The organism is Pseudoalteromonas sp. M58 (assembly GCF_042604605.1).
In the GTDB taxonomy this organism is placed as follows: domain Bacteria; phylum Pseudomonadota; class Gammaproteobacteria; order Enterobacterales; family Alteromonadaceae; genus Pseudoalteromonas; species Pseudoalteromonas tetraodonis.
The window spans coordinates 1,094,753-1,210,095 of sequence record NZ_CP152390.1 but is presented as its reverse complement, the minus strand read 5'-3'; the positions used below and the strand labels follow the sequence as shown (position 1 = coordinate 1,210,095).

The window sequence follows — 115,343 nt, the reverse complement described above, 5'->3', positions numbered from 1 at the left end:
GAAACAACTGGCCCAGAAATCTTTGATGCACTTGATGGCAAAATCGATTTCTTTGTTGCAGGCGTTGGTACTGGTGGAACTATCACAGGTGTAAGCCGTTATCTTAAAAAAGAAAAAGGCTTAAATGTAAAATCAATCGCTGTAGAGCCAAGCCACTCTCCGGTAATTAGCCAAACACTTGCTGGTGAAGAAGTAAAACCTGGGCCACATAAGATTCAAGGTATTGGTGCAGGCTTTATTCCTGGGAATTTAGACCTATCAATAATTGATGGTGTAGAGCAAGTCTCTAATGAAGAATGTATAGCAATGTGTCACGAGCTAATGAAAAAAGAAGGGATTTTAGTTGGTATTTCATCAGGTGCAGCTGTGGTTGCAGCGAAACGTATTGCTGAACGTCCTGAAAATGCAGATAAAAATATTGTGGTTATTTTGCCAAGTGCAACAGAGCGTTACTTATCAAGCCCGATGTTTGACGAAGAGTTTAGCGAACAAGAGCTTGTGCAATAATCAAGCGTTCTGATTAAAAAAGGATGTTTTTTAACATCCTTTTTTATTGCTTTTTTAATAAGTTACTATCTATTTAGTCCACTCCTCTTTACATCTTCTCCATTCCATCACACACTTTATGTATAAGTAATCAACCTGACCAAATATGAAAACAATTTTAACCATTTTTGTGCTCATTTTTAGTATTTTGATCGTTGGCTGTAATGAAAATACTAAACCTAAAGAGCAGTATATTGACAATGATCGTCCAGGCGACACTGCTACTGTGTATTTTGATGCGCTTTATAACCAGCATAACTTGCAAAAAGCCAGCGATTTCGCAACGCCTAAATTAGCCCGCATAATGAAATCGTATGGGACGGCCAAACAGTTTGCGCGTAGTCTTATTAATTTACAATACGATGAAGTTGTGATTGAAATTGATATGTCAAATTCAAGCCTGCGAGAACAGTATGGCAATCAGGCTAAAATAAACATTGTGTTTACCGGTTATTTTAATGGTAAAAAAATCGATGATTTCCGCAGCATTGAAATGCTTAAAATAAAAGGTAAGTGGTACGTAGATAAAATCATCGCCGATCCTTACGGGCGCTGATCAGTCATTCAGAGCCTTAGTAAAGATAACCGTATATTCGAGCTTAAAAAACACACAACATAAAAAAAGCCTTAAATCATAAATTTAAGGCTTTTTTATTATCTTCTTTATTATTATAACTCAGCGTTAGATGTCTTCTGGTTTAAAGTTATCAACCGCAATAGCCTGCATTCTTAGCTTATTAGCATGATGCATTGCCTCACCATCAACCTTCGTTACGAGCTCGTGTTCAAGTGCGTAATCAATCGCTTGTTCAATATCATAGGTGGCAGGCACCTTGCCTTTTCGTTGCCACTGTTTCAACTGCTTAAATTGATTGTGCATATCGTGCATTGCTAAGAAAGCATTTTCCATAACACCCGTTCCGGCATTTTCATCCACATAACACAAATGGGTAAGTCTATTTCTAAATACCCCTGGTTGAGTCATGTGCTCGCAAATACGCTGGGCAATCGCATCACTTGGTTTGTGATAATGGTTACCTAATGGAAAAACAATACGCTTAAGTGCAAAGTTAATCACTGGATTAGAAAAGTTTTTAAAGAAGCCGTCAAATGCTTGACCTATTTCATATAATGACGTCTCTATTGCATACTTAACAAAAGGTAAATCAGCTTGTTGACGCCCTTCATCTTCAAAACGTTTTAACACGGTAGAAGCAATATACAAATGACTTAATACATCGCCTAAACGTGCCGATATCATTTCTTTGCGTTTAAGTTCACCACCTAACATCAACATTGCAACATCTGTGGTAAACGCAAGTCCTCGGCTCATTCTCCCTAATTGTTTATAGTTGGCCGCGGTTTCTCCGCACACAGGCGCTTTGGCAAAGTGGCTGCGAGTTAAACCATGCACTAAAGCCATGCTTGCATTGCTAATAGCAAACACTATGTGGTTCATCAATAGACCATCAAATTGCTCTAATGCCGCGTCATCATCTTCCATTGAAGCCGCTTCCATTTCTTTTAATACAAACGGATGACAACGAGTAGCGCCTTGGCCAAATATCATTAAATTACGAGTTAAAATATTAGCGCCCTCAACCGTAATCGAAACCGGAATACCCATATAGCCATGTGCTAAATAGTTATTAGGCCCAACCTGAATCCCTTTACCTGCATGAATGTCCATCGCATCATTCATTACTGTTCGACCCATTTCGGTCATATGGTATTTTGCAATAGCTGTTACTACTGATGGACTTAGTTTTAAATCAATAGCACCAGCTGTCATTAATCTGCACGATTCCAGCGCATAAGTTAGGCCACCTATACGTGCTAACCCTTCTTGAACCCCTTCAAATTGACCAATTGACACACCAAACTGTTGTCGAACAACAGAGTAAGCCGAAGTCATTTTAGCCGCTAAATGCCCTGTTGCAGTGCTTAATGCCGGTAACGAAATACCACGCCCTGCACTTAAACATTCAACTAGCATGCGCCAACCTCGTCCTGCCCCTTGCTGACCACCTATAATCCAATCAAGCGGAATAAATACATCTTCACCATACGTTGTGCCATTCATAAACGCCATATTTAGGGGGTAATGACGCTCTCCTGTTTTAACACCTGGATGATCGGTTGGAATGAGTGCACACGTAATGCCAAGCTCTTTTTCATCGCCTAACAACCCATCTGGGTCGTACATTTTAAATGCAAGCCCTAACACAGTCGCAACTGGCGCAAGTGTGATATAGCGTTTTGACCAATTTAAACGCAGCCCCAACACTTCCTTACCATCATGCTCGCCTTTGCACACCACACCAGAATCAGGAATACTGCCAGCATCTGAGCCAGCCTCAGGGCCCGTTAATGCAAAACAAGGCACATCGTCGCCTTTTGCAAGGCTAGGTAGCCAGCGCTCTTGTTGCTCAGTTGTTCCGTAGTGCAGTAATAACTCACCAGGACCTAAGCTATTGGGTACCATGACCGTTACGGCGGCTGTTAAGCTTTTAGTCGCAATTTTTGACACTATGGTGGAATTAGCAATAGCAGAGAATTCAAGACCCCCAAATTTTTCTGGGATGATCATTGCAAAAAAACCTTCGGTTTTTAAAAAGTCCCAAACCTCTTTAGGTAAATCTTTGTCTTTTTGTACAATTTTATAGTCATCAAGCATGGCTAATAAAGTTTCAACTTGATTATCTATAAATGCAGTTTCTTTTTCACTTAACTGTGGACGCGGATAGTTGTGTAATTTTTGCCAATCAGGATCACCACTAAATAGCTCGCCATCCCACCAAACATCGCCTGCTTCCATGGCTTCTCGCTCTGTTTGCGATAATGGCGGTAATACTTTTTTAAACATTTTAAAAGTGGGTCGAGTAATTAAATTAAGGCGGATATCTTTAATTGCAAACACCACGATCACCACAACCAGCAATATAATAAATACTGACATAAACACATTCCTTTACAGTTATAAAAACATTGATTTAATTATGACCGATCTTAATTTAAATACAATGGGCTGTCAGAGGAGTGCCACTAAATGATGAGCCGATTCTATTGTAATTAAAATATAATGATAAAGTAGAGTTACGCATTTATTACACACAGCAAAAAGCCCACAAAGTGTGGGCTTTTTACTACTTAACTGGTTTTAATTATTTAATTAAAACTGAAAACGCATGTTAGCAAAGTAAGCATCGTTATCTGAGTCATCTGCGTTGTTGCCGTAACCCACTTTTAAACCAATGTTTTTATTGATGAAGTGTTGAGCACCAAAGCTGTAGTTGTCTTCTTTATCGTAAGCTGCAAATACAGAAGTCGCTTTAGAGAAGTAGTAGTTTGTTTCTACGTTCCATTGGTCATCTGCTTCGTCAAGGCTTACAAATGTACCTTCTACTGTTAAGTAGTTACCTTGTTGTAAATCAACAAAGTATTTAGCAGCTACTGAACGAGAATCAAAATCATCATCTGATTCTACAGTGATACCTACATAATCTGTATCGTTTAGCATGTGGTTGTATGCTAAAGAAAAGAATGTAACGTTATCACCATCTTTTTGATCAACAAATCTTACTTTTGCAAGTAAATCTGGGTTAAAGAAATAACCAGCAGAAAGTGTGTATGACTCGTTGTTAGAGTTGTAATCAGCATTTTGGTAAGACGCACCAACAACAAAATCTTCAACGAAGTATTCACCGCCAATAGCAGTCACATCGCCAAAATCGTCATCAGCGTAGCCACCAAATACGTTGCTTTGCTTGTTAATGTATTCGAATTGGTCGTATGGACCTAGTGTGCTCTTTGGAGAGAAGTAGTAAGTAGAGTCCACGCTGATAGTATCGTTGTTATCAGTATCTGTGTAGCCTAAGTTACTGATTGATTGATAGCTATCTGCAGCGTGTGCAGCACTTGATAATAAAAGACCTGAAATAATAATTGCTAACTTTTTCATAATGAAACATCCCTATGTACATTGTTTTTGTACTTTAACTACATTGCTAAAGTGGGGGTATGCTAACGCCGCGAAACTGAACGAAAACTGAATCAAGCAATTGTATTTGTTAGGGAATTTGTAAGAAAGTGTTGGAGTAATTTATGTTAAAGTAATCGCAACAAGCTGTAAACAATTACTTTAATTTTACACCGATTTTTGTTTGTTTCTATAATGAATACTGGCTGATTATCCTATAAACATCATTTATGTTATCACCTGCTTTAAAGTCCTTGCTAATAGGCGTTGGATCTGAACCTACCCATATTTTTAACTCGGCGTCTAAATCAAAGTGCCCCGCACTCTCTTTACTGAATTTAGTAATTTTAGAATAGGCAATACTGATCATTTCCATTTTAGACCCTGTCACGCCTTGCTTATCGATTAAAATAAGTCGCTTATTAGTAAAGATAAACATATCACGGACAACTTTATACGCTTTTTCAACTTGCTCACCTTCAATAAGGGTATTTGCCAACACTTTCTCTAAATCAGCGTCATCCACTTCACTGGCATTACCCATTAAACCACTAAATAGTCCCATTATAGTTTCTCCTGTTTAAATATTTGATTTTCTAATGTATGGCCATTTACTAACTGCCGATACTGCCAATTATGTTGGCGACAAAATTGCAATAGTGCTATATCGAGCGGATCACTGGTTGGTTGATACTCAATCACGTACTCTTTGTGCTGGCTCATATAAACACGACTCACCCCCTCAAGTGCTTGGAGTTGTTGCTCCACATTTTGATACACGTCGCTAAGCATTAAGGTGTAAAAGTGCTTATCGGTGTTCACTGCTTTAGTTTGGTGCTCGCTTAATACGCCTTTATCCAAATGGAGTACTTGGGAACACAGTCGTTCTAATTCAGTTAAATCATGTGAACTTAAAATAAACGTCGCTTGGTCACTTAACTGAGATACCAACTCGCGCACTTCTCTGGCATGAATAGGATCAAGCCCTGCCGTGGCTTCATCTAACATTACAATTTGTGGTGAGCCAATTAATGCTTGCGCTATGGTTACACGCTTGCGCATACCGTGGGATAAATCCCCAGCGCGGTTTTTTGCAATTTCGCTAAGGCCCACTAAATCAAGCACACGAAGTGCCTCTACGTGGCTTTGCTTAGTACTCATGCCTTGTAGCTTGGCATAAAAACTAAGTTGTTTATCTATATTAAAACGCGGATCAAGCTGGGCATCTTGCGGTAATGCACTCACTTTATTAAATAAAGCAGCGCTGCCTGGTTTATGGCCGAGTATTTCAAGCTCTCCCATGCTAGGGGCTATATAGCCGCACAGCAAACTAAATAAAGTAGTTTTTCCTGCGCCATTAGGGCCAACAAGCGCAACGGGAGCACCTTTTTGAATCTCAAAATTCACATTATTAAGAGCCAGTTTTGAGCCGTACGATTTACTTAAATTACGCCCTGTGATTAATGATTTCATAGTGAGCTCCTTGCAAAAACACGTTGCGCAACCACAAGTAGCACCGCTGTTTGCACAAGCGGAATAGCCAATGCACCCAATAGCGGTAAGTTCTGTCCCGCTAATAACTCTATTTGCACACCAGGGAATAAATAATCAAGCACACTTAATGCGGGTATTTGCCACTCCAGCAATCCAACAATAATGCCACCGGCTGTAAAATATAAAATGGCTAACACAATAGATAAGCGAGATGAGCTCGCAAAAGTATTAATCAAACTCATTAACGCAACAAACGGCGCAAAAGTAACAATGAGAATTAAAAATATTGAAACTGCACGGCCAACGCCACCAGCAAGTAAGCTCGGATCGCGAAACCCGAGCACCGCCAATGTCGCTACCAATGTAATGCCAACTAAACAGGTTAGTACCGCTAACTGCCCTAAAAATCGACCAAAGAGTATTTCAAAGCGGGTTGAGCGCAGTGATAAAAACCTTAAAGTCCCCCTCTCTCTGTCACCCACAGTTTGATCACTACAAATAAATAAGCTAAAAACAGGAAAACTATACAAAGCAATTAGCCAATACATAGCAAATTCGGCTTCAGGCCAATCAAGTAACTTATTTAATCCAATAGAGCCGGAAATATCACGGGCTATTTGTTCAAAATCGGGGGAGCTGATAATGCCCACTGCCTGCCCTATGGGGTAACGTAAAATAACAAGCCACACTAGTGCAAAAGCCGCCAGTGCAATAAGTCCTCGTTTAGTTAAAAACATACGTACAAGCTCAAAACCCGCAATTTGAGTTAAGCGCCCTACGTTTATTGGTAATGGTGTTGCCATTGACTATCCTTAATGACGTTGTTCATGCTTTAAAATAAGCGTTATTTAACAACACTAAGTGTAAACACGTTGAATTGCTAGCAAAAAAAAGCCTACTCAGAGGTAGGCTTTGTAACAAATAATGTAATTTAAACAATTAGTAATTATAAATGTTGCTCATAAATAGCTAATGCTTGCTGTAAGTCGGCAATTAAATCTTCAGCATCTTCTAAGCCAATGTGCAAACGAATAACAGGTCCATGCTCCCATCCTGTTTGCGAGCGCAGCCCTTTCATTGATAGGTTTGCCGTTACTAAGCTCTCAAAGCCTCCCCAAGAAAAGCCCATTTTAAAATGCTGCAAGCTATCTAAAAAAGCATCAATGGCCTTTTGGTTACCGGTTTTCATTACAAACGAAAACAAACCATTACTACCGTCAAAATCGCGTTTGAAAAATTCATGCCCAGGACATGTTTCAAATGCTGGGTGGCGAATATGATCAACTAACTCGTGCTGCTCTAACCATTTAGCAACCTCAATAGCCGCTTTTTCATGCTGATTTAATCGCACCGCCATGGTACGCAAACCTCGTAGTGCTAAATACGCATCATCTGCACTGGTGCATTGCCCGAGTAAATAAGAGTGTTCACGAAGTGTTGGCCAATATTTTTTATTCGCTACAGCTACGCCCATCATCACATCTGAATGACCTACAATATATTTGGTTGCCGCTTGAATACTAATATCAACACCATGTTCAAGTGGGCGATAGTGCAAACCATTACCATAAGTGTTATCAAGCACTGTCATCACATTATGATCATTTGCCACTTGCACCATAGCGGGAACATCTTGAATTTCCATGGTAATTGAACCCGGAGATTCTAAAAACAACACTTTGGTATTGTCTTGAATGTACTCTTTTATATCTGCGCCAATCATGGGCGGATAATAGGTCGTAGTAATGCCCAGCTCCGCTAAAATCTTGTCGCAAAAATCACGGGTTGGCTCGTAAACAGTATCCACTATTAAAATATGATCACCGGACTTTAAAAACGATAACAATGTTTGGCTTATCGCTGCCGCGCCACATGGGTATAAGGCACAGCCTTCACCCCCTTCGAGTTCAGTAATTGCCTCTTGCAGGGCAAAATGCGTAGTGGTGCCACGACGGCCATAAAATAACGTTTTATCACCGCGTGTTTTAGCCGCTTCTTTAAGCTCACTCACAGAATCAAACACAATCGTTGAAGCGCGCTGTACCACAGGATTGACTACGCCATGGGTGTACGCTTTTTTGCGCCCTGATGAGACTAACTGAGTATTTTTATTTTTGCTCGACATGATTCATCCTTCTATCTGAGTACGCCAATATTCAATTAAATAACGCGAAATTGAATCAGCTCTAGGTAGCTTTAAATGCTCCCCTTGATGGTGCCAATCTTTAAATTGCGCAAGTTCTTCGCGAGAAAACCACTTTGCATCTTCAAGTTCATCTTGCTCTGTGCTTATTTCATCACTGCTTGCTGTGGCAATAAAACCTAGCATAATTGACGAAGGAAACGGCCAAGGTTGCGAAGCAATGTATTCTGCTTTTTCCACAGTAATACCCGCCTCTTCTTTTACTTCTCGGATCACGGTTTGTTCAAGGGTTTCACCAGGGTCAACAAAGCCTGCAAGGGATGAATACAATCCTTTTGGCCAAGTTGCTTGGCGACCCAATAAGCAGCGTTCAATCCCATCAGAAAATGTTTTAGTTACTACCATAATAACCGCAGGATCGGTACGCGGAAAAGTCTGGTGCAAACACGCAGGATTGTCGCATAATCGAGAGTGACCCGCTTCAACTAAGTGATTTTTGGTACCACAACGACCACAAAAACTATGAGTGGCATGCCAGTAACACAACCCACGGGCAAGCGCTGCATTTGAGCCATCTTCAAGCGCCACCTGTGTACCAAACTGGCGAATATCTGCAAACTGGGCGCCATCAATAATCGTTGCTAATAACGACTCGTCGAGTGCGGTTACATCTAGCGCAAATACGGCATTATCCTGCTCATTTGAACCTAAAAAAATAGCCTGCGTTAAATCTAAATGTGCCACCTGTAGGTAAGCCAAATACACCACCTCAGGGCTACTGTTAGCAAATAAGGTGTGATTGCCTTTAACTAAAAGCCATAAGCTGTCTGCTGTTTTTTTTGCGTCTACCCAAGTAGGGTCTTTGCGCGCATTTGAGCCTCTGTCTAATGGCATATTACTGTAGTTAAGCATGTAATTCCTTGATACTAATTGATTCTTAAAATTACCATAATCATCCACTAAACCCAATTTATTACCGCCATAAAAAAAGCCTAAATTAGGCTTAATTAATCTATGCACCCGCTGTATTAAAAATGCTCATGTTGAAGGTGGGCATTCTGCTCAAAATTACACCGAACCAACGCAGCGCTTATACTTTTTAAAGTAGTAACTGATTGTCAATTAAATGAAATTGCTCAGCACTTTGCTTAAGTACCTCTGCGGTTAATTTATCAGCACCGTATACATCACACGAAACATTGTATTGATTTTTTAAGTGCCCAAGTAATAACGCAAAGTCACCGTCACCCGAGAGTAAAATAACCTTATCAAGCTGCTTTCCCTGCTCTAGCATATCTATGGTTATACCTACATCCCAATCGCCTTTGGCACTGCCGTCACGGCGTTGAATAAAGGGTTTTAGTTTTACTTCAAAGCCAATAGCGCGCAAAATATTTTGAAACTGATTTTGCTTTTCATCACCTCGATATATTGCATAAGCAAACGCACATTCAATATCGTATTGTTGCTCTATCATTCGCCAAAAGGCATTGTAATCAAAGTTTTTACCGTAGCTTTCGCGACAGGTGTAATAAATATTTTGTACATCGACAAAAATACCTACACGAGGTTTGCTGCTTTGTTGTGAGGTCATTATTATGTCCTAATGAGTAATACTTGCAATTGCGTGTTAAGTAACCTAAATTAGTTACCAAACCCAATGTAACCAAATACGGTTACATTTTAAGATGTAACCAAAATTAGTTACATATAAATAATCTATCTGGATTTATATGATTGGTGTGATCAGCGGCGATATAATTAAATCGCAAAAAATACCTAAACAACAATACGATGCCATGCTTTATCAGCTAGAGCAAAGTTTACGTGCAAATTGTAATAAAACAACATCTTGGGATATTTACCGTGGGGATGCATTTCAGCTGCAAGTAGAAAAAAGTGAACGGTTAGTTACCACCGCTATTCTTATCTATCTACAGCTCAAATCTGCCGGCTATGAATTGCGCCAAAGCATGGCATTGGGACACATAGATAACCCTGGTACGAGTATAAAAACTGCTACAGGCTCTGCATTTACTCTCTCTGGTCATGAGCTAGATAAAATGACAAACCAACGTTTTACATTTGCTATTGCAAAACAACCAGTTGATGAGAGCTTTAAGCTAAACCTAGCGTTTGTCGATGTATTACTGTGTAAAATAACCCAAAAACAAGCAAATGCTTTGTATGTATATTTAACCCATACTAATAACAACCATGCAGCCTTAGCTAATGAGCTCAACACCAGCCGCGAAAACGTTACTAAGCTGCTTAACCTTGCTAACTATCAGCTGATAGAACGATTTATTTTACATGCACAACAACAGCTTAAAAGCATACAGCAAGGACATGACTAATGGAATTTTCAATATTGCTCGTCGCACTGATTATTAGCCACTTACTCGCTGATTTTTATTGGCAACCCATGAGCTGGGTAAACGACAGAAACACCCGTCATTTTAAAGCAAAAAAACTTTACTACCATGTATTGGTTCACGGAGTTACCAGCGCTGTCGTTGTTGCACTTTGGGAATATAGCTTTGGCTGGCAACAACTAAGCAGCGTATTACTGGCCACCGGTATTATTATGATCAGCCACTACTTTATTGATATTGCAAAATCGTATTCAAATAAAGGCGTGGTGCCTTTTTTATTAGACCAAATTGCCCATATCACCGTCCTTGTTGTGATAAGCATTTGGCTCACTGATAATCAGCAATTTACTAACAATTTTATGGCGTTATTGTTCAACGAAAAAGTGCTGTGGGTTATAACTGGTTACCTTATTATTTTAAGTCCCAGTGCGGTATTTATAAGAATGATGTTAGAGCGTTTAACTAATCACTTTTCTAGTGATGGTAGCCTCCCTTTAGCAGGACAAAGTATTGGTATGCTCGAACGAGTACTTATGCTGACATTTATTTTATTAGATCAGTTTGCTGGGCTTGGGTTTTTAATTGCCGCCAAATCCGTGTTTAGATTTGGCGACTTAAGTGCCAGCAAAGATAAACAACTCACGGAATATGTGATGCTAGGCACGTTACTGAGTGTTAGCGTTACGCTGTTTGTTGGCCTAGGCATTAATTACTTACTGATAAATTAAAAACAAAAAAGCGCTAACCTTAAAGCTAGCGCTTTTTTTGCAGCTGCGTTTAACTAAACGCAGTGACAATTAGTCGTTATTTGCTGGACGACGACGGCGCTGACCAGTGCCCCCTACCGATTGGCGTTTTGCCCAAGGGTTTTGTGCATTCTCGTCTGTTTTTGCTGCTGGCTTTTTAGAACCACCACGACGTGGGCCTGTACCATTGCCACCATTGTTAGGCTTTTTGCTATTAGGTTTGCTGCTATCAGATTTAGGCTTATTAAATGGTTGTTTTTTCTTTGGCTTTTTAGCAGGCAGTGGGCGAGCATCGAGGGCGCGCTCAGCAACAGGGTTAGCCGGTTCAAAGCCTTCTTCTTCAGCACGAGGAATTAACTCGCCAATAAAGCGTTCAATACCGTATAAATCCACTGCATCGTCGACCGTTACAAACGAAATGGCATGCCCTGATGCACCCGCACGACCAGTTCGGCCAATACGGTGAACATAATCTTCATATACATTAGGTAAGTCGTAGTTAACTACGTGTGGAAGCTCAACAATATCTAAACCACGGGCAACAATATCGGTTGCCACTAATACGCGCACTTCACCACTTTTAAAGCCTTCCAATGCTTTAACACGTGCGCCCTGAGATTTATTACCATGGATTGCTGCGCCAACAATATCATCGCGTTCCAGTTGCTTAACTAAACGGTTAGCACCGTGTTTAGTACGGCTAAATACCAGTACTTGTTGCCAATTGTTGCTACGAATTAAATGGCTTAATAAGGCCGTTTTACGCGCTTTATCGACAGCGTACACGCATTGAGTCACGCTTTTAGCAGTCGTGTTTTTGGCAGCGACTGAAATTTCAACCGGATCGTTAATTAACCCTTTGGCCAATGCACGAATGTCGTCAGAAAAGGTTGCTGAGAACATTAAGTTTTGACGTTTTTCAGGCATTTTTGCAATTAAGCGTTTAATGTCGTGGATAAAGCCCATGTCTAACATACGGTCGGCTTCATCTAAAACCAGTACTTCAACGCTATCAAATTTAACCGCGTTTTGATTGTGTAAATCAATTAAACGCCCAGGTGTGGCCACTAAAATATCAACCCCTTTACGCAGGCGCTGCATTTGTGGGTTAATTTTTACACCACCGTAAACCACAAACGAACTCACATCAGAATGCTTAGCGTATTCTTCAACGTTTTCGCTTACTTGCAACGCAAGCTCTCGGGTTGGCGTTAAAATAAGCGCACGTACATGATTACTTTTTGCTTTAGTGCCCGACGATAAACGCTCAATTAGTGGCAAAGTAAAACCAGCGGTTTTACCGGTACCTGTTTGTGCTGCGGCCATTACATCGCGACGCGCAATAATTGCTGGGATAGCTTGAGCCTGAATAGGCGTTGGCGTTTCATAGCCCTTTTCTAAAACCGCATTAACTAAAGACTGTGATAAACCTAAACCATCAAAACTCATATAAACTCTCTATTTCAAATTAGGCCAAAGTGGCCAGTTGCGCGCATTATACCTTTAGTAGCTCAGAATGCATGCCATTATTTACTTTGTGTCAAATCAATACACACAAATACTAAAAAAGCGGCTAAACAGCCGCTTTTTATTTACCTGAGCATTACATATGCTAAAGGATTATTTTACACCTAGCTCACGTAAACGCTCTTGTAAGTAGCTATCTGCTGTGTAGCGTTCAGATAACACCACATCTGGACGAGGGTGTAGAAATAATGGTAATGAAATACGTGATTTGGTTGTTGCTTTACCTGATGGATTAATTACACGGTGAATCGTTGATGGGAAGTAGCCACCTGATGCTTCTTGTAGCATGTCACCAATATTAATAATTAAACTACCAAAATCACATGGCACATCTAACCAACCACCATCGGTTTTTTGAACTTGTAAACCCGGCTCGTTTGATGCTGGTAATACAGTTAATAAGTTAATATCACCGTGCGCCGCCGCGCGAATAGCGCCTGGTTCTTCATCACCTGTCATTGGCGGGTAATGTAAAATACGCAACAACGTTTGCTCAGACTGGGCAATCATATCTTTTAAATCGATAGAGAACTTAGCACGGACTTCTTCAGGCGCTTCAGCCTGAACCCAGCTTAATAATGTTGCCGCAAACTCATTAGCTAAACGGTAGTACTCACGCACATCAGCCTCTAGTTGTGCAGGAACACGGCCTTTAGGGTAAACATGAAAGTACTCTTTAATGTCTTTTACTGTATGGCCTTTAGCAACTTCTGATACCGACGGTGGAAAATAGCCATCTTGCGTTTCTTTTGAAAATAAAAACTCATGCTTTTGCTCTGAGTTAAAAAAGTCTTGCCAATTTTTATAAATAGACTCAACTAAAGATTGCGGAATAGGATGGTTTTTTAATACGCCAAAACCAGTATTTCTCAACGATTCAACAAATTGCGCAGCCGCATCGTCCGCTTTATAATCAACTGTAGGTAATTGCATGGTACATTCCAGTAAGTAGGTTGTTAGAAGCCATTTACCAATTCGCTTGAGTAAATATCCATTAAATTAACTAAATATTACATGCTAACTACGCAAAAAAATTATATCTACTTGTTCTAGATAAGGTTTTTTAAACGCCGATAAACAACGACTTAATACATTAAATTAATCACAGGTTTATGCAAATTGGTATTACATTCAAATATAGCTGAACTACTTAATTCAAGTAATAAAGGCTGCATTTATATGCTGTGCGAGGATAGACAAACCCCTTTGAAATTATAAGGACATATGTCCGCACTCAATTGGCAAGCCCTTTCTAGCTTGATCGAGATCAAAATAATGCCAATATTGAATTTTCATCCCACCGTACCAATCTCTTATTTATCAGCACCACACACTTTATCAATTAGTTAAGGTATTCTCATGCGACAAAAAGTCTCTTTTAAAAGCGGTGAATTAGAACTTGCTGGACAACTTGAACAGCCCTCTGGTGAGGTGAAATTTTATGCCTTATTTGCCCACTGTTTTACCTGCTCTAAAGATGTAGCGGCTGCAACACGAATAAGCCGCGCACTCACTCAGCAAGGCATTGCCGTATTACGCTTTGATTTTACAGGGCTTGGTAATAGCGACGGTGACTTTGCCAACAGTAACTTTTCATCAAACATTCAAGACTTAGTGGCTGCTGCCAATCACTTAAGAACACACTTTAAAGCACCTCAGTTATTAATAGGTCACAGCTTAGGTGGTGCTGCGGTGCTTGCAGCAGCAGAGCATATACCCGAAGTGTCAGCTATTACGACTATAGGCGCGCCATCAGATGCCCAGCATGTTACTCATAACTTTGCTGCTCATTTAGATGAAATAAACCAATCGGGTGAAGCAAAAGTGTGTTTAGCTGGGCGTGAGTTTACGATTAAAAAGCAATTTATAGATGACATCGCCAAATACGATAACAGCCATATAGGCAAGCTTAAGCGTGCTTTGTTGGTTATGCACTCTCCTATTGATGCCACCGTGAATATTAGTGAAGCCGAAAAAATTTACGCCGCTGCCAAGCATCCAAAAAGCTTTATAAGTTTAGATAATGCCGATCACTTACTCAGCAATAAAGAAGACGCTAACTACGCAGCCGACGTCATTGCTACGTGGGCTAATCGCTATGTTGAATACGAGAAAACACCCTATAGTGCAAAATTAACTAACGGCAGTGTATTAGTTGAAGAAAAAGATCATCAATTCACTCAACACGTGAGTACTAAAAACCATACATGGCTTGCTGATGAGCCTACCGATGTCGGCGGCAAAAACTTAGGCCCAGACCCTTATGATCATTTACTCGCTGGGCTTGGAGCGTGTACTGCAATGACACTTCGCATGTATGCAAGTCGCAAAGAGTTACCGCTAGAGCATATAAAAGTAGAGCTTAACCATACCTGTAATTACAACCGAAATTGTGATGATTGCGAAAAAACCGGCAATATAGAGGCCATTACCCGCAAAATAACCTTACAAGGAGATTTAACTGACGCTCAGCGAAATCGATTACTCGAAATAGCCGATAAATGCCCTGTGCATAAAACGCTACATAATAGCCCTTTGGTGGTGAGTGAACTGGTAGAGTAACTTAAAACTAAAATAGCGCAGTAGGCCTGCGCTATTTTTAGGATTTTAATTTAAAAGCTGACTGTATCGTTTAATTTTCTAAAAACGCCGCTACCTCTTTACTCATTCTATCCACCAGCCATTTAGGGCCGCCATCGTACATATCGTTATGACGTGATTCTGCTATCAACGTTTGTGTAACAGGATAAACAGTTAACTCTTTATCGGTTAAAAGCACGTTCGCATCGGCTGGGTAATCACTACCTCGAAGTGTGAGCACATGTATGTTTTTATTGCGTGGCAATAACATGCGGCGGTGATCGAGCGTAATTAATTGGCTTACTTCACTTGGGTAAATAGCTGTATACAAGGCTGAGATATCCCCACCATTTGAGTGGCCAAATAAAGTGAGTTTTGTAAACTCATACTCAGGGTATTTAACACTTAGCTCATTAACTAAAAATTTGAGGGTTACAACACCCCGGTGCCAATTTTCCATACGGGTAGTCAAATAAGGCTGTGCACCATTAAGCGCAGGGTCACTTTTAAGCTCATGTGCTACCGCAATGCTTAAATAACCTTGCGCATTAAATAACTTACTCGCAAAAGTGTATTCATTGTGGCTAATGCCATACCCTGCATTTACAAATACCACTGGGCATTTGACTTGCGCGCTGCACTTAAGGTGGTTAGCTGGTAGGGTAATATTTACAGGTATAGAGCGATTACGACTTTCATCAATGATTGCATCGTCTTGGGCATAACTTGATGATGCAAATAGCATAGTGCTTAAAGTCAGTGCACTTAACATTAAACGCTTTTTTATAATTTTTAACATGCATTCCCTTGTATTACTTATACATTTTTAACTAACATTAATTTTTATTATAAAGGTTAGCGCGCGCCTTTGCTAATTTGTGCAATAATAGCGATTATTGTTTTACTATTATCGCAAAAGAATCCATTAATGAAATCATACAGCAGCATTGAACAACGCATCGACATTCTCCAAAGCAGAATTGAAGCCTACCAAGAAGAAATTAAAGTGTTACAAGCCGAGCCGAAAAGTAACAACGAACGGATTATTTTTAAGTTTATTGAAACCGGCAGTACAGGTAAAACCAAAGACTTTGTGAGAGAGCTTGGGATTAAATCACCGCGTGATAGCTTATATTCATCTGGTGATGTAACTAAACTGATTAAAGATGGCGCTGATGATATTTCGCCTGAGCTACTGAGCATAGCCCGTGCACTTGCTAGCGCGCGCAACAAAAATGGCCCTGCTTGCTAATAGTAAATATAATAACGTATTAGCCGTAAGCTCTTGCGGCTAATCAACCAGCTCGATATCAAGTCCAGCTAATAAATTTAACGCTTCAAGCCGTTCAAACTTTGCATTACTCACATCATTGCTTGTTATATCAATATTAAATTGCGAAGCGCCTACAAAGTTCGCTTTATTAAGATTTGTATTATGAAACAAGCTATATCTAAAGTCAGTGTCCGAGAAGTTGCTTTGAGTTAAGTTAGCGTGCCTAAAATCAACATCTTTGGCAAAACAACTCGTCATTGTTAAGGCTTTTAACTGTAATTCAAAAAACGAACTGTGGCTCAGCTCACACTGTTTAAAACTCACCGGTGACGTTAGCGCTAATTGCGGCCAATTTACTTGCCCCCACACTATGCTATTGAGCTTACAATTTGTAAAGCTCACCTCTTCTAGCGAGCTGTAATTCCAATTAAGTTCAGTCAAATTACAGTTAATAAATTCACACTCTATAAACCGACAGGCACTAAACTGGCTGTGACTAAAATCGCAATCAACAAACTGACATTGTTCAAACTCAATATCGCTAAAGCGCTTTGCATTTGCTGTAAAGTTTGAAAATGACTGATCAAAATAATGACTTTCTTTAAATAGCTCGCTCATAAAAATAAAGCACCTAAATTGGGTTTTGCCGAACAAAAAACCCCTTAGGTATTTAGCCTAAGGGGTTTTGATCTAACTAAAAGCTAGCTTTATTCTGCGCTTGGTAATTCTTTCTCAACTACACTAATAGCAAGCTCTGTCAGCGAATCGATGTTAGCTTTGCTTGGTGCATCGGTTAATAAACACGATGCTTGTGTGGTTTTAGGGAAAGCAATAACGTCACGAATGTTATCAGTACCACATAACAACATAACTAAACGGTCTAAACCGAACGCTAAACCTGCATGCGGCGGTGTGCCGTATTTAAGTGCGTCAAGTAAGAAACCAAATTTATCTTGCTGCTCTTGCGCTTCAATACCTAAAATTCTAAATGCCGCTTCTTGCATATCTGCATTGTGAATACGTACCGAGCCACCGCCGACTTCGTAGCCGTTTAATACCATATCGTAAGCATCTGAAATAGCCGCTGCTGGGTTTGCTTCAAGCTCACTGGCACTAATATCTTTTGGTGCAGTAAATGGATGGTGTACCGCGTGAAGTGTGCCTTCGTCATCTTCTTCAAACATTGGGAAGTCAACAACCCAAAGTGGTGCCCAGCTATCTAAATTAGTGATTTCTAAATCAATACCAATTTTTAAACGAAGTGCGCCCATGGCTTCATTTACGGTGTTGCGTTTATCCGCACCAAATAAAATGATATCGCCTGTTTGTGCATTAGTACGTTCAAGTAACTGCGTGATCACATCTTCATTTAAGAATTTAGCGATTGGCGATTGCACGCCCTCAACGCCTGCATCGCGGTCATTTACTTTCATCCATGCTAAACCTTTAGCACCGTAAATACCGATAAACTTAGTGTAGTCATCTAGTTGCTTACGAGAAAGTGATGCGCCACCTGGTACCGTTAGTACTGCAACACGGCCTTTTTCATCATTTGCTGGACCCGAGAATACTTTAAACTCTACGTCTTTTACTAAATCGGCTACATCAATAAGCTTCATTGGGTTACGTAAGTCTGGCTTATCAGAACCATATAGGCTCATTGCCTCAGAGTAAGGCATAATTGGGAAATCACCTAAATCAACATTTAGTAATGACTGCCACATTTCACGGATCATTTTCTCTGTCATACCACGTACTTGATCAGAGCTCATGAACGAGGTTTCTAAATCTATTTGAGTAAATTCAGGTTGACGGTCAGCACGTAAGTCTTCGTCACGGAAACATTTAACAATTTGGTAGTAACGGTCAAAACCCGACATCATCAACAATTGCTTAAATAACTGTGGCGACTGCGGTAATGCGTAAAAGCTACCTTTGTGTACACGACTTGGTACTAAATAATCACGCGCACCTTCTGGCGTTGCTTTAGTTAGTACTGGCGTTTCGATATCTAAAAAGCCATTTTCATCTAAAAAGCGACGTACAAAGCTGCTTGCCTTAGCACGTAATTTAATACGGTCGCTCATTTCTAAACGACGTAAATCTAAGTAACGATATTTTAAACGACGCTCTTCTGAGTTCACTTGGTTAAAATCAAGTGGCATAGGCTCAGAGCGGTTAATAATCGTTAAACCCGTGCCTAAAATTTCTACTTCGCCGGTAGCCATGTCTTTATTTACTTGGCTGTCTGGGCGAGCGCGTACAATCCCTTTTAACTGAACACAAAATTCTTGACGAAGTTTGTTAGCTGTTTCCATTAATCCTTCAACTTCCGGATCGAATACAACTTGTACTAAACCTTCTCTATCGCGTAAATCGACAAAGATAAGTCCACCAAGGTCACGTCGTTTGTTGATCCAGCCACATAGTTCAACTTCCTGATCTACGTGAGTTTTATTTAGCTGTCCGCAGTATATAGAGCGCATAGTTTTCCTGTCAGATAAAAGGCATATAGCGGTTAAACACTGTTGTTTTAAAAGTTTTTATAAACACCAAAATGAAAATAAAGCCGCTAGCAATTCAAAATAATCAAATTAAGCCCTGCATTATACCCAAGTAGGTTGAAGATGCTAGGGCGTGTTTACCTTTCGGGGTGGAATTTACAGCGCACTGTTTTGTTATTTGTTACACTACCGGCACTTTATATCAAGGCTTTTGTTAGTATGCTATACATTGGATGCCCGCAGTGGTCGAGCAACGCATGGAAAGGAAATTTATTTTCACGCCAGTGTAAAAATGCCGATATGCTCAGTGAATATGCGCAGCATTTTAATTCGGTGGAAGGTAACACCAGTTTTTATGCCGATCCCTCGCCTGACACTGTATTACGGTGGGCTGCCAGTGTACCTGATGAGTTTAAATTTACCTTTAAATTTCATCGTCGCTTTAGTCATGAACTCCAGCTTAGTAACGTGCAACATGAGCTAACCAATTGGCTTAATTTATTCGCCCCACTGTTTGAAAAAACAGGGCAAATAATGCTGCAATTACCTAAAGCGTTTGCCCCACAGCATTTAGCTAAGCTTGCCGCTTTTATTGAGTTACTTCCTAAAGAGCTAAACTATGGGGTTGAGGTACGCCACCCTGATTTTTTCAAAAAAGGTGAGGCCGAAATCGCACTTAATCAGCTTTTAATGGCACATAATATAAACCGCATTGCTATGGATACTCGGGCGCTCTTTGCAGTAAAGCCAACCACCGAAGCGCTAATAGATGCACAACAAAAAAAGCCTTATTTACCGGTACACGCTATTGCTACGGGCTCGCAGCCTATGGCACGTTTTGTTATTGCTGATTTAGAAAACGATTATAAGACCTTTTATCAGCCTTGGCTTAGCAAAGTAACCCAATGGTTGGATGAAGGTAAAAGCCCCTATGTGTTTTTTCATACCGCTGATAACCGCGAAGCGCCGCTGCTGGCTCGTCAGTTTTGCCAAGATTTGGGGTATAATCACAACGTACTCAATCCATTTAGTGGCGAAAAAGAAGCCCACCAGCAAGCACTTTTTTAAAAATAAATTCAAAATACAGAGACAATAATGAGTGAATACGCACGTTACTTTACCGGCTACCCTGCCAATATCGTTGAGCAAGTATTAAGCCTAATAAAAGCAGGAAAAGTAAGTGAGTATTTACTTAAAAAATACCCGCAGGCGCATCGTATTACCAGTGATAAGTTACTGTATAGCTACGCCACTGAGCTTAAAAAGCAGTATTTAAAAAACGCCCCGCCATTTGGACGCGCTGCGTTTAAAAAACAAGGTGATATGGTTACCAATGCGCTCGGTACCCACACGTACCGTATGCAAGGTAAAACCCGCAAGCACGATTTAGCAATAAACAGCGATTTACTGCGCGCGCCTGAGCCATTATTAAAAGCATTAGTGGTGCACGAACTCGCGCATTTTAAAGAAAAAGACCATAACAAAGGCTTTTATAAACTGTGCTGCCATATGGAGCCAGAGTACCATCAGCTAGAGCTAGATTTACGGATTTTTTGTGTGGCTATTGCGATGGGTGAGAATCCGTATAATTGAGCGGTCACCGGTCAGCGGTCAGCGGTCAGCGGTCAGCGGTCAGCGGTCAGCGGTCAGCCAAAATAATGACACACGAGTTCACAATGAAAGCCCTCGTTAACAAAAAACGCGATACTAAATCGCGTTTTTAAAATTTACTGATAGCTAAAAACTGACAGCTAGCTCGTTAGGTTTCGTTTCACTCAACCCAACCTACGTAAAAACATTAAAGCCCTAGTTCGGCCATAAAGTCGTCATCGCTATCATCTTGCTTGGGCTGTTTCGCTTTTTCTTTATCCGCTTTTTGCTTGGCTTCATTTTCGATAATATCGTCTGGGTCTATCGCTTCTACAATGTCAAAGTCGTGAAGTTTAATAAACTCTGTTTTATCCATCGCTAATTCTAAATAGAATATATTTTGGTTGCGAGTCGTAAACGTTACGCGACGTGCTTGCGGACGATCCATAGTGGTATCAACCGATATTTGCACTTGTTTATTAATAGCCATCATTTTTGGCTGATTTTGGGTAATAGAGGTATGCAGTTGTTCACGCACTTTTGACGTGAAGTCGCCCACTATTTGGTTCATCAACTCACCCATCACGTTTGAAACGTCATCAGATAAGTGGCTGTGTGCGATTTCGTCTTCTGGCATACCCATGTTACGCATATAATCGCCGTAAATTTCCATGGCCGCTTGCGCCGTAAAGTTGGTGACAACTAAGCCGGTAAAGCCCCCGTCAAATAAAACAAAACAGCCTATGTCTGGTCGCATACAAGTACGCGTTATTTTTTGTACCATGGCTGAATAGCTGATCTCGTTGCCGCTGGCTGATGAAAGTACACCCGTTACTGAGTGGCATAATGTTGCTAATATATCGTCGGTACTAATAACCTTACTTTTGCTCATTTAATAATCTCTTTTATACTTATTCTTCATAATTCTAGTCAAGCTACTGAATTTATCACTGACTATCCAGCATAAAATGTTAAAATAGCACTATTATTTTCAAAGAGACTGCCTTCGTGAGTATAAAAGACAGTATTTATGCCTCTGAGCAACAAGTAAAAGACTTTAGTTTTGATCAAAACGTGGTTGAAGTATTTCCCGACATGATCCAACGCTCGGTACCCGGTTATGCCACTATTGTAAGTACTATGGGAAAATTAGCGGGTGAGTATGCTCAGCCTAATTCTAACCTGTACGACTTGGGCTGCTCGTTAGGGGCGGTTACTTTAAGTATGCGCCGTAATATTCAAACCGATAGCTGCCACATTATTGCTGTAGATAACTCACAAGCCATGGTGGAGCGTTGTAAGGTTCATTTACAAGGATTTAGATCGGACGTTCCTGTAACGGTTACATTAGGTGATATTAACGAGCTTGATATTCAAAATGCCTCAGTAGTGGCAATGAACTTTACCCTGCAATTTATACCACCTGCGCAGCGCAAAGCGGTACTTGAAAAAATATACGCTAATTTAAAGCCCGGTGGCGTTTTGTTATTAAGTGAAAAAATTAAAGCCGAAAACGAGCAGTGCGATAACTTACTGATTGACTTGCACCACGACTTTAAACGCCATAATGGCTACTCTGAGCTTGAAATAAGCCAAAAGCGTACTGCCATTGAAAACGTAATGCGCCCCGATACACTTAGTACACATACACAACGTTTAAGCGACATTGGTTTTAGCCAAACGCAAGTGTGGTATCAATGTTTTAATTTTTGCTCAATGGTAGCAATTAAATAATTTAGAGAGTGACACATGTCTGCATGGTTTAACCAATTTTACGCTGCGATTGCACAAAGCCCACTTAGCCACTGGCTAGAAACCTTGCCTGCGCAATTAAAGCATTGGCAACAAGAGGCAAGTCATGGCGATTTGCCACAATGGCAAAAAGTGCTGAAAAACTTACCCGAGGTATCAACAAACCAAGTTGATATTGTCAGCAAAGTAGCAATAGGTGCGCCTGGCGAAATGTCTGAAGGCGAGCAAAAGCAAACCACGCATTTATTAAAACGGATGATGCCTTGGCGTAAAGGCCCGTTTAACGTTCACGGTATTGAAATAAATACCGAATGGCGCAGCGACTGGAAATGGGATCGACTGCTACCGCATATTGAGCCATTAAAAGGCCGTACTGTATTAGATATTGGTTGTGGCTCGGGGTATCACCTATGGCGTATGCGCGGTGAAGGTGCTCAATTTGTGGTGGGTATTGATCCATCTGACTTATTTTTGTGCCAGTTTCAGGCAATTAAACACTTTAACCCAGATGAAAACGTGCATTTGTTACCATTAGGTGTAGAAGCCCTGCCAGAGCTCAAAGCGTTTGATACGGTATTTTCAATGGGGGTGCTTTATCATCGTCGTTCCCCTATCGACTTTTTAGCGCAATTAAAAGCACAGCTTCGCCCAGGCGGAGAACTCGTGCTTGAAACATTAGTTATTGAAGGCGATGAAAACACCGTATTAGTACCGACCGACCGCTACGCGAAAATGCGTAATGTATGGTTTATTCCAAGCACTGCGGCATTAAAACTGTGGATGGAACGAGTTGGCTTTAAAGACGTGCAAATTAAAGATTGTGCTATTACAACGCTCGACGAGCAACGTAAAACTGACTGGATGGAAAACGAATCTTTAGTTGACTTTTTAGACCCCGCTGACACCAGTAAAACCATTGAAGGCTACCCTGCTCCACTTAGAGCAATACTCACAGCTAAAGCCTAATTTGTAGTATTAATTTTTATTTCCATATTAAAAAGCGCCATTGGGCGCTTTTTTTGTTTACTAATACAGCAACTAGCGGACAAGTGTCCTTGTCTTTAAAATCAAATCCAGATTTCAACTAGCCGCGCCCTTGCAATTGTTGTAAAATACGCGCGTTTCTAAGTAAGCATCAAAACAACTATTTTGAGGAAAACCTGTGAGCGAACAAAAACAGTCTCTAAGCTATAAAGACGCGGGCGTAGATATCGACGCTGGTAATGCACTTGTTGAGCGTATTAAAGGCGTAGTTAAAAAAACTCGTCGTCCTGAAGTGATGGGCGGAATTGGTGGTTTTGGCGCACTTTGCGAAATTCCTGAAGGTTATAAGCAACCCGTACTTGTAGCAGGCACTGACGGTGTTGGCACTAAGTTACGCTTAGCAATTGACCTTAAAAAGCACGATACTGTAGGTATCGACTTAGTTGCGATGTGTGTAAATGATTTAATAGTACAAGGCGCTGAACCCCTGTTTTTTCTAGATTACTATGCAACGGGTAAACTAGATGTAGACACAGCAGCCGACGTAGTAACCGGTATTGGTAAAGGTTGTGAAATTTCAGGTTGTGCCCTAATTGGTGGCGAAACAGCTGAAATGCCAGGTATGTATGATGGTGAAGACTACGACATGGCAGGCTTTTGTACCGGTGTGGTAGAAAAATCAAAAATTATTGATGGCACTAAAGTAGCTGCAGGCGATCAACTTATTGCCCTTGCTTCTAGCGGTCCTCACTCAAATGGTTTCTCTTTAATTCGCAAAGTTTTAGAAGTCTCTAACGCTGATACTAATCAAGTGATTGATGGCAAAACCTTAGGTGAGCACCTTTTAGAACCAACACGTATTTACGTTAAACCATTACTTGAGTTGTTCAAGCAAGTAGACGTGCATGCCCTTTCGCATATTACTGGTGGCGGTTTTTGGGAAAATATCCCACGCGTATTACCTGAATCTGCTAAAGCGGTTGTTAAAGGTGATAGCTGGCAGTGGCCAAGTGTGTTTAGCTGGTTGCAAGAAAACGGCAACATTACAACACATGAAATGTACCGCACATTTAACTGTGGTGTAGGCATGGTGTTAGTTGTACCTGCGGATGAGCTTGAAAATAGCTTAAATATCTTAAAAGATCTTGGCGAGAACGCATGGCACCTTGGTGAAATCCAAGATGCAGTTGCTGGCGAAGAGCAAGTTGAAATTGTAGGTGGTGCTGCGTAATGGCACCCACTCGTCTAGTAGTTTTGATCTCAGGCAGTGGCTCAAATTTACAAGCCATTATAGACGCCTGTGAAAGCGGCGAGATAAACGCCCATATAGCGGCTGTTATTAGTAACAAAGCAGACGCTTATGGGTTAGAGCGTGCAAAAAATGCAGGTATTGCCACACACGTGCTGAGTCATAAAGAGTTTGACTCACGCGAAGCGTATGATGCCCAGTTAATGCATATAATTGACTCTTTTGAACCAAATCTAGTTGTATTAGCTGGGTTTATGCGTATTCTAACTCCTAGCTTAGTGCAAAAATATGTTGGAAAAATGTTGAACATTCATCCATCTTTGTTGCCTAAGTATCAGGGGCTGAATACCCACCAAAGAGCAATTGATGCAAAAGACGACGTTCACGGCGTTAGTGTTCACTTTGTTACTGAAGAATTAGACGGCGGACCCGTTATTCTTCAAGCCAAAGTGCCTGTATTAGCAGACGATACAGCAGACACGCTCGCTAAGCGTGTGCATGCGCAAGAGCACATAATTTATCCTTTGGTGGTCAAGTGGTTCAGTGAACAACGACTTACGATGGAAGCAGATTATGCAGTTCTTGACGAAAAACAACTTCCTGCACACGGCGCGCACTACCCAAAATAAAAAATTAAGTGCCTGGCTATTATGTGCGGGCACTTTATTACTTCCTACCAGCCTGATTGCAGGTGAGTTAACCCAGTATCAAGCCAGCTACGATATTTTGCGCAAAGGCGCAAATCATGGTACAGCCGAGCGGACGCTTAAAAAACTCGATAATAATAACTACCAAGTCACTTACCATAGCGATATTGAATGGATGATTTTCTCTGACTCACGTCAAGAGTCATCAACTTTTAGCTTTGCTAACGATAAAGTAGAGCCTATTCAGTACTCTATGATCCGCACGGGGACTGGGCCTGACAAAAAGTATGAAATTAACTTTGATCGTCAAACACAAACTGTCACCAGTAACACCAGCGACTACCCGTTAAAATGCCAATGGCATGATAACTTCCAAGATGGTATTTCTTATCAAGTGCAAGTTCGAGAAGGACTTAAAAAAGGAAAAACCAGTTTCTCGTTTCCACTGGTTGATAAAAAAGGTAATTGCCGTGACTACGACTTTGAAGTGGTAGAAACCGAAATGATTTCCTTACCGATTGGTAACGTAGAAGCCATTAAAGTAAAACGTTTATACGACAATGACAAACGCCAAGCCTTAGCATGGTTTGCCCCAGAAATGGATTATATGCTCGTGCGCATGTGGAAAGGTGAAAAAGGTGTGGAACAGTTTGAAGTGCAGATGAAATCGTTTACCGTGATCAATCCACCGGCTTTACCTGAAGAAGTTAAAAACGAAATAACCCCCGAATAAATTACTTACAAGATGCAATACGAAACGCCCAAGTGTGACAACCATAACTTGGGCTTTTCATTTTAATACTTAGATTTGAAACTTTAAGTTGGGTTTCGTTTTACTCTACCAACCTACATTAATTCACCCATTTTAAATAACGCAAACTCTCCTGGCTGCATTTTTTGCCAGCGTTCATCGTTGGTTAGCGGCCTTGTTGCTATAACCGTTACCACATCGTTTGGCGTGGTTTCTTGTTGAAAGTCGACCACCATGTCGGCATCAATAAGTGTTGCTTTACCAAACGGTGCACGGCGCGTTATGTAATGTAAATTATTAGTACAATACGCTAAAACAAATACACCATCGGTCAATAACATATTAAACACGCCTTTTTCACGTAGCGTATGCGAAAGCTTAGCCGCATATCTAAAAACCGACGCCATATTACTTGGTCGCTGCGGGTACTTTTCACGAATTTTGTCAAGCAACCAGCAAAATGCCAACTCGCTATCGGTATTACCCACAGGTCGATAATATTCAGGTTTTAAATCATGATAATTTGAAAGCTGCCCGTTATGAGCATAGGTTATTTCACGCCCCCACAACTCACGAGTAAACGGGTGGGTGTTTTCAAGACACACTCGCCCGCGGTTGCCTTGACGAATATGACTTATCACCGATACGCTTTTAATCGGATAAGCTTTAACTAATTTAGCTATTTCTGACTGGTAACTTGGCTCGGGATCTTTAAAGGTTCTACAACCTTTGCCTTCATAAAAAGTAATGCCCCAGCCATCTTTATGCGGCCCCGTATTGCCACCGCGCTCCAACAACCCTGAAAAACTAAAACAAATATCCGTTGGCACATTGGCTGACATGCCAAGTAATTCACACATAAAATAAATAAACCTTTAAAAAGCTAAACATAGAATATCGTTCTATTTTTAATAAGCGTACACTAATCACCATAAGTATATTTACTTAATTAAACTTATATTACTACTAGATTAATTGATTTTTTTAATGCTTATATTTTTTATGATAAGCCAAAATAAACCATTACAGCCAAACTGTTCGTATAACATACGACGCATTGTAATAATCGTACCGATAACTACACTTTAATCTAAGTAATGTACTTGAAACTTAGCGTTACTAGCGCTACTCTAAACGAGGTGGTCTGACCTCTATTAAGGAATTAGCAATGACACTCATATTTACACTCGGTTTAATCGCACTGCTCAGCATTGCGCTTTACCACAGAGCGAGTTGGAACACAGCACTTGGTGTTTCTGCCGCAACATTATTAATTGGTACCTTTGCTGGTGCTTTTGGTTTAATTAGCTGGGTGATCTTTTTAATCATCGCAGTGCCTCTTTCTGTTACTGGCATTCGTCAGCAATATATTATCAAGCCTATTTTCAAGGTCTTCAAAAAAGTTACACCGAGCATGTCTGACACCGAAAAGTCAGCTATTGATGCCGGTACAACTTGGTGGGAAGCTGATTTATTTTGTGGTAACCCAGATTGGAAAAAGCTTCACCAGTATCCAGTTCCAAAACTTACTATTGAAGAGCAGGCATTTATCGACGGCCCTGTTGAAGTTGTATGTAGTATGCTGGACGATTGGGAAGCTACGCATGAGCTAACTGATTTACCTCAGGATGTATGGCAATATCTGAAAGATAACAAATTCTTTGCCATGATCATTAAAAAGGAATACGGCGGCTTAGAATTCTCTGCATTTGCACAATCGTGTGTACTGCAAAAACTAACCAGTAAATCAACATTGCTTTCGTCAATTGTTGGTGTACCTAACTCGTTAGGCCCGGGTGAGTTATTACAGCACTACGGTACTGAAGATCAAAAAAATCATTACTTACCGCGTTTAGCAAGCGGTCAAGAAATTCCATGTTTTGCTCTTACTTCGCCAGAGGCAGGTTCTGATGCAAGCTCAATTCCAGACTATGGTGTAGTATGTAAAGGGCAATGGAATGGCGAAGAAGTAGTCGGTGTAAGCCTTACATGGAACAAGCGTTACATTACACTTGCACCTGTAGCTACGGTTCTTGGTCTAGCATTTAAATTACAAGATCCAGATGGATTATTAAGTGACGTTAAAGAGCCTGGTATTACCTGTGCACTTATCCCAACAGATACCCCTGGGGTAGAAATTGGTCGTCGTCACTTCCCGCTTAATGTGCCGTTCCAAAATGGCCCTACTCGCGGTAAAGATATTTTTGTACCACTTGATTACATTATTGGTGGCCCAGAAATGGCTGGTCAAGGCTGGCGTATGCTCGTTGAATGTTTATCGGTTGGTCGTGCAATTACGTTGCCGTCAAATTCAGCCGGTGGCATTAAAATGATTGCTGTAGCAACCGGTGCTTACAGCCGTATTCGTCGTCAATTCCGCTTACCAATTGGTAAAATGGAAGGGGTTGAAGAGTCAATGGCGAAACTTGCCGGTTATGCTTACAGCTCAGACGCTGCAGTAAGTATGTCTACTGGCGCGGTTGATTTAGGCGAAAAACCATCTGTTATTTCGGCTATTATTAAATACCACCTTACCGAGCAAATGCGCGATGCCACCATTCATGCAATGGATGTGCTAGGCGGTAAAGGGATCATGCTTGGGCCAAATAACTATTTAGGTCGTGGCTATCAAGGTGCACCTATTGCCATTACCGTTGAAGGTGCAAACATCTTGACCCGTAATATGATTATTTATGGTCAAGGTGCTATTCGTTGTCATCCATTTGTACTTACCGAGCTAGGTGCGTGTGAAATTGAAGACCGCGAAGAAGCGCTTAACGTATTTGATAAAGCGCTAATGGGCCACATTGGCTTTACCATGTCTAACCTAGTGCGCACTAAGTGGCTTGCACTTACTGGCGCTCGCTTTACTAGCGTACCGTACAAAGACGAAACGGCAGAGTTTTATCGTATGGCTTCACGCTTTAGTGCATCACTTGCACTTATGTCTGATATTAGTATGGCAGTATTTGGTGGTTCACTTAAACGTAAAGAACGTATTTCAGCACGCTTAGGTGACTTATTAAGCTACCTTTACTTAGTGTCTGCAACGCTTAAACGTTATAACGACGAAGGCCGTAAAAAAGAAGATTTTGCACTGGTTCAGTGGAGCTGTCAGGATCACCTTTACCACTGTCAACGTGCGCTTGCTGATTTAATCAACAATATGCCATCTGCACCACTTCGTGGCGTATTAAAAGTATTGTTATTCCCGTTTGGTCGCCCGGTTCGTAAACCTACCGACAAACTTGAGCATAAGCTAGCGCAATTACTGCAAGTGCCTAGCGAAACGCGTAATCGTTTAGCAAGTTATGTATACCTTACAAACGAGCCGCTTAACCTTGTAGGTCGTCAAGAGCAAACGCTTAAAGATGTGCTAGAGGTAGAGCCTTTATTTGAACGCGTATGTAAAGAGAAAGGCGTTAAATTGCCATTCTTCCAACTTGATAAAGTGGCGCAAATGGGCTTAGAAGCCGGCATTTTAAGCCAAGCTGAAGCTGATAAGTTAGCAGCTGTTGAACAAGCTCGCTTAGACGTTATTAACGTTGACGACTTTGACCCTGCAGATTTACTTGCCGGCAAAGCAGCGCGTAATAGCAAAGCTAAATCTAAAAAGGCAGATGCCGCTTAACTAGTTTAGTAAAGCTAGCAGCAACCCTGTTGAAATTAGCCAAACCAGCGCATAATGCGCTGGTTTTTTTTGTGCAAGGTAAACCTGTAATACACACCACATATTTCCAATGACAAATAATACAATATGAGTGTAACCAAAAATAACGCTATAACTTATTGTGGCTAATAAAAACAGCAATATGCTAGGTAAAAACTGGCTAATATAAAAGGCGCGTTCTTGCTCGCATGTTTTAAAAAACAATCGATACTGCTCATACACCCTACCGCAATCAAATTGCAATGAACTACTAAAGAGTACAATAAAAGCCATGGCTAATATCACAAGTATAGGTACTAAATCAGCACGTTCGTTTATTAGCGCAGCTGATGCCATGAATACACATAAAAGTAACGACACGCGCCAAACAAGTGTCCAACAATGGTTTAATAAATAACAAAACCAAAAGCCCAATAATGAACTTACTGCAATACGCCCGTTAACATTAACCACGGGGACAAAAAGGCTCAGCGCAAACGATAAAGAAAAGCCCATATGATAAGTGAGCGGCTGCATATGAATAGGAACCAGCACTAATATCGTGCTAAACAAAAAGCCATATACCAGTGCGCTGGTTTTGTATAAACACAAAACGCCCAAGCTAAACTGCAGCAACATAAATACAATAAAATGCGGTACTTTAACCCATTGTGATAGCGTTAAATCTAGCGCAATTAATACACTGGCTATAAGCCATGCATTACTGAGCGTTAATAGTTTAATATCGACTAAATATAACCAAACTGATCGTGCAATAGTTTGCTGAAATAACCGCTGCTTACTATTTTTAATTGCTGACTTCATTGCGCTGAGCATCACACTTTGTAGTAACAAATAAAATAAAGCCATTTGTGCACCGTATTGGGGTGCTGCGCTGCTGTCTATAATTTTTCCAAGGCCTAAAAAAAGTAGCAATATCAAACCCAACACTGACGAGCCTAACACCACTAAAAATAACAACCCAAAGCTTTTTAGTTGTAACAATAATTGCGTGAGTTCAGTTTTGTAAGCCTGATAACGATAATCCATAAAAGAGCGATATTGCCCGATTGATTGTTTTAAATTTGCAATCATAACGGTATACACTCAAAGCCACGCTCAATAAATGGCGCTGGTTCATGGCAGGTGATGACTATTTGCCCATTTGGCTTATCTATTAGATATTCATCAAGCAGTACTAATAAATACTGAATACTGGCTTGATCAAGTGCTGCGCTGGGTTCGTCTAGAAGTAAATAAGGTGCATCACGCATAAGCGCTAAAATTAACTGGCATTTCTTTTGATTACCTGACGACAGCGCATCAAAACGAGTATTTAAAAATTCATTGAAATTAAACCCATCTATTATTGTCGTTGGCCAATCACAACCCAGCGTATTCACGGACAAGTTAATAATTTGCTTTGCCGTAAGAAAGTCAGGTAAAGCAATACAGTCTGAGGCTATAGCAACTTGTTTATGCGGTTCGGTTAATGCTTTTTTAGAAAATAAAATCTGCCCACTTTGGCGCGTTTCGAGCTCTGCCAACATCATCAACAGCGTTGTTTTACCTTGGCCATTAGGCGCTTCAATGCATATTTTAGGTGCACAAAACTGCACACTATAACCACTGTACAATACGTTTTCAGCAAACTGTTTATGTAACCCAATGACTTCTATCATAAATACTCCCTGATTTTGAAAGTGAATTATAACTGGTTTTCTATTTTCGTGGGCTACATGGTTTGTAACACTTTATTGCAGTTCGAATAGGCTAATTACTTGCGTTTAAAAAACCTTCGGTTAACACTAAAAGTCCATAATTATAATCCAAGGAATGTATCTATGAAAAAAGCCCTCAAATTTGCCTGTATTACCTGTGCAGTATCAATTGCATTAACAGGTTGCAGTCAATCTAATAATTCAGCCTCTACCCCTGTGGCAACTGAGCAAACACGACAAGTAAAAACCTATAACGCTAAAACCTTTTTTGATACAACATCTATCATGGGCAGTAGCTTTTCCCCGACTAGCGATAAAGTTCTAGTTAGTAGCGATGAAAGCGGTATTTACAGCTTGTATGAAGTTGACGTAAAAACAGGTAGCAAAACGCGCCTAACCAATTTTGAAGACAGCACCTACCCTATTCGCTATTTCCCAAATGATGAGCGTGTACTATTTACCAAGGACTCAGGCGGTAATGAGCGCTACCATGTTTATGTGCGTGAAGTTGATGGTTCAATCAAAGATTTAACCCCAGGGGAAGAAACCCGCGCGAGTTTTGCAGGCTTTACTAAAGATGGCAGTCAGTTTTTTATTACCAGTAATCAACGCGATGCCAAGTTTATGGACTTGTATCGCGTAGATAGCAAAACCTATAAAGTCACGCCCGTTTATCAAAACACACAAGGACTAGATGTGGGCGCAATTAGCCCCGATGGACGCTACATTGCGCTGTCTAAAAATAATACCAATAAAGACAGCGATACGTTTATTCTTGATACCTATAAGAAAACCCTCAAGCCGCAATTAATTTCAAAACACGATACACCAGCACAATATACGCCTGAGACCTTCTCTGTAGACAGCAAATATTTATACTACTCAACAGACGCTAAAGGAGAGTTTTCAGAGGTGTGGCAATATGAGCTCGCCACAGGCAAGCACAGTCCAGCATTAAAAGATGATTGGGACGTTAGCTTTATTGATTTTTCTAAATCTGGGCGATACCAAGTAAGCGGTGTAAATGCTGATGCCAGCACAAAGGTCACAGTAAAAGACACGCAAACAGGGGATGAAATTGCCATGCCTAAATTACCTGCGGGAAATCTACGTGGTGTGAATTTCTCAAGCGATGAGAAAACCATGGCGTTTTATTTAAATTCAGATACCTCACCAAGCAACTTATTTGTTTGGCAAGTTGGCAGTAATGAAGCCAAGCAACTTACCAACACATTAAGTGAAGATATAGATCAAAACGACTTAGTAGAGAGCACCATTGTGCGCTTTAAAAGTTTTGATGGTTTAGAAATACCGGGCGTATTATACAAACCAAAACAAGCCAGCAGCACCAATAAAGTACCTGCACTTATTTGGGTGCATGGCGGCCCAGGTGGGCAAAGCCGAACTGGTTATAGCGCAATGCAGCAACATTTAGTTAATCATGGCTATGCTATTTTTGCCGTCAATAACCGCGGTAGCTCAGGCTATGGTAAAACATTTTTCCATTTAGACGATAAAAAACATGGCACCGATGATCTACAAGATATTATCTACGGTAAAAAACACTTACAAAGCCTAGATTGGGTCGATGCAGATAAAATCGGCATCATGGGTGGTAGCTACGGCGGTTTTATGACCGCAGCCGCGCTTGCCTTTAAACCGGAAGAGTTCAAAGTAGGTATCAATATTTTTGGTGTGACTAACTGGGTACGCACACTGAACTCAATTCCACCATGGTGGGAAAGCTTTAAAAAGGCGCTTTACGATGAAATGGGCGATCCTGCCACCGATGGTGAACGTCACCGTGCTATTTCACCGCTGTTTCATGCCGATAACATCACTAAGCCTTTAATGGTAATACAAGGTGCTAATGATCCACGCGTATTACAAGTTGAAAGCGATGAGTTGGTTGCTGCGGTTAAAGCTAATGGTGTGCCAGTAGAATATGTATTATTTGATGATGAAGGACACGGTTTTAGCAAAAAAGAAAACCGTATCAGCGCCTCAAACGCCTACCTCAACTTTTTAGATACTTACTTAAAAGAGTTATTTGGCCCACAAGGATAATTGCAAGCCAATTTATATTAAAGCCTGCTGCGTTTTCATGTACGCAGGCTTTTTATTACTTTTTTATTGCTTGGTTAATCTGGGTTCCAGTAAAGCGAACGCCAAACCAAATACAGCAGCCAAAATACCTAAAAACTCAAACCAACTATTGCCTGCATGTGGTATTGTTCGCGAGAGTTCATCTACGTTATAAAGTCGTTTACCTCCCTCGACTTCTTCAACAAATGATTCACCGATGTATTCATCCATTAACTTAAAACTGGGTACCCTTCTGGCCAGCATTTCACGCGTTTTTTCCTCTCTTTTCTCTCGGTTTGAATCAATAATATAATTGCTCCAATGAGTAAAAACATTCAGGGGTTCATCTGTTTTGATCACACCCAGTGATTTGTATTCGTAAAAGCGTTCATTGAACAGATAATTTTTATGTCCTGCATAAAATAATGCACAGCCAAAAGAAATCAGAAACATAGCGAGGTATATAATTTTACGCTGTGCGACTGAGCTCTTTACTGCTTTACTTTTAAACCACAGCTCTAAATCGGGTATTTGCATGAGTCTTGTTTTGTCATGGCTGTAGGTAAGGGGCTTCATAAACTCATCAATTGAAAGGTCTAATGCTATCAATAAAGCTCTAAATATTTCATTCGAGGGAATTGATTTATCGTTTTCAAGTTTTGATAAATAACTTTGCTCTATACCTACTTGCTGAGCAAATTCAGGTTGGCTCAATTTTTTATTATTTCTTAGCTGCTTTAATTGCTGACCTAATGTACTCATCTTAATGCTTCCTTTTTTAAAGTGAGATTAGATTCTTGGTAATTCATGCAGAGATAAGAAGCTGAATATTGAAGAATAGACAAGAATATTAGCAGGTTAGTATATAAGAGTCGAGCTGATATCTGATAGCTGATAGCTGATAGCTGATAGCTGATAGCTGATAGCTGATAGCTGATAGCTGATAGCTGATAGCTGATAGCTGATAGCTGATAGCTGATAGCTGATAGCTGATAGCTGATAGCTGATAAAAATGATGTTTGGATTTATTAATAAGTAAATTATTTATTGCTTGTTATTGAGGAAATAACAAGTGGCGGAGTGGACGGGACTCGAACCCGCGACCCCCGGCGTGACAGGCCGGTATTCTAACCAACTGAACTACCACTCCGCAGTGGTATGTGCATAGGGTAATGCACTTACTAATTTTGTTACGATATCAAATGGCGGAGTGGACGGGACTCGAACCCGCGACCCCCGGCGTGACAGGCCGGTATTCTAACCAACTGAACTACCACTCCGCAGAGATATCTTTTTACTTGTCATTACTTAATTTGTTGGCGGAGTGGACGGGACTCGAACCCGCGACCCCCGGCGTGACAGGCCGGTATTCTAACCAACTGAACTACCACTCCAGCATACAAATTTTGTAATATAACAGTGTTTAAATAGTTGGCGGAGTGGACGGGACTCGAACCCGCGACCCCCGGCGTGACAGGCCGGTATTCTAACCAACTGAACTACCACTCCAGCGCGTATTTAAACTGTTATTTTTTCTTATTGGCGGAGTGGACGGGACTCGAACCCGCGACCCCCGGCGTGACAGGCCGGTATTCTAACCAACTGAACTACCACTCCATAATAAGAATATGTTTTACAACCATATGTTGTGTAAGTGTTGGCGGAGTGGACGGGACTCGAACCCGCGACCCCCGGCGTGACAGGCCGGTATTCTAACCAACTGAACTACCACTCCAGCTTTTACTTACAAATTGTCGAAAATTGGCGGAGTGGACGGGACTCGAACCCGCGACCCCCGGCGTGACAGGCCGGTATTCTAACCAACTGAACTACCACTCCGCATTTTCGTTGCTGTCTGAGTCTCCCCTGACAGCGGCGTGAATAATACGAACCAGCCCCTACTTCGTCAAGGGCTTTTTTGTTTTTTTACAGGTTTTTTAGTCATCTGACATCGAAAGGTTTAAAATTTCACCTGTTTTGTCATTTTTTGAGCCATTTTCTGCATCAGTTGTTTTTTGCTGTTCTGATTTTTTTGCCTCGGTTGCTTTCTTTTTCTTTAAAAAAGCAAAATTCAATTTAAGTTTTATTGGTTTATTCTGCACAAAAACACGAATACATAACCAACCAATAAATAATATGACCAAATTCCCACCAATAATTAAACTTACCATTACACCGGTTGCCATTACTTTTGGTTTTATAACAGGCTCTGGAATATTTTCTTCCTTAATGAGGCTCGCTTTTGGAATTTCAGGAATAACTTCTATCGGTCTTTCTATTTCAAATAAATAGGTTGGCAACGTAGCCATAAACTCTCTGTCATTTACTGTTGAGCCAAACACAGAAATTTCAATGTTGTAACGTCCCCATCCGTAATCTTGTAAAGCCAGTTCTCTTACTGCGGTGTTATTAGTGTCTAAGTAAAATACTTGCTCTTCATTATTGGGATAATAAATTTTCCCTTGCATGATCACGGTTTCAGGCTTTAATAACTTTTCATCAATATTTATAGTAATACGGTGATCGTCCCCCTCATCGGTTGCTTCAACTGAGGTAAAACTAAAAGGCGGCTCATGCACAACTATCGTGTCTTGAACAACTCGTCGCTCAAGGACATCGGTGGTAATATAAAGTTCTGGCCGCCACTCGCCTGGAGTAAAATTTAAAGTAAACTCACCCGTAAACACACCGTCTTTTGCACTTTCATCAAATCCGTAGCCATCGTCTTTAAATTCAGTAACTTGCTGTATGCCCGCTCCAAAATTTTCAAAATTTTCATTATTAGTACTCACAAAACTCACATTGAGCGATACCGCATCTTTGAAAAGATTAGCGCGAATGGGCTCGCCATCATTTAAAATCTCACCGGTTACCTTTACAGTTTCACCCTGAAAAAGAATCTTAGGGAGTGGATCAACCTTAAGTGATAGCTCACCAATTACAACAATACGGCTCTGTGGCATTATTTGGCCAATAACTTGCCATGGCCCAGGCATAGGGTTGCGAATAACCACTAGGTCGTAATTTAATTCGTCGTACCAATCTAGGCTGGTGTTTCTTACCGCATTGGTTGCAAAGTACTTAGTGCCATCGGGTCTAACTAAAATAACGGCAGGCGAGCCAGGACGTCTAAAAAATATTAATTTTATTTCATCAATTTTGTCATCTATACGAAAACGGTTATCCAGTAACGGTATTTCATTTTGTTTTCCGCTGCCTTTTAACTCTTCAACTTGTTTAACGCTGTGTGCATCGGGAATGAAGCACGCGGCGATTAAAAACAGTGAAACTACTAATAGCGTTTTCATAATAGTGCCTTATTCAGCGCGCCATAAACAATGGCCGCCCTCCTTTTGTACAATGTCTAAACGTGATTGATGTGCGCTTTGCTCTGCTTCGCTTGCTGCTACAACAACCAATGGGGCTCTATCGCTGTTTAAGCGCCTAATACCGCCCTTTTGATCTTCACTTGAGTCATCTTTATTTTGATTAAGATTTAGCTTTACTTGTCCCCCGGTCATTGCCAAGTAAACATCGGCTAAAATCTCAGAATCCAGTAAGGCGCCGTGTAACGTACGCTTAGTGTTATCAACATCGTAGCGACGGCAAAGCGCATCTAGGTTGTTCTTTTGTCCTGGATGCAAGTCACGCGCCATTTTAAGGGTATCAAGCACGCCACAAAAATCATGGGTGTTTTGATAACCTTGATTTAATAACGCAAATTCATTATCCATATGGCCAATATCGAACGGCGCGTTATGAATAACGAGTTCTGCGTCTTTAATATAGTCAAAAAACTCTTGGGCAATGTCTCTAAAAAGCGGTTTGTCACGTAAAAATTCGTTGGTAATACCGTGAACGTCGATTGCTTCTTCTTCAATGCTGCGTTGTGGATTTATGTAAACGTGAAAATTATTGCCGGTTAACCGACGATTCATTAGCTCCACACAGCCTATCTCAATAATACGATGCCCTTGTTTAGGGTCGATGCCGGTGGTTTCTGTATCTAAAACTATTTGTCTGCGTGCCATATCGAATTAAGCCTGACTCTGGTATCTTTCTATAATCACTTTATTGTACATAATATCAAGGTAAAACAGTGCAAAAAACCGTAGAGATTTACACCGATGGTTCGTGTTTAGGTAATCCAGGCCCCGGTGGTTATGGTATTTTTATGATTTATGAAGCCCACGAAAAAAAATTAAGTCAAGGTTACAAACTCACAACAAACAACCGCATGGAAATGCTAGCTGCCATTGTTGCGCTAGAATCACTTAATCGTTCATGTCCTGTTACCCTGACTACCGATAGCCAATACGTAAAACAAGGCATTGAGTCGTGGATCACCAATTGGAAAAAACGCGGTTGGCAAACCTCTGCTAAAAAGCCGGTTAAAAATGTCGACTTATGGAAACGTCTCGATAAAGCCTGCACCGAGCACGATGTTACTTGGAAATGGGTAAAAGGTCACAGTGGCCATAAATATAATGAAATTGTTGACGACCTTGCCCGTGATGCGGCCAGCGGCAACAACTTAATTGATGATGAAGGTTACCAACCGTAACCCTCAACATCGCACTATTTTTTATTTTGCTGATAATGTTGTTTTGAGGTTTGCCTAAGCCCTACCCCTTTTATTGGCGCAAATTGTGGCCGAGCATGCCACTTAGGTTTTATTGGCGTAAGTGGCGCAACGCGCTTTCGTGCCACCAGCAAATATACACTGCCCATAGGTTTTAAATATTGCTTGGTAAAGCTGCGCCAAAACGCAAACCGCGACAACCGGTTACCGCGTGCCAACGATGAATAAATAAAGCGTTCATCGGCCACAATTTCAAACCCAAGCAAATTAAGCCAGTCTTTTACCCGTGCAGGGGTAAAAAAGCGCCCTGTCCACGGTAATTTTTGACCACTAAATGGCAGTAATTGCGCTAACCCACAAAAGCTAAACGGATTAAAACCGGTAATGGCAATATAACCGCCGGGAATAAGCGTACGATGAGCCTCACGTAATATATGATGCGGATCTGAGTGATACTCTAAACAATGGCTCATAATGCACGCATCTATACTGTGCTCATAAAAAGGCAGTTCGTCTATGTCAGCCACCACTCCGGTATAAGGGCCTGGCTCTGCAACGCATACTTGATGCTTAATGGAACTTTTGCTGGTATCTAACTCGCCACTTAAATTACCCAATTTAAGCATATGATAGCCAAACATACGTGGTAACCACGGCGACAATTTGCGTTCTATATCACAACGTAAATAATCACCATGCGGAAACTGTTGCCATGACAACGGTTTGGGGCCTTCTTGAAAACTAAGGGCTGGTTTCATTATATAAGCTCGTTATAATATTAATTAAATACCACTTTATAGAGCAACGATACATGGTGCAAGTCAAAGCAATTAAAGCCTTTTCTGATAACTACATTTGGTGCTTAACCACCGAGCATAATAATCAAGCGTGGGTGGTTGACCCTGGCCAATCTGCGCCGGTCACTGAGCATTTAGCACAGTATAATTTAACCCTAGGCGGTATTTTAATAACGCATCATCATTATGATCACACTGATGGCGTTGCCCAATTAGTAAAACAGTATCCAAACGTTGAGGTTTACGGCCCAAGTAACAGTCCATTTAAAGGAATAACAGAGCCTTTAAATGAAGACCAAACGATTACCGTTTTAGGCACCTCATTTAATATTATCACCACGCCTGGCCACACACTCGATCATATTTGTTATGTTAATGATGCACTGGCCTTTACTGGCGACACCCTATTTAGTGGTGGTTGTGGGCGCTTATTTGAAGGCACTCCAGAACAAATGTGGCATTCCTTTAATAAACTTAGTGCACTACCGAGTGATTGCAAAGTGTATTGCACTCATGAATACACCCAAGCGAATTTGGCGTTTGCAAAAGCGGTTGAGCCACGAAACCCTGAACTACTCGCCTACAGTGAACGCGTTGATCACAAACGTAATAAAGATGAAATAACGTTGCCAAGTACCATAGGCCATGAGCTGAAAATTAACCCTTTTATGCGTAGTAATTTGCCAAACATTACAGAATTAATACCAAAAGAATATTGTTTAGTTACAAAAAACAATGAACCTTGGGAAAACTTTGCTAGTCTGAGAAAGTTCAAAGATCATTTTTAATTTGGGCCTGTTGACCTTTCAAGGTTAAACATGCGCTAGCAACAACAATAATAAAACGATTAGTTAATAAACAATAAGTTAACATTTTCTAATCATATTTGTTTGAAACTTTTAACGGTCATAAGTGGCAATGTTGACTCATTATGGGTAGTATTCGCCGAGTTTTTTACCCTATGTATTGGTATTTATGAATAAATCTCCTCTTTTATTGCTCTTAGCGATGACGCTAAGCGGTTGTCAAACACTGACAACGTTAAACACAGATTCACAAAATCAGGCACTAGAGCAGCTTGAAGGCGCAAGCCCAAACGATATTAGCACGGCGCTGATGATGAACGCGCAATATCAACAAGTGAACGATATCGAAGAGGAAGCCCCTGTGTTTGACGATGTTTGGGAGCGTATTCGTTACCAATTATCTATCGATATTCCCCAAAATCGCCCAGTGGTCGCTGAGCGTAACTATTATGCGCGCCATCAAGCATACTTAGATCGTATCTCTAAACGTGCTGAGCCGTATTTGCACTTTATTGTTGAAGAAATTGAAAAGCGTGAAATGCCAATCGAAATTGCACTTTTACCTATAGTAGAAAGTGCTTTTGACCCTTATGGCTACTCGCATCGCACCGCATCGGGTATTTGGCAATTTATGCCAGCAACCGGCGAGCGTTTTGATTTAAAACAAAACTGGTGGTATGACGGCCGTCGCGACATTGTGCAATCAACTCGCGCAGCGCTTGATTATCTCTCATACTTACACAAAACCCTTGAGGGTGACTGGCTGAACGCAATTGCAGCTTATAACTCAGGTGAAGGCCGCTTACTGCGTGCGATTAAAAAGAATCGTAAAAAGCATTTACCTACCGATTTTTGGTCACTTGATTTACCTCGTGAAACCACTGCCTACGTGCCTAAATTATTAGCATTAGCCGATTTATTAAAGCGCGCTGATGATTTTAATGTGTCATGGAAGCCTATCATTAACGCGCAAGTGGTTGAAGTGGTCAATATTGAGTCACAGATTGATTTAGCGCTGGCAGCCGATATGGCTGACATGACCCTTACCGAGCTATACAGACTAAACCCTGGATTTAACCGCTGGGCAACAGACCCTGATGGCCCACACTTTTTATTAATACCCACCGATAAAGTAGAGCAATTTACAGAAAAATTGGCTGCAACTGACATTAAAAATCGTCTTCGCTGGCAACAATACAAAGTTAAAAAAGGTGATAGCCTGTCGGTAATTGCCAGTAAATTTACCACTAGCACCAATGCAATAAAGTCATTAAATAAGCTTAATTCAAACGTCATTCGTGTTGGCCAACAAATTTTAGTGCCGCTAACAGATGGTAAAATTAACAGTGAACATTTACCTCAGCAAGTACGCGCGGCCGCTAATAAAAGTTTGCGTACTAAGCTCTCACACACGGTAAAAAGTGGCGACACATTGTGGGACATAAGCCGCGAATACGATGTCACTATGGGTGAATTAGCTAAGTGGAATAAACTGAAGAAAAATGCAGTGCTGCGTTTAAATCAAAAATTGGTTGTTTATAAATCAGCAAATCAGCCTAAAGAGTCAGCGAATAACACCAACCGCACCATTACTTATAAAGTGCGTCGGGGTGATTCATTAGCGCGTATAGCCTCTAAGTTTAATTTAACCGTGAGCGATATAATTAAATGGAATGACTTGGCTGGGCAAAAATACTTACAGCCAGGCCAAAAGCTTAAACTCAAGGTTGATGTGAGAAGTAGCTAATAAACATAACCAATAAATAAAAAAAGAGCGCATGCGCTCTTTTTTTATTTGGCTTAGCTTACAATGCCCAAAGGCTGTGCGGTTTGCCATGCCCCGCGAGTAAAATCGGGAATATCTATTGAGCGGCTACGCTCACTCACAGACTGGGCTGATAACGGCGAAATAACCGACCATGCCGCCCCGTCATAAACGTCTTGATCTAGCGGTTCACCATTTCTTAAGCAGTAAATCATCCGCCAAAACATTAAAAAGTCCATGCCACCGTGACCACCATTGCGCTGCGCCTCTTCACCCATTTTTGTCCATAAGGGATGGTCATACTGCTCATACCATGCGCTCATATCATAATCCCACTCATGAAAACTTTTTGAGCCACCAGTTTCAAGAGCAATACGATTAGGGAAACCTGCAAACACGCCATTCGTGCCTTGTATTAAGTTATGTCGTGAGTACGGCCGAGGGGTTGTCGTATCGTGCTGCACCATAATACTGCGCCCTTTGAGAGTTTTAATCAGCGTCGTGTTCATGTCACCAGCAATATAATTGAGCTGGTTACGGGGATGATCGGAAGCAAACTCACGTTGCGCATAGGCGCTTCGGCCAAGTGAAGGTGAGCTCATTGAGGTTAAAAAATCGAACCGATCGCCACGATTTATATTCATGTATTGCGATACCGGCCCTAATCCATGCGTAGGATATAAATTACCGTCACGTCTTGCATGCCACTGCGTTCGCCATGAGCCTGTTTTGTGCTCAAGCTCTTTCATTTGCCAGCGCAGTTCATGAATATACGCCGCTTCGCCATGTAACAGCTCCCCAAATACACCTTGGCGTACCATGTTTAATACCATTAACTCGTCGCGGCCGTAGTTAACATTTTCCATCATCATGCAGTTTTTTTGCGTACGCTCTGCGGTATCGACAATTTGCCACATTTCATCAACAGTCAGTGCCAGAGGCACTTCAACAAAAGCATGTTTTGCGCTGTTCATGGTATCGATAGCCATTGGCGCATGCCATGCCCATGGTGTTGAAATAATCACAATATCAATATCTTGTCGTTCGAGCATTTGTTGATAAGCGCGCTCACTGCCACTATACAATGCAGGCTTTGCCACTCCCGTATCAACTAAATAATTAGCGGCACGTTCTAAAACCTCTGTATGAGTATCGCAAATAGCCACTATTTGAGTGCCTTCAATGTGGCTCATACGCTTTATATGGCCAAACCCGCGCTGACCCACACCAATAAACCCTACTCTCACCACATCCATTTTAGGTGCGACCAAACCGATAACGGAGCGCCCTTGTTGCATAGGCGCGCTAGTATGAACACTGCCACTAGATGCACAGCCACTAACCACACCAGCAGCGGCAGCTACACTGGCTGCCTTTAAAAAATCCCGACGATTAAATTGCTTCATTACTTATCCCTTTTGTTATTATTTTTAACTTACCTAATGGCGGTTAATGGGTAAAGGGCCAAAGAGGTAAGCTGCATAAAAATAGGTTTAAAAGGGATAAAAATTCGCATTGTGTTATTGTTTGGGGTTATAGTCGAAAAAAATATTATTTCCTAACTTATTATGTCTTATATAAAAACCATCACATTTTTTTTAGTTATTGTACTAACGGGTTGCTCAGAGTCTGCAACCCCCACTTCCTCGCTCGAAAACAGTCCGGGCGTTAGTTTAAATAATATAAAACAGCATATTAAAACCCTTGCCTCTGATGACTTTGAAGGTCGCGGTCCATTAACATTGGGTGAAGTAAAAACCGTTGGCTATTTGAGTGAACAATACAAAGCCATAGGGTTAACTGGTGCCTATAACGGTGATTTTTTACATCCGGTTAAAATGGCCATGATCACCGCAGATCAAAACATGCAATTGACCATGGGTGATTTAAGCTTTAAAGCGGGTAAAAACTTTACTGCTCGTACTAAACAATTACAGCCTGTTATTGATGTTCGCAATTCTGATGTGGTCTTTGTCGGTTATGGTATAAATGCCCCTGAATATAACTGGAACGACTACGCCAATATTGATGTAACCGGTAAAACCGTTATTGTGCTGGTAAACGATCCGGGCTTTGCCACTCAAGACGATACGTTATTTACTGGTAATGCCATGACTTATTATGGTCGTTGGACTTATAAATATGAAGAAGCCGCGCGCCAAGGCGCTAAAGCGGTCTTTATTGTTCACGAAACAGCTCCTGCCGCATACCCTTGGGGGGTAGTTGAAAGCTCAAATACCGGCACTAAATACAGTCTAATGGATAACAACCTCAATGCATCTGAATTGCCCGTTATGGGCTGGCTAACACTCGATGCCACCGAGCAAATATTTGCATCAGCACACTTAAATTACCAACAATTAAAGCAACAAGCACTTAGTGAGCAATTTCAAGCTAAAGCGTTGAATTTAAAAGCAACCCTTGCATTTAAAAACGAAGTGTCACATGCAAAATCACACAATGTGGTCGCAAAAATCACAGGCAGTGAAAGCCCAGATGAATACATCGTTATTAGTGCCCATTGGGATCACTTTGGCACTAAACAAACCGACAGCGGTCCTAAAATTTATAATGGCGCCGTTGATAACGCATCAGGCACCGCGGCCACCCTTGAGATTGCTCGAATAATGCAAAAAATGCATCAGCAAACACCGTTTAAACGCTCGATTATTTTTGCCAACTTCACCGCCGAAGAAACCGGTTTAATTGGTTCAGCGCAGTTTGCCTCTGGTGACGTGATCCCAACAAAGAATATGGTTGCCCTACTAAATATTGATGGGATGAACGTACTCGATAGCACCGACTATATTTTACAGTACGGTAAAGACCTCTCGACTATGGAACACTATTTAGCTAAAGCCGCAAACGCGCAAGGACGTCAAGTTAAACTGGATCCTCGTGCGCAAAATGGCTTATTTTTTAGATCGGATCATTTTTCACTCGCCAAACAAGGTGTGCCAAGCTTACTGTTTATGAGCTTAGGTGATACCGATCCTGACTACATCACTCATAAATACCATAAAGAAGCTGACGATTACTCAGCTGATTGGTCATTAGGTGGGGTAAAACAAGATATAGAACTGATTGTTGATATAGCCTCACAACTGGCGAATAACGGTGATTGGCCAAAATGGACAAGCGAGTCTGACTTTAAAGCTAAACGCACCGCTGACAAACAATAAATACAATTAAACATTACTATTTAAAATCCTCCTACTCGGAGGATTTTAGTTTTACCCGTGCCTGTGTAAGCAATGTTTCAGCTTTTGCCCCTAAATACACATATATCGCTAAAGCAATTAAAAGTCCCACCACTGCAAGCATCATCGCTATAGCTGGCATTAAATACTCTGATTGCCCTAATGCGGCTTTAAACATAGTGAGTAGTGCTTCAATGGATATAGCAATTAACACGGTAGAGATAAACCGGGTAATGGTTCGTCGTGTTGATGAGTGTCTAAAAATATCTTTATGCATGAGGATTTCTTCCTCAAGAATTGTTTTGCCAAGATCAAAAACAGCCAATGCTAACGTGATATAAATAATGATGCTAAAGGGTTCTAGGGGATCGGACGAACTATTTACGTGAGTTATTAATTCATAGATGTCGATAAATACGATGTTGAGTAAAAAAAGCACCAAACTAAATAAGCACGCCACAATAATGCCATAACCTGCTTTAAAATAAGGTGACATAGTCGCACGAGCGGTATCACCCATCACAAACTCAATAAGCTGCGTTAAACTTACATCAACAACTAAATAATGTTGATTATTGATAGGTTTGTTTAATTCTTTAATCGCAGATATACATAAATGGTTGGTCGCAATAGAAATATAAGGCGCAGTAAAACAAATAGCATTACAGGCTTTTACATTTAAAAAATAAGGCCGCTCACTTAAATCCTGATTATTGCCTCTCTGTGCTAATTTTTTATTGTAGGCACGTTTAAAACAAACGTTATTGCCCTGTTGTGAGCCCTTCTCGTCCAAACAGTATTGTAATTCTAAAAAAGGATAATGCTTTGTTAAATAGCGCATATCACGATTATTAGCGATGCCGTCATCTATACTCATTAAAATTGATTCTAATAAGCTATGTATTATCTGCTCATATTCGTTATAGCGCTCAACACTACTTATATAACTCATTCTCGCCATAGTTAGGCTCCTTAAATACCCTAATCAACAGCTAAGCAAGTTTAAAACCAAGAATTAAAGAATATAAAAATCAATAGATTAAATTAAATACATTGATGCCATTGCACTATTTTAGTGACAACTGCACACACTATTTCTCGCCACGCACAAAAAAGCAGCTGAGTATTTACTACTTAGCTGCTTTTTATGTCTCGTTTATAAATTACATAAACGCTTTCATCCGTAATGTAATTACTGAATTTTTGCGAACTCTTCTTTTGAAAGCTCACCGTTGCTATCAACATCTAAATCACCAAATAATTGAGCTAGTTGTGAGTTAGCTTGTGCTTCAGACTGGCTAATAACGCCGTCGCCATCAGTATCAAAAGAATCAAAGTCAACCGCAGCAAAAGCCGCTGAAGATGAAGCAAGTGCAATTAAAGCGAGTGTTTTAGTAAATGTTTTCATAATTAATCCTTAGGCTAAATGCCTTAATTAAAATGGTAAGAAGTCCTTTTCAAAGATCCTTAAGGGAAACTAGTACGCTGAAAATTCGTCTTTAGAAAGTTCACCATTACCATCTACATCTAGCTCTGCAAACTGCTCCATAAGCTCAGCAGCAACCGATGCCTCTGCTTGGCTGATGGTGCCACTGCCATCTACATCAAGCGTTTCAAAGTCTGTGCTTGCAAATACTGCAGATGAAGAAGCAAGCGCCATTAATACCAGTGTTGATTGTAACTTTTTCATAATATAATCCTTCAAAGTGTGCAATGTTCGTCAAATAAAAAATAATTGGCTCAAAACTATCAACCTCATATCCTTGCGATTCTTTGTCATAGGCTCCCTTGCCTATTTAGGTTGTCTTGGGCAACTCAGAATCAGTGGTAGTATTGAGCACTAAAGCTGGTTACGCCTTAGAAAACTCTGCTTTAGATAACTCACCGTTTTGGTCAGTATCAAGCTCAGTAAACTGGCTCATAAGTGAGGCGTCAACTGATGCTTCAGCTTGGCTAATAGCGCCGTTGCCATCCACATCGAGTGTGTCAAAATCGGTTGCTGCAAAAGCCGCTGATGAAGAAGCTAAAGCCATTAATACCAGTGTTGATTTAAGTGTTTTCATAATGTAATTCCTTCATTAGGTTGTGCAATGAAGCGATGTGCTTTATCACGTTTTCGCTAAATACAGCTTAGGTATTACAACTTCGATGCCATGTTTTTAAAGTTATTTAAAAACATGTAGTTAGAATGATTTTGAAGCATTTTAATAAAAATAAACCATGATTTTGTTGCTTTTTAGCAACAACCACTGGGGCTGAAATAAATAAACATTTAAAATCAATAAGTTAAATTATAATAAAAAGAAACATGGGAATGAGAAAACCGGAAAAATCATGTTTAGAGCAGTTATGAGAATAAACCGACTCTGAACACATGCGCCATGCTTACTTTAACGGTATAAAATAGTACGTATAACGCATTGAAATATAAAAACTAAAATAATATTTAGATTATTTTTATAAAAACGTTTGAAGAACGATTTAAAAACTATCGTTTTGTTGCCAAATGGCGAATTGGGATGAAAAAAGCTGTATTAAAGGAGAGTCGCTAGCAATGTGTTGTTCTAAAAAACAATAAACTAGTCGCTCATACTCATAAGGGCTATGAGCATGAGCAATGTGTTTTACAAAGTCTGCTTTATTTCCAACCTTGCAGCCATTTTTGTTGATCTTTTAAATCGCGCCACTGAATTGGGTATTGGTTTTTTGACATTACCGCCTAAGTGATACATTCAACGACGTTGCCGTCTTCATCAAACTCAACCTCAACAATAATAAAATGTTTTTCCTTATTAATTGCTGGGATCGCTGTCCATTTACTATTAAGCAGTTTTTTAGGATTTAATTTATTCATACTACGCCTTCTAAGTTTTCTGCTTGAACATACGCATCAGAGCCATTTTTAGTTTTATTAATCTAGTATTCAAGACACTAATAACGTGCCTTTGTACATTTGCATTTGGCAATGAAAAGCATATTCACCCACTTTAAGTGCCGGCAGCTCAACAGTGTTATTCTCACCCATAGCGAGCGTTTTACTGATATCGAGTGAAGGAAACACCACCGTTTCGGCGCATGGGGCGCTGTCTTGTCGATTAAACGTCAGCGTTATTTTTTTATCAGCAGCCACTTTAATATGGGCAGGATAATAAACGCCGTTATTAACCACTATCGTTATTTTGTTATTATTACTCTGCACTTGCTTAGGTTTGTATAGCCAAAACCAGTATATAATAACCGCAATTAACAACGCGCCGAGTATATTGATCATCAACATAATGCTACTCCTATTTATAAAATTACGATTTACTGGGTTTAAAAAAGCGCAGGCGATTGGCGTTTGTGACCACAGTTAGTGATGACAACGCCATAGCCGCACCTGCAACAACCGGGTTGAGTAATATACCAAAGAATGGATATAACAGCCCCGCAGCAATTGGAATACCTGCCACATTGTAAATAAATGCACCAAATAAATTTTGCTTAATATTGACTATAGTGGCGCTACTAATCGCAATGGCATCGCCAAGACTCTGTAATGAACCACGCATTAAGGTGATATCAGCGCTCTCTATCGCCACATCGGTGCCAGTGCCAATAGCAAACCCAACATCAGCCTGTGCCAGTGCCGGCGCATCGTTTATACCATCACCCGTCATACCGACTATTTCACCTTTAGCTTGGCGTTTAGTTACTTCACTGGCTTTGTCATCAGGCATTACTTGGGCAATAAAGTCCTTAATACCGACTTTGTTAGCGACGGCTCTGGCGGTAGCTTGGTTATCACCGGTCAGCATAACAACATGGATACCTTTTTTTTGTAGACGTTTAATAGCCTCTGCTGAATCGTCTTTTATCGGATCGGCTACCGCTATAATGGCTTGTAGTTGGGTATCAATAGCAAAATACATTGGCGTTTTAGCGGCGCTGGCTAATTGCTCAGCTTGCTCTTTTGCCTCTGCAATACTGATATTGTGTTGGCTCATAAGCGCTTCATTGCCAAACAATAAAGTTTGCCCATTTAATGTGCCTGTAACACCTTGCCCCGTCACAGCGTTAAAATCGCTGACTTTTTCAATCGTGATATCTTCATTTTCAGCATAACTTACAATAGCTTGCGCTAAAGGATGTTCAGAGCCGCTTTCAAGACTAGCGGCAAGCTTTAGCACGTGTACTTTATCGCTGTCATTAAAATTAATGATATCGGTAACGGTGGGTTTTCCTTCTGTGATCGTGCCAGTCTTATCTAAAATCATGGTGGTTATTTTAGAGGTGGTTTGCAGTGCTTCTCCATTACGAATAAGTATTCCCGATTCAGCGGCTTTACCTATCCCAACCATAATTGACATAGGGGTTGCTAAACCCAGCGCACACGGACAGGCAATGATAAGCACCGTGGTCACGGCCACTACCGCATAAGCAATGCTCGGCTCGGGGCCAAAATTAAGCCATGCAAGGCCCGCGAGCACTGCAATAATCATTACCGTAGGAACAAATACGCCGGATATTACATCGGCTAAACGCCCTATGGAGGGTTTAGAATTTTGTGCTCGTTTAACCATATTAATAATAGTGGCAAGTGTGGTTTCACTGCCAATATGGGTGGCTTTAAATAGCAACGTGCCACTTTTATTAATGCTGCCTGCAACAATGGTATCGCCCTCACTTTTGTTGACTGGCATAGGCTCACCCGTGAGCATTGACTCATCCACTAAGCTGCTACCTTCAATGACTTCACCATCCACGGGGATTTTTTCACCGGGGCGTACACGCACAGTCTCGTTTTTTAGTACCTCACTAATAGCTATATCTTGCTCTTTGTTATCACGCACTACCCGAGCGGTTTTTGGCTGCAAACCGATTAAGCGTTTTATCGCCTCAGAAGTACGACCGCGGGCTTTTACTTCAAAGGCAAGGCCTAGGCTAATTAAACCGATGATCATCGCTGAGGCTTCAAAATAAACATGCCTGGCCACCTCGGGTAACACGCTTGGCGCAATGACTACCACCATAGAATACAACCACGCGGTACCTGTGCCCAATGCAATCAGTGTATCCATATTGGCGGTGTGGTTTTTAAATGACTGCCATGCGCCGTTGTAAAACTGTTTACCCGCAATGGCCATAACCACTAAAGTGACTATACCAACAATAAACCAGCCAATGCGCTGCGCGTTGGTGGTGACACTCATATCAAAAATAAGCCCATACAACATAAGCGGAGCGCCAACGCCTAGCGCCAATACCATATTTCGCATTAGCTTTTTATAGTGTGCGCTATCGGCTTTGGCTTTTTCATCTAGCGCGTCTTGCTCCGACTCGCTATTCATTGGCTTAGCCTTGTAACCAATATTTTCGACTGCTTCAATCAGCTCAGCTGATGGCGCATTGCCTTCAACTTGCACACTGCGATCAGCAAAGTTCATTTCAACACGCTGCGCACCTGATACGCTTTTTAGCGCTTTTTCTATTTTTGCGACGCAGCTGCCGCAATTGGCACCTTCAATTATAAAATTTTGCACTGTGTCTTTATTGTTGCTCATTTTGCTTCCTCGGAACTCACTTGTTCGTTAAGGGGATCTACAAAGGTCTCAATTAAACTACATATATCGGCACTTACAGCACCATCGCTTGAGTTTTCCCACTGTTTTACCGCTGCTTGCATACGCGTTCTTAGTTTGAGTGTTTCTTGAAATAACCGCTCTGTTTCTTCAAGTCGCTTTGCAATTAATTGTCGTGTCAGTGGGCATGGGCAATTCCCTTGCTCCGACTGAGCAACTATTTGCTGAATATCTTTAATAGAAAAACCAAGTTGCCGTGCACTAATAATAAACTTTAAACGCTGTTGATCGGCAGCAGTATACACTTGATAGCCATTGCTTTGGCTACGAATGGGGTTAAGTAGCTTTATACGCGTGTAGTGCCGCACAGTGTCTTGGGTTACACCCATAGCGTTAGCTAATTGCTTTACGTACATCACTAAATCTCTGGTTATTTAATGACAATATAATAAACCTATGTGTAACACACAGGTCAACCGCTATTTTAAATCTCAGGGAATGCGTTATCGGCACATTAAATAAGTGATTACGTTTGCTTAAAGAAGAAGAAGAATACAGCAATCACAAAATAGTGACTGCTAGAAAATGTAGACGTTATTTTGCTACGAGTTAAGTTAACTATAGTTTAATTAGCTTCGCTACGCGATTCCTTAAGTGCTTCACCTAGCTGCCCAGCAATTGCTTGGATCTCAGGCATGGCTTCTTGCACTAGAGATTGTGACATTTGCATAGATGCTTGCATCACCTGTGGCATTTTTTTCAAAATAGCTTGCCCTGACTCTGTTTTATAAAAATCGAGCATATCGCTAATCTCTTGCTCACTAAATTGCTTATCATAAAGGTTAACCATCATAGGCTGCATTTTTTGCCAGCTCATTTTGGTTTTTAGCACCTCAGTCATATCGGCATAATATTTGTCAAATATTGGCTTTTCATCTGGCTTTACCCCCATTTGCACAGACATATTTTGCATCATGCCCTCAACTTGAGAATACATAGAGTCAACCATAGCGTCCATATCCATCACCTCTACCAGCTCATCAATTTTTTGTTGCTTAGTAGTTTGCGCTGCATATAGGCTAGTTGAAAAAATAAGTAGTGATAAAAGTAATACCTTACCCATATTAATATCCTTTTTGTATTTGAATTTACGCCATACTCACATGTTCAATAAATGTTGTAAATGGGAACAACCAAAAAAACAAAAAGCCGAATAACTACCATTATTCGGCTTTTTGTCGTTTATTGTTAGGGTTAATCTTTTTCGATATTATCGAGTCCTTTCGTTCCATCTTTGGCTTTTAACTTATGATGAATAGCGGTTTTAATTAGCATATAACCACTAATGGGCGCCGTGATTAATAAAAATATAGTGATTAATATTTCTTTTACGCTTAAGCCACTAGCTGAATTGGCAAAAAATACCATCGCAGCCGTGAGTATACTTGCCATCCCTAAAGTGGTTGCTTTAGTTGGCCCATGTAAACGCATAAAAAAGTCCGGCAGTTTAATTAAGCCAATAGAGCCAATTAAAATAAAGAGCCCACCTAACAACAGCAATATTGATACGATCCATTCACTTATCATTTTAATACCTTACTCAATTATATCGCCACGAAGTAAATACTTACATACTGCCACCGTACTTATAAAGCCTAACATTGCGATAAGCAAAGCGGCTTCAAAATATAAACCTGTTCCCATACTGATGCTATATAAAATAATCAATGCAATAACGTTAATGTACATTGTATCGAGCGCCAAAATACGATCTGGTACTGATGGACCAATAATAAGTCGCCATAAATTTAGTAGTAATGACAATCCAACCATTGAAAAAACAATCAGTAATACTGTATCTAACATTGAAATATCTCCTTTAGGGGAGCTTCGTAGCGTGCTTTAATTTGTTTGATAAGTGCTTGCTCATCATCTAAATCTAACACGTGAATTAATAAATATCGCTGCGCCGGTTCATCGTCTTCATTAAGTGACTTAATGAGAGGATAAACCTCAGCACTTACTGTACCCGGCGTTAAAGACACACAACTAGCTAAAATAGTAATTGGCATTTCATGCATTAAATCGATAGGCACTTTAACAAAACCTGGACGTAAATTTTTTGAAGGGCCCAATATTAATAAGGCCACTTGTAAATTAGCCACAATAATATCGTAAAGCACAATAAGTAACTGCTTAAACGCCAAGCCAGGCTTTAATATGAGTGGTTGTGGATCTCTAAACGACATACTAAATAAAGGAATAAGCAGTGCTAACAATGCACCCAATATAATATGCCCTACAGACACACTGTTATTTAATAATAGCCATACTATAAATAAAAATAGACTACGAAACGGTGTGGGTAACCAACGAAAACGAGCTTCTAAGCGCATTACAGACCTCCCTTGAGTACCGCATTAATACCACCACTAATATCGTGAAGTTGTGTTGCTGTTTCAAGTGCATATTGCGTTGCCAAATCACCAAAAACAACCAACAGTATTGAGCTTGTGAGCAGGCCAACAAGTACGATAACTTGCAACGGATGTGCATTAGCAACATCAGCAGCCTCACCGCCTTTGTCTTTATGCTCCCAAAACAAACTCGTGCCTGCACGTGATATAGCAACAATTAACGCTAAGCTCATAATTAAGTAAACAGGCCAAAATACCAGTGCTTGCTCACTGTTTAAGGTGGTTTTTAAAATCCAAATTTTACCTACAAAACCTGAAAGTGGCGGCATACCTATGACGGTTAGTCCAGCGATAATAAAACACGCTCCCAACAAGAATGGTTGTTTAACTGCGCGTCCGCCAACTAATCTGTCGCCGGCTTTACCTCGCTGAGTTGCAATTAAATCAGCCAGTAAAAATAGTGCTGCAGTCACTAACGTTGAGTGCACCAAATAATACAATAGTGCAGCTGTGGCGTTTATATTTTGAAGTGCAACCAGTGCCACTAAAGTACCCACAGAAACCAGTACTAAGTTTGCGGTAAGCTTACGTAAATCTTGTGCTGCCAACACCCCGATTGCCCCAATCACTATGGTAGCAATGGCCAACGCCCATAGCCAAGACTGCGCCATATGCTCAAGTTCACCGGCTTGCTCACCAAATACCACTGTATATACGCGTAAAGTGGCGTAAACACCTACTTTGGTCATAATCGCGAATAATGCAGCAACCACAGGTGTCGCACTTGAATAGGCATTTGGGAGCCATAAATGCAGTGGTAATAGTGCACTTTTAAGGGCAAATACCACAAGCAATAGTAACCCGCCCGCTTTAGCTAAATAAACATCATCACCAGTTAACTGCGGTACTTTATTAGCCATATCAGCAATGTTTAGGGTACCCAATACCCCATATAAAATACCTAAGCCGATTAAAAATACACTTGAGCCAACTAAGTTTAAAATAACGTAATGCAGTGCTGCACGTGTTTTTGGTTTACCGCCGCCGTGCATTAATAGCGCATAAGAAGCAATTAGTAACACTTCAAAAAAGACAAAGACGTTAAATAAATCGCCCGTTAAAAACGCACCATTTACCCCTAATATTAAAAAATGAACCAAGGGATGGAAAAAGCTGCCTTGCTCGTCATCGCCGGCACACCCATATAAAACCACACCAAGACCTAAAAAGGCGGTTAAAGTAACCAGTAAAGTTGAGAGCATATCTGCTACCAGTACAATACCAAACGGCGCTGACCAGTTACCGATTGCATAAACAATAATCCCGTTATCTTTAACCTGAACCAGCAGTAATACTGTAATTACAAAGGTTAAAATAGCCATTAGGCTTGAAGTTAATCGCCGTGCAAATAAACTTTTGCCACACGGTGGCAGTAGCAGAATGATTGCCGCTAGCATAGGCATTAAAACAGGCAAAGATGCTAAATGCTGAATCATTTTCTCTCCTTGCGTTTACTTCTGGTTAGGGTGCCATCAACATGATCATTCCCTAAATCTGCTCGCCCTCGTATCGATAAAATAACCACAAACGCAGTCATGGCAAATCCTATCACAATAGCTGTTAATACTAAGGCTTGTGGCAGTGGATCGGCGTAATCAGCGCCAGTTCCAAGTACCACCGCTTTATTGATAGTTAAGCGCCCTGATGAGAATAAAAACAAATTAACCGCGTAAGAAATCATTGTCAGCCCCAGTACCACTGGGAATGTGCGCGCTCTTAATAATAAGAACACACCACAGGTGACTAGCACGCCAACGCAAGATGCGTATAACAGTTCCATTAAATATTTACCTCTTCTTTCTCTGCGTTCGCTGTCATATTACCTAAGCTCGCAAGGATCATTAGCGTCGCGCCAACAACGGTTAAGTACACGCCCAAGTCAAATACAATGGCGCTAGCTAGCTCTGTTTTACCAACAAACGGAATATCAAAGTAATCAAACCAGGTAGTTAAGAATGGTTTATCGAAGAACCAACTTCCGACACCCGTAAACATGGCGATAGCGATACCTGATGCAATAATTTTTCGATAGTTAACATCAAAACGTTCATTAATCCATGCAGTACCATGGGCCATATATTGTAAAATAAAGGCAATAGAGGTCACGAGGCCGGCAATAAATCCACCGCCCGGTAAGTTATGACCACGTAAGAAAATATAAGCGGATACTAATAGCGCCAATGGTAATAAGCTTTGTGAAATACAAGCCAATAAAATAGGGTGACGGTCTTTAGACCATGGGCGCCCTTCACTGTCGCTTGCTGGCATATAAAGCGGAATTCTTGATAACAGTTTAAATATACCCAGTGCTGCAATCCCTAACACGGTGATTTCACCTAAGGTATCAAAGCCCCTAAAATCAACTAAAATAACGTTAACAACGTTAGTACCCCCACCGCCTGTTTTAGCATTAGCAACAAAGAATTCAGAAATTGAATTAAGAGGACGGGTCAGTAATGCATAACAAATACTAGCAATAATTACCCCCACCGTAGAGGAAATAACCACATCACGTAAAATACGCAACGAGCTTGACTCTCTTGGCGTACTTTGCGGTAAGAAAAACAGTGCCAACATTAATAATATGATGGTCGCAACTTCTACTGTAAGTTGCGTTAAGGCCAAGTCAGGCGCTGAAAAACGTGTAAACGCTACCGACACCATTAATCCCACAATCGACAGCATTAATAACGACACCATCCGAATTCGATGCCAAATAACGGTAGCAATAGCACCAATAATCAGTAGCCCTGCACCTATAGCATTTTGAATATCAACTGGGGTGTTAGGTACACTGCCAGCTAGCTGTTTCATTTCAAATAATGGCCAACCTGAGGCAAGTAATACAACACCTAACATAATAAATACATAGCGTTGTAATGAGCCATTTTCTGTTGATTGGATTTTGTTTTGACACCAATTAACCACAACCGCTAAAAAACGCTCGAAGATTTTTTTAGCGTTAAAAGGAGGTAACGACGCCTGAAACTGGAACAAGTACTTACGATTAACGTAAATAAATAAACCACCAATCACCGCCATACCACTCATAAGTAGAGGTAAATTGAAACCATGCCAAATAGTTAGCTTGTACTCAGGCATAGCTTGGCCAAGCACCGCCAATGAGGCAGCCGATAAAATACCATCTACTGCAAAGTGCGGAAAAATCCCCACTAAAATACACAGCACCACTAAGATTTCGATTGGCACTCGCATATAACGTGGTGCCTCATGAGGAGTGCGTGGTAAGTCTATCGGTTCACCATTAAAGAACACGTCATGAATAAAGCGAGATGAGTACGCTACCGACAGCGCACCTGCAACGGTTGCCAGCACAGGAATTAACCACGACATAGAGCCAAGTACTTGCTGATGCAGTGTTTCAGCAAAAAACATTTCTTTTGACAAGAAACCATTTAATAGCGGCACACCCGCCATAGCGGCAGCGGCCACCATCGCCAATGTGGCCGTATAAGGTAAGTAGCGCCACATGCCATTGAGTTTGCGCATATCACGCGTGCCGGTTTCATGGTCAATAATACCCGTGGCCATAAATAACGACGCTTTAAACGTAGCATGGTTAATAATATGAAAAATAGCGGCTACGGTTGCAAGTTGTGTGTCTAGGCCGAGTAATAGAGTAATTAGGCCTAAATGACTAATTGTTGAATAGGCTAATAAGCCTTTTAAGTCATGTTTGAATAGCGCGATGTAAGCGCCAAATAAAAGTGTAGTTAAACCCGTCAAACCGACTAATAAAAACCAAGTGTCGGTACCCGCCAGTGCTGGATAAAAACGCGCAAGTAAAAAGATACCCGCTTTTACCATAGTGGCAGAGTGTAAATAGGCACTAACCGGTGTAGGTGCTGCCATGGCATGGGGTAACCAAAAATGAAACGGAAATTGTGCAGACTTGGTAAAGGCGCCTAGTAATACTAGCACCAGCGCTAATTCGTATAAATCATGTGATTGAATAATCGCTTTGCTAGCTAAAATAGTGTCTAGGTTGTAGCTTCCAACAATATCACCTAGCAGCATTAAGCCGCCCAGTAATGCTAAACCACCCGCACCGGTTACCGCCAGTGCCATTCGCGCCCCCTTGCGCGCCTCTGATTTATGCCACCAGTAACTAATCAACAAGAACGAGCTAATACTGGTTAGCTCCCAAAATACCCATAACTGAATCACATTGTTTGACATAACAATGCCCAGCATGGCGGTCATAAATAACATTAAGTAACTAAATAGCTTTGGCAGTGAATCGTTTTGACTTAGGTAATAACGGGCATACAAAATAACCAGCAGCCCTATTCCTAAAATCATAAATAAAAACAGTAAACTCAATCCATCTAAGCGTAAGGAAATATCCAGCCCTAAAGCAGGTATCCACTGCGCGCTAAAACGAATGGTTTCTCCCGCGAGAACCGCAGGCGCATGATAAAGTGTAATTGCAAGCGCGGCTAAAGGCGCAATAGCCGTTAGGCTCGTTGCCTGATTTCGAGAAAGTTTGCCGGTGCATGCAGAAATAACACTGCCTAATAAGGATAACAGGGGTATCCAGAGCAAAGTCATAATGAAGGGCCTTTTTGAATCATAAAGTTTATCAATTCGCTACTTGTTATTATTAAATACCAAAGTGACTTGGGTATACGTTTTATATCTGTTTTTTAACAACATTAATACGTACAGTTATACTGATAAACACGGTTTTTGTCTATAGAAAGCGCTTCTAGCGGGGCAATAATCAAACAAAAAAGTCTATAAATTAATGAACTGGGATAAAACCGGCTCAGCTTTTAAGCAGTTTTAATAGGCTCATATAATCATTGGTTAAACAACCTAAAAGCACTCTATTTAATGATTAAAAGCGCGGGAATAAATCTGCATGTTGCTCTATATGAGTTTGCCACAAAGCCCGATATTGCTCTGAAAGTCCAACCTGTTGATATTGCATAATAGACCACTGTGCGCTTGGCTTATAAGCAACACCTCCTTGCTGACAGCTTTTGCTTTTGTGCCATCCTTTTGGCGCATCAGTGTTATGAGCAATAAACAAGTTAGGGGCAACCAACCCCTCAAGCTGACAAAGCCAAGCTTGTTTTTTTGCTGGTAAAGCGTATTCATCTTCAAAACCATTAAAGTGCATTAATTCATGTAAAAAGACTGCATAATTAGCCTGCGAGTTAATATGCATTAAGCCCTGATGCACATTGGCAGTACCTTGCTTGGGCATCATAATCGCAAAATCGAATCCTTTAGGAAGCCGCTGCTTAAGTGATGACTGTTGCCAATCGCACTGCGCAAGCGTTGCTTTAGTGCTGTTACAAGCAATTGCATTACCAACATATATAGGCTTTGAAAAACAAAATGCATTACTACTAGGCTCTGGGTGTTGTGCGTATTTTTTCACAAAGTGGTTGAGCCTATATAAACCATCACGGTGATCGCTCAGCATTAGCACATTAAATGTGCATTGCTTTTGTATCTCAATTTGCTCGCTCGCTACCAAAAACCCTAATTTATTCATAAAGGGTTGGTTTAATGCATCTGAGGGAGCACGCTGTTGTAACTGTAAATGATAAAAGGCATCCCCTTTAGGGAGCTTATTGTGGGCTTTTAATAACGCTAAATCTTGCCAGCGCTGCTGAGCAAGCAATAAAGCTGCGAGATGTTTTTGTTGTTCAATTGTTATCTCATTGAGGCTTGCTTGCCAAAAAAGCTTGGCGGTTTCAGTTTGATTATTGGTTAATAATGATAACCCATATCCGTATTGTGCATGGGCTATTTTATTGCGTGCTAAGGTTGCTAATGAGGTCGGGGGAAGTTGTAAAATATGCGATGCAAAGTAACCAGGAAATTGCCAATAACTGTCAATTACATTGGCTTTGGCGTGCAATACTTGCCAAAAGCCAATGCTATTTTGTTTATTACTGGAGCCACTAATTAAGCTAGTGCACAGTAATAAAATACTTAATTTAAAAAAATTAGCCCGCGCTTTCACTTGCCATCAACTCAAGCTCTAAACGTGCATATTTATATTCTATAAATTCATGAACGTTCGTGGCCAGCGCCAACTTAAAGTAATCTGTTGCAATTGAAAGCTCACCTGCGGCTTGGTGCTGTTTAGCTAAGTAAAAATAAGCTTCACATAAACGTTGAGCATATTCTTGTTGTGAACTTACACCATCGGCTATGCCTGAAAAAAATGCTTTTTCACTCATATCACCTACATACAAGGCAATAAGCTGATATGCCCATTCGTTTTCATCAAGGGCTGCCGCATTGGCTTTTAACGAAGCGAGTGCCTGAGTTTTATCTTGTGCCGCTTGCGCTAAATAAAGCCACAGCACACGATAAGGATCGTTAGGAGAGCGCTCCAAGAACGTTTTAAAGTCATCTTTTGCAAGCGTGGCTCTATCGCCATAGTACAAAGCAATACCGCGATTTAAATACGCATATTCATGTTCTTGGTCTAACTCTATGGCTGAATCAAAGTACTCGTATGCTTTTTCGTATTGCTGCATCAAGGTATGTTGAATCCCCAAAAAGTTATACACCTCGGCTAAATCAGGCTTCAGTTTAACTGCTCGGTTAAAATCAATTCGCGATAAAGTGGTCATGCCTAAGCTATCAAAAAGCACACCACGGTCATAATACAGCTTTGCTTGTTGCTCTGTACTTAAGTCTGCCCTATTTAATAGTTCTGAAAAACGAGCAATGGCAATTTCATTTCTAAAGTCTGATGCAAGTGGCGCAGTAAATGGCACATTAATAATAGCAGCGGGTTTAGTAGTAGCCTGACAAGCGCTTAAAGACAAAATAGCAAAAGATGCCAAGGCTAAATGTTTAAGTCTCATTAAAATCCTTAATACCGAGGTAAGTAGCAAATAGATAAGACATAAGCTGTCTTGTAAGGTTCATTCTTGTTATATGTTACTTAACGTCTTGAACATAATAGGTTGCTAACATTAAAGCATAAAAAAAGGGGCTAAACAGCCCCCTTTTATACTATCCAGTAATTATCTGGATGAAAGATTAGCAATTACGCGTCTTTAGACTCGTCAGCTGCAGGTGCTGCTGATTCCATTGCTTCTTTAATACTTAGACGTACACGGCCTTGGCGGTCTACTTCTAGTACTTTAACTTTAACTTCTTGACCTTCACTAAGGTGATCAGCAACGTTGTTAACACGCTCTGTGCTGATTTGTGAGATATGCACTAGGCCATCTTTACCAGGAAGAATATTTACAAACGCACCGAAGTCAACGATACGTACAACTTTACCTTCGTAGATAGTACCAACTTCAAGCTCAGCAGTTAATTGCTCAATACGGCTAATTGCATTTGCTGCACTTTCACCGTCTGTAGCAGCAATTTTGATTGTGCCATCATCACCGATTTCAATCGTAGTACCTGTTTCTTCAGTAAGTTGACGAATAGTTGCGCCACCTTTACCGATTACTTCAGCAATTTTCTTCTGTGGGATTTGCATCGTGTAAATACGCGGAGCAAACATAGATAACTCTTCAGAAGGTGCAGAAATCGCTTCGTCCATCACACCTAGAATGTGTAAACGAGCTGCTTTAGCTTGCTTAAGCGCGATTTGCATGATTTCTTGCGTGATACCTTCAATCTTGATATCCATTTGTAGTGCAGTGATACCGTTAGTTGTACCCGCTACTTTAAAGTCCATGTCACCTAAGTGATCTTCATCACCTAAGATATCTGAAAGTACTACAAAGTTTTCTTCTTCTTTAACTAGGCCCATCGCGATACCCGCAACAGAGGCTTTAATTGGTACACCCGCGTTCATAAGCGCTAGAGACGTACCACAAACCGATGCCATTGAAGATGAACCATTTGATTCAGTGATTTCAGATACAACACGAATTGAGTAAGGGAACTCAGTTAATGTTGGCATTACAGCTTGGATACCACGCTTAGCTAGGTTACCGTGGCCGATTTCACGACGCTTAGGAGAACCTACAAAACCCGTTTCACCTACACAGAATGGAGGGAAGTTGTAGTTAAGCATAAAGTGGTTTTTGTGCGTGCCAGTTAAATCATCGATTAACTGTGAGTCACGTTCTGTACCAAGTGTTGCTGTTACTAATGCTTGCGTTTCACCACGTGTAAAGATTGCAGAACCGTGAGTACGTGGAAGTACGCCAGTCATTACATCTAGTGCACGGATCATATCTGGTTCACGACCATCGATACGTTTTTCGCCAGCAGCGATACGGCCTCGAACGATTTTCTTCTCAAGTGAACCGAATACTTTACCTACTTCTTGCTTATCAAGCGTTTCGCCTTCAGCAAGTTCGCTAGTAAGCGCTTCAACTACGGCATCTTTTGCTGCAGTTAATGCTTCTTTACGCGCTACTTTATCAGTAATACGGTAAGCTTCGCCTACTTTATCAGCAGCAAGTGTTGCTACTTTCTCTTCTAATGCAACGTTTTTCTCAGGTGCAGTCCAATCCCAAGTAGGCTTGCCTGCTTCTGCTTTAAATTCGTTGATTGCCTTGATGATAGACTGTGATTGCTCATGGCCGTATACAACTGCGCCTAGCATTACGTCTTCAGCAAGTACGTCTGCTTCTGATTCAACCATAAGTACGGCGTTATCAGTACCAGCAACAACTAAATCAAGTTGGCTTTCTTCAAGCTCTTTTAGTGTTGGGTTAAGTACGTATTCACCGTTGATGTAACCAACACGTGATGCACCAATTGGACCGCTGAACGGAATACCAGAGATAGCAAGTGCTGCTGATGTACCAATCATCGCAACCATATCAGGTTGGATTTCAGGGTTTACAGAAACAACCGTCGCGATAACTTGTACTTCGTTTACGAAACCATTTGGAAAAAGTGGACGAATTGGACGGTCAATAAGACGTGCAATTAGCGTTTCGCCATCGTTAGGACGACCTTCACGCTTAAGGAAACCACCTGGGATACGACCTGCAGCGTACATACGCTCTTGGTAGTTAACTGTTAGTGGGAAAAAGTCTTGGCCTGGTTGAGCTTCACGCTTACCAACAACCGTTACGAGTACTGACGTGTCGCCAATGCTTGCTAGTACTGCGCCGTCTGCTTGACGAGCGATAGCACCTGTTTCTAGCGTCACTGTGTGTTGACCTAGTTGAAATTCTTTTATAATTGCTTGCACTTAAAATATTCCTTAAATGTATTTTTAGTATTAATTAAGTTTTCATCAAAGTACCAATTACAGTACATAATTGTATTCAGTTGGAAATCAATTAAGTACTACAATTGGCAATGATGTAAATAACCGTAGATAAACCTTTTTATCTACGCGCCATAGTATATAACAAAGTCAGGTAAAATTGCGAGCTTAGCACCGAGATAAAATAGTGCTTGCAGCAATGTCAAAAACATTCGCTTTGTGAAAGATAATAGTATGGCTTTTATTCGATATTTCAAGGGGTTTACTAAGAAGTACTGGGGAAGACGAGAAAATTCAGACACAAAAAAAGGAGCTAAAAAGCTCCCCTTTTGATAATCAAGTTCTTAGCGACGTAGGCCAAGCTCTTTGATTAACGCAGTGTAACGCGAGATATCTTTACCTTTAAGGTAATCAAGCAGTTTACGGCGAGTGCTTACTTTACGAAGCAGACCACGACGTGAGTGGAAGTCATGCTTGTGATCAGCAAAGTGACCTTGAAGCTTGTTGATATCAAAAGTAAGTAATGCTACTTGTACTTCAGGTGAACCAGTGTCGCCTTCAGCGCGTGCGAATTTAGCAATGATATCGATTTTTTCTTGATTGCTTAGTGACATAATAACTCCAAAAGTTAAATTTAATAGGTGCTTTAGCCGATCACTAATTCAGCCAAAACGATTAAGCGGGCGTATTCTACCAATTATCAGCATAACTACAAGTTAAACTTTACTCTGGTTGCTGATTAGACAAGCCGCGCTTTGATTTTAAATGGCCATCAGGATTACGTTCGCCCGTACCAATAAAAATTCCGTCAGCCAGGACTTTAATTGCACCTTCAGGCAGGGCTTTACCCAACACCACAGCTTGACCATGGCTAAATGCCATTCCCTGCTCTTTAGTAATTTCCACAACGGGTAAATCAACTAACGCGGTATCCATTGGCAATAATAGTTCGTCAAGGTAAGTGGAAGGCGCAACGTCTTGTTCTTTCGCTTGATTCAATAACGCTTCTAACTGCTCAAGTGTGACCATTTTATCTGCAGGGTAATGCCCAACAGCACTACGATGCAGCATAATCACATGCGCGCCGCAGCCTAAGTTTTCACCTAAGTCATCAACGATAGTACGAATATACGTACCTTTAGATACATGTGCAGTCATTTGTATCTCGTTAGCTTGCTCATCAAACTCATCAAGCGTTAAGCTAAATACGTTAATTTTTCGACATTTGCGAGGAACTTCTATGCCTTCACGCGCATATTTATATAAAGGTTTACCTTCATATTTAAGCGCTGAATACATTGATGGATATTGGTCTGACTCACCTAAAAACTTAGCAATCTCTTCGCTTAGTAATTGGGAAGTAACATTCACATCGCGAGTTTCGACCACTTCGCCATCTGAGTCTGATGTGGTAGTACGTTCACCTAGCTTAGCTCGAACAACATAGGTTTTATCTGTATCGAGTAAAAACTGGGTAAACTTAGTCGCTTCACCAAAACAAATTGGCAGCATGCCGGTCGCAAGCGGATCAAGCGCACCTGTGTGCCCCGCTTTTTGCGCAAAATAAATACCTTTTGCCTGCTGTAATGCCTTGTTTGATGAAATGCCTTCTGGTTTGTTTAACAACAAAATACCATCAACTGGACGGCCTTTACTGCGTCTTGCCATTAGTCTTTAGTGCCTTCTTCGCTATCTGTTTCATCATCAACATGCTTAGCATTATCTTCACGAATGATAGAGTCCACTAAGTTAGAGATGCGCATCCCTTCCATTAATGAGTTATCAACCACAAATTTAAGCTCTGGCATAATACGTGCGCGAATACGTTTACCTAGTAACGAACGGATATAGCCCGTTGCTTCGTTCAGTACTTTTGCACTCTGTTTTGCTGCATTTTCGTCTTCAGTGTTAAACACCGTGATAAAAACTTTGGCATAAGATAAATCGCGTGATACTTCTACCGCAGACACTGTCACCATGCCTAAGCGCGGATCTTTAATTTCGCGTTGTAGAATCACAGCAATTTCTTTTTGAATTTGCTGAGCAACACGATCAGTGCGAGAAAATTCTCTCATTTCACTTTCCTAAAATTATAACTTATTGAAAAACAATAATAAGTTAACTAAATAATGGATACACAAATGGGGGCTGAGCCCCCATTTAAAATCTTAGCATAGGGTATGTTGGGCTATCGAGGTACAACCTTGAATGTCCAACACCACCTAACAACAATTAAAGACTACGTTGTACTTCAACTGTTTCAAATACTTCGATTTGGTCACCAACGCGAACGTCATTGTAGTTCTTAACGCCGATACCACATTCCATGCCGTTACGAACGTCTTGTACGTCATCTTTAAAGCGACGTAATGACTCAAGTTCACCTTCGTAAATAACCACGTTATCACGAAGTACACGAATTGGTGCGCTACGTTTGATAGTACCTTCAGTAACCATACAACCAGCAATTGCGCCAATTTTTGGAGACTTAAATACATCACGTACTTCAGCAAGACCAATGATCTCTTGTTTAAACTCAGGAGCAAGCATACCAGACATGGCTTGCTTAACTTCTTCGATAAGTGCGTAAATTACGCTGTAGTAACGAAGGTCTAAGTTTTCAGAGTCAATCACTTTACGCGCTGATGCATCGGCACGAACGTTAAAGCCAACTACGATTGCGTTAGACGCTGCAGCAAGAGTTGCATCTGTTTCAGTGATACCACCAACACCAGAACCAACAATCTTCACTTTTACTTCATCAGTAGAAAGTTTAGTTAGTGAGTCTGAAATTGCTTCAATTGAACCTTGAACGTCTGCTTTAAGTACCACGTTAACTTCAGACACGTCGCCTTCAGTCATGTTAGTAAACATGTTTTCAAGCTTCGCTTTTTGCTGACGCGCTAATTTAACATCGCGGAATTTACCTTGACGGTAAAGTGCAACTTCACGTGCTTTACGCTCGTCTTTAACTACTGTCGCTTCATCACCTGCAGCTGGAATACCAGAAAGACCTAAAATCTCAACAGGGATAGAAGGACCCGCAGATTTAATGTCTTTACCGTTTTCATCGCGCATTGCACGAACACGGCCATACTCAAGACCACATAATACAATGTCACCTTGGTTAAGCGTACCTGATTGAACAAGAATAGACGCTACTGGACCACGGCCTTTATCAAGACGTGATTCAATAACAACACCTGCAGCCATACCTTCGCTAGGTGCATTTAGTTCTAACAGCTCAGATTGCATTAATACTGCTTCTAAAAGGTCATCAATACCAAGACCTGTTTTAGCTGAGATGTGAACGTATTGCGTATCACCGCCCCAATCTTCTGGGATAACGTCTAGCTGAGCTAGCTCGTTTTTAACACGGTCTGGATCTGCGCCTTCTTTATCCATTTTGTTAACAGCAATGATTAAAGGAACGCCAGCTGCGCGAGCATGCTGTACCGCTTCTTTAGTTTGTGGCATTACACCATCATCGGCTGCAACTACTAGGATTACGATATCAGTCGCTTTTGCACCACGAGCACGCATAGATGTAAATGCGGCGTGACCCGGAGTATCTAGGAAAGTGATCATGTTGCCGTTAGTTTCAACGTGGTATGCACCAATGTGCTGCGTAATACCACCGGCTTCGCCTGAAGCAACTTTAGCTGAACGAATGTAATCAAGCGTTGACGTTTTACCGTGGTCAACGTGACCCATAACAGTTACTACTGGAGCGCGAGGCTCAGACTTACCATCTTCATGGCGGTCGTTAAGTACTGTTTGCTCTAATTCGTTTTCTTTAACGATGATAACTTTATGGCCCATTTCTTCTGCAACAAGTTGCGCAGTTTCTTGGTCAATAACTTGGTTAATCGTAACCATGTCACCCATTTTCATCATTGTTTTTACAACTTCAGCGCCTTTAACAGCCATGCGTGACGCAAGCTCAGCAACTGTAATTGTTTCACTAATACGCACTTCGTTTTTAACATCAGCCGTTGGTTTTTGGAAACCGTGCTGTAATGACGCTGGCGCTTTTAGCTTACCTTTTTTACCTTTAGACGCTGCAAATTTATCTTTTGCTGGCGCTTTTTTCTTTTTCTTCGCACGGCGTGAGCCTTGCTCTTCGCGAGCATCTGCTACATCTTCTGCTTCACGTGCGTAAGTTGAAGTCGTAAGGTGGTGATCCGCGGTTTCTTCGCGTTTCTTACGTTCTTCTTCTTCTTTCTTCCAGCGTGCTGAATTCTCTTCAGCTAGCTTTCTTGCCTCTTCTGCTTGACGTTTCGCTTCTTCTTCAGCTTTCTTCAATGCGGCCTCTTCTGCTTCTTTTTGCAGACGCTCAGCTTCGATGCGATCTTTCTCAGACTTAGCACTTTGCTCAGGGGTCATCTGCTGTTGTTTCGCTTTACGCTCAGCATCTGCTTTGCGTTTAGCTTCTTCTTTGGCTTTACGATCAGCGTCTTCTTTCGCTTTACGTTCTGCCTCTTGTTTCGCTTTCAATTCTGCGGCTTCTTGTTCAGCTTTTTGCTGCTCTTCAAGACGCGCTTTTTCTTCAGCGGCTAGACGTTGCTGTTCTTGCTCTTGCTCAACAGCACTTTTTTTCACGTAAGTGCGGGTTTTGCGAACTTCAACTTGCACAGCCTTTGCTTTACCCGTAGAGCCAGTCACACTTAATGTGCTTTTGCTCTTACGTTGCAATGTCATACGCGCTGGACCTTCAGATCCAGTACCGCCATGTTGCTTGCTTAGGTGATCAAGTAACGTTGCTTTTTCAGCTTCTGTTACATTATCGCCTGCTTGTTTAGTAATACCGGCTTGTGAAAACTGCTGTAGCAATTTATCAACAGTTGTACCTATATCACCGGCTAGTTTTTCAACATTTACTTCTGCCATAGTCTCTAATACCTCCGTTAATAAATTACTCGTCTGCAAACCAACAAATATTACGTGCAGCCATAATTAGCTCGCCCGCTTTCTCTGCAGATAGCTCTGTAATATCTACAAGCTCATCAATGCCTTGCTCAGCTAAGTCTTCAAGTGTTACTACACCCTTGCTTGCCATAACAAATGCTAAATGACGCTCTAAGCCTTCAAGCGCAAGTAAGTCTTCAGCAGGCTCAGCGCCTTCTAAGCTTTCTTCCGTTTTAAGGGCTTTCGTTGTTAATGCATCTTTTGCACGTGAACGTAATACGTCCACTGTTTCTTCATCTAAGCCATCGATTTCTAAAAACTCAGAAGCAGGTACATACGCAACCTCTTCAAGTGTTGAGAAACCTTCGTTGATAAGTAATGACGCAAACTCGTCATCAATATCTAAGTTTTCAGTAAATAAGTTAATTAACTTATCTGACTCAGCTTCGTTCTTAGCGCGCATTTCATCAACGGTCATTACGTTTAATTCCCAGCCAGTTAACTGGCTTGCTAAACGTACGTTTTGACCATTACGACCAATAGCTTGTGCTAAGTTATCAGCTTCAACAGCAATATCCATTGAGTGAGTGTCTTCATCCATTACGATTGAAGCCACTTCTGCTGGTGCCATTGCGTTAATAACAAACTGTGCTGGGTTGTCATCGTAAAGTACGATATCAACACGCTCACCGCCAAGTTCTGACGATACCGCTTGAACACGTGCGCCACGCATACCAACACACGCACCTACAGGGTCTATACGCTTATCATTAGACTTAACTGCGATTTTAGCGCGTGAACCTGGATCACGAGCTGCGGCACGTAATTCAATCATCTCTTCGCCAATTTCTGGCACCTCAATGCGGAATAATTCCATCAGCATTTCTGGTTTAGAACGGGTTACAAATAACTGTGCACCACGTGCTTCTGGTTTAACTTCATATAGAAGACCACGAATACGATCGCCTGGGCGGAAGTTTTCACGTGGCAGCATGTCGTCACGGTAAATAACCGCTTCTGCGTTATTACCTAAATCAAGTACGATTGCATCACGCGTTGCTTTTTTAACAACACCCGTTACTAGCTCGCCTTGCTGATCTTTGTACGCTTCAACCACTAAGGCACGCTCTGCTTCACGTACTTTTTGTACGATTACTTGCTTAGCCATTTGTGTTGTTATGCGGTCAAATTTAATTGATTCAATCTGCTCTTCTACGTAGTCGCCCATTTTCAAGTCTGGTTCTTCAACTTGAGCAGCTTCTAACGTGATTTCGCTGTATGGATTCTCTAAAGAACCATCTTCTAATACTTCAGCTATTTGCCAGCGACGGAATGTATCGTAATCGCCAGTTTTACGGTCAATTGCAACACGTACATCAATTTCACCATCATGCTTTTTCTTTGTCGCTGTCGCTAATGCGAACTCTAGAGCTTCAAAAATCTTTTCTTTTGGAACCGCTTTCTCATTGGAAACGGCTTCAGCAACCAATAATATCTCTTTTGCCATGGGTAATGCCTCGCTTGCCCTATTCCTTCGCACTCGAATTAAAACTTTGCGATTATGTTCGCACGTTCAATGTTACTAAGCATGATTAAATGCTCTGCACCATCGCTAGATAATGTGATCATATCGCTGCTAACTGCTATTAAGTCGCCTTTAAAATTACGGCGACCGTCTTGTGGAAGCTTAGTACGCACGCGTACTTCCTCTCCTTGCGCCTGCTCGTAGTGATCTTGTTTGAATAATGGACGATCAACACCAGGAGACGACACTTCCAAATCATATTCGTTTGTAATCGGGTCTTCGACGTCTAAAATCGCACTAATTTGACGACTGGCATCTGCGCAGTTGTCAACTGAAATCCCATCCTCATGAGCAATGTATACTCTTAAGGTAGAATGGCGACCCGCTTGTACAAACTCAAGCCCATGTAATTCAAAGCCTAACATTTCTACCGCAGGCGTTAACATGGTTACTAAATCTTGTTCAAGTTTTGTCACGAAAATCCTCCATACAAACAAAAAAAGGGCTTATAGCCCTAAAATACTGAGTTTAAATTTTGATTTAATCGATAAACATTAAATCAAACGGTGCAGATACAACAACGCCCCGAACCAAGCGGGGCGTCACACCAAAAAACGCAAAACTGTGTGGCCTAGGGCCTAGCTTGGTTGCGAGTCAGTACCCTGACCAAATTAAACTTCATTAGCTTAAACGCAAAACGCGCATTACTTAGAATGCGCGATATAAAGTAGTAAGCATAAACCTACTATTAAGATTGGTTGCGGGAGCCGGATTTGAACCAACGACCTTCGGGTTATGAGCCCGACGAGCTACCAGACTGCTCCATCCCGCGCCAATAGATAAAAAGTTAATAACTTAATATCGCTGTTAGTAAATTTTATAACCTACTAAACAATGGCCGCTATTATAAAGATGTACACCTAAATTAGCAACCACAATAAGTAATAAGTTGATAAAAAAAGCAATGCTGTTTATTGCTTTGCTCTATGATTAAAACGACATGTAGAAATCGATCGCTTTTTAAAATACAGCGTATAAAAATAATTTTGGCTCATTATGAAAAAATTCAAAACCTTAAAACTAATTTTAGGTGACCAGCTAAACCCCGCTCATTCTTGGTTTAAAGATAAATCCGATGACACCGTGTTTGTTATTGCCGAGCTCATGCAAGAAGCGCAGTACGTAAAGCATCACGTGCAAAAAATATCAGCCTTTTTTAAAGCCATGGAAAACTTCGCTAACGCCTTAAAAGATGCCGGCTTTAACGTGTTGCATTTAACGTTAGATGACACCAAAGACGATGATAACTTACCCGCTCTTTTAACTCGATTAGCTAAGCAGCATGAATGCACCTCAATTGAATATCAATACCCAGATGAGTACCGTTTAAAAACACAACTGCACGACTTTGCCACTAACAGCGAGTTAGCTGTGACTGCCTGTGACAGCGAGCATTTTTTATTAGCATTTAACGATATAGACAAACGCTTTAAAAAAGATAAACACGTCACTATGGAGCATTTTTATCGGGCAATGCGTAAGCAGTTTGATATTTTAATGGACGATGACAAACCTCATGGCGGTCAATGGAATTTTGATGCGAATAACCGTAATAAGTTTTCAAAAAGCGATTTAGCCGATATCCCCAAACCCAAGTTATTTAAAAATGATGTTAGCACCATCATTGAGCGTTTAGATAAACATAAAATAAAATACTTTGGGCAAATAGAAACCCAATTAAGCTGGCCAACAACCCGTAAACAAGCAATAAGCGCACTTGATCACTTTTGTGCACATTTACTTCCCCGCTTTGGTCAATTTCAAGATGCGATGACAGATCAATGCCCTGATAAAGATACCTTTTATCACAGCCGGTTATCATTTGCGTTAAATGCCAAAATTTTACACCCTCGCTATGTTATCGACCGTGTGGTCAAAGAATACCAACAACGCCAAGATGAAATATCTATTTCTCAGGTTGAAGGCTTTATTCGCCAAGTACTAGGTTGGCGCGAATATGTGCGTGGCGTGTATTGGAAAAACATGCCCGATTACGCTAACAAAAACCAGCTTAATGCAACCCGTGCACTGCCACGTTATTTTTGGAATGGTAAAACAAAAATGAACTGCTTAAGCCACTCATTAACACAAAGCTTAGACAGCGCGTATGCCCATCATATTCAACGTTTAATGGTAATAGGTAATTTTTGTTTACTAACCGCTATTAACCCTGATGAAGTGGATGAATGGTATTTGGGTGTTTATATCGATGCTATTGAATGGGTAGAAATGCCTAACGCACGAGGGATGAGTCAATTTGCTGACGATGGCATCATTGCTACTAAGCCTTATGCGGCTAGCGGCAACTATATAAATAAAATGAGCGACTACTGTAAAAGCTGCCAATATAAGGTGAAAGAAAAAGTAGGAAAAGACGCTTGCCCGTTAAATAGCCTCTATTGGCAATTTATGCAAACACACCGAGAGCGGCTTGAAAAAAATCCACGGATAGGCATGGTTTATCGCAATTGGGATAAACAAGATGAATCATTGCGCCAAGAAACTTTAGAGCAAGCTAACAACTATTTAAATAATATTGAAAAGCTTTAAATATAAATGCCGTCAATTGACGGCAGCATTCTTGATTGTTAATATTAAAGTACCAAATACAGGTAATATTGTTAATTAAATGTTTAATCTATTTGTCATGTCAGTGTAATGAGCTTATTTTTTAATTGCATCTCTTACTCCAGACTATGATGAGAATAAAATGAAAAAACAATTAATTGCAGCGACACTTTTACTACTGAGTACAAGCCAAGCTCAAGCTTTTAGTCAAGAAACTCACAAACGTATTGTTCTTGATGCTGTTAACTATATGCAGCAGCACCCAACGAGTACTGAATATGCTGCCCTACGTCAGTACGCTGCACAAAACAATCTGACAATCTCTGAATTAGCCGAGCTGCTGGGACAAGCTGCTTATGATGTAGATGACTTTGAAGACACCTTTTTCTGTGGTGCTATTACAGGTTCATGTGTTCAAGCGCCAGTATGGGGAGCAGCGCAAAGTATAGTTAAATATACAAGCTATTGGCATTTTCAAAATCATACTCAAGGTGCAGACCAACATGGAAACGATTTTGGTGGTTATAATTATGAAAAGCTCACCGTTTGGGGAACTATTGATAATCTTGCGTCTGCTTGGCTTAAAGGTGACTATCTTGATGATGGTAAAGGGGGAGAAACAGGTTGGTTCAATGCCGACTCTTCAAAATATAACAGTTATGGTGTAACAGAATCTCACTACAGAATCGATAGCAACTCAACCTATTCTATGTACGATGACTTTGAAGAAATGCCATTTCAACCTATCGATAATTTAGGGCAATATTGGTATCAAAGTTACTTACAAAGCGGCAATCCCCAAGTATTAGGGTTTGTATTTCATACTACTGATTTATTACAACCTCACCACACATGGACCACATCAGATCTAAATCATTCTAGTTGGGAAAGTTGGGTAAACGATTACTATGACCAAGAGCAGCTCAACGATTTATCACTCGTTACTCAAGCAATGCAAACGTTCTCGCCTTTAGATAAAAATAGCCAAGATGTTCGCCCATTATTAACTCAAGGCGGTTCATTTTCTTATGCACAAGGTGGGATTGTACTCAACTCAGAAGATCATTTTGATCGCCTTAATATAGCTAAGCAGGTCGTGCCCCATGCAATAGCAATGGTGGTGCACTTATTAAACCACGCCATGGTTGCTCGCTAATGAAAAAAATGGCTATTTTAGTGATTACATTACTAGGTGTGTTTTACCACTCCCTAGTAATGGCATCATTTACACAATACAGCAGTGATGAAATTAACTTTATGCATCGTGCTTATTTAAAGCACAACCCTGATATTACAATCAATGAAGTTAGAACTCGTCTGTATGAGAATCAATTTTTATTACAACAAGCTGCGCTAAAAACCCCTGCGATAATAAAACGACAATCTGCCGTTGGTTTTAGTACTCAATACCATGTTGAACGTTACTTAAAAAATCTGTTCGATTCACAATTAGCTATAATCGCACAGTCAAGCCCGATAAAGCTTGAAATTTATGATAACCAATGGCTTAAACACACATTAGGGCCCTACCCTAAAAATGGCCAGTATGTGCAAAGCGCCATCAAAAAAATGCAGCAGTTTGATTTAACCCCTCTTTTGTATAACGCTATTAATTTATATGAATTTGTCGATTCACTATCAATGCAGGTACGCTTTAAACTCCACAAAGGAGATAGTGAACTATTCAAAAGTGAATTAATAAAAAAACGGCAATTCAATATAGCGTTTTCAAAAGCCAAACCGATTTTGGCAAAACAGAATATTGATATTGAACATCTGTATGAAATAGCTCAAGGAGATATTCTGCGCCCCTCCATTCAAAGCTGGCTAGGCATAAATACAATGATGCATATGCAAAGCCCCGTTCTTGAAAAACTAGAGAAACAAGTAAACAAAAACGAAATTAAAGCGTTTTATCAAGCCAATAAATCGCAGTTTAAATTTTTAAGCCACGTAAAAGCCCATGGAGCTCAATTTGCTCATCGAGCCAATGCTGTAGGTTTTCGCACCTTGGCCGGTAACAAAACGCTAAAACAAGCATTAGTAATATCAGGAAAACAAGATATATATACTCAATACAACAGTGAATTAAACCGTAAAAACAAAAGTAACTGGGTTGTACAACTTGCGTTCACAACTAAAGAAAACACTATTTCTCCTGTTATACGTACACCCAGTGGTGAATGGGTGGTGATACACAGTTATGAGCATCAGTTTGAGTACTTTTCGCCAGAAGATGAAACCGTTCGATACCAAGCAACAAAGGCCATCGCAAAACAAAAAGCGGTACAACAGTATGAGGATACTTGGCTCAAGTGGCAAAATAAGACAGGAGTAATTTTATGAGCAAAAAAGTTTTCGTTTCTGTTGTTGTAGCTTGTGTTGGTATGTACGCACTTTTTACTCAATATACTAGTAAACCAACGATAAAGAATATTGATTCCCTTAACCAAGCTAAAAGTGTTAAGCAAATAACGTCACTTGAGCTGACTACTGCTGACATGACCCAAGAGCTGAAAAGCATGCAATTAAACACGGTTACAACTAACAATACGAGCCCTCAGCCTTTGCCACCAATAACCTCTCCTGCCTATTTACCCAACATAGTAAAAAATACTCAGCCAGTTGCTCAGTACAGCGGTGATTTCAATAATCACCAGGCATATCAAGATTTCCACCTTGAACAGCAAAGACAGCTAGAGCAACGTTTTGTTATTGCTGCACAAGCCAAAATATTAAAACTTGAAGAATTACTGGCTAAAGGCCGACAAAAAAAGCTTTCACAAGAACAACTGCAAGTTGCGATAGATAAAATTAACGCTTTAAAACAAATGCAAATAAACTTAAAAGACTAACAACGCAAAAAGCCGCCAAATGGCGGCTTTTCACAGGGAAAATACGTGTGCTAGCTTAACTATTTGCTTTCTAGCATATTGCCTGAGCCAATCTCGATTTTACGTGGCTTAAGGGCTTCTGGGATTTCGCGTTCAAGGTCGATGCTTAGTAAGCCATTGGCTAAGTCTGCACCAAGTACTTTAACGTGGTCGCCTAACTGAAACTTACGCTCAAAGTTACGCTCGGCAATCCCTTGATGAATAAATTTACGCTCATCATTTTGCTCTTTACCTGCTTTAGTGCCTGATACAACCAAAGTGTTATTTTCAGATTGTAAGGTTAACTCGTCTTCACTAAATCCAGCGACTGCCATAGTGATACGGTACTTGTCTTTATCAAGCGCTTCGATGTTATAAGGAGGAAAACTTGGCTGCTTATCAGTTCGTGCAGCGGCATCCATTAATGATGCTAAATGATCGAAACCAATGAATGAACGGTATAGGGGTGATAAATCTACTGTACGCATAATAATATCCTCATATTTAAGCGATATATTGCTGCTACTTTTCGTTTGAACAAGTAACGGCAAAAGTTAATTAATAATATAATTTTCAGATAGTTCTGATTTACTGAAGACCCATCAGGCGTCCTCAAATAACTATTTATGGGCGGGCAATTTTATTTCAAGATTTTTTTATAAAATATTTTTATTTTTTTACAGGCCCTAAAAAAAGCGAACGCAATAATCGTTTTTTTGCACTGTAATAAAAAATGAAATTAGTTACACTAGGGTCAACTAATTTGAGGAGAGCGTTATGTTAACAGTAATTTTTGGCCGTGAAGGCTGCCCTTTTTGTGTTCGCGCTAAAGATGTTGCAGAGCAACTTGCTAATGATCGCGATGATTTTAAATACCGCTACATCGACATCATCAAAGAAGGTATCAGTAAAGAAGATTTAGAGAAGTCTGCAGGCAAACCATGCCCAACCGTACCGCAGATTTTTGTAGACCAAACTCATATTGGTGGATTCACTGAATTTGAAGCTTATGCTAAAGAAAACCTAGGCCTTTACCAGTAATTTTGTAGACAGAGTGTTAACCAGCTCAATTAACGCACAATTGAGGCTGGTTAAATTTCGACCAACATCAAACACATATAAATTAGTTGTAATTTATACAAGCATTTGCCTCGCATTTCCTATACAATGCGCGCCTCTTTAAATTCGTTGAGGCGTATTAATGTCAGAACCAGTCACGTTTGAATCTCTAAATCTTTCTCCTGCAATTTTAAAGGCAGTTGAAGAGTTGGGTTACAAGACACCATCTGAAATCCAAGCTCAATGTATACCGTTATTGCTAGAAAGAAAGGACGTACTGGGACTAGCACAAACGGGTACAGGTAAAACAGCAGCATTTGCACTGCCATTACTAAATAATATTGACCCGTCTGTGAAACAGCCACAGATCCTTGTACTCACACCTACCCGTGAGCTTGCGATCCAAGTAGCTGAGGCATTTGAACAATATGCAAAACACACTCGTGGTGTTGAAGTATTGGCACTTTATGGTGGCCAGAGCTACAGCATCCAGCTGAGCGCACTTCGTCGTGGCGCACAGATTATCGTTGCTACACCAGGTCGCTTAATCGATCACATAAACCGTGGCACTATCAAGTTTGATGCTTTACAAGCACTTGTACTTGATGAAGCCGATGAAATGCTACGTATGGGCTTTATCGATGATGTAGAAAGCATCATGGAAAAAACACCGCGTGAAAAGCAAACATGTCTTTTCTCTGCGACTATGCCTAAGCAAATTCAAAACATCAGCAGCAAATATATGAATAACCCTGAACAGGTTCATATTTCTGCGCGCAACTCAACTGTATCATCAGTTGAACAAGTGTTTTGGAATGCCCATGTTCATAAAAATAAAGCGATTGTTCGTTTCTTAGAAGCTGAACAATATGAAGGTGCTATTGTTTTCGTACGTACGCGTAACGATACAGTGCAACTTGCTGAGTTATTAGAGCGCGAAGGTTTCTCTGCAGCGCCACTTAACGGTGACATGAACCAGCAAGCGCGTGAGCGCACGGTTGATCGTTTAAAAAGCGGCATGCTAAACGTTGTTATTGCAACAGACGTAGCGGCACGTGGTCTTGATGTAGACCGTTTAAGCTTAGTTATCAACTACGACATTCCACAAGACTCTGAAGCCTACGTTCACCGTATCGGCCGTACAGGTCGTGCTGGTCGTACTGGTAAAGCGATTCTTTTCGTTAAGCATAACGAGCGTTATTTACTTAAAAATATCATTCGTCATACTAAATCTGAAATCGCACAAGTTGAATTACCTACAGCTAAAGTTGTTGAAGAAAAACGTATCAATGCCTTACAAGAAAAGCTTACGCTTGCTCTTGAAAACAAAGATATTACTTTCTTCAATGAAGTGGCTGCTAACATGGCACAAAAACTTGAGCTTGCTCCTGAAGACTTAGCGGGTGCGTTACTGTGTTTAGCACAGCAACAATCACCAATTAAAGTTGAAGAAGTTAAGATTCAACCGCGTGAGCGTAACGAACGTAATGATCGTAATCCTCGTAGCAATGACCGTGGTCGTCGTAACGAACGCCCTGAACGCGGTGGTGAGCGCGCTGAGCGTAAACCACGCGAGCGCAACAGCCGTGATGCAGGCCCTATGGATACATACCGAATCGAAGTAGGTCGTGAGCATGGTGTTCAGGTTAAGAACATTGTTGGCGCAATTGCTAACGAAGCAGACATTTCAAGCAAGTTTATCGGTGACATTCGTCTTCACGACAGTCACAGTACGGTACAATTACCGCAAAACATGCCTAAAGATGTACTTGATCACTTCCAAAAAGTGTTTATTTGTAAACGCCCAATGGGTATGACATTAACACAAGATCAAGGCCCTTCTGAGCCACGCGGCGAGCGTTCTGAACGCCCTGCTGGTGACAAGAAGCGTAGCTTTAATAAAGAAGGCCAACGCCCTGATAAGCGTAGCGGTCCTCGTAAAGAACGTCGCCCAGTTAGCTTCACCGCTAAGTAAGCAACGACCCTTTAGTAAAAAAACCTTGCCACGAAAGTGCCAAGGTTTTTTTGTGTCTGGAATTCAGGTATCAGCTTAATTTCCGTAACTTGAAGCCGCAAGTCAGTATTAGGCACTTAACTAAAATATTGAATTAAAAATATTTTTTTGTTTTCTCTAACCAGAGATTGCAGTGAAAACAAGGCGAAATTACGCGTCAATAGCTAGCCTATTGTAAGTAAATTCAACGTAATTAGCGTTGAAAAAGCTGATTGAGATAGCTTTATTATCCAAAACTCAGATTACTTAATGTGTATAAACATGTTTTCTTTGATTTTTAAAACAATAAAATTTATGTAAACTAAGCAAAGGCTATAATTCATGGACGAATTAAAAATTGAAAAGAAATTACGACAACTTACTCTTTGTAGCAATAATGTTCCCTATTTTATTATGTATCATTATTCCTATCTTAATGGACTTTACAGATCCACCATTTATCACAAATGAAATATACGACGTTATTTTCTTTATAGCACTCCCTATTATTTGTGGCGTATCATTCATCTATTTAAATATACTTGTATTCAATAAATATAGACGCTGCAGTAAATACAGGGAGCATCTTAAATATAGTTTTTCAGATACAAAAACGAAATTATCATTAATATTCGCGTATCCATTAATCCCTTTGTTAATCTATGCAAGTCTCTATTTTTTATTCTCTGCCCCCATTAAGTTATGGGCTTACTACACGCAAGGCGACTATTGGTATAAGGAATATATCCTAACTGATGTACAAAAGTGTGGTTCTGATTATGAAGATAGTTGTACTCGTTTATATTTTAAAGATCCTAAAACAAACGAAACTCATGATTTTAGATGGTACGAAGATAAGTCTACAATAATCAATAACAAAAACGATTATGTTTATATTCTTGGTGAGGCCAGTTTGTTTGGCTATATAGTGAGAGATTTAGAAAGGTAACTTAGACTTACTTTGAATATTACAGCACTTTTATATAAACCTCACTCGAGTGAGTGAGGTTTATGAATCAAGATTTAAGTTAAGGCGCTACTGCTGGGTAAACGTAGCTGGCATCAAGTCCTAATGGGATACCGAGTGCCCAGTAGCCTAGCAAGAAGATACTCCAGCCAATCATAAAGGCAATTGAGTACGGTAGCATCATCGCGATAAGCGTACCTATGCCTGTGCCTTTAACGTATTTTTGGCAGTACACCACCACCAGCGGGAAGTATGGCATGAGCGGGGTGATAATATTAGAGCTAGAATCTCCCACACGGTACGCCGCTTGCGTTAAGTCTGGCGAAATACCGAGTTGCATTAGCATAGGCACAAATACCGGACCTAATAGTGCCCACTTAGCCGAACTTGAACCAACAAATAAGTTTACAAAACCAGTTAAGAAAATAATCCCTACGACCGTTACAGAGCTCGGTAACTCCATTGCTTTTAATACTTGAGCCCCTTCAATTGCAAGCAATGCACCTAGGTTTGATTTACTAAATGCAGCAATGAATAATGAACAAAAGAATGCCATAACAATGTAATACGCCATACCATTCATGGCTTTGCTCATTGCATCTATCATGTCTTTAGAGGTTTTAAAGGTGCCTACGGTAAAACCATATACTGCGCCTGGGATCCAAAATAACAAAAATATCAGCGGTACTATTGATTGCATTAGTGGTGAGCTAAAGTTTGTTAAAGAGCCATCGCTGCTGCGCATCGCTGAATCAGCTGGTGCGGATACGTACGCTAATAACGCAATACCTGCAATCATTACGCTACTTGCAATAAGAAAGGCGCGCTTTTCGTCACTACGCGCATCTTCAAATGCTGGTAGGTCTTGAGTTTCGCCATCAACGGGTGAATTTTTTAAACGTGGTTCAATAATTTTATCGGTGATATACCAACCTAGCATCACAATAAATAAACTTGATGCTGAAGCAAAGCCCCAGTTATTAAGCGGGTTAATGCTCATTGTTGGATTAATAATTTGTGCTGCACTTTGCGTAAAGCTTTGCAGTAACGGGTCAATTCCAGATGGAATAAAGTTAGCCCCAAAGCCACCACTTACCCCGGCAAATGCCGCTGCAATACCGGCAAGCGGATGACGACCTGCTGCAAAAAATATTACCCCAGCAAGTGGAATAACCAGCACATACCCTGCATCGGTCGCCGTATGGCTCACAATAGCCACTAAAATAATTGAGGGTGTTAGTAATTTTCTAGGCGTTACTTTGAGCATTAATTTAAGGCCGGTATTAATAAAGCCCGAATGCTCTGCAACGCCCACACCTAGCATTGCAACCAGCACTACACCCAGTGGCGCAAAACCGGTGAATGTTTTTACCATAGAAGATAAAAAAGTGGCCAACGAATCGCTGGCAAGCATGTTATTAATGATAATGGCTTCGCCAGTACGAGGGTCTATTGCATCAAATGTGACGCTTGAAAACCACCAAGACAAAAACCAGATTAATAACATGGCAAACAAAAAGATAATTGCTGGATCAGGCAGCTTATTCCCTACCCGCTCAACAAAATTTAAAAATCGCGCAACTATGCCCGTTGGCATTGTCGCATCATTATTGTTATTCATTTCACTTGTTCCCTAGAATTTAGACTACGCTACTTTAGCGTATCTAAGGAATGAGGTAAATTTTAACTGAATAAACAAGTTCTTTTTTAGGCACAAAAAAACGCGGCTCAGTGGCCGCGCAGTTATAAATGAATAAAAAAGCTTATGCAAGAGCTTTTACTTCATCCCATATTCTTACTACGAGTGCTTTATCGTCTTCATTAAGTTCGCCGTTGCGATAAGCTTTTACTAAGCTTTTTTCAACCGTGTCGTTTAGCTCAGTAATTTCTAAATTTAGCTCCTCAACTTGTGCATAACCTACGGCTAAGTCAAAGTGGCCGCGTAAATAACCGCCGGCAAATAGCTCATCATCAGTGGCTTTTATCACTAAATCATCAAAATATTGCTGCGCAGCATCTATGTAATTTACTAAACTCATGTGTTACTTCTCCTCAAGGTGCAGCCCATCTTGATGACCTACTGCATACATAATATGGTCGTTAAACCCACTGGTTACACGGATATAACCGCTTAATTCATCATCTAACTCGCTATCGCCGGTGTCACAAATTAGCGGTCGGCCATTTAAAGCCTGTAATTTGGTTTTTGTTGCCACGACAATAATATTGTCGCGGCCTATCGCTTTAATTAACGCAGGACTGAGTTGTTGATTGCCTCGACCAAAAATATGCCCTTGACCGCCAATTAGAGTGATCACTAATTTTGTCTCACGCCCTGTCGTAAGTTCAAGTAATTGTTGAGCTGTTAAGTCTTGGCCTACTAAAGCTTGATCTTCAACTAAATCAACACCGAGCAGCGTATTCTCAAGCCCCATTTCTTCCATCACCGCGCCAACGGTAGAGCCACTGCCCATTACATAGAGGGTATCGGCATCCATTTCACTGACCACATAAGCGGCAATATCAGCAAGTACCAATTCATCGGTTTCTTTACCGCCATTTTTAACCGCTTGTACATAGCGCACTTCACTGGGTACTTGCATTTCGCCATAACGTTTTGCTTTTACTGTTCCTTGGCGAAAGGCGACTTCATCAATGTCCATGACATCGGCATCGCTTAGCGTTACCAACTCACCTTTAACTAACATTTCAACTACGCGGCCTGCAGCTTTTGGCGTTATGGCATATACTCCAGAGTGAATTTTACACCCTGCAGGAATGCCCAACACAGGTACAGAGCCTTCTACCGCATGGCAAATATTACGTGCTGTGCCATCGCCACCTGCAAATAAAATTAAATCTACACCTTGCTGCTGTAATAAACGAGCTGCCGCTTCAGTATCGTCACTGGTTGTGGGTGAGCTACTTTGATAAACCACTTGCGTATTAAAGCCGAGTGATTTTGCTGTTTGCTCCCCCATTTCATCATTAACAGTATAAATAGTAATATTTGACTGATGAGGTACAAGCACTTCAAGTGCAGCTTTAGTGCGACTATTTGATTTAGGCTCAGCGCCTAATGCAATGGCTTTAGCGGCGGTGTCTTCGCCGTCACTGCCTTTTAACGCCACGCTACCGCCCAATCCTGCAACCGGGTTTACAATCAGCCCTAACTTAAACTGCATCTTTTAGCTCCTCGGGAGAATGCCATGAAAACTGCGCAGCATTTAAAGGCCACGTTGTGTTATAAAATTTACACAGTGCTTTTAGTAACCTTGTAGTACGTGGATTAAATCCGTCTTGCAGCAGCTGTAATAACTTTGCATGTACACGCGATTGAAACGCAAATCGACAGGTTTGTTCACCATTTAAATTATCTACCGATACGTTAAAATCAAATCCCGCGGCCACACTGAGCGCCCACTCTATTGCTTGGGGTTTTACCTCTACAGATTCAAACTCTGCTTGCTGTGAAGCATCGCGCCCGTCGGGGCAATACCAATAACCATAATCTTCAACTAAGCGGCGCTGAGAACCTGCCACTAACCAATGGGCTATTTCGTGCAGCGCACTGGCGTAAAAACCATGGGCAAATACAATTTGATGATAAGGCGTTGTATCATTTGCGGGAATGTAGATAGGCTCGTGCTCACCTTTTACCAAACGCGTATTATAGCTTTGGAAAAAAGTGTGTTCGAAAATAGAAATTAAATCCGCTATTTGATGCATAAATATTTCGTATACTCGTTTGAACCCGATGCTTTATAGCCATATAAAACTAATATAAAGCGCACTAAAAACGAGGCGAATTGTACGTACTTTTCTGCACAAAGTAAAAAGCTAGCGATTTAAAGCGATGTTCACATAAATCTCTTTAAGTTTACACACGCTGAGTCATGCTCATTGTTGTTATGACAAGTATTGAGAGATATCTACCTCATCTATTTGTTCAGCACTGAGGTAGCGTTTAGCGTAATCAAGATAAATACCTGAACTTAAAAACAGTTCAAACACGGCTTTATCAACATGATGATCGGCCACCATTTTGGCTAATATACTCATCGACTCGCTGAGTGTTTTTGCCTTTTTATAGGGCCTGTCGGCCGCCGTTAGGGCTTCAAAAATATCAGCTAGCACCAATACTCGTTCTGGTATCGATAAGTCATCCGCATTGAGTTTACGCGGATAGCCTGTGCCGATTAATGTTTCGTGATGGGTAGAGGCATAACGCGGTACGCGCTCAAGTTCTTTAGGGAACGGCAGTGTATCGAGCATACGTATCGTACTTATCATGTGCTCATTAATTTTAAACCTATCCTCTTTAGTAAGAGTGCCTCTTGAAACTGTTAAATTATAAAGCTCCCCTAGGTTATATTTATATTTACATGGGGCAATTTTAATCCCTAAACGCTCATCATATTCAATCGGCTTATCATGAGGAATTAAGTGCCAAGATTTATCACTGAGTAATTTTTCTGTGATGGGCAGCGTGTCATCAGTCCCTTCATAGCGATACATTTCTACTGGTGAAAGCCCCAACTTATCGTCAAAATGACGCTGCCAAGTAATATTACTCAACGCAGTTAAACGCTCAAGGGCAGCTTCTGTGATTTTTTCGCCGCCAATATTACATTGTGCAATAAAAGCAAAGTCGTCCAGCAACTGTTGCTGTTTAGCTGCCAACTGCTTGGTTAAGTCGAGCTGATTTTGAGGACTGTGTTGCAATGATTTATAGTAATCAAGTTCGGCATCTCGCCAAAGTACCTCAAAACGCGTTCTAATTTCATGAATACGATTATAAATAGTCTCCAGCTTAGTGCCTTTATCAACTATGTGCTCTGGAGTGGTTATTTTACCGCAATCATGTAGCCAAGCGGCTAAACTAAATTCTTCAACCTCATCATCATTTTTAAACTTAAACCCTTTAAAAGCCGGTAACTCTGACTCTGAAGCAGCCTTAGCAAGCTCAATACCGAGTTCAGGTACGCGCTCGCAATGCCCCGCTGTATAGGGAGATTTATCATCAATGGCTTGTGCTATTAACTCGATAAACGACGCCATGAGTGCTTTTTGACTGTCTTCATGTTGCTGTATCGACTTACTCATATCAACCATAGAGTAAGCTAACGTATTAATTTCTTTAATATGACTTTTTAAAGTCGAGACTTGTTTAAACTGCCGATTTTTAATTTTATTGTTTTCACCCACCAGCGTTTTAATAGGACCGACAATGGGGGATGCAAAAAACCACGACACTGGTAACATCATAATTAAGCAGGCAACCGTAATTATTATTGAAAGCTTTATTTTTTCTCTTGTGGAGCTCAATACATCTTCTTTAGAAACCATAATGGCTAAATAGCCCGTACTAGCTAGCGCTAAATAATCAGATAGTGGCTTAATAAAAACATACTGTTCTTTACCATTAATGTTCACTAACTGTAGCTTAGAGAAGTTACTATCATCATCCAATAAAGTGATTAATTGCTCATCAGGAACAGTGCCTACAATTTTTGATTTTTTCCCTGAGTTAGTATTGAGCCATTTATCACTAAGCTGTTGTTTAAATTGCAGAGGAAGTTGCGTGGCGGCGTAATCAAACAAAGCTTTTAATTGTGCGTCTTGGTTTTGAAACAATAAATGGTAGTCATTTGAAAAAAGCGCGGCACTGTCTTCATCAAGCGGATTGTACTGGATCCCCTCAATAAAAAATTGCTGCTGTATATATTGCAATACGGCTTTGCTGTCTATTCCCGCATAAGTATCACCATTGGCAACATGCATTAACAACGCCTTTGTGTTGGGAACTTCCACGAGGTTAATTTCTGGAAATTGCGCTCGTAATATTTTTACAATTGACCAGCCCTCTCCCACCGCAACTGACTTACCAGCAAGTTGCTGCATATGGGTAATTGGTGGGTTGTTTTGTTGATTAACGATACTTAAAGGCAAATTTACCATGGGTGTACTGAGCATACCCAATGTATTATTCGATGGTGTATTAAGTACCGGATGAATCACATCTATCTGCTTATTTTCAAATAAATTAAGTAATTCTTGCCAACTGAGTCCATTAATATAATTAACCTTAATACCCAACAGTTCAGCAATCGCATTTATATATTCAACACTGTAGCCTTTAGGCTTACCACTGACACTAAAATCCATAGGTGCCCAATTGGTTTCATTTGAAACTGTGATAGTAGGATATTTGGCAACTATTTTTTGCTGTTGCTCATCCAGTATTAACCGATTTAGCCTTGCCTCAACCGTTGAGCTAAACGGCTGATTTGAAGCAATAATTTCTCCTTCTCGGTTATAAATAAGTAACTGTGTTGAGCTGTGCATCTCCAAACGCTGTTGCTGTTCGATTAAATAATTAGACATGTTATCAACGATAATCCCTAAGCCAAGCACATGGTTTTTACCCGCTATTTTAATCGAATACGTTTGCCCAGAGGTTTGTAAATGGGTAAATAGATAAGGCTTGGTTTTGTTTACTTGCTGTGAGTTTGCTTGCTTAAACCATGCTTGCTCGCGGGGATCAAAATACGTCGGTTTTTTGGTTTTTTCTCTTAAGCTAAATGACGCATCAAAATAAAGCGTTTGCTGTATTCTTTGCCCTTCTTCAGATTTTATTTGAATAACGACCCAGCGGTCATTATCCGTTGCACCAAGGCGCTGACGAACCATCGCACTACTTTCAAGATTAATAACCTCAAAAAAGTCACCATTGTTATAGCCCATATAAAAAGCATAAAACAAAGGGTTCAAATCCATCATTTCACTTAATACATTTCGTAGCTCTGTTTTATCTGAAAGGTTTTCACCGACTAACGAGGTGTTTTTTACCATCATATATAAAGTATTTTCAGATTTTTCATTAATGCGTGTTAGGTAATCAGCAACCGATTGAGTGGTCATATTAAAGTGTTGCACGTTCGACTCGAGCGCCATTTTTTCACTGAAATAATACTGTAAGCTTGTAGCTATAATAGCGGTAATAGACGTTGCCAACACAAATACTGCCACAACCGTCAAACGAATAGAAAAGCGTACTGTTTTTGTTAACTTTTTAAGCGCTTTAAATATCATTGAACGTTCCTTGCGACACTTTTAAAAGCAGTAAATATACGTCGTTGAAAATTGCAATTTAGCAATATTCAAAGCCTATGAAGTAAGTTAATCATTAATTGTTTGAGCTAAAATAATATTAGTCACAAAATCAGAAATTTAAAAACTTTATGCCTTTATTTACTGAACACCTAATTGCGCTTACCATATGCAAACTAAAAACCTAAATGAATACACTCTTATGGTTAAACAACACACCACTAAAGCATGGCCAGTTAGCATTCTTACTTTTTTAGCGCTACTGAGTGCCTCTGCCAATAGTTATGCAAAAAGCGTGAGTATTAACGTGTTTGCTATTCCCTCTTCGCCAATTGTTGAGCTCATGGCTACAACCAGCAATGAACTAGCCAAACAGCAAATAACCACGTTTTATCAGCAAGGCTTACCCGTGCATGCCACATTATATTTGACTGATTATCCGCAAGAGGCACAAAATGAAATTAAGCAGGTGGTGGGGCGTATTGTAAAGAAACATCAACCTTTTGAAATTAAAGCCAATGGGTTTAGTGTATCTGCCAGTAATTGGGCCTTTATAGACTTAGAAAAATCTTATCAGTTACAACGCTTAGCCGATGAAGTGACACTTAAACTTGAGCCACTTCGCGATCATCAAGCGCCAGTACCAAGTTGGGTAAAGCATTACCCTAATAAACTCGTGGCCTTTGAGCGTTATGGTAGCCCAAATGTGTTTCAAAACTTTCAGCCACATTTAACCCTACTTGCAAATGAGCAAAACCCTGCATTGGCTGCGTTTAATAAAGTCATGCAAGCTGAGCCACCGCAAGCACAAGGTGAAATAATTGGGATTGGAATTGGAATTTCTGATCAGTTTGGGCAACAAAAACAGGTCATCGCTAAGTACTTCTTTGATACCAAATAAATAATTAATAATGGGAGCTAATTACACATTTATTAACTTAAATGGTTTATGGATTTGTGGTTAGCTTATCGCTTAAATGCTTTTTAAGTATGCGGGTGTTGCGCGTATTTGCTTTGAACATGGCATCAAAAATATCACCAAAAAATGGAATAAGCCCACCTACAAAATCAACTAACATGTTTAAAATAATCCGGCTTTTTACTCGCTTACCAACACCCAATCGCTGCGCTTCAATTAGTACATACCCAGATAAAATAAGCCCGGCTAAATCGCCTACCACTGGCAATAGCCCTATCAATGATTCGACACCGAAACTAAATTTAGTAAACGGAATACCAATGCTGCTGTCGGTAAAGCGGCTAAACTCTTCAAGCCGTTTTATGGTGGCTTTATATTCAGCTTGTGTAACGTGAGATTGATTATTTTTTTGCATAATAACTGCTCTTTATTTTTAGGTGCGCTAAGCACATGGAAATTATTGAGCGGCAATAAAGATGTATAGCCTGTACATAATAAACGCGCTAGTGCGCGTTTATTATTAATTTATAGTAAAGCGCGCTTAAATAGCGCCTTTAATTGGCCCATGTTCGTGGTTAACATGTGGGTTTTGACCGCGTTGACGTAGTAAATGATCCATTAAAGTAATGGCCATCATTGCCTCAGCAATCGGAATAGCACGAATGCCTACACAAGGATCGTGACGACCTTTGGTGATCATCTCGACCGCTTCATTTTCGGTATTAATACTATTACCGGGAATGGTAATGCTTGATGTTGGCTTAAGCGCAATGGATGCGATTATATCTTGCCCTGTAGAAATACCTGCCAATACGCCGCCGGCATGATTTGAGGTAAAACCATCAGGGGTTAACTCATCACGGTGCTCTGAGCCTTTTTGCTCAACCACATCAAAGCCATCGCCAATTTCAACGCCTTTTACAGCGTTAATACTCATTAATGAATGGGCAAGTTCGGCATCTAGCCTATCAAATACCGGCTCACCTAAACCAACTGGCACATTTTTAGCCACTACTTTTACTTTGGCACCCACTGAATCGCCTTGCTTTTTAAGCTCGCGCATATATTCATCGAGTGCTTCAAGCTTGCTAGCGTCTGGGAAAAAGAATAAGTTATTTTCCACCTCATCCCAATCGTAATTTTCGGCTTTAATTGGCCCTAATTGGCTCAAACACGCACGTACTTCAATACCATGAAATTGCTTTAAATACTTTTTAGCAATAGCGCCTGCGGCAACCCGAATAGCGGTTTCGCGCGCAGATGAACGGCCACCACCACGGTAATCGCGAAGGCCGTATTTGTGCCAGTAGGTATAGTCACCGTGGCCTGGGCGAAATACATCTTTAATTTTGCCATAATCTTGTGAACGTTGATCGGTATTTTCAATTAATAAACCAATGCTGGTACCAGTGGTTTTACCTTCAAAAACGCCCGCTAAAATTTTGATTTGGTCGCTCTCACGGCGCTGCGTGGTATAGCGACTTTGCCCAGGTTTGCGTCTGTCTAAATCGTGTTGTATGTCGGCCTCAGTGATTTCAAGGCCTGCGGGCGTGCCATCCACTACGCCGCCTAATGCAACGCCGTGGCTTTCGCCAAAGGTGGACACTTTAAATAACTGCCCTATGCTATTACCTGCCATTAACTTTCCTCATTCCTAATGACTTATAGCCGAGGATTAACTCGGCTATTGTTTTGCCCAGCCATTTCGGATGAATGGCTAGTACTAATTATTACTGTGCAAAGTAGGTATCTAGTTGTTGTTTGCTAATAACAAACACCCCTAATCCGCCTTGTTCAAACTCAATCCATTCAAATGGTGCGCCTGGATACAGTGCATCCATATGTACCATAGAGTTACCTACTTCGACAAATAACAAACCGTTATCTGTTAGATGCTCACTAGCTTGATCTAAAATAGTACGTGTTACATCAAGGCCATCGTGTCCCGATGCTAATCCTAGTTCTGGTTCATGGTGGAATTCACGTGGTAAATCAGCCATATCTTCAGCATCAACGTACGGCGGGTTTGCTACGATTAAGTCGTATTTTTGCCCAGGTACACCACTGAATACGTCAGACTGAATCGGTAGTACGCGATCACTTAGTTGATAGTCAGTGATATTAATATCAGCCACTTCAAGCGCTTCATAGGATATATCAACCGCATCAACTTGCGCATTTTCGAACGCTTGTGCCAAGGCAATAGCAATACAACCTGAGCCTGTACATAAATCTAAAATACGCCCTACTGACTCTGGTTTTTCTAACCAAGGGGTGAAGCGATTATTAATAAGCTCAGCAAAAGGCGAGCGAGGAATTAATACGCGTTCATCCACATAAAATGGCATGTTAGCAAACCATGCAATGTTGGTAAGGTAAGGTACTGGGGTAAAATCGTTAATGCGCTCGGCAATCAAGCCCGCTAAACGATTTTTTTCAGTACTGGTTAAACGCGCATGCATCAGCTCTTTGGGTGCATCGATAGGCAAACTAAGCGCTGGTAATAACAAACTTACCGCTTCATCCCATGCGTTATCGGTGCCATGACCAAAGAAAATACCGCTACTTGCAAATTGACTAGTTGTCCAACGAAGCCAATCGTGTAAGGTTGAAAGTTCTGCAACAGCTTCATCTAGGGTTGCTTCTTCTATTAGTAATTCACTCATCAGTATTATCTGCCTGCTACTTTCAAAAAAAATAAACTCAATCGGGGCGCATCATTGGCCCCATGATTGCCCTATTGTATACCCAAGCCACCTCTAGGTGCGAGCGCAGTTAGTGTTAAAAGCGATTTAGGTAAGGCTTTGATTGCAAATAATAGTCACTCTATTGTTCAAATCAATAACGCAGTATAAATCGCTTTTAAACTAACCTTAATGGCGCTGTACTATGCACCTCAAAGCTGCTTGGGTATCACACCTTTTTACTCGATTTTTACCGCTTTTTTGTTTAGACTGCCGCTATGAAAAAAGATCTCCACTCAAACAGCTTAATTAGTCCTGACGACATTGACTTGTTCCGTCAAAGTATCAGTGGTGCGCGTGTATTTAAACAAGACACTCACCGTTTTAGCAATAAACCTAAAGTGTCACAAGCGAAGCAATTTGCCCAGCAAAAAAAGCAACAACAGTCAGAATTTTTCTTTTCTGATGAATATGTACCCGATATAGACACACATGGTACCGTTAATTATGTACAACAGGGTCAGGATCGTTTTTTAGCCAAACAACTTCGTCGAGGGGATTTTATTCCTGATTTAACCCTCGACCTGCATGGCTTAAATAAAGAGATAGCCAAAGATGAACTCGCAGGGCTTATTCATGAGTGTAAAAAAAAGCATTACTATTGTGCCTGTGTTGTACACGGAATTGGCGGCCATATCCTCAGGCATAAAGTACCGCAATATTTAGTGCAACACCCCGATGTAATTGCTATGCACCAAGCTCCGCTTGAGTATGGCGGTAAAGGGGCGGTACTCATATTAATTAACTTACCGCAAAGTGATGAGTTTAGACGCTGAGCACTAGAGCCAATCAATAAGAGTCTTTTTTAGTGCATATATTTTCGATTATATTTCCGCTTATTTTTATTGTGTTATGCGGCTACACAGCAAGCCGAAGTCAGTTTTTAGAACGCATTCATATAACAGGGCTCAGTAAATTTACTTTTTACATTAGTGTACCCAGTTTTTTATTTTTAAATATGGCCCAGGCAGACCTAAAAACCAGCGTGAGCTTAAATGGCTTTTTAAGCTTTTATATTCCCGTTATTTTAATTTATTTTTTTGCGCTCATTATTGACCGCTACACTCTCTCTAAACATCCTCAATATGAACGTCACAGTGTATTTGCCCTTGGCAGTAGTTATTCAAATACCGTATTGGTGGGCTTGCCCATTATTATTGCAGCATTAGGTGAGCAAATGATGGGCATTATTTTTATGATCATCACCTTTCATAGCGCGCTATTGTTCACCCTTACCTTTTTAATTAGTGCAAACAGTGCCAGTCATGTGTTTTCTTGGTCAACATTTGCCAAAAATATGCTACTCAACCCTGTCGTATTGAGTATTAGCACGGGTTTGTTGGTAAATTTAGCAGGGATTACTTTATTTTCTGATTTAACTAATGGCTTAGCGCTTTTAGCTAAACCTGCCATTGCCTGTGCGTTATTTGTTTTAGGCGCAAACTTAGCTTTTTATAAAATTAGCGATAACTGGCAAGCGGCAGCTATTGCCAGCCTGTTAAAGCTAGTTATATTGCCCGCCTTAGTATTAGTGTTAGGCTCACATGTATTTGCTATTAATGAGTCACTCTTAAAAGTACTCGTATTATTGAGCGCATCGCCCTTGGGGGTTAATGCGTACTTAATTGCATGCCAAATAAAACAACATCAAGATACGTTAGCCAGTGCGGTTGTTTTATCGACAGTTTTGAGTGTGGTGAGTTTTAGTATGTGGTTAACAATTCTACTGTAGACAAATACCTAAAAGTATTGGCATTTATCTAACAGAAAGTGGCTTAGCTAAATGCTCGTTTACACGCTATGCATCTACATTCGCTGGTGCATTAATGGTGATAAAATCACTTTTATGGCGAGTTTCATCATAACTAATTTGTGCAACAGCGCCGGTATTAAAAATAGGCATGTGCCCAGCACACAACTGATCAACCAAATAGCTCACCATAGGCATATGGGCAACCACAAGCCAAGTATCGCATTCTGGATGAAGCGCTATTAACGTTTCTAAATAATCTGCAGCAACCTGCGGGTTACCTTCAGGAATAATATCTTGGCAGGTCTCTTCAAATAAAAAGGTATTATTTTTTTTAACACCCTCAGCTGTTTGCTGCGCTCTTACATAAGGACTCACTAATAACCCCGTTGGAGCATGTTTTTTTTGTAACCACAGCCCCATTTTTTCTACCTGCTGATGGCCCAAAGGAGTCAAATTTCTACTGACATCATCAGAGTGCATCGGTATTGCTTCACCATGACGCATTATCAAGATTGTTTTCATAAAAAATCAACCAATTAAAGAATATAAAACAGTAGCCAGTTTGCTCGAATTTCCGCTATATTAATAACTCAAACCTATTTATTTTCTTAAAATAGTTCTTTCATGATGTTCAGGTAAATAGCATTGCATTCCTGAAGTTATCATCTGTTGTTAACAATTATACGTTTAGTTTCAGGAGCATCATTTGAAAATCAGCACCAATGATAACAGAGCTTACCGCACACTAACACTGGACAATGGTCTAAAAGTACTTTTAGTGCACGATCAAGACTCAGCAAAAGCTGCCGCATCCATGGCTGTTAACGCTGGTCACTTTGATGATCCGCTTGATAGACAAGGCCTAGCGCACTTTTTAGAGCATATGTTGTTTCTAGGCACTGACCTTTATCCTGAATCAGGAAGTTTTAATAATTTTGTCTCGCAGTCTGGTGGCAATACCAACGCGTGGACTGGCACAGAGCATACCTGCTATTTCTTTGATATTAATAACCATCATATTGAAACAGCATTAGCACAATTTAGTCGGTTTTTTATAGCGCCCACACTAAACCCCGCTGAAACAGAAAAAGAACGTAATGCTATTGAGGCTGAGTTTAAATTAAAAATTAAAGACGATGGCCGTCGAATTTATCAAGTGCATAAAGAAACGGTTAACCCAGAACATCCTTTTACTAAGTTCTCAGTGGGCAACTTACAAACGTTAGCCGATAGACAACGCTGTATTAGTGATGAATTACGTGACTTTTTTAATCAGCATTACCAAGCTCAGTGGATGACTTTAGTGATTTGTGCCAATCAGTCATTAGATACACTTGAGGCATGGGCAACCCAGTATTTCTCCCAGATAAAGGGAGATAAACACCAATTAAAGCCACCTATAGAAGCGCCGCTTTATCGCAGCCAAGACTTGGGTAAGTTGCTTCATATTGAGCCACACAAGCATGTACAAAAGCTGATTATTAGCTTTGCCATGCCAAACATTGACGATTTTTATCGTCATAAAACGGTCAGCTTTATTGCGCACTTACTAGGTTATGAGGGGCAAGGCTCGTTGTATTCTGTGCTTAAAGAGCAAGGTTGGATCAATGCCCTCTCTGCAGGTGGCGGAATTAATGGCAGTAATTTTAAAGACTTTAATATTAGTATGGCGCTGACCGATGAAGGCATTGAATACTACGAAGATATTATTGAAATGGTGTTTGAATACATTTGTTTAATTAATAACAACACCAGCAAATTACCTCGCCTATATCAAGATAAGCAAAAACTATTACAAATCGCATTTGATAACCAAGAAAAGTCTCGCCTAATTGATTGGGTCAGTAATTTAAGTATTAACATGCAACATTACGATGAAGTTAATTACTTACAGGGTGACTATTTAATGGAGGGCTTTAAAGCCAGCACGCATGAAATGGCTATGCAGTGGTTAACTCCGCACAACATGCGTTTAGTGCTTATTCATCCTGATGTAGAGCCTGAACACACAGCTGCTTGGTATAACACCCCCTATAAAATTGAAAAATTGTCGCTACATTGGCTCGAAGCACTTGCACAGATTAGCCAGCCACAAAGTGAAATGCTATTGCCCACGGCTAATCCTTATTTAGCTAAAGATGTCATTTTATATCCGGTTGAATCACAGCAACGACATCCAACATTACTGGTAAAAGAAGCAGGCTTTGACTTTTGGTTTAAACAAGACGCCACCTTTAGAGTCGCCAAAGGGCATTTTTATTTAGCCATGGACTCTGACTTTGCAGTAAAAGATGTGAAACATATGGCACTGACGCGGTTATTTTCAGATTTATTCATGGACAGTGTTGGCGAACAGTTTTACCCAGCGGAACTTGCGGGCTTAAGTTATCACTTAACCTCTCATCAAGGTGGCTTAACGCTTCACACTGCGGGGCTTTCTTCAAGCCAACTCGAATTAGTCGATCAGCTGATTGATGCACTATTTAACGTAAAAATTTGTGCCAAACGCTTTGCAGAATATAAAAAGCAATTAGTTAGACACTGGCGTAATAGCAATCAAAACAAACCCGTTAGTGAGCTATTTAGTATTTTAGGCGCTAAAATAATGCCGTGGAATCCTCAGCCTGACGAGTTAGCAAATGCACTCAAAGACACCTGTTTCCATCAGTTTAATGAATTTAGACAAGCGTTTTTTAATGCCCTTCATGTTGAGTCTTTTTTACATGGTAATTGGCAGCAAAATGATGCGCTTGAGTTTCAAAAGAAGGTCGCCCAGCACCTTAAAAAATCAGCCGTTATCGACGATTTAAAGCGCCCACTTTATGAAATTACTAAAGTGACCCGCTACGAGCTTGAACTTGCCTGCAGCGATAATGCCATGGTGATTTACTACCAAGCACAAAGCGATGACGTTAATGAAAAAGTGAAAATGATGGCGCTAAATCATTTAATTAATCAAGATTACTTTAATGAACTCAGAACCACGCAACAACTCGGTTATTTAGTAGGCGCAGGATACGCTCCTTTTAATACCCGTGCTGGTATTGCCTTTTATATACAATCACCAAAATTTGAGCCCACCACGTTACTGCACAGGCATAATTTATTTATTAGCCAGTATTTAGCAACAATTAATGAACTAACAGAACAAGACTGGCTGCAACAAAAACATGGATTAACAACCCATATTGCTGAAAAAGACAAAAATTTGCGTTTGCGTTCACAACGTTTATGGCTTGCTATAGGTAATGGCGATCATCGGTTTAATATGCAGCAACGCCTGCTGGATTCTTTAAACGCATTAACGCTTGAAGATTTAAAAGCCTACGCCGCTGAAATTTTTAATGCAGATCGCCCAAGATATGAGCTTTTAAGTGCCAAATCTGTGAATTTGTCTGAGAAACTACCACTTTATTCGCATTCTCTTTGACTCTTGCTCGCGCTTGATTTAGATTGTCTTTTGTTAATAAGAAGTAAGACAATGAAAAAAATAAAAATAATAAAATACATTCTATTGTTGGCCTCTTTGGCCACAGCCTACTCAGCGAGTGCATTCGAGTCATCGTTTAACTTGAATTTAAATGCGTTGGTCGTGAGCGTGTGCGCAATAATGTCGTTAGTTGTGGTTTATTTGTTAACGATTGTTCACTCACTCAAGCGTTCACACTCTCAATTACAGCTTTCTGAAAAACGATTAAAAAGTACCGTAGAAGGCAGTGGTGATACTCTATGGGATTGGAATATCAAAACCGGTAAAGTTATTCGTATCAATGACAAATACGTGATGAATAGTAATAACCTAGTAGAATTTCCACCGAATAAAAGCTTGATCCACCCCCGCGATTTAACCCATGTTGATTACCTACTAAAAAAACACTTTGCCGAAGAAAGTACTTTTTTTGAAGCAACTTATCGTATTAAAGACAGCTTTGGTAAATGGCACTGGGTGCTCGACCGCGGAAAAATCATTGAAAAAGACGCTAACCTAAGCCCACTGCGAATGACTGGCACAGTCAGAGATATCTCGCAGTTAAAATCAACGGAAGATCGACTTAACTTATTTGCAAAATGTGTTGAGTCACTCACTGATGCGCTGGCCATTTATGATAAAGACTTTAGGCTTGTGGATATTAATCCAAGCTTTTTAACTTTGTTTGGCGGCGTACGCGAGCAATACCTAAAGAAAGAGTTTCATTTAGCCGGTTACGACAAAAGCTATATAGAATCCATAAAAAACACAGTTAGAAAGCACGAACATATTCAAGAAGAAGTAAAGCTTCGCAATAGCGATCATGCTCTGCTGCCATTTGAAATCTCAATAGACGAAATTAAAAACGCACAAAATCAAATAACCAATTATGTGGTGGTGTATTCAGATTTAACCGAACGTAAAAAGACCGAATCTGAACTGAATAATTTATCAAACCGAGATCGCACCACCAGCTTACCTAACCGTAATTTGTTTTTTTCTGACTTACAAAAACTCGCAAAGCAGCACTCTCATCATGCATTACTCGTATTTGATTTAGATAACTTTAAAAAGATAAACGACTCATTAGGCCATCAATTAGGTGATAGTTTACTGGCAAAGCTTGCTATGCGTTTAAATAAGCTCACCCGTGAAAATGACGTATTTTATCGCCTTGGCGGCGATGAATTTGCGCTAGTTATGTCAAACACCAACGATATTCTCACTATCACTCGCATGGCTAAACAGTTTTTGGCGGCCATAGCTACACCATTTAAAATGGCAGGCCATGAACTTGCTATCACCTCAAGCGTTGGTATAGTGTTGTTCCCCGAAGATGGTAACACCCCCGAAATACTATTAAAGAACGCCGATACTGCGATGTATCATGCTAAAAAGAAAGGTAACAGCTACCTGTTCTTTAATGACACCATGAACCGCCAAGCAGTAAAACGACTGCAAATAGAAAACCTAATGCGCTTTGGCTTAAAAGAAGATCATTTTGAGGTGTATTACCAGCCTAAAATGAATATTCGTACTGGTAAGCTTGCTGGAATGGAAGCGTTGGTACGTTTTATTACCCCGAAAAAGGGGGTTATTAGCCCAGGGGTATTTATTCCAATTGCCGAAGAAACAGGGCAAATTATTGAAATTGGTGAAGTAGTTTTAAACAAAGCTTGTCGCGATGTAAAACAGTGGTTAGATGCAGGCTTATTTAATGCTCGTGTTGCTGTTAACTTATCAGCAAAACAATTTAGCCTACCCGATCTAACCTCGCGCATAGATGTGATTTTACAAAAAAATGAACTGCCTTCGTACTTTTTAGAGCTTGAGATAACTGAAGGCACCGTAATGGACGATCCACAAGAAGCCATTGCGATTATGCGCTCTTTAAGTGCCCGTGGAATTCACTTAGCAATGGATGACTTTGGTACCGGCTATTCATCACTTGCGTATTTAAAGCAGTTTCCACTCAATACGCTTAAGGTAGATAAAGCCTTTATCGATGATATGAAGACTGAACGTGGCCGCAATATGGTGGACTCTATCGTCACTATTGCGCATAACCTTGATTTGCATGTAGTTGCCGAAGGGGTGGAGCAAGCGTCGCAAATAAGCATACTTGAAGAGCTAAACTGTGAAACACTGCAGGGTTATTACTACTCTAAACCACTCTCAAAAGGTGAATTTACTGCGTTTTTAAAACAACAACAAAGCCAATCAAAACTCAGTTTAATTAGAGCGACCAGTTAAGCACGCCATAGACATGCATTTACACCTATATTGCGTATCAATGCACGTCGATAATGCATATTAAACAAGCACCAAGCAACAGGACCAAACACGCCACCTAAAAATAACCAGCGTTTAACAGGCATGCCCTTTTTAATGGTTTCTAAGTACATAAGCGCTATAAATACACCGCTAAGTAAAATAAATAACACCACCACCTCAACCAGCTCAAAAATAAGGCGCGTATAATAGCGTTAAACTGGCTAAATTTGAAGCAACGCATGCTGCTAATCAGCAATAATGCTTAATCAATTTGAGGGGCAAATCAGACACAAAAAAGCCGAGCAACTTAAATACTCGGCTAATCAACATAGATTTATAGCGGCTTACTTGTCAGCACGGCCCATAAACTTATGCTCTGCGGTATTAATACGGATGCGATCGCCCGTAGAAATATGCTCTGGCACTTGAATAGTTAAGCCGGTTGATAAACGAGCAGGCTTTGAACGCGCGCTAGCTGAAGCCCCCTTAATTGAAGGGTCGGTTTCCTCAACTACAAGCTCAACACTTGAAGGAAGATCAAGCCCAACTGGCGCACCATCAATCACAATAACATGCACGCCTTGGGTCTCTTCGTTAACAAACTGAATCTCTTCAGCTATGGCGTCTTTAGCCAAGTTGTAAGGCGTGTAGTCTTCGTTATCCATAAAGACATACTCATCACCATCAATGTACGACAGCATGGCTTCACGACGGGTTAAATCCGCAAGGTTAAGCATATCGCTGTCTTTAAATGTTTCGTCAACTTTGCTACCCGTGACCACATCGTATAAACGCATACGGTATAAACTACCACCGGCACGACCTTGTGGTACTGAGCGTACGATATCTTTTACTACTAATACACGGCCATTAAAGTCAATAGCCGTCCCTTTTTTAACATCACTTGCCTTTGGCATGGGTGAATTCCTATTGTTTTTTTGATTGCGAGAAACATACCACGAAACTGATTTTGTTCAACAATAAAGTGATATGATTAGCTTCTTACTTCGTACTGACTCATAAATCTGTAATTTAGACTTAAACTCGTGTTATCTAGTGGCAAAAAGCTGCTATGGTTAAGTTATCGATTATGACCTCAAGGAATGGCTCATGAACCAACAAACTGTACATACCTATTTAATGAACAAGCCGTTAGTTAAACTAACCCAGCCTTTTGCTAAAGATGTTGATGTGTATAAAGTAAATCATAAAATGTTTGCCACTCTTGCACTTAGCAATGAGGGTGAAACTGATGAAAATGGCGAACCTATTTGGTGGCTAAACTTAAAATGCGATCCTGATGAGGCGCAATCATTACGGGACATTTTCCCTGCCGTTATTCCTGGTTATCATATGAATAAACGCTTATGGAATACTGTGATTTTGGATGGGACTGTGCCACAGGGTGAAATTGAGCGTATGATTGATAATTCGTTTAATTTGGTGGTCGACAACATGCCTGATAAAGATAAAAAGTCCATTGAAGCGTTACTGTAAATAAGCGTCCAGACGCAACTTTTACCAATTCGATTGATTAAGTATTATTGTTGATTATCGAACACAAAAAAGCCGCATAATTTGCGGCTTTTTTACGTTAACTTAAAACATTAATCTTTCTGTTCAGTCGTCTCATTTGGAGTGTCAGTTGATTTATCATCACCTTGCGCTAACTCCACTTCAGCTTTATTAGCGGCTGTTGTGTAAAACTTATCGCCCTTGTCAGCCATTGTAAGTAAAGTATCACAAGGTGTAAAAATAGCGTTGCTGTTAGCCAGAGTAGACATATCAGAGCTTATTTTACCTGCGCCTAATTTATCCATATAGCTAAACGGGCCACCTAAGAACGGTGGGAAACCAATACCAAAAATAGCACCAATATCACCATCACGCGGGCTGGCAATAATACCGTCATCTAAACAGCGAACGGCCTCATTAAGCATTTGTGAGATACAACGCTTAGCAATTTCGTTTTTATTTAAACGTGGAGCTGGGGTTACACCTAGTAGCTCATAGACTGACTCATCAACCTTTTTGCCTTTCTTGTCGTATTCATAAAAACCACGACCCGTTTTACGACCAAGACGTTTTGAATCAATCATACGCGAGAAAGCATCTGGGCCTTTAAAACGCTCACCGAGTTCTTTTTCAAGAATTGGCGCGATTTTAGAACCAATATCAATACCGACTTCATCAAGCAGTGCCAACGGCCCTACTGGAAAACCAAACTCAACTAAGGCTGCGTCAATTTTTTCAATTGGCTCACCGGCAAGCATTAAGTTTGCCGCCTCATTCAGGTATGGCGCTAAAATACGGTTAACATAAAAACCAGCCATATCTTTTACCACAATTGGCGTTTTACCTTGCTTACGTGCAAAGTTAACTACACGAGCAATCGTTTCTTTTGAGGTGCCTTCGTGAGGAATAATTTCTACCAGTGGCATTTTCTCTACTGGTGAGAAATAATGTAAACCAATTACATTTTCAGGACGCGCTGCTTTAGCTGCAATTTGCGAAATAGGTAATGACGAAGTATTACTTGCGAAAATAGTATTCGCTTGGCAATGCTGCTCTACATCAGCAACCATACCTTGCTTAAGCTCTAAATCTTCAAATACGGCTTCTATCACTAAATCTATGTGTTTAAAACCGCTGTAATCGGTAGTGCCGGTAATGCGGTTCATCGTTAACTGCATATCGGCTTTAGACATAATACGGCGTTTAAGACGCTTATCTAAAATTTTGTATGTGTAGTTCATGGCATTACTTATGCCCTGCTCTGCCACATCTTTAATTCGCACCGGCAATTTAGCTTTGACCGCACTCACATGGGCAATACCTGCACCCATTAAGCCACCACCTAACACGGCAGTTTTACTAATCGCGGGAGCATCATCATTGCGCCATTCTTTTTTCATTTCAGTGGTTGCAAAGAAAATACCGCGCAGCGCCTTAGACTCATCACTCATTACCAATGTGGCAAAACCTTCTGCTTCGGTTTTATACGCTTTCATTTCATCAAGCTCTACGCTTGCACGTACCGCTTTAATAATTGCAAGCGGCGCAGGGTAATGACCACCGGTTTTTTTAAGAACGTTTTCTTTAGCTTTTTTAAAGATAAAGTTACGACCAAATGGGTTTGATTCTAATAACTTACTGATCTTATCAAGTTTAGGCTCTTTAGCTTGTGGCTTTTTCTTCGCCGCAAACTCTTTGGCCACTTTTAGCAGTACGCTTTGTGGTACACAATCATCCAATACACCGGCTTTTTTAGCTTGTTTAGGACGAATTTGTTTTCCGGTTAGCATCCACTCAAGGGCTTTTTGAATGCCCACGATTTTAGTTAAGCGCTGTGTACCACCACCGCCAGGTAATAAACCAAGTTGCACTTCTGGTAAACCAATTTTAGTTAAATCGCTATCTGTACCTACGCGGTAATCACAGGCTAAAGCAAATTCTAAACCGCCACCAAGCGCTGCGCCATGTATAGCACTAACTGTGGTGTACGGAAGCTTTTTCATATCAAAAAATGCTTGATGGCATAATTCGCTAATAGCTAATGCATCTTCACGCTTTTGCACGCTGTCTAGCATTTTAACATCGGCACCAGCAATAAAGTTATCGCTTTTACCACTAATAAATACCATACCTTTAACTGCGTGCTCTTTAGCTTGTGCTAATAATGCTTTTAAATCATCAGCAAAGCTGTCACGCAGGGTGTTCATTTTTTCACCCGGCACATCAATGGTCACTACGGCTATTTTGTTATCATCAACCGTTAAATTAAATACTGAATCTGTCATTACGCACTCTCCAATACAAAGGCTGCACCTAAACCACCCGCAGCACAGGCAGTCGTTAACGCTAAACCACCGCCACGACGCTTAAGCTCGTATAAACTTTGTGTAATTAAACGCGCGCCGGTTGCCGCAAATGGATGACCATATGCAAGCGAGCCGCCGTTAACGTTAAACTTATCCATGTTAATTTCACCTATGGCTTTATTACGCCCTAAGTGCTCTTGTGCAAATTTATCTGAAGCAAACATTTTCATATTCGCTAAGGTTTGCGATGCAAACGCTTCATGCATTTCAATAAGGTCTAAATCAGCTAACGTAATACCTGCTCTATCAAGTGCGATAGGCGTTGAGTGAGCCGGCCCCATTAGCATGTCTTTTTCTACGCCAATGGCTGAGAACGCAAAACTGCGCACATAACCTAAAATTTCATAACCCAATGCTTTTGCTTTGCTTTCGCTCATCATTAACACTGCGGCTGCGCCATCGGTTAATGGGGTTGCATTGGCTGCAGTGACTGAGCCGTGTTGACGGTCAAATACCGGCTTAAGCTTGGCATAACCTTCAACCGTTGAGTTTTTACGAATATTGTTATCTTCTTCAATAAAGCTTTTATAAGGCGGTAAATGAGCCGTCATTACTTCATCTTTAAGCTTGCCATCAGCCCAGGCTTGAGTTGCCAGTGAGTGAGAACGATGCGCTAAGGCATCTTGATCTTCACGGCTAATGTTATGGGTTTTAGCCATTTGCTCGGCTGTTTGTCCCATTGATAAACCCGTTGAGTACTCAGCAACCGCTGGCGGCACTGGCAATAAATCTTTTAAACGTAGTTTTGAGAATATTTTTAAACGCTGACCAAGCGTACGTGCTTTGTTTAAATCAACTAAGCTACCCGCTAATTTTTTACTTACACCAATTGGCAATACAGATGATGAATCGGCACCACCGGCAATACCTACGCTTACAGAGCCTGCCATAATTGATTCGGCAACGTTTGCTATCGCTTGAAAACTCGTCGCACAAGCACGCGATACAGAGTACGCATCAACCGATACTGGCATCCCAGTACCCAATACAATTTCACGCGCAATATTTGGCGCTTCTGGCATTTGTACTACTTGCCCAAAAACCAATTGATCGATTTCTGACTTGTCGAAATTTAATCGCTCAAGCATTTCATTAACTACTAACTTACCCATATCCAACGCTGGTACATGATGGAACGCAGTCGCTTGCTTAGCAAAAGGAGTACGTAAGCCGCTTACGATGGCAATACGGTCGCCTTTTGGTGTTTTAAGTATGTTTTGCTCAGACATTTATTATTCTCTCCCGCTGACAGGTCAGACCTGTATGTTTTCTCCGATTCTAAACAACCCGTGTGATAAAGCCAATAGATAAAGGTAAATTAATACAAAAGCGCCATTGTAAATCACTACATACATTGTATGAGGGTAATACAATAGGCTTTTTTAGCTGGTTTTACAAAGTTTTATGTTAGGCTAAAAAATCGTTAAAAAATAACGAACTATTTTTAAAAAATCAGTCTAACTCTTGAGTTATCCACTTATAAACCTTATAACTAGCTCAGTATTTGTTACCTAACCAATTTAGGTATTATTTAAGCTGACGAGGACAGTCCACTTATTATGGCAGCTAACGCATTTTCACAATTAAAAACGTATTTAGACACCCAAATTATTGGCCAGCCTGCGCTCACTCAAGCACTATTAATTGCTATTTTAGCCGATGGTCATTTATTAGTTGAAGGCCCACCGGGGCTTGCAAAAACACGCGCTGTTAATGCCTTAGCAAAAGGTATTGAAGGCTCGTTTCAGCGTGTTCAGTTTACCCCAGATTTATTACCAGCCGATGTGACCGGCACCGATATTTATCGCCAACAAACCAGTGAGTTTGTGTTTGAAAAAGGCCCTTTATTTCATAATCTCATTTTAGCGGACGAAATAAACCGAGCACCAGCAAAAGTACAATCGGCATTATTAGAAGCAATGGCCGAGCGCCAAGTCACGGTAGGCAAAAACACCTATCCACTCAGTGACCTGTTTTTAGTGATGGCAACACAAAATCCGCTTGAGCAAGAAGGTACTTACCCGCTACCAGAAGCGCAATTAGACCGTTTTTTAATGCACCTAAGTATTAATTACCCAGGTGCTGAGCATGAGCTTGATATTTTACGTTTGACCCGTGGTGAAGCACTTAATGATGAAGCCCCAGTGCTTGAGCAAATTTCACAACCCGATTTGTTTGCTGCGCGAAAAGCAATTTTAGGTCTGTATTTGGCCGAGCCATTAGAGCAGTACCTAGTTCAGTTGATTATTGCTACTCGAGAAGGTGCAAACTTAGATGAACAACTTGGCCGCTGGATTGAATACGGCGCCAGCCCACGTGCCACGATTGCTTTGGATAAATGTGCCCGCGCTCATGCGTGGCTAAGTGGCCGTGATTTTGTATCACCTGACGATATACAAGCTGTGGTACATAATGTATTGCGCCATCGCATTATTCTAAGTTACGAAGCACAAGCCGATGGCATTACTAAAGATCAGGTTATTAGCCGTATTGTTGAACTAGTCGCAGTACCTTAAGTTATGCAAACACACGTTGATTCTCAGGCATGGCTTAAATTAAGCCATAGCCACGGTGTTAATTTATCACTTAAAGAGCTGATGTATTATAAAGCAAAAGCGCAACTGCTTGAGCTGGCACCTAAAGTTAGAATAAAAAACACCTTGGCGGGGCAATACCTTGCGCCCCACAAAGGCCGGGGTATGGAATTTGCCGAAGTGCGTCACTATCAAAACGGTGACGATATACGCTCTATTGATTGGCGCGTTACCGCACGCACAGGCGAAACCCACACCAAACTTTTTCAAGAAGAAAAAGAGCGCCCGGTATTTGTCTTTACTGACTTTTCAAACTCAATGCTATTTGGCTCGCAATTACTGTTAAAATCGGTGCAAGCGGCACATATTAGCGCCTTAGTTGCGTGGTCAGCGTGTCAGCGTGGCGACAAAATTGGCGGTATTGTGTTTAATCAGCACTCGCATTTAGAGCTAAAACCCAGCGCTCGTGAAAAAGCGGTATTAAAACTATGCCATAATTTATGCGATGCGCATCAGCTGGCTCTTGAGAACATTGATAAGCCGGCCGCGAATAATTTTAGCGATAACCTCAAACGTTTAAATCACTTAGCTAAGCCCGGTAGTTTGGTTTATATCGTGTCTGATTTTAACGCCTTGGATGACGCCAGCTTCAAGCAACTGGAACTTTTGGCGCGTCATTGCGAACTGATTGGGTGTCATATTAGCGACCCCTTTGAACATCAATTACCTGCTTTTAAACAAACGGTAACCGTCAGTGCTAATAATCAGCAATTTGCCCTGCCCTTAATGGACAAGAGCTTTAGACAACGATTTGCCAAAAATGCCGAGCACGCATTTAGCGCGCGCATTAATCGCTTAACAAAGTCTGGACTCACCCTATTATCATTTGATGCAGCCACTGCGCTGGAACTGCAATTAGTGAGAAAATAAATCATGCAAACCTCTCCACTTGATGGTCTACACGATATTATTGCTCCCACCCAAGTCGACTGGTGGCCACTCGCTCCTGCTTGGTGGGTTGTTATTGCAATTGCTGTGTGTTTATTGTGTAGCTTAATTGTCATAATTTATAAAAATTATCGCTTTAAAAAGCCAAAACGTGATGCCATTGCATTAGCTAATCAACAACAGTCAGCGCAGCAATTGCATGTCATTTTAAAGCGTTTAGTGATCACCTATTACGATCCGCGTTTGGCCGCGCAGTCAACAACGCATTGGTGCAACACATTAAACCAACTTTCAGCGATTGGCTTTACAGAAGAAGAAATTTTAAGCCTATATAACGCTAATCAAACACAGGCAGCACTTAGTGATAAATTTCGCCAAGCCATTAAACAATTTAAACTAAAGGAGCCGCTGCATGTTTGAATTTAGCTGGCCATGGCTGTTTTTATTACTGCCGCTACCTTTAATATTGTTACTATTAAAACCCGCCGCCAATGATGCCAACACGCGTCTGCGCATTCCAAGTTTTGCATCACATAATTTAAGCAATCAAAGCATAGAGCCAAGTGCGCGTAAATTGAATATTATCGAGTGGTTGCTGTGGTTATTATTAGTGACCGCATCAGCAAATCCAACGTGGTTAGATGAGCCCATATCGCTACCCAACGAAGGCCGCGATATAATGCTCGCTGTGGATTTGTCAGGGTCAATGACCGAACAAGACATGGCTTACAATGGCCAATATGTTGACCGTTTAACCATGGTTAAAGCAGTGCTAAGTGACTTTATAGAGCAGCGCCAAGGCGACAGACTCGGCCTTATATTGTTTGGTGATACCGCTTTTTTACAAACCCCATTGACGCGTGATGTGAAAACCGTCAGTAAAATGCTCTCTGAGGCGCAAATTGGTTTAGTAGGACGTGCCACGGCGATTGGTGACGCTTTAGGTTTATCGGTAAAACGCTTTGCCAGTAAAAAAGAAAGTAACCGTATTGTGGTGTTGCTTACAGATGGACAAAACACCGCAGGAAATTTAAACCCAGAAGATGCGCTGCTACTTGCCCGTGAAGAAGGTATAAAAGTGTACACCATCGGAGTCGGTTCAGATAACCCGCGCGGCTTTAGTTTATTTAATATGGGCTCTGGGGGCAGTAACCTAGATGAGGGCTTATTGAAAAACATTGCTGAGCAAACAGGCGGTCTGTATTTTAGAGCAAAAGATGTCGCTGGCCTGCAACAGATTTACGCTGAGCTTGATAAGCTTGAACCAATTAGTGCCGATGAGCAAACCTTTCGCCCACAAACAGCCTTGTTCTATTATCCGTTATTACTGGCCATTTTACTCATAAGTGCAATGGCATTGATAAAAACGGTGCGCGCAATGAAGGAGCCAAACTAATGGATTTTGAATTTATTCGTCCTGCTATTTTATGGCTGTTACTCCCTGCCTCAGGGTTATTTTTTATCGCCTTACTAAAACATAAAAAAACCCAGTCAGCGCCGCTTATTGCGCCGCATTTGGCACCATTTGTAATGAGTGAATCAAACAATAAAGCTCGCCAGCCGCTGTGGCTGGTTGCGTTATTTTGCAATTTAGCGATTATATTTAGTGCAGGGCCAAGCTTTGAAGAGAAACAAGTACCCGTGTTTCAAAGTAAAAGTGCCCGCGTTATTGTCATGGATATGTCCTACTCTATGTATAGCACCGACATTGCTCCCAATCGATTAATGCAATCACGTTTTAAAGCCCTCGATATGGTTGAGCTATTTAAAGAAGGCGATACTGCGTTAGTGGCTTACGCAGGCACTGCCTATACCATTTCACCACTGACCAACGACGCTAAGACTCTTGCCAACCTTATTCCTAGTTTAAGACCTGAAATTATGCCAGATAAAGGCTCAAACGTACTCGCTGGCTTAGATATGGCACAAGAGCTACTAAGCCAAGCCGGCTACCTCGATGGCGATATTATTTTGATCACCGATGGTATTGAGCAACAACAGCAAAGCGATGTAAGCCGTTTTACCAACAGTAGTCAATATCGACTTAATATTTACGGCGTAGGCACCGCACAAGGAGCCCCTATAAAGTTACCTGAAGGCGGGTTTTTAAAAGATAATTATGGTCAAATTGTGGTGCCAACCCTCAATGCATCTTTACTTGAAGGACTTGCAAAAAATAGCGGTGGTCAGTTTGCCGATTATCAGCCAAGCAATAGCGATATTGCCGTTTTTTCACCGCAAGCAAACAGTGAAGTATTAAAAAGTGAAAAACCAAATTTAGCCTTATGGCGAATTGACGCCGGTATTTATGGTTTGCTTATTTTACTGCCTTTAGCTTTGTATTTATTTAGACGTTCTGCATTAGTTAGCGCAGTACTATTACTTAGCTTTTTACCTCAACAAAATGCGCATGCCGCAGAGCTGCCAACCCTGTTTAAAAATACGGATCAACGGGCATTAGAGGCATACAACAACAAAGAGTATCAACAAGCAGCTCAGGCTCGCTCAAGCGCCCTCAAAGGGGCTGCACTTTATCAGCAAGGGCAATTTGATGCTGCCTTGAATGAGTTTAGCCAAGATAAGTCAGCAACCGGTTATTATAACTATGGCAACGCCTTGGCTAAAGCAGGACAATTAGAGGCTGCCATTGACGCGTATAAACAAGCGCAAGTAAAGCAAGATAACTTTAGTGAAGCCGCTGAGAATCAAGCGCTTGTTGAGCAGTTACTGAATCAACAGCAAGACCAAGAAAATCAGCAAGGCAATGATTCGCAAAATCAAGATAAGCAAAGTCAAGATGATGCAGATAAATCAAAACAAGATCAGCAAAAAAATGGCGAGAAAAACAACGCAGATAAAAGCGAAGAGGACAGCCAAAATAGTGAGCAACAGCAATCAGATCAGTCCTCTGAACAATCAAAAGATGAACAAAGCCAATCTGGTGAGCAATCAGACAAACAGAATGAGCCTGATATGCAAGCTCAGTCACAAAGCCAACAAAATGAAAATAAAGACGAAAATAAACCGCAGCAAGATGAGCCTCAAAATCAACCTAATGAAATGAGTGAGCAACCGCCCTCTGATGAGCAAAAACAGCAAGCACAGCAACAAGCCATGCAGGCACAAGCCGCCGAGCTCACTAATGAAGAAAAAGAAAAAGCACAGCAACTAAATCAGTTATTAAGAAAAGTGCCCGACGATCCCGCTATTTTATTAAGAAACAAAATGCAATTAGAAGCCCAAAAAAGACAATATCAACGCCGTCCAACAGGAGTAGAAAAATCATGGTAATGCGATTATTTTGCTGTTTATTGCTATTAACTGCCATGCCATTAATGGCCGCCACCACTTTGGAGGCAAGCGTTGATAAAAACCCAGTATTAGCGGGTGAATTTTTTATGCTTAATATTAGCATTGATGATTCAATAAAAGGGCAACAACCCGACACCTCAGCGTTATTAAAAGATTTTGTAGTCGGCCCTATGAGCTTAAGTAGCCGCACTAACATTATTAATGGCAGTATAAAAAAACAAACCTCTTGGTCTGTTAAACTAATGACCCGCAAGGCGGGTGAATACACCATTCCCAGTTTTAGTGTTGCAGGGCTAAACTCGCAACCAATTAGTTTATCGGTTAAAGAGCGCAGCAGCGACGCAGATAAAAATAACGATATATTTTTAAAAACCTCGCTCTCAAACAACAGCTTATTTGTACAAGAGGCTGGCGTTTACACCATTAAGCTTTACTTAGCCAAAGAGCTTCTTGATGGCAGCTTAAGTGCGCCAAGTATGGAAGATGCCCAACTTACCCAACTCGGTAAACAAAGCGAAGATTATGAACTGGTTAACGGTAAACGTTATTTAGTGATCACCCGTAATTATTTAATTCAGCCCCAAAAAAGTGGTGCCTACACTATTGCAGCTCCCGTTTTTCAGGGGCGTATTCAGCAAAACTATCGCCAATTGGAAGTGTCAGCGCTTGGCGATGAGCAGCAAATTGAAATTAAACCTATCCCTGAAAACTATCAAGGAGACTGGTTACCCAGTGAACTGGTGAGCTTAACCGAGCAATGGCAGCCAGAGGATAATACCGTTGAAGCCGGTACGCCGATAACACGTACAATTATGCTCACCGCGCTAGGGGTGACTAAAGAGCAGTTACCCGAAATTGATATGCCTACTATTAATGGTATTCGCAGCTACCCTGATGAAAAAGAAACCAATAATGCGGTACGTGATGGTCGAGTGGTATCACAGCAAAGCGCCTCATTTGCGCTATTGCCACAAACACCTGGCACTTACACATTGCCTGAAATTAGCTTGCCTTGGTATAACACCAAAATAAATCGAATTAGTTATGCGACCTTACCTGAGCGTACTATTACAGTAACACCCAGTAAAACAGCGCCAGTGCAAACGCTTAATCCGCCAGCTGAAAACAACCTAAATAACACTATGGCAGAGTCAACGGAGCAAGCAGTTACAGTGCAACAGCAAACTGCCACACCACTGTGGCTAATTATTGTGGCCGCGCTTGGTTATGTTTTATGGATTGCGACGGTGATTTTTTACTTTATTAAACGCCCAGCTAAAGAAGTGCAACAAGCGGCTCAAACAACTAATAAAACAAATCAACAACCATCTTTAAAAGCCCTGCTGGTATTAGCTAAAAGCCATGACGAAAAAGCATTTTACGATGCGCTTAATCAGTATGCGCTAACCCTTACAGGTAAAAAGGTAGGGGCGCTATCCCATTTATGCGCTATGATAAACAACTCGCAGTTCACCGCGCAGATAAACAATTTACAAGCACAGTTGTACAGTAAGCAAACGGCTCGCGCCAATTTAGACGCTATAGTTAGCATGTTAAAGGCACATCAATCGCAAACAGCTAAGCCTTCATCACCTGCGTTAAAAGAGCTGTATTCTTGATCTCAATTGTATTTTGCTTTTTTGACTATAATAATTTTAACTAAAAAGTGCTTATGTTTGGAAATAAAAAATCGAATGATCGGGTCTTACTAAATATGGCTGAAAAACAACAACGCTACGAAGCCCTGGTTCACGTTTATCATAAGGAACTCTATCGCTTCGCTTACTGGTTATGTAACGATCCGAATATTGCAGATGACTTAGTGCAAGAAACCTTTTTACGTGCTTGGCGATCGCTTGACTCGTTACTCGATCAAAAAGCAGCTAAGCCATGGTTGCTAACAATTTTAAGACGCGAAAATGCGAGGCGCTTTGAGCGCAAGCAATTTGATTACAGTGATGTAGATAACGACACGCTAGTGGATCAAACCAGTCATTCTTTAGATGATGAAATGGAGCAAACCGTTATTCAACGGCAAATTTCGTTGTTGGCCGATGAATACAAAGAGCCGCTACTATTACAAGTGGTTATGGGCTGCTCTGGGGATGAAATTGCAGACATACTCGATTTAAACAAAAATACGGTTATGACACGTTTATTTCGAGCAAAAAATCAACTTAAAGAGGCACTAAGCCGTGATGATGAACAACTTAAAGGGGCATCAAAATAATGGATGAACTTGAGTTTCGTCGCCGCACGATTGCACAGCCAAACGAGCTAGACAAAGAACTACTGGAATTTGCAAACAGCAGTCCCGATAGACAACAATTTTTAAATGAAAACAAAACATTTGATAAGCAACTCAATGATGCGCTTGATATTCCTGTGCCTGACAACCTTGCTGAACGGATTATTTTAAACACCTCGTTAAAAGAAAAAGCCAGAAAAGATGAGCTTGAACAAAAAGACAACGTTATTGATTCACGCTCACGCTTTAAGTTTGACCGTGTATATTTGGCGTTCGCTGCTTCATTTGTGATTGCGGTAAGTGCGTTTATGTTTAGCACAGAGCAAAACTTGAATCATGCGGCTGGCGAGCATGCATTGGCGCATGTTTATCATGAACTTAACGCGTTAAATAAAAATCAACCTATCAGCTTACAAACAGTCAATGAAAAGCTGGCTTTACTTGGCGGTCAACTTAATGATTTACCTGGGAAAGTTACTTATGTTAACTTTTGCGATTTTCAAGGCGAGAAAGGCATCCATTTAGTGTTTGAATCGGACTTTGGCCCTATGACCGTGTTTATTGTCCCTAGTGATAACAAAGTCTTTGAAATTGGCTCGGGTGACTTTAGTGACTCTCGCTACGTAGGCCATATAAGCCGAGGAAAACAAGCTGATACTGTACTAATAGCAAGCCTAGGCTCACCGGTTGATATGTATAATGAACGTATTGCAGGCGCTATTCGCTGGCTGTAATACCAATTTGTATAAATATTTGAACAATTTAACGAGTTAAACTCCCTTATATCTAAGCAGATTGATATAAGGGGATGGGTATTACAAACAATAAAAAAACCGCAACGAGTGTGCGGTTTTTTTATTGCTAATAAGCTAAAACTTATTATTGGTTACTTACATACATCAGCAACAGCGTTAGCAAAGTAATCGATGTTTGCTTGACTAATTCCCGCTACGTTTACACGGCTAGAGCCCACAATATAAATACCGTAGTCTTTTTGTAGACGCTCGATTTGCTCTTTATTAATACCTAAGAAAGAGAACATACCGTGTTGGCGGTCTATAAATGAGAAGTCTTGAGCAATGTCTTTGGCTGCAAGGCTGTCTTTAATTAAACTACGTAAACCATTAATACGGTTACGCATTTCATCAAGTTCACTGTGCCATAACTGCGTTAACTCTGTGCTGCTTAAAATGGTGTTTACAATGTCTGCACCGTGCGCTGGCGGCATAGAATAAATGCTACGTACCACACTTAATAATACCGAGTTTGAAATATCAGCGGTTGCACTGTCTTTTGCAATAATTGAACACGCACCAATACGCTCACGGTATAAGCCAAAGTTTTTAGAACATGATGAACAAATGATCAACTCTTCAACCGCATTGGCTAAAATACGTAAACCATTGGCATCTTCTTCTAAAGAAGAACCAAAACCTTGGTATGCAATATCAATCAATGGCGTAAAGCCCACATCTTTTGCAAGTTCAGCAATAGTATTCCATTGTGTTTCGTTTAAATCCATACCACTTGGGTTGTGACAACATGCATGTAATAACACAACATCGCCCTTAGGCACCTGTGTTAATGTTTCAACCATTTCATCAAACAATAAATCTTTGTTTTCGTAGTCGTAGTATGGGTATTCTTTAACAGTTAAGCCTGCAGCTTCAAATAAGCTAATGTGGTTAGCCCACGTTGGGTTAGTAACCCATACAGTTGCGCCTGGGTTACAACGTACAATAAATTCTGCTGCAACACGAAGTGCGCCTGTACCACCAGGTGCTTGTGCTGTGCGTACGCGATTAGCTAATAATGCTGGGTGCTCACCAAGAAGAAGATTTTCCATTTGTTGACAGTAATCTAAGTTACCAGCAAGACCAATGTAAGATTTGCTCATTTCATTTTCTAAACGAAACGCTTCTGCTTTTTTTACTGACTTTAATACCGGGGTATTCCCCTGCTCGTCTTTATATACACCAACCCCTAAGTCAATCTTATTAGGGTTAGTATCTTGCTTATAGGCCGCCATAAGGCCAAGAATAGGGTCTGTTGGTAATGGTTTTAATACTGAGAACATTGACTATCTCTTCGTTATTTAGGGGTTAGCTGTTGCGCTAAGCTTAACATAAAAACTCTCTCGATTGACCAGTGTTATTTACACTAAAAAGTGAGGAATTTTAATACAGCATGCAATTAATAATGCGAGTGTCGCATTATCAAAAAAATCCGTGTTAAAGGCTTCGCCATCGATAATGCCAATGCACTGCTTTTGTGCATTAAATAGTGGTAAACAGGCCTCTGCTTTTACCTTAGGATCGCAGGTGTAATACTCACCACCCGCGGCTAAATATTGCTCAACATTATTAATGACACGTCCTTTACCACTGAGTGCCACTTGCACATTATTACTGCCGGTTGCAAATTCAGCGGTGAGCGGAAATAAAGGGCGACTCGGTGCACCAAAATAAGCGAGCTTTAATAACTGCTCGCCTTCAGGGGTGGCCGTATTTTGATAGATGCCATACCAATCTAACTGGGTGTTTTCGATTACATAGTCAACAATCAACTGAAGTTGCGCTAACTTTGCCGTTGTTTGCGTATTTTGGCTAACGTAATCGTTTAAATTAAACGGCTCATCTTGCAAGTAGCCGAATAAACTACATGCGCCACCTTCACCGAGTTCTGGAATTTGATACTGCCAACGCACGGCCGGTGCAGCATTGCTATTTAAGTACTGCTCAAGCTTTTCTAGCTCAGCATTAATTAACTGTTGCTCTACATTAAGCTGAGCTTGCTCTAAATAAGAATTTATCATTTGGCCATCCATACATCTATAATGCCGAAATAGTAGCATGGATATTTTTATAGCGCTAGCCAATTTAAAGCGCTTTTTAAAATCCTTAAGCACTTTTATTCATAAGCACTATTGCGGTACTTAAACAGAGGATGTTTATCTTTGCGGGATTAAAAGGTGTTCAGCTTAGGCGCAAAAATTACGCCTTTGCGTCACAAATTTGTTATTATTTAGCCCAATATTAGATTCAATCTTAGATAGGTTAATTATGAGTGATAATCACTTAGTGTATTCAACAGCAACAGGGCGAATTGACCAGCCAAAGCCAGAAAAAGAACTGGATGTAAAACTATTTAAAGACGGGTCTATTCGCATAGAGCGTCAAACCAAAGGTCGAAAAGGTAAAGGCGTAATGCTAGTTGTAGGATTAGATCCCCAACAGCACGATTTAAAAAAGTTAGCAAAAACAATAAAAAGTAAGATGGGCCAAGGTGGCGCAGTAAAAGAAGGAGTTATTGAAGTACAAGGTGATGATCGCGATAAGTTAAAGGCGATTTTAGAAGGATTAAAGTTTAAGGTAAAAATTGCGGGTGGTTAACCCGCAATTTTTGTTCTATTCAGGGACTTTTAACGCAGCTAATTGATCAAACAACACAGGGATATCGGCTTCGGCTACGGGCTTACTAAAGTAATAGCCTTGCACAATAAAACAATTATTGTTTTGTAAAAATTCAACTTGCTCTATTGTTTCAACCCCTTCAGCAACCACATCAAGCTTGAGCTTTTGTGCCATCGCAATAATCGCAGCGGTGATCTCCATATCATTATCATCTTCAGGGATATCTTTAACAAACGAGCGGTCAATTTTAAGAATATCAACAGGAAAACGTTTAAGGTAACTCAACGAAGAATAGCCCGTACCAAAATCGTCAATAGAAATTGAAATACCCAGCTTTTTCAATTGATGTAGCTGATCAATAGCCGCCTCAACATTACCCATTAGCATGCTCTCAGTCAGTTCAAGGTGCAGGCTTTTAGCATTAATTTGCGTCTCTATGATTATTTTTTTCAGCATAGGTACTAAGCTTGCGTCTTTAAACTGCCTTGCTGACAGGTTTATCGACATGTTGCTCGCTCTACCTTGTTGCTCTAGTCGTTTAGTGAACTCACACGCTTGTTGTAATACCCACTTACCAAGTTCCACAATTAAACCCGTTGCCTCAGCAATAGGAATAAATTTAGTAGGTGGAATGAATCCCTGCGTAGGATGGAACCAGCGAAGCAATGCTTCATATCCCACTACACTATTATCTCGACAATCAACTTGTGGCTGATAATGCAGTGTGAGTTGTTTTTCTTTAATTGCATGGCGCAACTCATTTTCAAGGAATAATCGCTCATTGGCGGCTGCATTTAGATCTTGGCTGTAAAAGTGGAACGTATTGCGCCCTTTCGCTTTTGCTTCATACATGGCTAAATCGGCATGTTTTAATAACTGATCTTCTTCTAGGCTATCAAATGGCGCCAAGGTAATACCAATACTGGCACTAACAATCACTTCGTTACTACCTAATTTTATTGGCTGATTTAACGTTTTTTGAATGGTGTCAGCGACTTCCGATGCTTCTTTTTGATGCTCAATACCACTGAGTAATACCGCAAACTCATCACCGCCTAAACGGGCTATAGTATCTTCTGCTCGTAAGCGCTGCTTTAAGCGCGTTGCCACTTCAACCAATAGTTGATCGCCTGCATCATGACCTAAAGTATCGTTAATACGCTTAAATTCATCCAAATCAAAATAAAATAAAGCAAACGAGTAACGCCCTCTTTCAGCAAGCGCCATCGACTTTCTAAGCTGCATTCTAAAGAATGTACGATTAGCAAGCCCGGTTAATGTGTCGAAGTAAGCGAGCTGTTCCATTTTGCGTTGGCTTTCTTTTACAAATGAAATATCTTGCGCTGAAGCAACGTAACTGGTGATTTTTCCACCATCTTCACGAATAGGTGACACACTCAGCGATACCCATATGGGTGGCTTGTTTTGCGCTTCAATAAGGGTATCCCCTCGCCAGTAATTACGGTTGCGCAAATCAATATCAATGTCCTCTACCAGCATGGTCATTTCATTAGCAATAATAGTCAGAAGTGGCTGGCGCAGGAAATCACTTTCTGCAAAGTCGGTCATTTCCAGCATTTTTGGATTAACATATTCAATCACAAAGTTTTCATCAGTGATCACCACACCCGTGCCCGAGAAGGCAACCGCTTTAGACAAGCGATTTGCAGCCTTTTCTGCAATTTCTTTTTCTATTATGCGCTGGTTTAAGCCATCGATGAGTTTGCGGATTTCAATGGTCATATCTTTAAATGAACCATTAAGCGTGCCAATTTCATCTTTATTTTCTTTTGGAAAATCAATTTCTAACTGGCCTTTACCAAAGTTAGTAACCGCATAAACCAATGAATGCAGGCGTCTTAAAACTAGTTGATAAAGTGCTTGATGTAATAACAAAGCAACTAAAATGGCATACAGAATAAACAAGCCAAAAAACTTCAGTTTCAAGTCTTTCAGTGCCGATAGTGTAGAAGAGCGCTTTTTATATACGCCCACGTACCAATTTACACCTTCAACTTTATGGATATTTATAATGTAGTCTTCACCATTTAATGAAAACGAGTCGGCATATTCCGGCAATTGTATTTGCCCTGCATTATCAATAACTCGCTTTAGCTCAGGAGAAATAAAATCGCCAGGTAGCAACTTTTTTCCCGCCTCTCCGTATTGTGTATAACTATCGGCTCCTAAATTAGGGTGCGCCAATAGCTGCCCTTGCTTATCGAACACCACTAAATGTTTTTCTTTTCCGCCGACGGGCAATTGCGATATGAGAGAGTCGAGAGAAATATCACTACCCGTAACTCCTAAAAACTCATCATTTTTATAAATAGGTACAATTAAACTAACGACCCACTTATTCCAAACGCCATCGTAATACACTCGTGACCACAGCGGCTCGCGTTGTGGGTTTGTTAACGATTTTGCGTAATTAAAACTTTTGCTTTGATTAAAGGTGTAATCTCCGGGGACATTAAGTGCCCAATTTGGTGGCGCAACACGGATAAAATTATCTTTGGTGATCAGGTAAAAATTATAAAAATCTTGAATTAACGTGGGGGAAATCACTTTCCAAAGCGATTCAGAATCTGCAATTAACTGTTTATAAAAAGGAGAATAAGCATTTTCGGGAATGAACGCCGCAGATAAGCCATCGGCAGATGCGCTGCGCACTGAACCATCATTGGTGACTTGCATAGTCGGGGCATTGTTATTCTTAAATGATAATTGCCCCTCAAATAACTGCTCGCTAACAACAATATTAGCTTGCTCAGCTATTTTAACTTTGGTCGCTATCAAATTATTAAACTGG

Annotated in this window: 102 protein-coding genes, 8 tRNA genes and 1 pseudogene (2 of these 111 running past the window's edge); 40 read left to right on the top strand and 71 right to left on the bottom strand. The window is 40.8% G+C overall.

Annotated elements, in window-relative coordinates:
• Both cysK and AAGD16_RS05630 read left to right on the top strand, forming a co-directional pair.
• Nucleotides 1–507, top strand: partial view of a cysteine synthase A gene (gene cysK / locus AAGD16_RS05635; protein ID WP_028835324.1) — the 3' portion only. The gene continues 462 nt to the left of window position 1, outside the view; only the last 507 of its 969 coding nucleotides appear in the window; its start codon lies off the left edge, out of view; the stop codon is at nucleotides 505–507.
• Between the two features lie 145 nt (nucleotides 508–652).
• Nucleotides 653–1,102, top strand: a complete 450-nt coding sequence (locus tag AAGD16_RS05630; RefSeq protein ID WP_013464590.1) for a hypothetical protein — start codon at nucleotides 653–655, stop codon at nucleotides 1,100–1,102.
• A gap of 126 nt (nucleotides 1,103–1,228) precedes the next feature.
• On the opposite strand, the gene AAGD16_RS05625 is transcribed toward AAGD16_RS05630, so the two are convergent.
• The 8 genes from AAGD16_RS05625 to AAGD16_RS05590 form a co-directional block, all read right to left on the bottom strand.
• Nucleotides 1,229–3,505 (bottom strand): acyl-CoA dehydrogenase, encoded by a 2,277-nt coding sequence (locus AAGD16_RS05625; RefSeq protein ID WP_377114180.1) that lies wholly within the window; start codon nucleotides 3,503–3,505, stop codon nucleotides 1,229–1,231.
• A gap of 213 nt (nucleotides 3,506–3,718) precedes the next feature.
• Complete coding sequence (locus tag AAGD16_RS05620; protein ID WP_013464588.1) at nucleotides 3,719–4,507, bottom strand: putative porin; 789 nt, start codon at nucleotides 4,505–4,507, stop codon at nucleotides 3,719–3,721.
• A gap of 208 nt (nucleotides 4,508–4,715) precedes the next feature.
• The gene (locus tag AAGD16_RS05615; RefSeq protein ID WP_013464587.1) at nucleotides 4,716–5,090 is read right to left on the bottom strand and encodes a PH domain-containing protein; all 375 of its coding nucleotides are present in this window, start codon (nucleotides 5,088–5,090) and stop codon (nucleotides 4,716–4,718) included.
• Complete coding sequence (locus AAGD16_RS05610; protein ID WP_013464586.1) at nucleotides 5,090–5,998, bottom strand: ABC transporter ATP-binding protein; 909 nt, start codon at nucleotides 5,996–5,998, stop codon at nucleotides 5,090–5,092. Before AAGD16_RS05610 ends, AAGD16_RS05615 begins: the two co-directional genes overlap by 1 nt.
• Nucleotides 5,995–6,822 carry an ABC transporter permease gene (locus AAGD16_RS05605; protein ID WP_013464585.1) on the bottom strand — a complete coding sequence of 276 codons (828 nt, stop codon included), beginning with the start codon at nucleotides 6,820–6,822 and terminating at the stop codon, nucleotides 5,995–5,997. The genes AAGD16_RS05610 and AAGD16_RS05605 overlap by 4 nt, the downstream gene beginning before the upstream one ends.
• 143 nt (nucleotides 6,823–6,965) lie before the next feature.
• The gene (locus tag AAGD16_RS05600; RefSeq protein ID WP_377114175.1) at nucleotides 6,966–8,144 is read right to left on the bottom strand and encodes a cystathionine beta-lyase; all 1,179 of its coding nucleotides are present in this window, start codon (nucleotides 8,142–8,144) and stop codon (nucleotides 6,966–6,968) included.
• 3 nt (nucleotides 8,145–8,147) lie between these two features.
• A complete protein-coding gene (gene nudC, locus AAGD16_RS05595) occupies nucleotides 8,148–9,074 on the bottom strand; it encodes an NAD(+) diphosphatase (protein WP_013464583.1) in 927 nt (308 codons plus the stop codon).
• A gap of 187 nt (nucleotides 9,075–9,261) precedes the next feature.
• Nucleotides 9,262–9,756 (bottom strand): NYN domain-containing protein, encoded by a 495-nt coding sequence (locus tag AAGD16_RS05590; protein ID WP_013464582.1) that lies wholly within the window; start codon nucleotides 9,754–9,756, stop codon nucleotides 9,262–9,264.
• A gap of 139 nt (nucleotides 9,757–9,895) precedes the next feature.
• Between AAGD16_RS05590 and AAGD16_RS05585 the strand changes: the two genes are divergently transcribed.
• On the top strand, nucleotides 9,896–10,519 hold the full coding sequence (locus AAGD16_RS05585) for a hypothetical protein (RefSeq protein WP_013464581.1): 624 nt from the start codon (nucleotides 9,896–9,898) through the stop codon (nucleotides 10,517–10,519).
• The gene (locus AAGD16_RS05580) at nucleotides 10,519–11,265 is read left to right on the top strand and encodes a DUF3307 domain-containing protein (protein ID WP_013464580.1); all 747 of its coding nucleotides are present in this window, start codon (nucleotides 10,519–10,521) and stop codon (nucleotides 11,263–11,265) included. The genes AAGD16_RS05585 and AAGD16_RS05580 overlap by 1 nt, the downstream gene beginning before the upstream one ends.
• Before the next feature lie 69 nt (nucleotides 11,266–11,334).
• On the opposite strand, the gene AAGD16_RS05575 is transcribed toward AAGD16_RS05580, so the two are convergent.
• Both AAGD16_RS05575 and AAGD16_RS05570 read right to left on the bottom strand, forming a co-directional pair.
• Entirely contained in the window at nucleotides 11,335–12,732 is a 1,398-nt protein-coding gene (locus AAGD16_RS05575; RefSeq protein WP_028835331.1) for a DEAD/DEAH box helicase, read from the bottom strand.
• Nucleotides 12,733–12,903: 171 nt separating this feature from the next.
• On the bottom strand, nucleotides 12,904–13,743 hold the full coding sequence (locus AAGD16_RS05570) for an isopenicillin N synthase family oxygenase (protein ID WP_013464577.1): 840 nt from the start codon (nucleotides 13,741–13,743) through the stop codon (nucleotides 12,904–12,906).
• Between the two features lie 426 nt (nucleotides 13,744–14,169).
• Here AAGD16_RS05570 and AAGD16_RS05565 point away from each other — a divergent pair, with 426 nt between their 5' ends.
• Complete coding sequence (locus tag AAGD16_RS05565; RefSeq protein ID WP_377114169.1) at nucleotides 14,170–15,372, top strand: alpha/beta fold hydrolase; 1,203 nt, start codon at nucleotides 14,170–14,172, stop codon at nucleotides 15,370–15,372.
• Nucleotides 15,373–15,442: 70 nt separating this feature from the next.
• Here AAGD16_RS05565 and AAGD16_RS05560 read toward each other — a convergent pair whose 3' ends face one another.
• Complete coding sequence (locus AAGD16_RS05560) at nucleotides 15,443–16,189, bottom strand: alpha/beta hydrolase (protein ID WP_377114166.1); 747 nt, start codon at nucleotides 16,187–16,189, stop codon at nucleotides 15,443–15,445.
• A gap of 129 nt (nucleotides 16,190–16,318) precedes the next feature.
• Between AAGD16_RS05560 and AAGD16_RS05555 the strand changes: the two genes are divergently transcribed.
• The gene (locus AAGD16_RS05555) at nucleotides 16,319–16,642 is read left to right on the top strand and encodes a hypothetical protein (RefSeq protein ID WP_008111621.1); all 324 of its coding nucleotides are present in this window, start codon (nucleotides 16,319–16,321) and stop codon (nucleotides 16,640–16,642) included.
• Between the two features lie 39 nt (nucleotides 16,643–16,681).
• On the opposite strand, the gene AAGD16_RS05550 is transcribed toward AAGD16_RS05555, so the two are convergent.
• The gene (locus AAGD16_RS05550; RefSeq protein ID WP_377114163.1) at nucleotides 16,682–17,281 is read right to left on the bottom strand and encodes a pentapeptide repeat-containing protein; all 600 of its coding nucleotides are present in this window, start codon (nucleotides 17,279–17,281) and stop codon (nucleotides 16,682–16,684) included.
• 89 nt (nucleotides 17,282–17,370) lie between these two features.
• Nucleotides 17,371–19,149: an aspartate--tRNA ligase gene (aspS, locus tag AAGD16_RS05545; protein WP_377114160.1), complete on the bottom strand. Its 1,779-nt coding sequence runs from the start codon at nucleotides 19,147–19,149 to the stop codon at nucleotides 17,371–17,373.
• Nucleotides 19,150–19,386: 237 nt separating this feature from the next.
• Here aspS and AAGD16_RS05540 point away from each other — a divergent pair, with 237 nt between their 5' ends.
• Both AAGD16_RS05540 and AAGD16_RS05535 read left to right on the top strand, forming a co-directional pair.
• Complete coding sequence (locus AAGD16_RS05540) at nucleotides 19,387–20,235, top strand: DUF72 domain-containing protein (RefSeq protein WP_377114157.1); 849 nt, start codon at nucleotides 19,387–19,389, stop codon at nucleotides 20,233–20,235.
• A 27-nt stretch (nucleotides 20,236–20,262) separates the two neighbouring features.
• Entirely contained in the window at nucleotides 20,263–20,760 is a 498-nt protein-coding gene (locus tag AAGD16_RS05535) for a M48 family metallopeptidase (protein ID WP_377114154.1), read from the top strand.
• Nucleotides 20,761–20,965: 205 nt separating this feature from the next.
• On the opposite strand, the gene AAGD16_RS05530 is transcribed toward AAGD16_RS05535, so the two are convergent.
• Nucleotides 20,966–21,649 carry a DUF3334 family protein gene (locus AAGD16_RS05530; RefSeq protein ID WP_008111638.1) on the bottom strand — a complete coding sequence of 228 codons (684 nt, stop codon included), beginning with the start codon at nucleotides 21,647–21,649 and terminating at the stop codon, nucleotides 20,966–20,968.
• A 116-nt stretch (nucleotides 21,650–21,765) separates the two neighbouring features.
• Here AAGD16_RS05530 and cmoA point away from each other — a divergent pair, with 116 nt between their 5' ends.
• The 5 genes from cmoA (at nucleotide 21,766) to AAGD16_RS05505 (ending at nucleotide 26,122) form a co-directional block, all read left to right on the top strand.
• On the top strand, nucleotides 21,766–22,491 hold the full coding sequence (gene cmoA, locus AAGD16_RS05525) for a carboxy-S-adenosyl-L-methionine synthase CmoA (protein ID WP_008111640.1): 726 nt from the start codon (nucleotides 21,766–21,768) through the stop codon (nucleotides 22,489–22,491).
• 15 nt (nucleotides 22,492–22,506) lie between these two features.
• Nucleotides 22,507–23,475 (top strand): tRNA 5-methoxyuridine(34)/uridine 5-oxyacetic acid(34) synthase CmoB, encoded by a 969-nt coding sequence (cmoB, locus tag AAGD16_RS05520; RefSeq protein ID WP_377114149.1) that lies wholly within the window; start codon nucleotides 22,507–22,509, stop codon nucleotides 23,473–23,475.
• Nucleotides 23,476–23,671: 196 nt separating this feature from the next.
• Entirely contained in the window at nucleotides 23,672–24,724 is a 1,053-nt protein-coding gene (gene purM, locus AAGD16_RS05515) for a phosphoribosylformylglycinamidine cyclo-ligase (RefSeq protein WP_016899473.1), read from the top strand.
• Complete coding sequence (gene purN, locus AAGD16_RS05510; protein ID WP_036956951.1) at nucleotides 24,724–25,371, top strand: phosphoribosylglycinamide formyltransferase; 648 nt, start codon at nucleotides 24,724–24,726, stop codon at nucleotides 25,369–25,371. Before purM ends, purN begins: the two co-directional genes overlap by 1 nt.
• Complete coding sequence (locus AAGD16_RS05505) at nucleotides 25,325–26,122, top strand: DUF3108 domain-containing protein (RefSeq protein WP_232311360.1); 798 nt, start codon at nucleotides 25,325–25,327, stop codon at nucleotides 26,120–26,122. The genes purN and AAGD16_RS05505 overlap by 47 nt, the downstream gene beginning before the upstream one ends.
• 113 nt (nucleotides 26,123–26,235) lie before the next feature.
• Here the strand turns inward: AAGD16_RS05505 and AAGD16_RS05500 are convergent, their stop codons facing one another.
• Entirely contained in the window at nucleotides 26,236–27,000 is a 765-nt protein-coding gene (locus tag AAGD16_RS05500; RefSeq protein WP_013464565.1) for a class II glutamine amidotransferase, read from the bottom strand.
• Nucleotides 27,001–27,308: 308 nt separating this feature from the next.
• On the opposite strand from AAGD16_RS05500, the gene fadE reads away from it, so the two are divergent.
• Nucleotides 27,309–29,771 (top strand): acyl-CoA dehydrogenase FadE, encoded by a 2,463-nt coding sequence (gene fadE / locus AAGD16_RS05495; protein ID WP_058154398.1) that lies wholly within the window; start codon nucleotides 27,309–27,311, stop codon nucleotides 29,769–29,771.
• Here the strand turns inward: fadE and AAGD16_RS05490 are convergent, their stop codons facing one another.
• Together AAGD16_RS05490 and AAGD16_RS05485 are read right to left on the bottom strand one after the other, a co-directional pair.
• On the bottom strand, nucleotides 29,772–30,884 hold the full coding sequence (locus AAGD16_RS05490; protein ID WP_058154397.1) for a DUF6136 family protein: 1,113 nt from the start codon (nucleotides 30,882–30,884) through the stop codon (nucleotides 29,772–29,774).
• Nucleotides 30,881–31,471, bottom strand: coding sequence for an ATP-binding cassette domain-containing protein (locus AAGD16_RS05485; protein WP_013464562.1), 591 nt, complete (start codon nucleotides 31,469–31,471; stop codon nucleotides 30,881–30,883). The genes AAGD16_RS05490 and AAGD16_RS05485 overlap by 4 nt, the downstream gene beginning before the upstream one ends.
• A gap of 162 nt (nucleotides 31,472–31,633) precedes the next feature.
• Here AAGD16_RS05485 and AAGD16_RS05480 point away from each other — a divergent pair, with 162 nt between their 5' ends.
• Nucleotides 31,634–33,577, top strand: coding sequence for a S9 family peptidase (locus AAGD16_RS05480; RefSeq protein WP_058154396.1), 1,944 nt, complete (start codon nucleotides 31,634–31,636; stop codon nucleotides 33,575–33,577).
• A 63-nt stretch (nucleotides 33,578–33,640) separates the two neighbouring features.
• On the opposite strand, the gene AAGD16_RS05475 is transcribed toward AAGD16_RS05480, so the two are convergent.
• The 10 genes from AAGD16_RS05475 to dnaQ all read right to left on the bottom strand — a co-directional run bounded on the left by AAGD16_RS05475 (nucleotide 33,641) and on the right by dnaQ (nucleotide 37,626).
• A complete protein-coding gene (locus tag AAGD16_RS05475; protein WP_028835342.1) occupies nucleotides 33,641–34,357 on the bottom strand; it encodes a helix-turn-helix domain-containing protein in 717 nt (238 codons plus the stop codon).
• Nucleotides 34,358–34,668: 311 nt separating this feature from the next.
• Nucleotides 34,669–34,745 (bottom strand) — tRNA-Asp (locus AAGD16_RS05470).
• A gap of 53 nt (nucleotides 34,746–34,798) precedes the next feature.
• Nucleotides 34,799–34,875 (bottom strand) — tRNA-Asp (locus tag AAGD16_RS05465).
• Between the two features lie 37 nt (nucleotides 34,876–34,912).
• A tRNA-Asp gene (locus tag AAGD16_RS05460) sits at nucleotides 34,913–34,989 on the bottom strand.
• A gap of 38 nt (nucleotides 34,990–35,027) precedes the next feature.
• Nucleotides 35,028–35,104 (bottom strand) — tRNA-Asp (locus tag AAGD16_RS05455).
• A gap of 31 nt (nucleotides 35,105–35,135) precedes the next feature.
• A tRNA-Asp gene (locus AAGD16_RS05450) sits at nucleotides 35,136–35,212 on the bottom strand.
• Between the two features lie 41 nt (nucleotides 35,213–35,253).
• A tRNA-Asp gene (locus AAGD16_RS05445) sits at nucleotides 35,254–35,330 on the bottom strand.
• 27 nt (nucleotides 35,331–35,357) lie between these two features.
• Nucleotides 35,358–35,434: transfer RNA gene (locus AAGD16_RS05440), tRNA-Asp, on the bottom strand.
• Nucleotides 35,435–35,532: 98 nt separating this feature from the next.
• Nucleotides 35,533–36,903 (bottom strand): TIGR03503 family protein, encoded by a 1,371-nt coding sequence (locus AAGD16_RS05435; RefSeq protein ID WP_377114141.1) that lies wholly within the window; start codon nucleotides 36,901–36,903, stop codon nucleotides 35,533–35,535.
• A 9-nt stretch (nucleotides 36,904–36,912) separates the two neighbouring features.
• A complete protein-coding gene (gene dnaQ / locus AAGD16_RS05430; protein ID WP_013464558.1) occupies nucleotides 36,913–37,626 on the bottom strand; it encodes a DNA polymerase III subunit epsilon in 714 nt (237 codons plus the stop codon).
• Nucleotides 37,627–37,694: 68 nt separating this feature from the next.
• Here dnaQ and rnhA point away from each other — a divergent pair, with 68 nt between their 5' ends.
• Nucleotides 37,695–38,159 carry a ribonuclease HI gene (gene rnhA / locus AAGD16_RS05425; RefSeq protein ID WP_036956940.1) on the top strand — a complete coding sequence of 155 codons (465 nt, stop codon included), beginning with the start codon at nucleotides 37,695–37,697 and terminating at the stop codon, nucleotides 38,157–38,159.
• Between the two features lie 14 nt (nucleotides 38,160–38,173).
• Here rnhA and AAGD16_RS05420 read toward each other — a convergent pair whose 3' ends face one another.
• Nucleotides 38,174–38,935, bottom strand: coding sequence for a class I SAM-dependent methyltransferase (locus AAGD16_RS05420; RefSeq protein ID WP_008465729.1), 762 nt, complete (start codon nucleotides 38,933–38,935; stop codon nucleotides 38,174–38,176).
• Between the two features lie 53 nt (nucleotides 38,936–38,988).
• On the opposite strand from AAGD16_RS05420, the gene gloB reads away from it, so the two are divergent.
• Together gloB and AAGD16_RS05410 are read left to right on the top strand one after the other, a co-directional pair.
• The gene (gene gloB, locus AAGD16_RS05415) at nucleotides 38,989–39,762 is read left to right on the top strand and encodes a hydroxyacylglutathione hydrolase (RefSeq protein WP_377114136.1); all 774 of its coding nucleotides are present in this window, start codon (nucleotides 38,989–38,991) and stop codon (nucleotides 39,760–39,762) included.
• A 187-nt stretch (nucleotides 39,763–39,949) separates the two neighbouring features.
• Complete coding sequence (locus AAGD16_RS05410; protein ID WP_377114133.1) at nucleotides 39,950–41,527, top strand: LysM peptidoglycan-binding domain-containing protein; 1,578 nt, start codon at nucleotides 39,950–39,952, stop codon at nucleotides 41,525–41,527.
• A gap of 53 nt (nucleotides 41,528–41,580) precedes the next feature.
• Here the strand turns inward: AAGD16_RS05410 and AAGD16_RS05405 are convergent, their stop codons facing one another.
• A complete protein-coding gene (locus AAGD16_RS05405; RefSeq protein ID WP_377114130.1) occupies nucleotides 41,581–42,951 on the bottom strand; it encodes a Gfo/Idh/MocA family protein in 1,371 nt (456 codons plus the stop codon).
• Nucleotides 42,952–43,113: 162 nt separating this feature from the next.
• Between AAGD16_RS05405 and AAGD16_RS05400 the strand changes: the two genes are divergently transcribed.
• The gene (locus AAGD16_RS05400) at nucleotides 43,114–44,727 is read left to right on the top strand and encodes a M28 family metallopeptidase (RefSeq protein WP_377114127.1); all 1,614 of its coding nucleotides are present in this window, start codon (nucleotides 43,114–43,116) and stop codon (nucleotides 44,725–44,727) included.
• A gap of 31 nt (nucleotides 44,728–44,758) precedes the next feature.
• Here the strand turns inward: AAGD16_RS05400 and AAGD16_RS05395 are convergent, their stop codons facing one another.
• From AAGD16_RS05395 to AAGD16_RS05275, 25 genes and pseudogenes are all read right to left on the bottom strand, one after another.
• Nucleotides 44,759–45,706, bottom strand: a complete 948-nt coding sequence (locus AAGD16_RS05395) for an EAL-associated domain-containing protein (protein WP_016899465.1) — start codon at nucleotides 45,704–45,706, stop codon at nucleotides 44,759–44,761.
• Nucleotides 45,707–45,937: 231 nt separating this feature from the next.
• Nucleotides 45,938–46,153: a calmodulin gene (locus AAGD16_RS05390; RefSeq protein ID WP_377114124.1), complete on the bottom strand. Its 216-nt coding sequence runs from the start codon at nucleotides 46,151–46,153 to the stop codon at nucleotides 45,938–45,940.
• A 69-nt stretch (nucleotides 46,154–46,222) separates the two neighbouring features.
• Nucleotides 46,223–46,435, bottom strand: coding sequence for a calmodulin (locus AAGD16_RS05385; RefSeq protein ID WP_008467121.1), 213 nt, complete (start codon nucleotides 46,433–46,435; stop codon nucleotides 46,223–46,225).
• A 160-nt stretch (nucleotides 46,436–46,595) separates the two neighbouring features.
• A complete protein-coding gene (locus AAGD16_RS05380) occupies nucleotides 46,596–46,808 on the bottom strand; it encodes a calmodulin (RefSeq protein WP_008467122.1) in 213 nt (70 codons plus the stop codon).
• 575 nt (nucleotides 46,809–47,383) lie between these two features.
• Nucleotides 47,384–47,599: pseudogene (locus tag AAGD16_RS05375) on the bottom strand (TIGR02450 family Trp-rich protein).
• A 69-nt stretch (nucleotides 47,600–47,668) separates the two neighbouring features.
• Nucleotides 47,669–48,022, bottom strand: a complete 354-nt coding sequence (locus AAGD16_RS05370) for a cupredoxin domain-containing protein (RefSeq protein WP_036956935.1) — start codon at nucleotides 48,020–48,022, stop codon at nucleotides 47,669–47,671.
• Nucleotides 48,023–48,044: 22 nt separating this feature from the next.
• A complete protein-coding gene (locus AAGD16_RS05365; protein ID WP_377114119.1) occupies nucleotides 48,045–50,288 on the bottom strand; it encodes a heavy metal translocating P-type ATPase in 2,244 nt (747 codons plus the stop codon).
• Nucleotides 50,285–50,722 (bottom strand): MerR family transcriptional regulator, encoded by a 438-nt coding sequence (locus AAGD16_RS05360; protein ID WP_028835350.1) that lies wholly within the window; start codon nucleotides 50,720–50,722, stop codon nucleotides 50,285–50,287. Before AAGD16_RS05360 ends, AAGD16_RS05365 begins: the two co-directional genes overlap by 4 nt.
• A gap of 209 nt (nucleotides 50,723–50,931) precedes the next feature.
• Nucleotides 50,932–51,429 (bottom strand): DUF2059 domain-containing protein, encoded by a 498-nt coding sequence (locus AAGD16_RS05355; RefSeq protein WP_377114116.1) that lies wholly within the window; start codon nucleotides 51,427–51,429, stop codon nucleotides 50,932–50,934.
• Between the two features lie 131 nt (nucleotides 51,430–51,560).
• Nucleotides 51,561–51,893 carry a Na+/H+ antiporter subunit G gene (locus AAGD16_RS05350; protein ID WP_013464546.1) on the bottom strand — a complete coding sequence of 111 codons (333 nt, stop codon included), beginning with the start codon at nucleotides 51,891–51,893 and terminating at the stop codon, nucleotides 51,561–51,563.
• Nucleotides 51,894–51,902: 9 nt separating this feature from the next.
• Nucleotides 51,903–52,172 (bottom strand): K+/H+ antiporter subunit F, encoded by a 270-nt coding sequence (locus AAGD16_RS05345; RefSeq protein WP_008114565.1) that lies wholly within the window; start codon nucleotides 52,170–52,172, stop codon nucleotides 51,903–51,905.
• Nucleotides 52,166–52,702, bottom strand: a complete 537-nt coding sequence (locus AAGD16_RS05340; RefSeq protein WP_016899457.1) for a Na+/H+ antiporter subunit E — start codon at nucleotides 52,700–52,702, stop codon at nucleotides 52,166–52,168. Before AAGD16_RS05340 ends, AAGD16_RS05345 begins: the two co-directional genes overlap by 7 nt.
• Nucleotides 52,702–54,219, bottom strand: coding sequence for a monovalent cation/H+ antiporter subunit D (locus tag AAGD16_RS05335; RefSeq protein ID WP_024602786.1), 1,518 nt, complete (start codon nucleotides 54,217–54,219; stop codon nucleotides 52,702–52,704). The genes AAGD16_RS05340 and AAGD16_RS05335 overlap by 1 nt, the downstream gene beginning before the upstream one ends.
• The gene (locus AAGD16_RS05330) at nucleotides 54,216–54,563 is read right to left on the bottom strand and encodes a Na+/H+ antiporter subunit C (protein ID WP_013464542.1); all 348 of its coding nucleotides are present in this window, start codon (nucleotides 54,561–54,563) and stop codon (nucleotides 54,216–54,218) included. Before AAGD16_RS05330 ends, AAGD16_RS05335 begins: the two co-directional genes overlap by 4 nt.
• On the bottom strand, nucleotides 54,563–57,355 hold the full coding sequence (locus AAGD16_RS05325; RefSeq protein WP_028835352.1) for a monovalent cation/H+ antiporter subunit A: 2,793 nt from the start codon (nucleotides 57,353–57,355) through the stop codon (nucleotides 54,563–54,565). The genes AAGD16_RS05330 and AAGD16_RS05325 overlap by 1 nt, the downstream gene beginning before the upstream one ends.
• 289 nt (nucleotides 57,356–57,644) lie before the next feature.
• Nucleotides 57,645–58,784, bottom strand: a complete 1,140-nt coding sequence (locus AAGD16_RS05320) for a hypothetical protein (protein ID WP_377114109.1) — start codon at nucleotides 58,782–58,784, stop codon at nucleotides 57,645–57,647.
• A complete protein-coding gene (gene nlpI / locus AAGD16_RS05315; RefSeq protein WP_013464539.1) occupies nucleotides 58,768–59,640 on the bottom strand; it encodes a lipoprotein NlpI in 873 nt (290 codons plus the stop codon). The genes AAGD16_RS05320 and nlpI overlap by 17 nt, the downstream gene beginning before the upstream one ends.
• 185 nt (nucleotides 59,641–59,825) lie before the next feature.
• Entirely contained in the window at nucleotides 59,826–61,952 is a 2,127-nt protein-coding gene (gene pnp, locus AAGD16_RS05310; protein WP_013464538.1) for a polyribonucleotide nucleotidyltransferase, read from the bottom strand.
• A 362-nt stretch (nucleotides 61,953–62,314) separates the two neighbouring features.
• Complete coding sequence (rpsO, locus tag AAGD16_RS05305) at nucleotides 62,315–62,584, bottom strand: 30S ribosomal protein S15 (protein ID WP_006793376.1); 270 nt, start codon at nucleotides 62,582–62,584, stop codon at nucleotides 62,315–62,317.
• A 109-nt stretch (nucleotides 62,585–62,693) separates the two neighbouring features.
• Entirely contained in the window at nucleotides 62,694–63,638 is a 945-nt protein-coding gene (truB, locus tag AAGD16_RS05300) for a tRNA pseudouridine(55) synthase TruB (RefSeq protein ID WP_054202156.1), read from the bottom strand.
• Nucleotides 63,638–64,045 (bottom strand): 30S ribosome-binding factor RbfA, encoded by a 408-nt coding sequence (gene rbfA / locus AAGD16_RS05295; protein ID WP_008467148.1) that lies wholly within the window; start codon nucleotides 64,043–64,045, stop codon nucleotides 63,638–63,640. The genes truB and rbfA overlap by 1 nt, the downstream gene beginning before the upstream one ends.
• Nucleotides 64,046–64,202: 157 nt before the next feature.
• Entirely contained in the window at nucleotides 64,203–66,860 is a 2,658-nt protein-coding gene (gene infB, locus AAGD16_RS05290) for a translation initiation factor IF-2 (protein ID WP_054202155.1), read from the bottom strand.
• 25 nt (nucleotides 66,861–66,885) lie between these two features.
• Nucleotides 66,886–68,385 (bottom strand): transcription termination factor NusA, encoded by a 1,500-nt coding sequence (nusA, locus tag AAGD16_RS05285; RefSeq protein WP_010391392.1) that lies wholly within the window; start codon nucleotides 68,383–68,385, stop codon nucleotides 66,886–66,888.
• 38 nt (nucleotides 68,386–68,423) lie between these two features.
• Entirely contained in the window at nucleotides 68,424–68,879 is a 456-nt protein-coding gene (gene rimP, locus AAGD16_RS05280) for a ribosome maturation factor RimP (protein ID WP_008114543.1), read from the bottom strand.
• Nucleotides 68,880–69,158: 279 nt separating this feature from the next.
• Nucleotides 69,159–69,235 (bottom strand) — tRNA-Met (locus tag AAGD16_RS05275).
• A 224-nt stretch (nucleotides 69,236–69,459) separates the two neighbouring features.
• On the opposite strand from AAGD16_RS05275, the gene AAGD16_RS05270 reads away from it, so the two are divergent.
• The 4 genes from AAGD16_RS05270 to AAGD16_RS05255 all read left to right on the top strand — a co-directional run bounded on the left by AAGD16_RS05270 (nucleotide 69,460) and on the right by AAGD16_RS05255 (nucleotide 73,886).
• Nucleotides 69,460–71,013, top strand: a complete 1,554-nt coding sequence (locus AAGD16_RS05270; RefSeq protein WP_377114101.1) for a cryptochrome/photolyase family protein — start codon at nucleotides 69,460–69,462, stop codon at nucleotides 71,011–71,013.
• 160 nt (nucleotides 71,014–71,173) lie between these two features.
• Nucleotides 71,174–72,187 carry a phospholipase gene (locus AAGD16_RS05265; RefSeq protein WP_377114098.1) on the top strand — a complete coding sequence of 338 codons (1,014 nt, stop codon included), beginning with the start codon at nucleotides 71,174–71,176 and terminating at the stop codon, nucleotides 72,185–72,187.
• Entirely contained in the window at nucleotides 72,187–73,377 is a 1,191-nt protein-coding gene (locus AAGD16_RS05260) for a peptidyl-prolyl cis-trans isomerase (RefSeq protein WP_377114095.1), read from the top strand. Before AAGD16_RS05265 ends, AAGD16_RS05260 begins: the two co-directional genes overlap by 1 nt.
• Entirely contained in the window at nucleotides 73,374–73,886 is a 513-nt protein-coding gene (locus tag AAGD16_RS05255) for a hypothetical protein (protein WP_377114092.1), read from the top strand. Before AAGD16_RS05260 ends, AAGD16_RS05255 begins: the two co-directional genes overlap by 4 nt.
• A gap of 59 nt (nucleotides 73,887–73,945) precedes the next feature.
• On the opposite strand, the gene AAGD16_RS05250 is transcribed toward AAGD16_RS05255, so the two are convergent.
• A complete protein-coding gene (locus tag AAGD16_RS05250; protein ID WP_008114537.1) occupies nucleotides 73,946–74,392 on the bottom strand; it encodes an Hsp20 family protein in 447 nt (148 codons plus the stop codon).
• A gap of 289 nt (nucleotides 74,393–74,681) precedes the next feature.
• Between AAGD16_RS05250 and AAGD16_RS05245 the strand changes: the two genes are divergently transcribed.
• Together AAGD16_RS05245 and AAGD16_RS05240 are read left to right on the top strand one after the other, a co-directional pair.
• Nucleotides 74,682–74,945 (top strand): GrxA family glutaredoxin, encoded by a 264-nt coding sequence (locus tag AAGD16_RS05245; RefSeq protein ID WP_008114535.1) that lies wholly within the window; start codon nucleotides 74,682–74,684, stop codon nucleotides 74,943–74,945.
• A 160-nt stretch (nucleotides 74,946–75,105) separates the two neighbouring features.
• The gene (locus AAGD16_RS05240; RefSeq protein ID WP_033103879.1) at nucleotides 75,106–76,938 is read left to right on the top strand and encodes a DEAD/DEAH box helicase; all 1,833 of its coding nucleotides are present in this window, start codon (nucleotides 75,106–75,108) and stop codon (nucleotides 76,936–76,938) included.
• Between the two features lie 1,046 nt (nucleotides 76,939–77,984).
• Here AAGD16_RS05240 and AAGD16_RS05235 read toward each other — a convergent pair.
• The 5 genes from AAGD16_RS05235 to AAGD16_RS05215 all read right to left on the bottom strand — a co-directional run bounded on the left by AAGD16_RS05235 (nucleotide 77,985) and on the right by AAGD16_RS05215 (nucleotide 85,018).
• Nucleotides 77,985–79,544, bottom strand: a complete 1,560-nt coding sequence (locus AAGD16_RS05235) for an AbgT family transporter (protein ID WP_033103877.1) — start codon at nucleotides 79,542–79,544, stop codon at nucleotides 77,985–77,987.
• Nucleotides 79,545–79,686: 142 nt separating this feature from the next.
• On the bottom strand, nucleotides 79,687–79,962 hold the full coding sequence (locus tag AAGD16_RS05230) for a YfcL family protein (protein ID WP_024602794.1): 276 nt from the start codon (nucleotides 79,960–79,962) through the stop codon (nucleotides 79,687–79,689).
• A gap of 3 nt (nucleotides 79,963–79,965) precedes the next feature.
• Complete coding sequence (locus AAGD16_RS05225; protein ID WP_377114086.1) at nucleotides 79,966–81,108, bottom strand: ATP-NAD kinase family protein; 1,143 nt, start codon at nucleotides 81,106–81,108, stop codon at nucleotides 79,966–79,968.
• Nucleotides 81,098–81,652: an elongation factor P hydroxylase gene (locus tag AAGD16_RS05220; protein WP_008114523.1), complete on the bottom strand. Its 555-nt coding sequence runs from the start codon at nucleotides 81,650–81,652 to the stop codon at nucleotides 81,098–81,100. Before AAGD16_RS05220 ends, AAGD16_RS05225 begins: the two co-directional genes overlap by 11 nt.
• A 180-nt stretch (nucleotides 81,653–81,832) precedes the next feature.
• On the bottom strand, nucleotides 81,833–85,018 hold the full coding sequence (locus AAGD16_RS05215; protein ID WP_377114082.1) for an HD domain-containing phosphohydrolase: 3,186 nt from the start codon (nucleotides 85,016–85,018) through the stop codon (nucleotides 81,833–81,835).
• Between the two features lie 220 nt (nucleotides 85,019–85,238).
• On the opposite strand from AAGD16_RS05215, the gene AAGD16_RS05210 reads away from it, so the two are divergent.
• Nucleotides 85,239–85,937 (top strand): 2'-5' RNA ligase family protein, encoded by a 699-nt coding sequence (locus tag AAGD16_RS05210; protein WP_028835363.1) that lies wholly within the window; start codon nucleotides 85,239–85,241, stop codon nucleotides 85,935–85,937.
• 46 nt (nucleotides 85,938–85,983) lie between these two features.
• Here AAGD16_RS05210 and AAGD16_RS05205 read toward each other — a convergent pair whose 3' ends face one another.
• The 3 genes from AAGD16_RS05205 to prmB all read right to left on the bottom strand — a co-directional run bounded on the left by AAGD16_RS05205 (nucleotide 85,984) and on the right by prmB (nucleotide 88,621).
• Nucleotides 85,984–86,370, bottom strand: a complete 387-nt coding sequence (locus AAGD16_RS05205) for a DUF4112 domain-containing protein (RefSeq protein ID WP_028835364.1) — start codon at nucleotides 86,368–86,370, stop codon at nucleotides 85,984–85,986.
• A 126-nt stretch (nucleotides 86,371–86,496) separates the two neighbouring features.
• Entirely contained in the window at nucleotides 86,497–87,594 is a 1,098-nt protein-coding gene (aroC, locus tag AAGD16_RS05200; protein WP_076921556.1) for a chorismate synthase, read from the bottom strand.
• A 91-nt stretch (nucleotides 87,595–87,685) separates the two neighbouring features.
• Complete coding sequence (gene prmB / locus AAGD16_RS05195; protein ID WP_377114077.1) at nucleotides 87,686–88,621, bottom strand: 50S ribosomal protein L3 N(5)-glutamine methyltransferase; 936 nt, start codon at nucleotides 88,619–88,621, stop codon at nucleotides 87,686–87,688.
• A 296-nt stretch (nucleotides 88,622–88,917) separates the two neighbouring features.
• Here prmB and smrB point away from each other — a divergent pair, with 296 nt between their 5' ends.
• Nucleotides 88,918–89,475, top strand: a complete 558-nt coding sequence (smrB, locus tag AAGD16_RS05190; protein ID WP_377114074.1) for an endonuclease SmrB — start codon at nucleotides 88,918–88,920, stop codon at nucleotides 89,473–89,475.
• 32 nt (nucleotides 89,476–89,507) lie between these two features.
• Nucleotides 89,508–90,431 carry an AEC family transporter gene (locus AAGD16_RS05185; protein WP_377114071.1) on the top strand — a complete coding sequence of 308 codons (924 nt, stop codon included), beginning with the start codon at nucleotides 89,508–89,510 and terminating at the stop codon, nucleotides 90,429–90,431.
• Between the two features lie 66 nt (nucleotides 90,432–90,497).
• Here AAGD16_RS05185 and sixA read toward each other — a convergent pair whose 3' ends face one another.
• Nucleotides 90,498–90,974, bottom strand: a complete 477-nt coding sequence (gene sixA, locus AAGD16_RS05180; protein WP_020476934.1) for a phosphohistidine phosphatase SixA — start codon at nucleotides 90,972–90,974, stop codon at nucleotides 90,498–90,500.
• 184 nt (nucleotides 90,975–91,158) lie between these two features.
• Between sixA and AAGD16_RS05175 the strand changes: the two genes are divergently transcribed.
• On the top strand, nucleotides 91,159–93,882 hold the full coding sequence (locus AAGD16_RS05175) for an insulinase family protein (protein WP_377114068.1): 2,724 nt from the start codon (nucleotides 91,159–91,161) through the stop codon (nucleotides 93,880–93,882).
• A gap of 51 nt (nucleotides 93,883–93,933) precedes the next feature.
• Nucleotides 93,934–96,174, top strand: a complete 2,241-nt coding sequence (locus tag AAGD16_RS05170; RefSeq protein WP_377114065.1) for an EAL domain-containing protein — start codon at nucleotides 93,934–93,936, stop codon at nucleotides 96,172–96,174.
• On the opposite strand, the gene AAGD16_RS05165 is transcribed toward AAGD16_RS05170, so the two are convergent.
• Nucleotides 96,171–96,365, bottom strand: coding sequence for a hypothetical protein (locus AAGD16_RS05165; protein WP_024602809.1), 195 nt, complete (start codon nucleotides 96,363–96,365; stop codon nucleotides 96,171–96,173). The genes AAGD16_RS05170 and AAGD16_RS05165 overlap by 4 nt on opposite strands.
• Before the next feature lie 174 nt (nucleotides 96,366–96,539).
• Entirely contained in the window at nucleotides 96,540–97,112 is a 573-nt protein-coding gene (gene yeiP, locus AAGD16_RS05160; RefSeq protein ID WP_024602810.1) for an elongation factor P-like protein YeiP, read from the bottom strand.
• A 193-nt stretch (nucleotides 97,113–97,305) separates the two neighbouring features.
• Between yeiP and AAGD16_RS05155 the strand changes: the two genes are divergently transcribed.
• Nucleotides 97,306–97,692 carry an MmcQ/YjbR family DNA-binding protein gene (locus tag AAGD16_RS05155; RefSeq protein ID WP_377114060.1) on the top strand — a complete coding sequence of 129 codons (387 nt, stop codon included), beginning with the start codon at nucleotides 97,306–97,308 and terminating at the stop codon, nucleotides 97,690–97,692.
• A 110-nt stretch (nucleotides 97,693–97,802) separates the two neighbouring features.
• Here the strand turns inward: AAGD16_RS05155 and fadJ are convergent, their stop codons facing one another.
• Both fadJ and fadI read right to left on the bottom strand, forming a co-directional pair.
• The gene (fadJ, locus tag AAGD16_RS05150; RefSeq protein WP_138686386.1) at nucleotides 97,803–99,995 is read right to left on the bottom strand and encodes a fatty acid oxidation complex subunit alpha FadJ; all 2,193 of its coding nucleotides are present in this window, start codon (nucleotides 99,993–99,995) and stop codon (nucleotides 97,803–97,805) included.
• Nucleotides 99,995–101,305, bottom strand: coding sequence for an acetyl-CoA C-acyltransferase FadI (fadI, locus tag AAGD16_RS05145; protein ID WP_013464510.1), 1,311 nt, complete (start codon nucleotides 101,303–101,305; stop codon nucleotides 99,995–99,997). The genes fadJ and fadI overlap by 1 nt, the downstream gene beginning before the upstream one ends.
• 330 nt (nucleotides 101,306–101,635) lie before the next feature.
• Between fadI and AAGD16_RS05140 the strand changes: the two genes are divergently transcribed.
• The 8 genes from AAGD16_RS05140 to AAGD16_RS05105 all read left to right on the top strand — a co-directional run bounded on the left by AAGD16_RS05140 (nucleotide 101,636) and on the right by AAGD16_RS05105 (nucleotide 109,852).
• Complete coding sequence (locus tag AAGD16_RS05140) at nucleotides 101,636–102,592, top strand: MoxR family ATPase (RefSeq protein WP_013464508.1); 957 nt, start codon at nucleotides 101,636–101,638, stop codon at nucleotides 102,590–102,592.
• Nucleotides 102,593–102,595: 3 nt separating this feature from the next.
• Complete coding sequence (locus AAGD16_RS05135; protein ID WP_028835373.1) at nucleotides 102,596–103,540, top strand: DUF58 domain-containing protein; 945 nt, start codon at nucleotides 102,596–102,598, stop codon at nucleotides 103,538–103,540.
• Nucleotides 103,541–103,543: 3 nt separating this feature from the next.
• The gene (locus AAGD16_RS05130; protein WP_013464506.1) at nucleotides 103,544–103,978 is read left to right on the top strand and encodes a DUF4381 domain-containing protein; all 435 of its coding nucleotides are present in this window, start codon (nucleotides 103,544–103,546) and stop codon (nucleotides 103,976–103,978) included.
• Entirely contained in the window at nucleotides 103,971–104,954 is a 984-nt protein-coding gene (locus AAGD16_RS05125; protein ID WP_377114053.1) for a vWA domain-containing protein, read from the top strand. Before AAGD16_RS05130 ends, AAGD16_RS05125 begins: the two co-directional genes overlap by 8 nt.
• On the top strand, nucleotides 104,954–106,849 hold the full coding sequence (locus tag AAGD16_RS05120; protein ID WP_377114050.1) for a VWA domain-containing protein: 1,896 nt from the start codon (nucleotides 104,954–104,956) through the stop codon (nucleotides 106,847–106,849). Before AAGD16_RS05125 ends, AAGD16_RS05120 begins: the two co-directional genes overlap by 1 nt.
• Nucleotides 106,843–108,489: a BatD family protein gene (locus tag AAGD16_RS05115; protein WP_377114047.1), complete on the top strand. Its 1,647-nt coding sequence runs from the start codon at nucleotides 106,843–106,845 to the stop codon at nucleotides 108,487–108,489. The genes AAGD16_RS05120 and AAGD16_RS05115 overlap by 7 nt, the downstream gene beginning before the upstream one ends.
• A 95-nt stretch (nucleotides 108,490–108,584) precedes the next feature.
• Nucleotides 108,585–109,100 carry a sigma-70 family RNA polymerase sigma factor gene (locus tag AAGD16_RS05110; protein ID WP_024602816.1) on the top strand — a complete coding sequence of 172 codons (516 nt, stop codon included), beginning with the start codon at nucleotides 108,585–108,587 and terminating at the stop codon, nucleotides 109,098–109,100.
• Nucleotides 109,100–109,852 carry a DUF3379 family protein gene (locus tag AAGD16_RS05105; RefSeq protein WP_090494010.1) on the top strand — a complete coding sequence of 251 codons (753 nt, stop codon included), beginning with the start codon at nucleotides 109,100–109,102 and terminating at the stop codon, nucleotides 109,850–109,852. The genes AAGD16_RS05110 and AAGD16_RS05105 overlap by 1 nt, the downstream gene beginning before the upstream one ends.
• Before the next feature lie 152 nt (nucleotides 109,853–110,004).
• Here AAGD16_RS05105 and AAGD16_RS05100 read toward each other — a convergent pair whose 3' ends face one another.
• Together AAGD16_RS05100 and AAGD16_RS05095 are read right to left on the bottom strand one after the other, a co-directional pair.
• Entirely contained in the window at nucleotides 110,005–111,195 is a 1,191-nt protein-coding gene (locus AAGD16_RS05100) for an amino acid aminotransferase (protein ID WP_008464755.1), read from the bottom strand.
• A gap of 78 nt (nucleotides 111,196–111,273) precedes the next feature.
• Nucleotides 111,274–111,933, bottom strand: coding sequence for a GAF domain-containing protein (locus AAGD16_RS05095; protein WP_090494014.1), 660 nt, complete (start codon nucleotides 111,931–111,933; stop codon nucleotides 111,274–111,276).
• A gap of 247 nt (nucleotides 111,934–112,180) precedes the next feature.
• On the opposite strand from AAGD16_RS05095, the gene AAGD16_RS05090 reads away from it, so the two are divergent.
• Nucleotides 112,181–112,510, top strand: a complete 330-nt coding sequence (locus AAGD16_RS05090; RefSeq protein WP_008464752.1) for a translation initiation factor — start codon at nucleotides 112,181–112,183, stop codon at nucleotides 112,508–112,510.
• Between the two features lie 15 nt (nucleotides 112,511–112,525).
• Here AAGD16_RS05090 and AAGD16_RS05085 read toward each other — a convergent pair whose 3' ends face one another.
• On the bottom strand, nucleotides 112,526–115,343 hold the 3' portion of the coding sequence (locus tag AAGD16_RS05085) for an EAL domain-containing protein (RefSeq protein WP_033103858.1). It continues 185 nt past the right edge of the window; the window shows 2,818 of its 3,003 coding nt (coding positions 186–3,003); its start codon lies beyond the right edge, outside the window; the stop codon is at nucleotides 112,526–112,528.

Bases quoted from the DNA above. Each gene is read 5' to 3' on its own strand.
- AAGD16_RS05245 (WP_008114535.1), top strand. From the start codon at position 74,682: ATGTTAACAGTAATTTTTGGCCGTGAAGGCTGCCCTTTTTGTGTTCGC.
- AAGD16_RS05255 (WP_377114092.1), top strand. From the start codon at position 73,374: ATGAGCAAAAAAGTTTTCGTTTCTGTTGTTGTAGCTTGTGTTGGTATG.
- AAGD16_RS05265 (WP_377114098.1), top strand. From the start codon at position 71,174: ATGAAAAAACAATTAATTGCAGCGACACTTTTACTACTGAGTACAAGC.
- yeiP (WP_024602810.1), bottom strand. From the start codon at position 97,112: ATGCCAAAGGCAAGTGATGTTAAAAAAGGGACGGCTATTGACTTTAAT.
- AAGD16_RS05360 (WP_028835350.1), bottom strand. From the start codon at position 50,722: ATGTACGTAAAGCAATTAGCTAACGCTATGGGTGTAACCCAAGACACT.
- AAGD16_RS05095 (WP_090494014.1), bottom strand. From the start codon at position 111,933: ATGATAAATTCTTATTTAGAGCAAGCTCAGCTTAATGTAGAGCAACAG.
- AAGD16_RS05570 (WP_013464577.1), bottom strand. From the start codon at position 13,743: ATGCAATTACCTACAGTTGATTATAAAGCGGACGATGCGGCTGCGCAA.
- AAGD16_RS05090 (WP_008464752.1), top strand. From the start codon at position 112,181: ATGAGTGATAATCACTTAGTGTATTCAACAGCAACAGGGCGAATTGAC.
- AAGD16_RS05550 (WP_377114163.1), bottom strand. From the start codon at position 17,281: ATGAGCGAGCTATTTAAAGAAAGTCATTATTTTGATCAGTCATTTTCA.
- AAGD16_RS05235 (WP_033103877.1), bottom strand. From the start codon at position 79,544: ATGAATAACAATAATGATGCGACAATGCCAACGGGCATAGTTGCGCGA.
- AAGD16_RS05580 (WP_013464580.1), top strand. From the start codon at position 10,519: ATGGAATTTTCAATATTGCTCGTCGCACTGATTATTAGCCACTTACTC.
- AAGD16_RS05240 (WP_033103879.1), top strand. From the start codon at position 75,106: ATGTCAGAACCAGTCACGTTTGAATCTCTAAATCTTTCTCCTGCAATT.
- AAGD16_RS05250 (WP_008114537.1), bottom strand. From the start codon at position 74,392: ATGCGTACAGTAGATTTATCACCCCTATACCGTTCATTCATTGGTTTC.
- AAGD16_RS05435 (WP_377114141.1), bottom strand. From the start codon at position 36,903: ATGAAAACGCTATTAGTAGTTTCACTGTTTTTAATCGCCGCGTGCTTC.
- AAGD16_RS05345 (WP_008114565.1), bottom strand. From the start codon at position 52,172: ATGTTAGATACAGTATTACTGATTGTTTTTTCAATGGTTGGATTGTCA.
- AAGD16_RS05500 (WP_013464565.1), bottom strand. From the start codon at position 27,000: ATGTGTGAATTACTTGGCATGTCAGCCAATGTGCCAACGGATATTTGT.
- AAGD16_RS05480 (WP_058154396.1), top strand. From the start codon at position 31,634: ATGAAAAAAGCCCTCAAATTTGCCTGTATTACCTGTGCAGTATCAATT.
- AAGD16_RS05260 (WP_377114095.1), top strand. From the start codon at position 72,187: ATGAAAAAAATGGCTATTTTAGTGATTACATTACTAGGTGTGTTTTAC.
- AAGD16_RS05335 (WP_024602786.1), bottom strand. From the start codon at position 54,219: ATGATTCAGCATTTAGCATCTTTGCCTGTTTTAATGCCTATGCTAGCG.
- AAGD16_RS05420 (WP_008465729.1), bottom strand. From the start codon at position 38,935: ATGAAACCAGCCCTTAGTTTTCAAGAAGGCCCCAAACCGTTGTCATGG.
- AAGD16_RS05140 (WP_013464508.1), top strand. From the start codon at position 101,636: ATGGCAGCTAACGCATTTTCACAATTAAAAACGTATTTAGACACCCAA.
- infB (WP_054202155.1), bottom strand. From the start codon at position 66,860: ATGGCAGAAGTAAATGTTGAAAAACTAGCCGGTGATATAGGTACAACT.
- AAGD16_RS05370 (WP_036956935.1), bottom strand. From the start codon at position 48,022: ATGTTGATGATCAATATACTCGGCGCGTTGTTAATTGCGGTTATTATA.
- AAGD16_RS05605 (WP_013464585.1), bottom strand. From the start codon at position 6,822: ATGGCAACACCATTACCAATAAACGTAGGGCGCTTAACTCAAATTGCG.
- AAGD16_RS05330 (WP_013464542.1), bottom strand. From the start codon at position 54,563: ATGGAACTGTTATACGCATCTTGCGTTGGCGTGCTAGTCACCTGTGGT.
- AAGD16_RS05270 (WP_377114101.1), top strand. From the start codon at position 69,460: ATGAAAAAATTCAAAACCTTAAAACTAATTTTAGGTGACCAGCTAAAC.
- AAGD16_RS05560 (WP_377114166.1), bottom strand. From the start codon at position 16,189: ATGTTAAAAATTATAAAAAAGCGTTTAATGTTAAGTGCACTGACTTTA.
- AAGD16_RS05220 (WP_008114523.1), bottom strand. From the start codon at position 81,652: ATGCATCAAATAGCGGATTTAATTTCTATTTTCGAACACACTTTTTTC.
- AAGD16_RS05215 (WP_377114082.1), bottom strand. From the start codon at position 85,018: ATGATATTTAAAGCGCTTAAAAAGTTAACAAAAACAGTACGCTTTTCT.
- AAGD16_RS05230 (WP_024602794.1), bottom strand. From the start codon at position 79,962: ATGAGTTTAGTAAATTACATAGATGCTGCGCAGCAATATTTTGATGAT.
- AAGD16_RS05350 (WP_013464546.1), bottom strand. From the start codon at position 51,893: ATGATAAGTGAATGGATCGTATCAATATTGCTGTTGTTAGGTGGGCTC.
- AAGD16_RS05125 (WP_377114053.1), top strand. From the start codon at position 103,971: ATGTTTGAATTTAGCTGGCCATGGCTGTTTTTATTACTGCCGCTACCT.
- AAGD16_RS05585 (WP_013464581.1), top strand. From the start codon at position 9,896: ATGATTGGTGTGATCAGCGGCGATATAATTAAATCGCAAAAAATACCT.
- AAGD16_RS05475 (WP_028835342.1), bottom strand. From the start codon at position 34,357: ATGAGTACATTAGGTCAGCAATTAAAGCAGCTAAGAAATAATAAAAAA.
- AAGD16_RS05625 (WP_377114180.1), bottom strand. From the start codon at position 3,505: ATGTCAGTATTTATTATATTGCTGGTTGTGGTGATCGTGGTGTTTGCA.
- AAGD16_RS05170 (WP_377114065.1), top strand. From the start codon at position 93,934: ATGAAAAAAATAAAAATAATAAAATACATTCTATTGTTGGCCTCTTTG.
- AAGD16_RS05135 (WP_028835373.1), top strand. From the start codon at position 102,596: ATGCAAACACACGTTGATTCTCAGGCATGGCTTAAATTAAGCCATAGC.
- AAGD16_RS05540 (WP_377114157.1), top strand. From the start codon at position 19,387: ATGCTATACATTGGATGCCCGCAGTGGTCGAGCAACGCATGGAAAGGA.
- AAGD16_RS05610 (WP_013464586.1), bottom strand. From the start codon at position 5,998: ATGAAATCATTAATCACAGGGCGTAATTTAAGTAAATCGTACGGCTCA.
- truB (WP_054202156.1), bottom strand. From the start codon at position 63,638: ATGGCAAGACGCAGTAAAGGCCGTCCAGTTGATGGTATTTTGTTGTTA.
- smrB (WP_377114074.1), top strand. From the start codon at position 88,918: ATGAAAAAAGATCTCCACTCAAACAGCTTAATTAGTCCTGACGACATT.
- aspS (WP_377114160.1), bottom strand. From the start codon at position 19,149: ATGCGCTCTATATACTGCGGACAGCTAAATAAAACTCACGTAGATCAG.
- AAGD16_RS05600 (WP_377114175.1), bottom strand. From the start codon at position 8,144: ATGTCGAGCAAAAATAAAAATACTCAGTTAGTCTCATCAGGGCGCAAA.
- AAGD16_RS05210 (WP_028835363.1), top strand. From the start codon at position 85,239: ATGGTTAAACAACACACCACTAAAGCATGGCCAGTTAGCATTCTTACT.
- aroC (WP_076921556.1), bottom strand. From the start codon at position 87,594: ATGGCAGGTAATAGCATAGGGCAGTTATTTAAAGTGTCCACCTTTGGC.
- prmB (WP_377114077.1), bottom strand. From the start codon at position 88,621: ATGAGTGAATTACTAATAGAAGAAGCAACCCTAGATGAAGCTGTTGCA.
- AAGD16_RS05120 (WP_377114050.1), top strand. From the start codon at position 104,954: ATGGATTTTGAATTTATTCGTCCTGCTATTTTATGGCTGTTACTCCCT.
- nlpI (WP_013464539.1), bottom strand. From the start codon at position 59,640: ATGAGACTTAAACATTTAGCCTTGGCATCTTTTGCTATTTTGTCTTTA.
- AAGD16_RS05225 (WP_377114086.1), bottom strand. From the start codon at position 81,108: ATGCAGTTTAAGTTAGGGCTGATTGTAAACCCGGTTGCAGGATTGGGC.
- AAGD16_RS05205 (WP_028835364.1), bottom strand. From the start codon at position 86,370: ATGCAAAAAAATAATCAATCTCACGTTACACAAGCTGAATATAAAGCC.
- AAGD16_RS05355 (WP_377114116.1), bottom strand. From the start codon at position 51,429: ATGGGTAAGGTATTACTTTTATCACTACTTATTTTTTCAACTAGCCTA.
- AAGD16_RS05385 (WP_008467121.1), bottom strand. From the start codon at position 46,435: ATGAAAAAGTTACAATCAACACTGGTATTAATGGCGCTTGCTTCTTCA.
- AAGD16_RS05620 (WP_013464588.1), bottom strand. From the start codon at position 4,507: ATGAAAAAGTTAGCAATTATTATTTCAGGTCTTTTATTATCAAGTGCT.
- AAGD16_RS05405 (WP_377114130.1), bottom strand. From the start codon at position 42,951: ATGAAGCAATTTAATCGTCGGGATTTTTTAAAGGCAGCCAGTGTAGCT.
- AAGD16_RS05130 (WP_013464506.1), top strand. From the start codon at position 103,544: ATGCAAACCTCTCCACTTGATGGTCTACACGATATTATTGCTCCCACC.
- AAGD16_RS05380 (WP_008467122.1), bottom strand. From the start codon at position 46,808: ATGAAAACACTTAAATCAACACTGGTATTAATGGCTTTAGCTTCTTCA.
- purN (WP_036956951.1), top strand. From the start codon at position 24,724: ATGGCACCCACTCGTCTAGTAGTTTTGATCTCAGGCAGTGGCTCAAAT.
- nudC (WP_013464583.1), bottom strand. From the start codon at position 9,074: ATGCTTAACTACAGTAATATGCCATTAGACAGAGGCTCAAATGCGCGC.
- AAGD16_RS05565 (WP_377114169.1), top strand. From the start codon at position 14,170: ATGCGACAAAAAGTCTCTTTTAAAAGCGGTGAATTAGAACTTGCTGGA.
- rbfA (WP_008467148.1), bottom strand. From the start codon at position 64,045: ATGAGAGAATTTTCTCGCACTGATCGTGTTGCTCAGCAAATTCAAAAA.
- AAGD16_RS05395 (WP_016899465.1), bottom strand. From the start codon at position 45,706: ATGGCGAGAATGAGTTATATAAGTAGTGTTGAGCGCTATAACGAATAT.
- fadI (WP_013464510.1), bottom strand. From the start codon at position 101,305: ATGTCTGAGCAAAACATACTTAAAACACCAAAAGGCGACCGTATTGCC.
- cmoB (WP_377114149.1), top strand. From the start codon at position 22,507: ATGTCTGCATGGTTTAACCAATTTTACGCTGCGATTGCACAAAGCCCA.
- AAGD16_RS05155 (WP_377114060.1), top strand. From the start codon at position 97,306: ATGAACCAACAAACTGTACATACCTATTTAATGAACAAGCCGTTAGTT.
- AAGD16_RS05115 (WP_377114047.1), top strand. From the start codon at position 106,843: ATGGTAATGCGATTATTTTGCTGTTTATTGCTATTAACTGCCATGCCA.
- gloB (WP_377114136.1), top strand. From the start codon at position 38,989: ATGGTGCAAGTCAAAGCAATTAAAGCCTTTTCTGATAACTACATTTGG.
- rpsO (WP_006793376.1), bottom strand. From the start codon at position 62,584: ATGTCACTAAGCAATCAAGAAAAAATCGATATCATTGCTAAATTCGCA.
- AAGD16_RS05390 (WP_377114124.1), bottom strand. From the start codon at position 46,153: ATGAAAACATTTACTAAAACACTCGCTTTAATTGCACTTGCTTCATCT.
- dnaQ (WP_013464558.1), bottom strand. From the start codon at position 37,626: ATGGCACGCAGACAAATAGTTTTAGATACAGAAACCACCGGCATCGAC.
- AAGD16_RS05110 (WP_024602816.1), top strand. From the start codon at position 108,585: ATGGCTGAAAAACAACAACGCTACGAAGCCCTGGTTCACGTTTATCAT.
- AAGD16_RS05340 (WP_016899457.1), bottom strand. From the start codon at position 52,702: ATGCGCTTAGAAGCTCGTTTTCGTTGGTTACCCACACCGTTTCGTAGT.
- AAGD16_RS05615 (WP_013464587.1), bottom strand. From the start codon at position 5,090: ATGGGACTATTTAGTGGTTTAATGGGTAATGCCAGTGAAGTGGATGAC.
- sixA (WP_020476934.1), bottom strand. From the start codon at position 90,974: ATGAAAACAATCTTGATAATGCGTCATGGTGAAGCAATACCGATGCAC.
- AAGD16_RS05490 (WP_058154397.1), bottom strand. From the start codon at position 30,884: ATGATTGCAAATTTAAAACAATCAATCGGGCAATATCGCTCTTTTATG.
- AAGD16_RS05555 (WP_008111621.1), top strand. From the start codon at position 16,319: ATGAAATCATACAGCAGCATTGAACAACGCATCGACATTCTCCAAAGC.
- AAGD16_RS05325 (WP_028835352.1), bottom strand. From the start codon at position 57,355: ATGACTTTGCTCTGGATACCCCTGTTATCCTTATTAGGCAGTGTTATT.
- AAGD16_RS05590 (WP_013464582.1), bottom strand. From the start codon at position 9,756: ATGACCTCACAACAAAGCAGCAAACCTCGTGTAGGTATTTTTGTCGAT.
- AAGD16_RS05575 (WP_028835331.1), bottom strand. From the start codon at position 12,732: ATGAGTTTTGATGGTTTAGGTTTATCACAGTCTTTAGTTAATGCGGTT.
- nusA (WP_010391392.1), bottom strand. From the start codon at position 68,385: ATGGCAAAAGAGATATTATTGGTTGCTGAAGCCGTTTCCAATGAGAAA.
- AAGD16_RS05630 (WP_013464590.1), top strand. From the start codon at position 653: ATGAAAACAATTTTAACCATTTTTGTGCTCATTTTTAGTATTTTGATC.
- AAGD16_RS05410 (WP_377114133.1), top strand. From the start codon at position 39,950: ATGAATAAATCTCCTCTTTTATTGCTCTTAGCGATGACGCTAAGCGGT.
- fadJ (WP_138686386.1), bottom strand. From the start codon at position 99,995: ATGACAGATTCAGTATTTAATTTAACGGTTGATGATAACAAAATAGCC.
- AAGD16_RS05400 (WP_377114127.1), top strand. From the start codon at position 43,114: ATGTCTTATATAAAAACCATCACATTTTTTTTAGTTATTGTACTAACG.
- AAGD16_RS05100 (WP_008464755.1), bottom strand. From the start codon at position 111,195: ATGTTCTCAGTATTAAAACCATTACCAACAGACCCTATTCTTGGCCTT.
- AAGD16_RS05485 (WP_013464562.1), bottom strand. From the start codon at position 31,471: ATGATAGAAGTCATTGGGTTACATAAACAGTTTGCTGAAAACGTATTG.
- AAGD16_RS05365 (WP_377114119.1), bottom strand. From the start codon at position 50,288: ATGAGCAACAATAAAGACACAGTGCAAAATTTTATAATTGAAGGTGCC.
- fadE (WP_058154398.1), top strand. From the start codon at position 27,309: ATGACACTCATATTTACACTCGGTTTAATCGCACTGCTCAGCATTGCG.
- AAGD16_RS05105 (WP_090494010.1), top strand. From the start codon at position 109,100: ATGGATGAACTTGAGTTTCGTCGCCGCACGATTGCACAGCCAAACGAG.
- AAGD16_RS05535 (WP_377114154.1), top strand. From the start codon at position 20,263: ATGAGTGAATACGCACGTTACTTTACCGGCTACCCTGCCAATATCGTT.
- AAGD16_RS05530 (WP_008111638.1), bottom strand. From the start codon at position 21,649: ATGAGCAAAAGTAAGGTTATTAGTACCGACGATATATTAGCAACATTA.